Annotated in this window: 56 protein-coding genes (1 of these 56 only partly in view); 30 read left to right on the top strand and 26 right to left on the bottom strand. The window is 50.4% G+C overall.

What is annotated here, in order from left to right; translation table 11 throughout:
• From B153_RS0134110 to B153_RS0134120, 3 genes are all read left to right on the top strand, one after another.
• Window positions 1-156, top strand: the 3' portion of a protein-coding gene (locus tag B153_RS0134110; RefSeq protein ID WP_020601257.1) for a hypothetical protein. It extends 87 nt beyond the left edge of the window; the window shows 156 of its 243 coding nt (coding positions 88-243); its start codon lies beyond the left edge, outside the window; the stop codon is at window positions 154-156.
• Between the two features lie 557 nt (window positions 157-713).
• Entirely contained in the window at window positions 714-1,094 is a 381-nt protein-coding gene (locus tag B153_RS0134115) for a DUF805 domain-containing protein (protein ID WP_020601258.1), read from the top strand.
• A 55-nt stretch (window positions 1,095-1,149) separates the two neighbouring features.
• Complete coding sequence (locus tag B153_RS0134120) at window positions 1,150-1,647, top strand: hypothetical protein (RefSeq protein ID WP_020601259.1); 498 nt, start codon at window positions 1,150-1,152, stop codon at window positions 1,645-1,647.
• Between the two features lie 78 nt (window positions 1,648-1,725).
• Here B153_RS0134120 and B153_RS0134125 read toward each other — a convergent pair whose 3' ends face one another.
• The 6 genes from B153_RS0134125 to B153_RS0134150 all read right to left on the bottom strand — a co-directional run bounded on the left by B153_RS0134125 (window position 1,726) and on the right by B153_RS0134150 (window position 10,675).
• Window positions 1,726-3,096: a PhoPQ-activated pathogenicity-related family protein gene (locus B153_RS0134125; protein WP_020601260.1), complete on the bottom strand. Its 1,371-nt coding sequence runs from the start codon at window positions 3,094-3,096 to the stop codon at window positions 1,726-1,728.
• 90 nt (window positions 3,097-3,186) lie between these two features.
• Complete coding sequence (locus B153_RS0134130) at window positions 3,187-4,455, bottom strand: hypothetical protein (RefSeq protein WP_020601261.1); 1,269 nt, start codon at window positions 4,453-4,455, stop codon at window positions 3,187-3,189.
• Window positions 4,456-4,529: 74 nt separating this feature from the next.
• Window positions 4,530-6,179: a SusD/RagB family nutrient-binding outer membrane lipoprotein gene (locus B153_RS0134135; RefSeq protein WP_020601262.1), complete on the bottom strand. Its 1,650-nt coding sequence runs from the start codon at window positions 6,177-6,179 to the stop codon at window positions 4,530-4,532.
• A gap of 136 nt (window positions 6,180-6,315) precedes the next feature.
• Complete coding sequence (locus B153_RS0134140) at window positions 6,316-9,717, bottom strand: SusC/RagA family TonB-linked outer membrane protein (protein WP_026262667.1); 3,402 nt, start codon at window positions 9,715-9,717, stop codon at window positions 6,316-6,318.
• A 73-nt stretch (window positions 9,718-9,790) separates the two neighbouring features.
• Window positions 9,791-9,994, bottom strand: coding sequence for a hypothetical protein (locus B153_RS0134145; RefSeq protein WP_020601264.1), 204 nt, complete (start codon window positions 9,992-9,994; stop codon window positions 9,791-9,793).
• 135 nt (window positions 9,995-10,129) lie between these two features.
• On the bottom strand, window positions 10,130-10,675 hold the full coding sequence (locus B153_RS0134150) for an RNA polymerase sigma-70 factor (protein WP_026262668.1): 546 nt from the start codon (window positions 10,673-10,675) through the stop codon (window positions 10,130-10,132).
• 510 nt (window positions 10,676-11,185) lie between these two features.
• On the opposite strand from B153_RS0134150, the gene B153_RS0134155 reads away from it, so the two are divergent.
• From B153_RS0134155 to B153_RS0134185, 7 genes are all read left to right on the top strand, one after another.
• Entirely contained in the window at window positions 11,186-13,450 is a 2,265-nt protein-coding gene (locus B153_RS0134155; RefSeq protein ID WP_020601266.1) for a ligand-binding sensor domain-containing protein, read from the top strand.
• Between the two features lie 21 nt (window positions 13,451-13,471).
• Window positions 13,472-15,700: a hypothetical protein gene (locus tag B153_RS0134160; RefSeq protein ID WP_020601267.1), complete on the top strand. Its 2,229-nt coding sequence runs from the start codon at window positions 13,472-13,474 to the stop codon at window positions 15,698-15,700.
• 66 nt (window positions 15,701-15,766) lie between these two features.
• A complete protein-coding gene (locus B153_RS36410) occupies window positions 15,767-18,073 on the top strand; it encodes a hypothetical protein (RefSeq protein WP_245564993.1) in 2,307 nt (768 codons plus the stop codon).
• A 105-nt stretch (window positions 18,074-18,178) separates the two neighbouring features.
• A complete protein-coding gene (locus tag B153_RS0134170) occupies window positions 18,179-18,997 on the top strand; it encodes an HpcH/HpaI aldolase family protein (protein WP_020601269.1) in 819 nt (272 codons plus the stop codon).
• Window positions 18,994-19,866: a glycerophosphodiester phosphodiesterase family protein gene (locus tag B153_RS0134175; protein WP_020601270.1), complete on the top strand. Its 873-nt coding sequence runs from the start codon at window positions 18,994-18,996 to the stop codon at window positions 19,864-19,866. Before B153_RS0134170 ends, B153_RS0134175 begins: the two co-directional genes overlap by 4 nt.
• 25 nt (window positions 19,867-19,891) lie before the next feature.
• Window positions 19,892-21,274, top strand: a complete 1,383-nt coding sequence (locus B153_RS0134180; RefSeq protein WP_020601271.1) for a purple acid phosphatase family protein — start codon at window positions 19,892-19,894, stop codon at window positions 21,272-21,274.
• Between the two features lie 20 nt (window positions 21,275-21,294).
• Entirely contained in the window at window positions 21,295-22,446 is a 1,152-nt protein-coding gene (locus B153_RS0134185) for an acyltransferase family protein (RefSeq protein WP_020601272.1), read from the top strand.
• Between the two features lie 127 nt (window positions 22,447-22,573).
• Here the strand turns inward: B153_RS0134185 and B153_RS0134190 are convergent, their stop codons facing one another.
• Both B153_RS0134190 and B153_RS0134195 read right to left on the bottom strand, forming a co-directional pair.
• The gene (locus B153_RS0134190; protein WP_020601273.1) at window positions 22,574-24,997 is read right to left on the bottom strand and encodes a beta-N-acetylhexosaminidase family protein; all 2,424 of its coding nucleotides are present in this window, start codon (window positions 24,995-24,997) and stop codon (window positions 22,574-22,576) included.
• A 91-nt stretch (window positions 24,998-25,088) separates the two neighbouring features.
• On the bottom strand, window positions 25,089-26,186 hold the full coding sequence (locus tag B153_RS0134195; RefSeq protein WP_020601274.1) for an acyltransferase family protein: 1,098 nt from the start codon (window positions 26,184-26,186) through the stop codon (window positions 25,089-25,091).
• 83 nt (window positions 26,187-26,269) lie between these two features.
• Here B153_RS0134195 and B153_RS0134200 point away from each other — a divergent pair, with 83 nt between their 5' ends.
• From B153_RS0134200 to B153_RS0134225, 6 genes are all read left to right on the top strand, one after another.
• Window positions 26,270-28,855 carry a family 20 glycosylhydrolase gene (locus B153_RS0134200; RefSeq protein WP_020601275.1) on the top strand — a complete coding sequence of 862 codons (2,586 nt, stop codon included), beginning with the start codon at window positions 26,270-26,272 and terminating at the stop codon, window positions 28,853-28,855.
• Window positions 28,856-28,973: 118 nt separating this feature from the next.
• A complete protein-coding gene (locus B153_RS0134205) occupies window positions 28,974-29,810 on the top strand; it encodes an ROK family protein (protein WP_020601276.1) in 837 nt (278 codons plus the stop codon).
• Window positions 29,811-29,904: 94 nt separating this feature from the next.
• On the top strand, window positions 29,905-31,536 hold the full coding sequence (gene pafA, locus B153_RS0134210; protein ID WP_026262670.1) for an alkaline phosphatase PafA: 1,632 nt from the start codon (window positions 29,905-29,907) through the stop codon (window positions 31,534-31,536).
• A gap of 28 nt (window positions 31,537-31,564) precedes the next feature.
• Window positions 31,565-32,815, top strand: a complete 1,251-nt coding sequence (locus B153_RS0134215) for a sugar MFS transporter (RefSeq protein ID WP_020601278.1) — start codon at window positions 31,565-31,567, stop codon at window positions 32,813-32,815.
• A gap of 57 nt (window positions 32,816-32,872) precedes the next feature.
• Window positions 32,873-34,036, top strand: coding sequence for an AraC family transcriptional regulator (locus B153_RS0134220; protein WP_020601279.1), 1,164 nt, complete (start codon window positions 32,873-32,875; stop codon window positions 34,034-34,036).
• A 1-nt stretch (window position 34,037) separates the two neighbouring features.
• The gene (locus B153_RS0134225; protein ID WP_020601280.1) at window positions 34,038-34,955 is read left to right on the top strand and encodes a glycoside hydrolase family protein; all 918 of its coding nucleotides are present in this window, start codon (window positions 34,038-34,040) and stop codon (window positions 34,953-34,955) included.
• 112 nt (window positions 34,956-35,067) lie between these two features.
• On the opposite strand, the gene B153_RS0134230 is transcribed toward B153_RS0134225, so the two are convergent.
• The 4 genes from B153_RS0134230 to B153_RS0134245 form a co-directional block, all read right to left on the bottom strand.
• Window positions 35,068-37,431 (bottom strand): hypothetical protein, encoded by a 2,364-nt coding sequence (locus B153_RS0134230; RefSeq protein ID WP_020601281.1) that lies wholly within the window; start codon window positions 37,429-37,431, stop codon window positions 35,068-35,070.
• A 30-nt stretch (window positions 37,432-37,461) separates the two neighbouring features.
• Window positions 37,462-38,694, bottom strand: coding sequence for a DegT/DnrJ/EryC1/StrS family aminotransferase (locus B153_RS0134235; RefSeq protein WP_020601282.1), 1,233 nt, complete (start codon window positions 38,692-38,694; stop codon window positions 37,462-37,464).
• A 166-nt stretch (window positions 38,695-38,860) separates the two neighbouring features.
• Window positions 38,861-39,652 (bottom strand): alpha/beta hydrolase, encoded by a 792-nt coding sequence (locus B153_RS0134240; RefSeq protein WP_020601283.1) that lies wholly within the window; start codon window positions 39,650-39,652, stop codon window positions 38,861-38,863.
• Window positions 39,649-40,761: an alcohol dehydrogenase catalytic domain-containing protein gene (locus B153_RS0134245; RefSeq protein WP_020601284.1), complete on the bottom strand. Its 1,113-nt coding sequence runs from the start codon at window positions 40,759-40,761 to the stop codon at window positions 39,649-39,651. Before B153_RS0134245 ends, B153_RS0134240 begins: the two co-directional genes overlap by 4 nt.
• A 248-nt stretch (window positions 40,762-41,009) precedes the next feature.
• On the opposite strand from B153_RS0134245, the gene B153_RS0134255 reads away from it, so the two are divergent.
• Complete coding sequence (locus B153_RS0134255) at window positions 41,010-43,106, top strand: ATP-binding protein (RefSeq protein ID WP_020601285.1); 2,097 nt, start codon at window positions 41,010-41,012, stop codon at window positions 43,104-43,106.
• A 118-nt stretch (window positions 43,107-43,224) separates the two neighbouring features.
• On the opposite strand, the gene B153_RS38455 is transcribed toward B153_RS0134255, so the two are convergent.
• The 5 genes from B153_RS38455 to B153_RS0134285 form a co-directional block, all read right to left on the bottom strand.
• Window positions 43,225-43,374, bottom strand: coding sequence for a hypothetical protein (locus B153_RS38455; protein ID WP_211221730.1), 150 nt, complete (start codon window positions 43,372-43,374; stop codon window positions 43,225-43,227).
• Window positions 43,375-43,810: 436 nt separating this feature from the next.
• On the bottom strand, window positions 43,811-44,554 hold the full coding sequence (locus tag B153_RS0134265; protein ID WP_020601287.1) for an RraA family protein: 744 nt from the start codon (window positions 44,552-44,554) through the stop codon (window positions 43,811-43,813).
• 25 nt (window positions 44,555-44,579) lie between these two features.
• The gene (locus tag B153_RS38460) at window positions 44,580-46,232 is read right to left on the bottom strand and encodes an SMP-30/gluconolactonase/LRE family protein (protein WP_020601288.1); all 1,653 of its coding nucleotides are present in this window, start codon (window positions 46,230-46,232) and stop codon (window positions 44,580-44,582) included.
• On the bottom strand, window positions 46,229-47,485 hold the full coding sequence (locus B153_RS0134280) for a spinster family MFS transporter (RefSeq protein ID WP_020601289.1): 1,257 nt from the start codon (window positions 47,483-47,485) through the stop codon (window positions 46,229-46,231). The genes B153_RS38460 and B153_RS0134280 overlap by 4 nt, the downstream gene beginning before the upstream one ends.
• Before the next feature lie 2 nt (window positions 47,486-47,487).
• Window positions 47,488-50,391, bottom strand: a complete 2,904-nt coding sequence (locus B153_RS0134285; protein WP_245564994.1) for a glycoside hydrolase family 2 protein — start codon at window positions 50,389-50,391, stop codon at window positions 47,488-47,490.
• A gap of 15 nt (window positions 50,392-50,406) precedes the next feature.
• Between B153_RS0134285 and B153_RS0134290 the strand changes: the two genes are divergently transcribed.
• Entirely contained in the window at window positions 50,407-50,637 is a 231-nt protein-coding gene (locus tag B153_RS0134290) for a hypothetical protein (RefSeq protein ID WP_020601291.1), read from the top strand.
• Window positions 50,622-51,098 (top strand): PIN domain-containing protein, encoded by a 477-nt coding sequence (locus tag B153_RS36420; RefSeq protein ID WP_063672898.1) that lies wholly within the window; start codon window positions 50,622-50,624, stop codon window positions 51,096-51,098. The genes B153_RS0134290 and B153_RS36420 overlap by 16 nt, the downstream gene beginning before the upstream one ends.
• Here the strand turns inward: B153_RS36420 and B153_RS0134300 are convergent.
• The 8 genes from B153_RS0134300 to B153_RS0134335 form a co-directional block, all read right to left on the bottom strand.
• Window positions 51,080-51,871: an SDR family NAD(P)-dependent oxidoreductase gene (locus B153_RS0134300; protein WP_020601293.1), complete on the bottom strand. Its 792-nt coding sequence runs from the start codon at window positions 51,869-51,871 to the stop codon at window positions 51,080-51,082. The genes B153_RS36420 and B153_RS0134300 overlap by 19 nt on opposite strands.
• Window positions 51,872-51,961: 90 nt before the next feature.
• Window positions 51,962-53,155 carry an enolase C-terminal domain-like protein gene (locus B153_RS0134305; RefSeq protein WP_020601294.1) on the bottom strand — a complete coding sequence of 398 codons (1,194 nt, stop codon included), beginning with the start codon at window positions 53,153-53,155 and terminating at the stop codon, window positions 51,962-51,964.
• Window positions 53,156-53,253: 98 nt separating this feature from the next.
• Window positions 53,254-54,594, bottom strand: coding sequence for an endo-1,4-beta-xylanase (locus B153_RS0134310; protein ID WP_020601295.1), 1,341 nt, complete (start codon window positions 54,592-54,594; stop codon window positions 53,254-53,256).
• Window positions 54,595-54,640: 46 nt separating this feature from the next.
• Window positions 54,641-56,017, bottom strand: a complete 1,377-nt coding sequence (locus B153_RS0134315) for an endo-1,4-beta-xylanase (protein ID WP_020601296.1) — start codon at window positions 56,015-56,017, stop codon at window positions 54,641-54,643.
• Window positions 56,018-57,427: a glycoside hydrolase 5 family protein gene (locus B153_RS0134320; protein WP_020601297.1), complete on the bottom strand. Its 1,410-nt coding sequence runs from the start codon at window positions 57,425-57,427 to the stop codon at window positions 56,018-56,020.
• A gap of 120 nt (window positions 57,428-57,547) precedes the next feature.
• Complete coding sequence (locus tag B153_RS0134325; protein WP_020601298.1) at window positions 57,548-58,999, bottom strand: RagB/SusD family nutrient uptake outer membrane protein; 1,452 nt, start codon at window positions 58,997-58,999, stop codon at window positions 57,548-57,550.
• Window positions 59,000-59,129: 130 nt separating this feature from the next.
• Window positions 59,130-62,126: a SusC/RagA family TonB-linked outer membrane protein gene (locus B153_RS0134330; RefSeq protein ID WP_020601299.1), complete on the bottom strand. Its 2,997-nt coding sequence runs from the start codon at window positions 62,124-62,126 to the stop codon at window positions 59,130-59,132.
• A gap of 196 nt (window positions 62,127-62,322) precedes the next feature.
• A complete protein-coding gene (locus tag B153_RS0134335; RefSeq protein WP_020601300.1) occupies window positions 62,323-63,060 on the bottom strand; it encodes an IclR family transcriptional regulator in 738 nt (245 codons plus the stop codon).
• A gap of 642 nt (window positions 63,061-63,702) precedes the next feature.
• Here B153_RS0134335 and B153_RS0134340 point away from each other — a divergent pair.
• The 11 genes from B153_RS0134340 to B153_RS0134390 all read left to right on the top strand — a co-directional run bounded on the left by B153_RS0134340 (window position 63,703) and on the right by B153_RS0134390 (window position 82,012).
• Window positions 63,703-64,797, top strand: a complete 1,095-nt coding sequence (locus B153_RS0134340) for an endo-1,4-beta-xylanase (protein ID WP_020601301.1) — start codon at window positions 63,703-63,705, stop codon at window positions 64,795-64,797.
• Window positions 64,798-64,843: 46 nt separating this feature from the next.
• On the top strand, window positions 64,844-65,434 hold the full coding sequence (locus tag B153_RS0134345) for an RNA polymerase sigma factor (RefSeq protein WP_020601302.1): 591 nt from the start codon (window positions 64,844-64,846) through the stop codon (window positions 65,432-65,434).
• A gap of 163 nt (window positions 65,435-65,597) precedes the next feature.
• Window positions 65,598-66,671: a FecR family protein gene (locus B153_RS0134350; RefSeq protein WP_020601303.1), complete on the top strand. Its 1,074-nt coding sequence runs from the start codon at window positions 65,598-65,600 to the stop codon at window positions 66,669-66,671.
• A gap of 230 nt (window positions 66,672-66,901) precedes the next feature.
• Window positions 66,902-70,363, top strand: a complete 3,462-nt coding sequence (locus B153_RS0134355; RefSeq protein WP_020601304.1) for a TonB-dependent receptor — start codon at window positions 66,902-66,904, stop codon at window positions 70,361-70,363.
• A gap of 14 nt (window positions 70,364-70,377) precedes the next feature.
• Window positions 70,378-72,192, top strand: coding sequence for a RagB/SusD family nutrient uptake outer membrane protein (locus B153_RS0134360; RefSeq protein WP_020601305.1), 1,815 nt, complete (start codon window positions 70,378-70,380; stop codon window positions 72,190-72,192).
• 213 nt (window positions 72,193-72,405) lie between these two features.
• Window positions 72,406-74,877: a glycoside hydrolase family 95 protein gene (locus B153_RS0134365; RefSeq protein WP_020601306.1), complete on the top strand. Its 2,472-nt coding sequence runs from the start codon at window positions 72,406-72,408 to the stop codon at window positions 74,875-74,877.
• 168 nt (window positions 74,878-75,045) lie between these two features.
• Entirely contained in the window at window positions 75,046-75,348 is a 303-nt protein-coding gene (locus B153_RS0134370) for a GIY-YIG nuclease family protein (protein WP_020601307.1), read from the top strand.
• 156 nt (window positions 75,349-75,504) lie between these two features.
• Window positions 75,505-77,187, top strand: coding sequence for a glycoside hydrolase family 43 protein (locus B153_RS0134375; protein WP_020601308.1), 1,683 nt, complete (start codon window positions 75,505-75,507; stop codon window positions 77,185-77,187).
• A gap of 192 nt (window positions 77,188-77,379) precedes the next feature.
• A complete protein-coding gene (locus B153_RS0134380) occupies window positions 77,380-79,689 on the top strand; it encodes a glycoside hydrolase family 127 protein (protein WP_020601309.1) in 2,310 nt (769 codons plus the stop codon).
• A gap of 6 nt (window positions 79,690-79,695) precedes the next feature.
• Window positions 79,696-80,298: a VOC family protein gene (locus B153_RS0134385; protein ID WP_083928283.1), complete on the top strand. Its 603-nt coding sequence runs from the start codon at window positions 79,696-79,698 to the stop codon at window positions 80,296-80,298.
• A 139-nt stretch (window positions 80,299-80,437) separates the two neighbouring features.
• Window positions 80,438-82,012 carry a glycoside hydrolase family 43 protein gene (locus tag B153_RS0134390; protein WP_020601311.1) on the top strand — a complete coding sequence of 525 codons (1,575 nt, stop codon included), beginning with the start codon at window positions 80,438-80,440 and terminating at the stop codon, window positions 82,010-82,012.
• Window positions 82,013-82,187: 175 nt separating this feature from the next.
• Here B153_RS0134390 and B153_RS0134395 read toward each other — a convergent pair.
• A partial coding sequence (locus B153_RS0134395) for a transposase (protein WP_026262406.1) occupies window positions 82,188-82,456 on the bottom strand: 269 nt, incomplete at its 5' end.

An 82,456-nucleotide genomic window follows, 5' to 3' on the forward strand; every position in this document is an offset into this window, starting at 1 on the left:
CCTTATTACCGCTCACGGATCGATGCCCTTGAGCGTGCCCATCAGCGCGTGAGTCATGATATTGAGGATTGCCAGCAAATTCTTGATGAGTTTGCATCTGAACTGGCTATTACCCGTGGTGCCCTCACCGAGCTGGTTAGTGGTAAGCGTAATTGATGCGTAATGGAAACCCTATGAGTTACGTGGGTTAGGGCGAAATACTCATGTTTTAATACTTCGGTACGGTTAGTACCAGTGGGCTGCTCATCGTCGTCTGATGGAGTGGCTTCGAGGTCATTTTCTGCTTGATTCCTCAACCAATCCAACAACGTCTGGTCGATAATACGGGTGAAGACGACAGGCTCCTCGCCAGCGAGCTTTTGGTGCCGATAGGGCCATCAGCATCGAATGAATGGAGTAGGGTTAAGCGGCAATTATTTCCCCAATACCAGAAACCTGAACTCCCGATTCGGGATAGGCGGTAGGGAAATGGGCTTTGGGGGTCGACTTCCTCTCATTCAATCAATAGTACCTTGGCCCGTTGATCAAGCTAAGTATCGACCGTTTCCTTCTTACTATCCGATGTAGACTACCAGTTATCAGACGGCAGTTGATAACGCCTTGGGCGGTCTGCTACTTTTGCTTCCGCAGGCACCCGCAGCCGGGCAATTACACCGACTGTTTACGGCGCTGACCTTCATTCTTTTTAATCAAAACCAATAAAAACAACAATCATGAACACCCTTCCTAATTCGGTCAATCGTGTTTCGTTACTGGACAATTACGTAGCCGTGCTGAAAAAGTATAACGATTTTAACGGACGCGCCCGCCGTAGCGAATATTGGTACTTCTTTCTGGTAAATGTGCTCGTTACACAGGGTCTTAATTTTATCAATATCCTGATTTTCAATGGGTCGGGCTTGGTTGGGGGCCTGCTTATGCTGCTGAACCTGGCTATTTTGGTTCCTTCAGTAGCTGTAGCCATTCGTCGGATGCACGATGTAGGAAAAAGTGGCTGGTATGCGCTGATTCCGGTATACAACCTGATTCTGGCTTGCACCGAAGGGAGTAAAGGTCGTAACGAATACGGTAACGATCCCAAACAGAACGATTAGCCTGCTTCCATAAACAACGCATTCGTTTCTCTGTTAGCGTATATTCGGTACCGTTATGCACTACACGACCATCTATGATCTCTGGGCTCAGCCATTGATTAACTGGCGTTCTCTGGTATTACCGTTCGGACTGGCAGCGGCAGCTCTGGTCGCGGCCTATTTCAGTCGACCGGGTTCTGGCCGTACGGGTTTGCTGATTTTTTCGGTAGCTGCCGTTGTGGTGTCGGTTGGGATACCCTCTTTCGACCAATACCTGTTAAAGCGCCACAAACCGCTTACCGCCGAAGGGCCAATTGTAGGGTATTGGGAAAAGGAATGGGTTGAACGCAGAGATGGGAAGAATAACTCGTATAGCTACGAAGCGTTTCAGGTCGATACCGTTTCGTTTGGCTACTACCGCAATGTGGGTATGGCGGGTTTTCACAATGGCGAAACTGAGCGGGTGCCTTTACACGATGGCTTATTTGTCCGTATTCAGTATGTGCCCGAACGACAACTTGACGACGGTCGCATCATCAACCGCATCGTAAAGCTGGAGATCAGTCAGAAATAGACCACAGATGGGCAGGATAATTATGATCTGTAGGCGTCATAATCATCCTGCTCATCTGTGGTCTATAGAGTCATGGCATTACTTCAGAAACACCTCGTCATTATCGGTCATGAACATGCGGGTGCTTTCAGTATAGGTGCCGCCAGTAGGCGATTTATATTTCAGATCGACGTAAAACGCCCGGTAACCAGAAGCCGGGTAGGCCTCGCTTACCGATACAGTGCCAGTATGATTGATGCCTAAGGATTTACCTTCCCACTTCTCATCCTGAAAAATCATATCGGTAGAGTTGGCCGACCAGACCGTCACGTCTTCCAATTTGTCGGAGGTCGATTTGATGGTCAGATTGACGCCGGTTTTGGTTGGGGTTACGGTCCACTGGCAGGCAGGATAGGGCTGTTTGGTCAGGGTTGTTCCAAAAAAGGCATTCAGGGCTTCGAGGGCCTGTCGTTTATCGCCCAGGTCATGGCCTACATTGGGCACATAATGGATGTAATTTTCGCCCGGAATCTGACCGATGTAATGTTTTACGGCATCCACCGTCCAGTATTCGTCATTAGTGCCCATAAACAGCATTTTGGGCATCGTTAGCTTTTTTCGATACGAATAGGGGTCGATCATTTCCGTAACGGCGCTGCCTTCCTTGCTGTGGACGGTCTGCGGAATACCGAGCTTTACATAATCTTCGATCTGTTCGCTGTATTTATTCCAGATCTTCATCTGGTAATCCAGATTGACGGGCATGTTCAGAACATCGATGACCATAGGGGCAATGGCCGCTACCCGTTTATCGCTGGCACCGGTCAGCCAGGTAGTCCAGCCCCGTTTGGAAGCGCCCGACACCACGAAACGATTGACATCCTGGTGTACCGTTTGTTTGGCAAATTCCTGTATGGCATCCATTGCCCGGACGGCGCTTTTGACCATCGGAAACAGGAGCGGCCAACTATAATCGCCATCTTTCTTGTACTGATGCAGCGTATACGAAATCAGCGCATCTTCTTTCAGGTTATCGTATAGCGGCTGATTGGGTGTTTGCCGAAGCACGGCTACAATGGCGTTGTTTTTGGTAGCTAACTGGCTGATGGCCCGGTTGAAGGTATCCTCCCGTTTGTTCCAGTTGGGTTCACCCTCCTTGTTGACCGCACCCCCTGTAATAAACAGCAACGCCCCATCGTGTTTGACCTCCTTCGGAACTAGGATCGATAATTGGTGTTTCCAGGTATATTCCCGCCATTTCTGGGAGGTAAGAAGGACTTCGTAGGCGGTTATGTCGCCATAGCTATAGGTGTCTTTAACCTCCCATTTAAACGACTGGTCGCCATTGTGCAGGTACGCATCCAGCGCGGTCGAGGGGGTAATGCCATCGTTGGGTTTCGGCAGGACAAAGGCAAAAAGGGCACTAATCAGGCCAACAACGGCGACGATTTTAAGCAGATACGGGTTCATTAGGTTTTTGTGGTTAATTGAAGGGTTCTTTTAAACGTTGCCGCCTTGGTAGCAGGTCGTGAAAAGAGATGAAAAGTTGATCGGTTTGTGTTAGTTAGCTCCGTCGGCTTTAGGCGAATTCGCAATGAGTTTCATGGCTTCGGCCATATAAATCTCGGCTGTATTTTCGCCAAGGCTGGTACGACTGATGTACTGGTATCGTTTAAAACTATTGAAGTCGACGCGGGTCAGCATATACCCAAAAGCATCGTTAGTCAACCCGAGCAGAAAAGGCACTTTGGTGTGCATTTGGCGCTTAAGATAGTACCCAATGTTTGGCAAAGCCTCGCCGGGGATCGTCAGCACCTGGGCGGTACCGATGTTGAGCAGGTTGACCTGAGCAACTACCTTATCGCCGGGAGCTACCTCGTACTGAAGCGGGGATTTTTTGACGATGTATTTCATAACGTCCGATTCGATGGGTAACGTAACGGGTTGCATGGCGCAAAACAACGATGGGTTCGACTGAGATTCGGCCGGGGCAATAATCCGAAGGGCTTCGTCGGCCAAAAGTTCGCCAATGCGGATGCATTCGTCCCAGGTGTTGGCTTCTTTTCCCCCATCCCGACGGTTGTCGGCTGTGACCATCCCACCTTGCGCCCCGTTGACAAACACCGCTATGCCACCGGCTTTCGACTCGATACGGTCACATAGGGGACCACACAGATCGGGGCTTAAGATTCCCCGGCCCGACCCGATGATTTCGGGATGAATGGCATAGTTGACCAGGGTAACGATGGGTTTCCCTACTTGCGGGCCGGTCGTGGCTATGGCCTGAATAACGCCACAACGCGGATCGTACAGGTCAGGGGCGTAGTAATTGTAGGCGATTTGCCCTTTCGCTTCATCGACGGCAACTTTCAATGTAGCCGGAGCCAGCTTCGAAACGGCTTCATTGACCGCATCGGCTATGGCGTGTACGCATTGGTCGAGGTAAGTAAGGTCGGCAAACGATTCGCCTTTTTCGTTGGGGAAGCCGTAAGCGTCAGGCCCACTGTGCGTATGTGTACAACCGATCAGGATGTTCTGGGGTAGAATGCCCTTGATCAGTGCTCTCGACTTATTGCCCAGTACCGACGGCCATCCCAGATTATCGACGCTGACGATGGCAATGCGGGTGCCTCCTTTTTCAAAAACACAAGCTCTGACATACAGTTCGCCTTTCTTTTCGGTTGCTTTTTTGGGGGTACCAATGCCGCCCGAAACGGGTAGTAATGGATTCGGAGTGATGAGCCTGACAGCCGCTCCTGCCTTAAAGGACTGAGCCGAAACTAGCTGAGAAACGACCGATAGAAACGTGGCGAGTAGTAAGGTTCTCATGCCGATAAAGAACTTCCCGAAAGAGCTGAGCTTTCGGGAAGTTGTTAAGAGGAATAATAGGTTCCGCGATGGACTTACCAGGGTTTGCCGGTTCCCTGAATTACCCAGGGCTTCGACCAGGGGCTATTTTTGCCATCGGACTGTGAATTGGCCGTTACTTCCAGTTTGTCGAGGGCAACTCCCGAGTTGGTCTTATTCAGGTTCAACTCATCGCGCATGTAATAGAATCGTACGGGCAGCACTTTTCGTTTGGCAACCGGGCCAGCCTGGAGAGCTGGTAAGCCCGTCCGGCGATAATCAAACCAGGCTTCGGTAGCGCTCGTCCAACTGGCAATCCATTTTTGACTGATGATCTGATTCAGGGTCCCGTCGTAAGCTACCCCTTTCTGAGTAATAAAGGTGGCGTAGCTGCTGGTAAGTCCCCAGGCTGTCAGAGAGGCTTTTACGCCGTTTTCGTACCGGGTTTTGGCATCGCCGGCAGCCCAGCCTTTCTGCGCTGCTTCAGCCAGAATGAAGTTTACTTCAGCCGCCGATACCAGTCGGGATTTTAGCAGCGTGCCTTTAGCCTGCGTGTAAATTTCGTTGAGGTATGATACATGCGGGTTGACCGAGGTTTGTCCTGGAGTTGGGTTAAAATTATACGCCGATGGTAACTGTGAACTACTAGGCGGAATACCGACGTAATTTGGGTCTGTATCGATGGGCGTGTTGCCGACTTTATCAGGTGACAGATACCGGACCCCACTAACGATTTTATCGGTTCCGGCTGGTAGTGTAGCATCGACCTTCAGCGGAATTTCTACTTTTTTCGCCCAGACGGCCAGCCGTGGATCGTTGGTAGGCTGCATGGCTTTCAGCAAGGTAGAGCACATTTTAATCCGACGGTAGTTACTGCCACTAATATCAAAAACGGAGTTTGACGGCCAGGCATCGCCTGAGTTGTTGCCGACAAATGCCATCGTTGCATCAAAAGAAGCATCGTCGATGATGGGATACTGAGTAGGGTTAGCTACGATCTTTTCGATACCGGATTTTGCTACGTCGGGTTGTTTGGTCGAAATACGCATCAAATAGCGGAGCTTGAGCGAATTGGCCAGCCGCTGCCATTTGGTCGGATCGCCCGCATAGTATACATCCGCACTTTCAACGATACTGCTGTAAGAAGCTTTGGGCTTCGAAAGTAAGGTACTGGCTTTATCCAGATCGGCCAGAATACCTGAGTAAATAACATCCTGGCTGTCGTATTTAGGAGCAATGTTGTCGATTCCGCCCGCTTCCCCTTTCAGGGCATTGGTATAGGGAGCATCGCCCCACAGGTCGGTAATCAGCCCGAACAGCATGGATTTCATGACCAGCGCAACACCCTGTTGAAATTCCATGTTCAGCGCAACGGCTCGCTGATAAACCAGGTCGTTGTTCCGCAACTGATCGTAATAGGACGTCCAGCTTTGATCACCACCCCAATCGTAGTCGTTATGACCGCTAAACCAGGCGTCTTTCTGCGTGTGTTGAACAACCCCGGCAATATCCTGAAAGCCAAGGTTGGTATAGAGTTTCGCTGTTTCGGTCAGAACAGTTGGCATGACCAGATTCGGGTTTACCGTCTCGGGTTGAACACCGTTGGGGTTAATGTTCAATTGGGTGAGGTCCTTACAGGCATAGAGGAAGAACAAACCCAAAACCAGAGCCAGGCTGGCAGTGATTTTTTGGAAGATAGTTTTCATGACAGAATCGTTAAAATGTCGTCATTATACGAGTCAATGGCTTCAGGTCACTTGTGGTCATTGATAGTCATTCATTGTTAGTAATTTAATAATGACTACTAATGACAATGAATAACCTGAAGCCAATGACTATTTTTTAGAATGTAAGGCCAAGTTTAAAACCAACGGGAATTACCCAGGGAGTTACGTTGTAACGCTCGATCCCTTGTTTGAACTGTGTACCCGCCTGTGTGCCCGCCTGCGGCTGGAAAGCCATCTCAGGGTCGACGTTGATTTTGGCGGCAGTCCACAGAATAATGTTCCGGCTATAGATCGAGAAGTTCGCATTTTGCAGACCGATCGATTTCACGAAACGGGCGGGAATGTCGTAACCGAGCGAGATTTCACGCAGTTTGACAAACGACGCATCGAAGGTAGCAGCCCGGGTAAATGACCAGGGATAATTGTCGCCGTATGGAATGATCTTAGTACCTGCTCCGCCGAGGTTTTCCGTATACCCGGTAATGTTCCCATTGGCATCGTATTGGGCAATAACCCCTGGATTGAATACCCCGTAGGCGTAGGTTTTGCCGCCGAACTCAAACGGATATCCACCATATTCGGCCGTTGGCCCACCCACGATTGGGAAATAGTTGCCGTGAATTTTGATATACTGATCGGCATTATCGACCAACCAGTTGCGAAGGGCATCACCCGAACGGCCACCTGGGTTGATCAGGTTGTCGAGGAAGCGCTGCGACCGTAAATCAGACTCCATGTACCGATAGGTTTGTGACACGAAGTCACCACCTGCCCGCCAATCGAGTGACAGATTGAGGGTAAAGCCTTTGTAGGAAAGCGAGCTTTGAGCCCCCAGAATGAAGTTAGGGTTGAAGTTGCCAATTTTGTTCTTGACGGTGGAGGCACTTCTGCTCTGCCATGACCCATCATTATCCAGAATTGGGTAGCCGTAATAAGGCGATTTAGGATCGGTAACGGTGATGATTTCAGCATCGTAAATATCACCAACTTTGTCGCCCACATACGTCCAGGCACCGCCCTTAGCATCCGTCCAAAGAGTATAGTAGGGGATACCTTCTGCCAGTTCTTTAATGCGGGTAACATTCTTGGTGAAGTTCGTGGTCAGATCCCAGCGTAAGCCACCTTTGTCGATGATTGTTCCGCCCAGTGATAATTCAACGCCTTTGCTCTCTAACAGACCTGCGTTGATATTCTTGGTTGTAAAGCCGCTGGATGGGGCAATCTGCGATGGCAGAATCTGGTTCCGGTTCTCCGATACATAATACGTTCCTGAGAAACGGAGTCGGTTGCGGAACATATTGTAGTCGATCCCAACTTCATACGAGGTCGCTATCTCTGGTTTTAAATCAGGAAGCAGAATACTCCCCGATTTGCTCAACCGAGTTACGCCATTCCAGGCACCGGCATCGGCCAGGGTAGGATAGAGGCTGTAGGGGTTGGCATCGTTACCTACCTGAGCTACACCCGCCCGAAGTTTAAACAGATCGACGGTCGAAGGCATATGCACCATCTCGTTCAGCAACAGGCTCAGCGAAGCTGATGGGTAGAAGTACGAGCGGTTGTTGACTGGAAGTGTACTAGCCCAGTCGTTTCGGGCCGTTACATCCAGGTAAATCATGTCCTTGAAGCCGAAGTTGGCCGTACCATACACGCTGTAGATAGCTTTTTTGTACAGGTAGTTGCTGTAGTTGATATTGGCCGTAGCAATGTTCTGGATCGTGTACAAGCCTGGGATAATCAGTCCTGCGCCGTTTTTGCTGCTGGTGTTGATATCTGTCGATTGCGAATACCGATTGTTTCCCCCGGCCGATACAACCACACTGAGCGCATTGAAGCGTTTCGTGTAGGTGGCCAGGAAATCAACGTTGCGTTCGTAGCGTTTCAAGTTGATCAGGCCATAGGCACCGTTGGGTTCACCCGTGTAGCTTTTCGCGATTTTGGTTTCGCGCTGTTCGTTGTAGGTATCGAGCGCATAGCGGCCCATCAGTTTGATTTCGGGGGTAATTTGCCATTCGGCTTTCATGTTTCCGAATACCCGATCACGCACAAAACTGTTGTTGACTTCATTGGCCAGAAACCAGGGGTTGTTGTAGTTTCCGATACTTTGCGATTTCTGCTGGAGGCCTTCCTTGCCGGGCACCCAGTAGTCGCGCAGGTCGTTGATGTCGATATGCGAACCAACGGCATACGCCCACTGCAAAGGATTGGTACCCCGTTCGCCAGCGGGTCGGTTGTTGGAATTGCTGCGGCTAAAGTCAAGGTTAGTACTTAGCGTCAACTTATTGTTTAAGCGGACGGCTGTATTAATAGCCAGCGTATTCTTGAACAGATCCGAATTGGGTACAATACCCCGGCTGCTCATGTTCGAGTACGAAAGCCGGTAGGTAACCTTATCGTTGTTGTTCGATATCGACACCCCATTCGTACTGGTAATACCCGTCCGAACGAAATCACGGATGTTGTTCGGGTGCGACACCAGCGGAGTCGGAATAGGCTTCCCGTCCGTACCAATCGGACTATTCCACTGAATAGCGTTATAGCCTTTATCCAGCTCTGGTCCTACACCACCCGACGAACTTTCGTCGATCTGGAGGATACCGCCCGGATAGGGGTTAGAATCGGGCGTAAATGGTAGAATACCCGTAGCGAATTTGGTACCCATTTTCAGATACTTGTACGGCTGATCGAAAACGGTATTCGACGAAACATTTACCGTCATTTTCTGCGATTTCGACCCGCTTTTTGTCGTGATCAGTACCACGCCGTTGGCTGCTCGGGAACCGTACAGAGCGGCTGCGCTGGGACCTTTGAGGATGGAAATATTTTCTACGTCTTCCGGGTTAATATCCGAAATAGCGTTCCCGTAGTCGACCCGGTTGTCGTTACCGATCTGGCTGACGTTGTTTAGCGAGTTTGCAATAGGAACACCATCCACAACGAACAAAGGTTGGTTGTCGTTGTTAAGCGATTTGGCGCCCCGAATAATCATGCTGACCGATGAACCTGAAGGCCCTGTCGAACTGATTTGTACACCCGGAACGCGGCCTGCCAGCGAATTCAATACGTTTTCCTGAGCTATCCGGCTCAGGTCTTTACCCTGTACTTCGCCCACGGCATATCCCAGCGAACGGGCTTCCCGCTTGATACCCAGCGCCGTTACGACGACTTCGCCCAGCACTTCGTTGTTTTCGACCAGAGATACATCGATTACCGATTTGTTTCCGACCGATATTTCCTGAGTTTTATGCCCAATGAACGAGAACACAAGGACAGCGTTATCGTTATTGACTGTAATGGCGTATTTACCCGATTGATCGGTAACAGTTCCCAACTGAGTCCCTTTAATCAGGACGTTGGCTCCGGCAACGGGCTGGCTGGTTGTTGCCAGGGTCACCGTTCCCGTAATGGTTTTGGCCGGTTTGTTTTTGGCCAGCGCGTGCATGCAGCATGCTCCTATCAGCAACGTGATGGTCAGAGAATGCCTCAGAATCAACTGAAAAGTAGAATGTGTGTTCATGCGTGTTCAGTTATGAGGGGTTCAATAAAAAACATGGTGAAAAATTAGGACGACCGATTGAACGATTTCCAGTTCAGTCTGAACTAGTTGACGTATCGGTATCCGGGCTTGGGTTTTGTTGGGTTATGAGTTGATTAAAATAGGTTTCCAGTACGTCTGAATAGGCTTGTCGTGCCTGATCATCATGCAGACCGGCCAGAAATTCATCCAGTTCCGCTCTCGACAGTTTATTGTTGAGTAGCTGTTTGATTAGATAGCGGCTGCCCTGATTAGCCATAGCCCTTCCGTTCGACAGTTTGTCAGTAGTACTCAGAAAAACGGCGAAAAGACTATCAGGACGTTCTGTATTTTTTGGAAAAGAGAGGGAGGAACAGATTTGTTAATTGGACCGGCTGCCAGGGTAAGGGGGATTTCAAAGGAGAGCAAAGTCAATTTTTTCCCGAAGGAGCTGTTTGGCTTTCACAAGCTGATTTTTGACGGTGTTTTTTGAAATGTTTAGCAATTCAGCAATTTCCTGATACGATTTGCCGTCTTCCACATTCATGCGTAAGATCAGTTTACGCTTTTCGGAAAGTGCACCGACGGCAGACTGAACCAGATTGAATTGGGCTTCCTGGTTCTCCGGTGAGTCCTCATGGGTTTCCTGCATGCGCTCCAGATACCGTTGTTTCAGACACTGCGCTTTTTCAACCTGCTTCAGATAATCGAAGGCCTGGTTTCTCAGACAGGTAAACAAGTAGGAGTTAAAATTAAGGCTGGGGTTAATGGTCGATCGACGTTCCCAAATCTTAATAAAAACATCATGGACCATATTTTCGGCTTCTTCCTGGTCTTTCAAAATTGACAGGCAAAAACGGAGAGAAGGGGTACGATAGTGTTTGTATAGTTTGGCAAAGGCTGCCTGATCGCCAAGAACAACCTTGCTTAAAATAGAATCGATGGAATAATTGACAGCCATAGGTAGAAAAGTAAGGTGGGTAATAGGCGACAAACCAGAAAACAACCGTGATTGAATGGTCTGTAGAATTTTTATAACTAATTTAAGTTGAATTGCCGAATAAAATTTTGACAATATTCACCAAAGGATTTGTCTATAAAAGTTTACAAATCCTTTATAATCTCTTAATATACCCCATCGAAGCCAAATTATATTTGGATTCTGCGCCACTATCGAGACAAATATAGAAGAGTACATTTTAAAAGAATTTCGCACTTTGCGTAAAATAACCGTCAATTTGCGCAGTCTATTTTAATTCCGCCAACCAAGGCCATACAGGTGTCTGTCAAGGGCTTAGTAAGCTATCACTGGAAGTAATGCAACAGGGTAAAGGCAAGAGATTGGGTGGGTGGGCTGATGTATAGGTATCATTTTTTTCATACGGTTCTAGTAGCCTAATGACTCAGAAAGCCCGTATAACTGATAGATGTGCCACTTTTGCCCAATGCGGCTGGCTTCTCCTGACTGTAAATGAACGTGTATTTAGCCTATCGATATTGGTTTGCGGTATGTGCCATAAGTGTGGTCTGCTGGCTAAGCTATGCCTGTCGATCGGGGGTGGTAACTCACCAGGATACGAATAGCCGATATCAGGACCATGTCTTCGACCAGGAATACCATGAGGCTTATCCGTTGCTGGTAAATGGTCAGCCGATAGCCATACGTCGAATCGCAGTCGCCACTGATTCAACGGTCTGGGTAGCATCAGAAGCAGGTGTTTTTCAGAAGAAAGCCGGGTATACAGACTGGGCGCATGTCGATTCTTCTAGTGGTAGCGGTCCGGCCTATGCGGTTGCCGTCGACGAGCAGACAACCGTTTGGGTTGGCCTGTGGAACGGTCTGTTTCTGTACCGAAACCAGCGACTCGAACAGATTAACGGGCCTGCCGGACCGATTTCAGCGCTTTGCCCAGCTCAGGAAGGCGTATATGCGTTGGGCCCTTCGGGCGTGTGGCTGGTCAATAAACAGGGATGCCAGAAAAAGACCTATTCACTGCCCCGGTCCATTCGTCGGGCGATATCGGATAAACAAGGGGGACTTTGGATAGCTACCGATGTGGGGCTTTATCATATTCGTGGAAGCCAAACCCGGATTTTTCAGCGACCCGATGAACTGCTAAGTGCTTCGATTCGGGGTATAGCCCTGGATTCGAGTCAAGGTGTTTGGGTCGCTGGATTAGGTGGCGTAACGATTCTGGGGCAGGATAAACCCAGGCAGACTCTGGAACCCAGACAGGGTATCCCGTCGAGCTATGTCAATTGCATCAGTCGGGGACCGGATGGCCGGATGTGGGTGGGTACAGATGTGGGCGTGGTCAGATACAGCGCCGATGGTAGTCATTCATTGCGGTTTTCCCGGCGGTGGCTGCTCGATGATCAGGTAGAAGACATTGCATTCGATAGCCAAGGGACGGCCTGGGTGGCTACGGCTGGCGGAGTAAGCGCGATCAGACGGCGACCCATGACGTTGGCACAGAAGCAGGACTATTTCTACGATGTACTCATGAAAAGGCATATCCGAACGCCCTGGATTGCCGGACAATGTCGACTTAAGCAGCCGGGTGATACGAGCACTTGGGAGCCAGACGATGACGATAATGATGGCGAGTATACCGGCAATTACCTGGCGATGGAAGCGTTTCGATACGCGGCTACGCATAACCCTGACGCGAAGGCAAAAGCAAAAAAAGCATTCGATTTTCTGAAGCTCCTTCAGGAGGTAACGGGAACGGACGGCTTTTTTGCGCGTACAATCGTGCCCGCCAACTGGACGCGGGTGGACGATACCAATCGGACATATACCGCGCAGGAGCAGGCCGACGAACGGGTGAAAGAGCCTCGGTTTAAACCCGTTGAGGTACGCTGGCGGAAATCGAAGGATGGGAAATGGCTCTGGAAAGGTGATACCAGCAGCGATGAGGTATGCGGGCATATGATGGGCTATTATTTCTATTACGAGCTAGTGGCCGACGAAGCCGAGAAAGCTGTGGTTCGTGCCCATGTGGCTCGGCTGGTCGACCACCTGATTGCGCATAATTTTACCCTGGTAGATGTCGACGGCAAGCATACCCGTTGGGGCGTCTGGTCGCCCGACTTGCTAAACCGCGACCCCGACTGGGCACCCGACCGGGCGCAGAATTCGATGGAGTTGCTGGCCTTCCTGAAACTGGCCTATTACATGACCGGGAAGCCAGTTTACGAGCAGCAGTATCGGAATCTAATCGATAAAGAAGGGTATCTGGAAAATATGGCGCATATCAAAGACCAGAATCCGGCCTGGTTCATCTATTTCGATGTGATGCTGGCGGCCTATGTGTATCCCATTCTGGTACGTTGCGAAAAAGACCCCAAACTTCGGGAATTCTATGAAGCGCATATGGACCAATGGCTCCAGCAACGGAAGGGCGATAAGAATCCTCTTATCAATTTCCTGTACTGTTACGCTCGAAATAAACGGGTTGAACTGACTGCGTCGGTAGCGTTTCTGGTCGATACGCCACTCGATTTGGTAAACTGGACGGTCGATCATACCAAACGAGAAGATGTTCGGATTGTGCGTACGCCGGTGCTCGACGAATGGCAGGTAAATGAACTGCCCCCCGCCAGCATACGGACCGTAGTACGCTGGGACAAAAACCCCTGGGCGGCTGTGAATGGTACGCCCGATATCGAACGGGAGCCTGTGTTCTGGCTACTGCCGTACTGGATGGGGAGATACCTGAAAATGATTCAATAATCGGTTGAAAAACAAATTTTTATGTGCTTAGAGATAATTCGTAAATGCCTGGCTGGTGTTGTGCTGGGGGTATCGTTGGGAGTGCTGGCTAGTGCCCAGTCCGTGTATCAGGACAAACCATTTCTTCAGGATTATAGCATAAAATATTATGTCGATAAACCGGAGGCCAGTTTATCAGGGCTTGCCTGCGACCGAAATGGGGTGATTCAATTGCTCACGGCCAACGGGCTCGCGCGCCCATCCGGGGGAGAGTTTTTAGTAGCCGGTAAGGTTCTCCCCGATCAGACGTATCGGCCAATGGGTGATATGAAACTGTCTGCGCTTGGAACCTACGATCATCAGCTTGTATACCTCGATAATCGGGCGGTGCTGAGCAATGCCTGGGCCGGAAAGCTTTTTTCGGAACATCAACTCCCGCAGGCCCGGCTGTTTGCGGGTGGGGCCGATTTTGCGTTTCTGGTTTCGGATGGGAAAGCACTGCATCTGGTAAAAGGGAAAGAAATCCGCTGGAAAGGAGCTATGCCTGATGATGAAGCGATACAGATTCGCTATCAGCCTGGAGTCGACCAGTTCTGGGTATTGGGTAAAAAAGCCCTCTACACTCTTTCGGGAAAGGCGCCCAAACTGGCTAAAGTGCTGGATGGCGCCAATTTTACGGCCTTCGATCTGGCATCGAAAGGGACTAAAGTTGTGATTGGAACCACCGACGGGTACCTGGAAGTTGACGCGGTCGGAAAGAAACCGATAGGTACTGTTCATCGCAAACTGCCGGTAACGAATATTACGTCCGTTGCAGAAGTGAATGGGAAACTCTGGTTCGGTTCCGATCAGGGGGCCTTTTCGCTGCGCCCCGATGGTAAGTTCGACTATTACAACGGTGAACGCTGGTTGCCGGGTAATCAGGTTACACAGATTGCGGCTGGTCCCGCCAATTCGGTCCTGATTCTGACAACAGCCGGTCTGGCTAAGATCGAATCGAAAGGGATGACACTGGCCGAGAAAGCCCAGTTCTATGATCGGCAGGTGCGGACCCGGCATATTCGCAATGGATTCAATGCATCGCTGGTTCGGATGGAAAAAGGGGTTCTGGAAAGTGGCTATATGGAAGATTCGGATAATGATGGCCTCTGGACGTCGATGTATCTGGCCGGTGAAATTTTCCGGTATGCCGTCACGAAAGATAAAGAAGCGCTGCAAAACTGCCGGGAATCGCTCGACGCGATGGAACGGCTGTATACCGTAACGCCAGTTCCGGGATTTCCGGCTCGCTCGTTCGAACGGGCTGGTTACATCAGTAAATTGCATGATGTCGAACGCTGGCAACACTCTCCTCAACCCGGCTGGGACTGGAAATCGACCACCAGTAGCGACGAAGTGATCGGGCACATTTTTGCCTTCGGTGCCATGGCTGAGCTCGTCGATGACAAAGACCTGAAAAGCCGCTCCATAACCTTGATCGACACCCTCATGAGTCACATCATCAGCCATGATATGTACCTGATCGATTTTGATGGAAAACCAACCATGTGGGGACGCTGGAATCCGGAATATGTAAATGCTTTCCCGATCAACGTTGGCGACCGCAAGCTGAACTCGTCCAATATCGTGGCTATGCTGCAAACGGCCTATCACTTCACCCATAAAGAGAAGTATAAGAAGAAGGCGTTCGAACTGATGCAGAAGCACGGCTATTTTGAAAACCTGATGCGCCCAATGAACATCATCGGTAAAGCCCCGGAAAATGCCGATGAGCACAGCAAACACATGTCGGATGGCTGGAACCACTCCGATGATGAGATGTATTTCGTAGGGTACTGGGGGCTGTATCGGTATGCACTTAATGATACCTTACGGGCCAATTTTAAGAAAGCCATTATCGACCACTGGGAAATTGAACGGCCCGAAAAGGAAGGTGCCTGGAATATTTTTACCGCCCTGACAGGGACAAAAACCTTCGATCTGACCGAAGCGGTCTGGTATTTGAAGGAATATCCACTAGACCTCATCGACTGGGAAATCCGAAACCGCCATCGGAAAGATATTGAATTGATCCCCGATAATTTTCGTCGGCAGACGACCAAAGAAGTACTCCCACCCGATGAGCGCCCGATTCAACGACATAACGGTAATATGTTCGAACTGGAACGAACGCGGGGGAATGGGACCTCCGAACATAGCGCGGGCGACATCTGGTTATTGCCGTATTGGATGGGTCGATACCTGGGTGTGATCAGTGCACCTGTGCGATAAGAGATTGGAGAAAGAGAGAAAGCGCGAACGAGTGATTGAGCGTGGAGCCAACTTGATTTATTGACAATGAATCTATTAACCCTTCTTAAACAATCTGGAATGAGTTGGTTGTTCTATGGAACGCTCTTTCACTCGTTCACGCTTTCACTCCTCGTATCGGCTCAGCAGACAGCTTATCGGGATGTGCCTTATAGACAGGACTATAGCATCAAGTACTATGCGGCCGATACAACGCTTCAGCTAAGCCATACCTGTACGGATCGAAATGGAGTCACGCAGGTGCTTTCTGCCAATGGATTGCTGCATCCATCGGGTGGGCAGTTTCAATATCCCGGCAAACTGGTCGCCGACCAAACGTACCGCCCGGTTACCGATCGCAAGCTCTCAGCGTTGGGGCTTTACAACCAGCAGTTGATCTACCTGGACGAGACTGCCCTTTTTAGCAATGCCTGGGCCGGAAAACTGTATATTGAACATGGATTGCCTGCAGCCCGGTTGTTTTGTGTCGGGGCGTTTGAGGACAAGCAGTCGTTTTCGGGTTTAGTTTCGGATGGGGTTCGACTTCGCTGCTGGCAAAATGGTTCGCGCGTATGGGAAGGTACGTTACCACAGGATTCTGTAATCGGTCTTCAGTATGAGGCCGCTCAGCAACGGTACTGGGTATTGGGAAAACACTCTCTCAATGTACTGGACCCGAAAGCGGGCCAACTTCAGATAGTCTTTCAGCAACCGGGCCTAACCTGTTTGGCTGTTTTTCAAAATAAGCTCTACATCGGCACGCACGACGGGTATCAGGTACTGGATGCCCGTTCGTTTGCTCCGATTAATGGGATTCAGAAACGGTTGCCCTGGCCCGACCTGACCGTTATTTCGGTGATACATGGGAAGCTATGGTTCGGCTCGAGCAGGGGCGCATTCATGCTGCGGCAGGATGGTGCGTTCAACTACTATTATGGTGAACGCTGGTTACCCGGCAACACCGTTACGGCCATTGGAGAAGGTGCTGGGGAAACGGTTTGTGTATTGACGAACAAGGGTCTGGGGGAAATTCGCTTCGAGCCGATGACTCTGGAACAGAAGGCGTTGCGCTATGAACAGCAGGTTCGGCAACGGCACATCCGATACGGCTTTAATTGTGATGTGACCATGATCCAGAATGGTGATCTGTCGACGGCACAGATGGGGCAACGAGATAGCGACAACCTCTGGACATCGATGTATCTGGTTAGCCAGTTGTTTCGCTATAAAGTGACTGGCAGTAAGGAAGCGTTGCAAAACTGCATGGAATCGTTCGAGGCTATGGAGCGGCTGTTTAGCATTACCGGAATGGACGGTTTTTTCGGACGGGGCTTCGAACGACGGGGGTATCATAAATTTGAGGCCAAAGCCTGGGATGGAGGCCTAACCAACGGCTGGAACCACGCCAGCGACCCGCAGTGGGATTGGCGCGGCACCACCAGTAGTGATCAGACCGTGGGCCAACTGTTTTGCCTTACGTTGATGGCCGAACTGATGGATGGTGATGTGAAGAAACGGGCCATTACGCTGATGGATGGCCTGATGACCAACATTGTCCGTAACAATTGGTATCTGATCGATGTAGATGGCAAACCTACGCTTTGGGGGAAATGGCATCCCGATTATGTCAACTCGTTTCCGATTACGGTGGGTGATCGGAAAATCATGTCGTCCAACATCATTGCTTTTTTACAAGCCGCCTATCATTTTACCAAAAAGCCCATCTATCGGCAGGAAGCCTATGAACTGATGGAGCAATACGGCTATCTGGACAACCTGATGCGACCCATGAGTGAGATTGGGAAAGCGCCCCAGGGGGCGGGCGACTGGGCAAAGATGCTGTCGGAAGAATGGAACCACTCCGACGATGAAATGTACTTCCTGGCCTATTGGTGCCTGTATCCCTACGCCTTTACACCTGAACTGAAAGAGAAGTACCGGGAAGCCATCAGGGACCATTGGCAGGCAGAACGCCCCGAAAAAGATGGACTCTGGAATCTATGCTATGCCATGACAAGCGCAAAATCGTTTGATTTGCCCGAAACCATCTGGTATTTGCAGGAATTTCCACTCGACATGATCGAATGGCCTGTTCTCAACAGCCATCGGAAAGACATTGATTTCGTACCTGCCAACTTCCGGGGCCAGACGACGAAGGAGATACTGCCTCCCGACGAACGACCCGAACTCAAACACAACCGCAATCTCTTCAAACTGGATCGGCCCGGAAAAGTAGCATCTGAGCTGAGTGCCGGAGATTCTTTCCTGCTGCCTTACTGGATGGGTCGGTATCTGGGCGTCATCAGTGCTCCGGTTGGGATGCAAAAATCGAGTCCTCACGTATCGGATCGTTGACCGGGTTCAGGTTAAATTTTTGTGACAAGTAGCCTGAATAGCGGAATAGACCGTAGTACGATAGATGAAGTATAGTGCTTCAGCCTTTTCTTGCTATTGGATGTAATGAGCGATACCACCAGCCTACTGCAACGGCTTAAAAACGGCCAGAATGTATACGGAACCTGTATAACCTCCACGGGACCCATGTGGCCCAAAGCGGTAAAGCAGATTGGCCTTGACTTCGTTTTTATCGATACGGAACACATTCCGCTCGACAGGTCGGAACTGGCACGGCTTTGCCAGCAGTTCAGGGCGTATGGCATTACGCCCATCGTGCGTATACCCAGCCCCGATCCTTATCTGGCCTGTCAGGCTATTGATGGTGGGGCCATCGGCATTGTAGCTCCCTATCTCGAATCGGTTGAACAGGTTCGGACATTGGTTGGCGCTACTAAATACCGCCCGCTAAAAGGTGAAAAACTAGCGGCTTATCTGAATGGATCGGAAACCCTGTCGCCAGAGATGGGGGCGTACATCGCCAACTACAATACCGACCATATGTTTATAGCCAATATCGAAAGTGTCCCGGCCCTAAATCGGCTGGATGAACTGCTGTCGGTGCCGGGCCTGGATGCGGTATTCATTGGGCCACACGATTTGTCGGTAAGTCTGGAATTGCCGGAGCAGTACGATCATCCTGACTTTGAGGCTGCTGTACGAACCATTATTCAGAAAACCCGTCAGAAAGGGCTGGCCATTGGCATTCATTTCTCGCTGGAACCCGAACGCCAGATTCGGTGGATGGCCGAAGGGGTCAATATCGTTGTGCATAGCTTCGATATTGCCCTGTTTAGTCAGCGCCTGCGGCACGATATGGCCGTGATCAAAGAAGCGGTTGGGGATCAGGAAAATGCACTGTCATCCGATTCGTTACATATATGACCAATGTGATGGGCCTTAAACCAATACGTCTGCTTGGATGGCTAACCATTTCCGGAATTACCTACGGACAAGTCCCCGAGTTACCAGCGGATTCGATCGCCTATTATCGGAAATTTTTATCCGAGAAGCCTGTTATTCGGGTGTCGGCCCATCGTGGCAATACAGGTCGTGCACCTGAAAATACGCTGGCTACGTTTCGGATTGCGTTACAGCGGCAGGTCGATTACATTGAAATCGACGTCCGGACAACTAAGGATGGCCAGCTTTTTATTTTGCACGATGGTAGCCTCAACCGGACAACCAATGGTACAGGGCCAGCCGCTGAACGAACACTGGCCGAACTGAAAGAATTATCGGCTGGTAAAGGGGCAGAGGATTCCTTTCGGACCGAAAAAATTCCTACGTTAGTGGAAGTGTGTCAGTTGGTAGCCGACTGGAATGCGCATCATCGGGCCAAAACCAATCTATACGTCGATTGCAAAGCGGTCGCTGCTGAGCCGTTGGTAGCTATACTGACCCGGTACGGTTTGTTGAACGATGCGGTCTTTTACGGCTCTGATACCTTTTTGCAATCGCTTCGGAAGGTGGCTCCCAAGGCGAAAGGCATGCCCTCGCTCCGAAAAAATGATGCGTTGACGGCCAAAATCGCAGCCTTGCATCCGTATGCATTCGATGTAGACGCAACCGAATTGACCAAAGAACTGGTCGATCAACTCCACCAGCAGGGACTTCGGGTATTTGTCGACTTGCTGGATGAAGGTGACCACCCGGAATATTACCAGAAAGCAGCGCAAATGGGCGTCGATGTGATTCAAACCGACCAAATTCTGAACGTTTATCGAACACTGGCCCGGAGGGCGATGAAATAACCAAAAACAAGCTGATTTGAACGTTATGAAACAACGGATCTGTACGGTATTGCTCATGGCCATAACGGCGTCGGGATGGGCACAGGTACACAAAGAGTATACCCCAACGACTTATCCTGACCGCCTGATTCTGGGTTGGCAGACCGATGCGGCCACCTCGCAGTCCGTCAACTGGCGTACCGATTCAACCGTTACCAATGCGGTCGGTGCTATTGCCGAAGCCGATCCGTCGCCTGATTTTGTTGCTAAAGCAACGGTCATCCAGGCCACGACTGCCCGTACGGTGCTCGATGGCAAAACGGTTCTCTACCACGCTGTTCATTTTAACAACCTGAAGCCAAATACAAAATATACCTATCGGGTGGGTGATGGGGTCCACTGGAGCGAATGGTTTCAGTTTAAAACAGCTCAGAATCAGGCGGCACCGTTTTCTTTTTTGTATTTTGGCGATGCGCAGAACGACATCCGTTCACTTTGGTCGAGAGCCATTCGCGGAGCGTATTCAACCTTGCCCGCCGTGAGTCTGATGGTGCACGCGGGCGACCTGATTACGACCTCCAATGCCGACTGGCAATGGGCCGAATGGTTTGAAGCGGGGGGATGGATCAATGGCATGGTGCCTACGCTGGCTACACCGGGCAATCACGAATATTTTAAAGATGAACAGGGGACCTATCGTGTATCCCGACACTGGCGACCTTCGTTTGTGTTGCCCGAAAATGGCCCCAAAGGACTGGAAGAAACGGCTTATTTTTTCGATTATCAGGGCGTACGATTTGTTTCATTAAATTCACAGGCTGCTCTGCTTGATTCGGCCGTGATGACCACACAGGCCAACTGGCTGGTACAGGTGTTGAGCAGCAATCCGAATCGCTGGACCATCGTGACCCATCATCATCCCATCTACTCGACCAAACAGGGGCGGGACAACGACGATTGGCGGGAAAAGATGGAGCCGATCTATAAAAAGTATAAGGTCGATCTGGTACTTCAGGGGCACGATCATACGTACGGTCGCGGGTTGAACATGCCCTTGGGAAAGAGCCGGAAACATCCTGATGGCCCTATCTATGTGGTTTCGGTAAGTGGCCCCAAAATGTATGATATTGGGTTGCAGAACTGGATGGATCGGGCAGCATCGAATACGCAGTTGTACCAGATTATTTCGGTCGATGGATCTAAATTATCTTATCAGTCCTACACGGTGATCGGGGAGAAATACGATTCGTTCGACTTACTGAAAGACAGTAAAGGGAAAAATACGCTGGTGGATCAGGCACCGATGCTATCGCCCGAGCGACTTGATTTACCGGCTGAATACCAAAAGCGCTATACGCCCTCCCAGATGGACGAGTATCGGAATCGGTTTCAGGAATATAAAGCCCGCAAACAGGCCCAAAAAAAGTAAACGCAGTTAACCAACCTACTATGCATACAACTACCTCCCAATCAGCGGCCGACCCGGCTATTGCCCAGCCAGCACCCGTCAAACGATTACTGTCGCTCGATACCCTGCGTGGGTTCGATATGTTCTGGATTATGGGCGGTGAGGATGTATTTCACGTACTGGCAAAAACAACGGGCTGGGCCTGGGCGATCGTTATGGCTGAGCAGTTACATCACCCCGACTGGAACGGGTTTACAGCCTACGACCTGATCTTCCCATTGTTTTTGTTCATGGCAGGTGTATCGACCCCATTTTCGATTGGCAGTCGTCTGGAAAAGGGCGCCGACAAATCGGAAGTGGCCCGGAAAATTATCACTCGGGGGCTGGTCTTGGTTTTGTTGGGGGTTATTTATAACAACGGGCTGTTTGTTAAAGCCTTTCAGGATACACGTTTTCCAAGCGTACTGGGCCGAATTGGGTTGGCGGGTATGTTTGGTCAACTGATTTATCTATACGCCAGTACGCGTTTCCAGTACATCTGGTTTGCTGGATTGCTGCTAGGGTATTGGGCGTTGATGATGCTCGTGCCTGTACCAGGCTGTGGAGCGGGTATCCTGACCATGGAGTGTAATCTGGCCAGCTACATCGACCGACAGATCGTGCCGGGGCATCTGTATAAAACGATTCACGATCCAGAAGGCGTCTTTTCAACGATACCGGCCATCGGTAATGCCCTACTGGGCATTTTTGCGGGTACTTTCCTACGATCGCATGGGCGAACGGGTGTACAGAAAGCCCTTCGTTTGCTGAGTATAGGCGCGGGTTTTGTGGCGCTGGCGTGGGTTTGGAATTTCGTTTTTCCCATCAATAAAAATCTGTGGACCAGCTCATTCGTTTGCGTTACCGGCGGTTTCAGTCTGATGCTGCTGGCTATTTTTTACTGGGTTATCGACGTGAAAGGGCTGAAAGGGTGGACGTTTTTCTTTACCGTTATCGGCATGAATTCCATCCTGATTTATCTGGCGGGTGAGTTTATCAGTTTCGAGTATGCCGCCCGGTTCTTCTTCGAAGGCTTACTGAAACTGTCATCATCCGACGTGATTCAGAAAGTAGGCATGGCCATCGGTGTAATTGCTGTCAAATGGGCGTTCCTGTATTTCATGTACAAGAAAAAGACGTTCCTGCGGGTGTAAGAACCAGTCACGACCCTATGAGATCGAATGCTCATAAAAACAGCCGTATCGATAAGCATTCGATCTCATCAGGAGAGTAGCCAAAAATGAACCAGTTGTGAGCGCAGGAACGCGTGCGCAAAAGGATTTACTGCCGCAGTAACCAAAGCTCGGTTACCTGCGAACCTCGTTCGCCTTCTCCACAGGTCCAGATAAAGGTGATCTTACCGTCCGATAAAGCCGCTTTCGGAACATCGAATTCATAAATTGGCTGCTCACCTGTCTGGATAAAATCATGAATTAAGGAGCCGTCGTCGGTGGTGAGTTTCATCCGCGACCGGAATCGCCCTGTGTAGGCAATGCGAAGACGATAGGTAGCTTTGGGGTCTAGTTCCGTATACGCAATTTTCAGGGGTTGATCGTATAAAGTTTTCGCCTGCTTCATCCAGACCCTTGGGGTAATCTGCCCTTTGAATCCGGTGGCTTTGATTTCATCGACCCACTCAACCCCTACCAGACCGACGCCAAAACCAGTTCGGGGCGACCGCAGACTACCGGGATCGACCTCCCATTGTTCGCCAGGAACAACCCGGTGCCAGCTTTCAGGCGCCCCCAAATGATCGTAAAAGCCACCGGGGCCTGGATCGGTCCGGTGAAGCATTTCCCTGATTTTGCTTAGTCGGGCGGTCTCATCACGTACCTTTTCAATTTGTTCCAGTTGCGACAGGAGCCAGGGTGAATCGTTGAGCGGAATGTCGATATTGTCCAGGAAATTACCCCGTCCCGACATGGCGCCATGCCGTTCGATGGTCAACTGCGCACCAATACTTTTGAATAATGAATCCCCCAACGCAAAACAAATCTGGCGGTAGTGAGGCAAAATGGGTTCTTTCCAGGCTTTCGTCAGGAGGCTTCTGGCCTGTTCAATCGCCACCAGTGAACCTTCCGAACCGATCGTTGCCAGCCTGTCGCGGGCCTGTTGCTCCAGATTGGTTTCGTACAGAAGTCGATGGCGCGTATACGCATCATAATAGGCTCGAATAAGGCCCATCTGAAACCGGGCGTTTCGACGTACCGACTGAGAGGCTGAACCTTCCAGGGCCTGCCATTGCATCAACGTCCGCTCTACCGACTCATTGGTTAACAGACTCCCCCGCCAGTTTTGCTCCAGGGCAACTAATCCCTGGGCTACGGATTCGGTATAGTCTGTCCCAATGAACAGGCGGGCATAGTCGCGGAGGGTTTCAATAAAGGGAGTTTCGGGATTCCAGTCCTGATCGCTCCAGACGAATTTATTTACATCGTCGTTGGTGCCTTCCGAATAACTGATGCTGCCTGCGCCATATTCGTCGAGGGCATTGTGGATGGTCTTTTCATCGTGCGGGCGTGGGTTAATGCTTTCGCGGCCGAGCGTCATGGCCCAGGCCAGGTCCCATTGGGGTACGGGGTACTGGCAACTGTAATTGTGGGTAATATCGGGATAATGGCGAATGGGAATGGACGGATGCAGTCGCTGGCGGATTTCCTGTACGGGTAGTTTGACCCAGGGCCCGAAAACCACGCCACCAAACCAGTCGTGTCGTCGATTAACGTGGCTGAAAAACGAGTCGAACCATTGCTGCGTAGGGCGGAAGACCTGTGGTGAAACCCAGATTTTTGCGTTTGGATGGTACTTATGCAGAACCTGGGCTTCTTTTTCGAGCCAGGCAAAAAGCACATCCGGCTCCAGTTCGCCCGGATCGCCACCGGGTACAAACACCGCATCGAGTTTGGGGACGGTGGCAAAAGTCACTTCCCGCTCCGCCAATTCTTTTTGGACAGAGTCGGGATGGGTGTAATTCTGGCCCATATTCGGATACCACATCCAGACATCCAGCCCGTAGTCGGCACAAATCCGCGATTGCTCCCGAATCATCTGTATGGCCGGAAGTTTCATATGCCGACTGGTGAAATCGTCGTCTGTACGGGGTGGCATAATCTCGATGCTATTGGCCCCGAACAAGGCAAGTTCACGGATATACTGGTCAAACTGCGCGACCGAAAAAGCGTCATAGGCATTGGTTTTAGGCCGATACCCTAACTGATGACCCCGGATCGGATAGCGTGGACTCGTGGCTATGGTAACTGCTTCCGGCAAGTCAACCTTTCCCGGACGCATGTTCAGTTTACGCAGCAATCGCCCTACGCCATAGAGCAGTCCACGGGCATCATGCCCCACAATGAGTATAGCATTCGCTGATTCGACCGTAACCAGTTTAAACCCTTCCGGCTGCGTCGCTGGCATATCGCGGACTAGGGTCTGGAAGGGTTTGGAAAGTTTGGTCAGGTCGTTTTCCAGTGCGATCCCAATCAGGGGTTGCGTCGTAGCGGGGGTTGGGAAGCGGTCGCTTACAGGTAATTGAATCCCTGAACGCTTCTGGATTTCCTGCTGAAGAATCTCAACTGTTCGACGGAGGGTTTTCTTGTCTGCAACGGTATTGACAATTCGGGCTTTCGACAGATCGATTGAATTGGCCAGACCTGTGGTCAGTGCAAAACAAAAGTAAACGGAGAAAAGGATTCGTTTCGACATAGGAAGGGCAGATTATGTAGAGACGCAATACCCTGTGTCTCTTTATACGTCAGCAATACCGTCTGGTCAGGAGACGCGATCTATCGCGTCTCTACAGTTTGATGAAAATCCTGCGCTGGTACAGGACATAGGCTGGAATGAAGTTGACGCCAATGAAAAACAGAGCATACAAAAGACTAGCCAGCTCCGGTTGAAAACCAAACCCAATCAGTCCGTTAACTATATGTTCGTTCAGCGAATACGGGCCGAATTTCATTCGGTAAAAAACGAGGGCAAACAGGTCGGCTAGTACATATACTGTAATGGCATTAGCTCCGAAAATGATACCGGGCCGGGTGCCTTTCGTATGCCCTAGTACATCAACCAGAAAATAAACCGCCCCCAGAAGCAGCGCAGCAAAACCTGACGTCACCAGCACAAACGAACTCGTCCATAGATTTTCGTTGACCGGGAAGGTTAAACCCCAGAAATACCCGGCTGCTGCGGTGAACAGGCCCACTGTCATCAGATAGGCCACTTTTTCGGTAGGACTTATTGCCATAAGCATGACCCGGCCAGCCAGCATACCCGTTATAGTGGTCACAATGGATGGAAAGGTACTAAGAATACCTTCCGGGTCCCAGGTGCCCTGCCACATGCGTCCCGGAAGGTATTGGCGATCCAGCCAGGCCGCCAGATTCTGGCCCGGCTCCAACACAACATGGCCGACATCTGGCGTAGGAATAAGCGTCATAGCCAGCCAATAGGCAACCAGCGTGAGTAGGCCAATCCAGACCTGTTGTTTCCAGGTTGTGTTCAGAAATAACGTTGTGCAAATCAGAAAGACGATGGCAATCCGGTGGAGGGTGCCGGTCCAGCGTACATTCGAAAAATCGAAGTCGGGTAACAGATTAAGAAACATGCCCACAGCGAAAATTTTCAGTGAGCGAACAACAATTTTCTGGTAAAGACCTCCTTTCGGGCCCCCGTCTGTCAGGTGCCGGGTATACGCCAATGTAATGGAAACCCCCACAATAAAAAGAAACGTAGGTGCAATTAAATCGGTGAACGACAGGCCATTCCATCGGGTGTGCCGCAGGGTGAAATACACGAACTCCTCAGAGCCTGGAAAATTGGCGACAATCATGGCCGCAATGGTAAACCCACGTAAAGCATCCAGTGAAAGGAGTCGATTTGGCGGCTGTTTCATCAAAATGTTAAAAAGCCCAATTTTTACAATGGTATCTTTAATACGGATTGACGTACTATAAAGGCTACTAAACCGGAAAATTTATGCGAAAGAGTTTCTACGCTATCCTCATTTGCCTACTTTTTATAGGCGTAAATAGCTGTCAGCGAGCTAAAACCGATGGTGGGGAATACGGAAAACAACTTGCTGTTTCCTGGGAGCTTGTCAGTAATTTTACCGACATTAAAGATGGGTTTCTGGCTCGTTTTACCCTGACAAACAATAGTGATGCTGACTTGACGGATGCCAACTGGGCTTTATTTTTCAATATGTCGCCCCGGCCGATTCTGCCATCCAGAACCCCGCAGCCAGGAACCGTTCAGCATATCAACGGCGATTGGTATAAGCTGGTGCCCACCAAAGGATTTAGTCTGAAGCCCGGTGCCTCAACCGAAATTAAGTATGAAGGTACGGAAGCGGTTACCAAAGTGACGGATGTCCCCTTAGGGCTTTACGTGGTTTTCTATACTAAAGAAGGTAAAGAAGAGTCGATCGTACAGGTAGCCAATTATACCATTAAGCCGTTTGTCCGGAAAGAACAGAGGCTACGGGGGGCAAACGATCTGTATCCGCAGGCTGGTCCGGCAACAACCTATCAGAACAATCTGGAGGTTTCTTTGCTCCCGGCCGAGAAACTGCAGCCCATCATTCCATCGCCCGTCAAGTTAACCACGTCTCCAGGTACATTGGCCTTCAATTCGTCACTGGCGATTTATGCGGATAAAGGGCTGGAAAACGAAGCCCGAATGTTGAGTAAACAAGTGAAGGCATTAGTTGATAAAGAAGTTGCCGTAAGTAGTCAGACACCAGCCGCTAAAGGCATCTTCCTGAAAATTGGACCCGTTCAGGTGAATGGTATTACCAAAGAAGCGTACCAGTTGCGCATCGACGAAAAAGGAATTTCGATAACCGGGAGCGACGCGGCCGGTGTCTTTTACGGAACCCAAAGCTTACTGGCGCTTATGCCGAATGCGGCTTACCAAAACCCTTCGGCTGATATTCCCTTAACATACACCCAGATCGACGATGCGCCACGGTTTGCGTTCCGGGGTATGCATCTGGATGTTAGCCGAAATTTTCAGACCAAAGAGACTATCCTTCGAATCCTGGATTTGCTGGCCTTTTACAAAATCAATCAGTTCCTGTTCTACACGACTGAAGACGAAGGTTGGCGACTCGAAATAGAGGGTTTGCCCGAACTGACACAGGTGGGTGCCCAGCGAGAGCATACATCAGGGAAAGAAACGCCGGTGCTGCATCCGGCTTATGGATCGGGCCCTAAAGCATACGACAAGGATAAATATGGAAGTGGCTACTATACCAAAGCCGACTTTGTCGAAATTCTGAAATACGCCCACGAACGTCATATCAAGGTAATCCCCGAAGTGAATTTGCCGGGTCATGCCCGGGCAGCCATTAAAGCGATGGAGGCCCGCTACCAGCGATTCATGAAAGAAGGGAAGGAAAAAGAAGCGAATGAATACCGCTTAGTTGATCCCGACGACAAATCGGTCTATCTGTCGGCACAGGGCTATACCGATAATGTGGTGAGTGTCGGACGGGAGTCGACCTATCATTTTTACGAAAAGGTGGTAGAGGAGATAACCAAAATGTATAAAGAAGCGGGCTTGCCGATGGATGTGATGCACGCCGGGGGCGACGAAGTGCCTGAAGGCGTCTGGACGAAGTCGCCAATGGCGGCTAAACTTCTGCGTGAGAACCCGACCATTAAAGATCCGAAGAACTTACAGGCGTATTTCTTCCGCAAACTTCGCGAACGACTCGCCAAACGAAAACTGGAAGTGCACGGCTGGGAGGAAGTTGTACTAACCAAATCGGCCAGTGGTAAACTGGAGGTCAATCCTGAGTTTGTTGGGAAAGGTGTGGTACCTTATGTATGGAACAACCTGTTCGATTTGGATCTGGGCAATCGGCTGGCCAATGCCGGGTATCCGGTCGTGCTGTGCAATGTATCGAACTTCTACTTCGACATGTCGTACAACAACGACCCACAGGAGCCCGGCCTGTACTGGGCAGGTTATGTTGATACGAAAGCCAACTGGGCCTTTGCTCCCTACGATATGTTTAAGACGACCTACAAAACATCTATGGGGAAACCGCTCAATTTTGCCGGGCTTGAACGGATGAAACCGGAAGCCCGAAAAAATATACGGGGTATAGAATCGCAGCTTTGGAGCGAAACCGTGAAAGGCCGCGATATGGCCGAATACGATATACTGCCTAAATTGCTCGGATTTGCGGAAAGTGCCTGGGCGCCTGAGCGCATTTGGGAAACCATCGACAACCAGCAGGCCCGTGAACGGTCAATGGCTGCGGGCTGGACGATTTTTGCCAATACATTGGCGCAGAAAGAACTCCCGCGACTGGCGCGGTTGAATGGGGGCTACAACTACCGGGTACCGCCACCAGGAGCCTTGATCGAAAAGGGTATGTTGAAAGCCAATGTCGAATTGCCAGGTCTAACGATTCGGTACGCAACCGATGGGGCTGAACCGACTGCGCAATCGCCAGCGTATACCCGCACAGTGGCCGTAACAGGTCCGGTAAAACTGAAAAGCTTCGATGCGGCCGGGCGGTCCAGTCGATCCGTGATGGTTAGCAATAAATAGATGACCCAATAAAAATAGAATGACAACGTAGTATGATGAAGGGATTTATTCCGGTATTTGTCAGGCTACTATTTTGGCTTCCAGACTAATCTGAACTAACATAAAATTTATATCCACTATGACTATTGGGGTTGACTTAGGAGGGACGAACATACGGGCAGGGTTAGTTGATGACGGGATTATTATCCGGCAGCATAGCAAAGCCCTACAGCAAAAAGAGTCTCTTTCGGCTACACTATCCCAACTGATTGAACTCATCCGTCCACTGGTTAGTCCAGCCGTTACCAGCATTGGCATCGGGGTTCCATCTGTGGTTGATATCGAACAGGGCATCGTGTACGATGTAGCCAATATCCCATCGTGGAAAGAAGTAGCCCTGCGGGATATTCTCGAAAAAGAGTTCGATATGCCCGTATTTGTCAATAACGATGTGAACTGTTTTATTTTGGGCGAGCATCAGTTTGGACTGGCCCAGGGGTACCGATCGGCAGTGGGGATGGCTATCGGGACAGGGCTTGGTTCGGGGGTTATTATTGACAACCAGCTTTATACGGGTAGCAACTGTGGGGCGGGTGAGATTGGCTTGCTGCCTTATCTGGATAAGAATATCGAGTCGTATGCGGCTGGTGACTTTTTCGAATCCATTCACGGTACCACGGCTTTAGAGGCCAATCAGGCCGCCCTGTTAGGTGGTCAAACGGCGCTTAAACTCTGGGATGATTTTGGTACGCATTTCGGCAATGCCGTAAAAGTGATCCTCTATACCTTCGATCCTGAAGTTATTGTCCTGGGCGGCTCTATTGCCAAAGCGTACCCTTTTTTCAAAACGACAATGTTGGCCAGCATGGCCAATTTCGCCTATCCGGTCACACTTCGGCGGCTCAAGCTGTTTCAGTCGCAAAACGAAAATATTGCCCTCCTGGGAGCCGCTGCGCTGGTTCGGCAGTTGGTCTAATCCGCCCAGCGAATAAAATAGGGTAATATCGTGTCGTTCCATGGAGGAGGTACACAACAGGCAACTTATCAGGTCAATTGGTAGCAAAGCGGTTATGCGTAGATTTTTCTTTTTAAGTATACTATTCCCTTCCTGTCTGTTCGCACAGACCGTTTCCAAAGCAGTATTGCCTCAACCCCGGCTCGTAGTAGGGATCGTTGTCGATCAGATGCGGTACGATTACCTCTATCGGTTTTACAATAAGTATAGTGAAGGAGGATTTAAGCGGTTATTGAATCAGGGTTTTAACTGTCGGAACAACCATTACCAGTATGCACATACCGTAACTGCGGCTGGTCATGCGGCTGTGTATACCGGCTCGATTCCGGCTATTAATGGGATGATCGGGAATGAGTGGTACGATCCGTTTACTCAGAAAGGTGTCTACTGCGTGGAAGATAGCAGTGCCAAAACCGTCGGTAGCAGCAACAGTAGCGTTGGGCGGATGTCGCCCCGGAACCTACTGACCAGTACCGTTACCGATCAATTGCGGATAGCTACCCAGTTTCGGTCTAAAACCATCGGTATTGCTGTTAAGGATCGGGGCGCTATTTTACCGGCTGGTCATACAGCCTCGGCTGCTTACTGGTACGATTCCAAAACGGGTAATTGGGTGACCAGTACGTTTTATATGGCAGCGTTGCCAAACTGGGTAACGGCATTCAATGACCGAAAACTACCTGCCGAGTACGTCCGGCAAGGCTGGAAGACCTTACTGCCCATTCGTGAATACATCGAGAGTACGCCCGACGATGAACCCTATGAAGCTAAACTGCCCGGAGCTACTAAAGCCGTATTCCCTTATGAGCTGGCTGGCCGGGCTGGCGATGCATTTGGTACGGTTTTGTCGATGCCCGGTGGCAACACCATGACCAAAGACCTGGCCATAGCGGCTCTGAAAGGGGAGAATATGGGGAAGGGATCGGTGACGGATTTTCTGGCAGTTAGCTTTTCGACCCCCGACCGAATCGGCCATGCGTTTGGTCCCCATTCGGTAGAGGAAGAGGATATTTACTTACGGCTCGATCTGGATCTGGCTGAGTTGTTCACGTTTCTGGATAGCTGGACAGGTCCAGGAAATTATACGGTGTTTTTGACCGCCGACCATGGCGTAATGGATGTTCCGGGCTTTTGGCAGCAACATCATTTGCCCGCCGGATTGATTGATGGGGGGAAGTTGAACGGGATAATCAAAACCGCATTAACCGATGCCTTCGGAAGTGGCAATTACATTGTAGCCAGTGAGAATGCGCAACTGTATTTGAACCATTCGCTTCTCCGTGAGAAAAAAATTACCGTCGATGCGGTCTCTGCAACGGTCCGGGAGGCTTTATTGCCCCTGCCCGGTATTGCCGATGTCATTAATCTGCGCAGTTTGAGTACCGCAAATTTGAATACCCATTTGCTGGAGCTCTATAAAAATATGACCCATGCCAAGCGTAGTGGGGATATTCAATTGATTCCAGAACCAGGCTGGATCGAAAATGGAGGCACAGGAACCAATCATGGCTCGCCTTATCACTACGATACGCATGTTCCGTTTGTGTTGTATGGCTGGGGTATAGCCAAAGGCGAAACACTACGCTATACAACGATTGCCGATATCGCCCCCACAATTGCTTCCCTGCTGCATATTTTACCCCCTAGTGGTACGGTTGGTAATCCTGTGCAGGAGGCTTTGAAATAGTTTAGATATTTACTTGGTCGACCCCCACATGAAACGCAATACCCTGTTGGTGATCCTGGTGCTGGTCATCTTCTTCGTCATTTCTTTCCTTACCAATATCCTTGGGCCGATCATACCGGATCTGGTCGATAGTTTCCACCTAAGCATTGGGTTGGCCGGGTTCCTGCCCTTTGCGTTTTTCGTTGCCTATGGTGTCTCGATTCCGGCAGGTATACTGGTTGAGAAGTACCGTGAAAAAACGATGCTGATTAGCGCCTTTTTGCTGGCTTTTCTGGGGTCATTGCTGTTTGCCCTGGTCCCACAGTTTTCGGTAGCCCTGGGGTCGCTGTTTGCCATTGGCGTAGGGATGGCAGTGCTTCAGGTCGCTATCAATCCACTGCTTCGTGTGGCGGGTGGCGAAGAACACTTTGCCTTCAATTCGGTACTGGCCCAGCTATTTTCGGGGGCGGCATCGTTCTTAAGCCCCTTGTTGTACAGCTATTTTGTGCAGACGATTCATAAAGGCGATCACGCTTTCTGGATTCAGTGGCTGGATAAACTCGTACCGACGGGTGTGGAATGGGTATCGCTTTACTGGGTGTTTGCCCTGACCACACTACTCATGATTGGGGTTGTGGCGCTGATTCGATTTCCGAACGTTGAACTGAAAGCCGACGAAAAAGTGGAAGTAGGTGGCACCCTGACGATGTTGCTTCGGGAACGAACCGTACTGCTCTACTTCGCCGGAATTTTCGCGTATGTGGGTACCGAGCAGGGCATTTCCAACTGGATTTCCAAATTTCTTCAACTCTATCATGGGGTTGATCCGGCTACCGTAGGGGCAAAGGCGGTCGCTTATTTCTGGGGGTTAATGACGATTGGTTGTATCCTGGGGCTGATTTTACTCAAAGTGGCCGACAGCCGAAATGTGCTGCGGTTATTTACGCTAGGGGCTATACTCTCGCTATTGATTGGCCTGTTTGGCCCTAAGGAGTGGGCCTTGATTGCCTTGCCGGGAACAGGCTTTTTTGCGTCGGTAATGTGGTCCATTATTTTTTCGCTGGCGCTTAATTCTGTACCGGAGCATCATGGCACTTTTTCTGGTATCTTGTGTACGGGAATTGTTGGTGGAGCCCTGGTGCCGCTCATTATCGGTGGGCTGGCCGAATGGTTTGGACTGCGTCTGGCGATGCTGGTCATGCTACTCACCCTGGGCTACATTTTCAGCATCGGTGTTTGGGCCAAACCGCTGATCAATAACGCAACCATAAAGCGAAAGAGTGAAAGAGCGAAAGAGTGAAATGCTGTCGTAAGCCCTTTTCACTCTTTCGCTCTTTACCCCTTTCACTCTGTACCTATGCACAAGATCATTCTACTCATCGACTTTGCCGAGGATTATAGCCGAAGCCTGTTGAAAGGCATATCTAAATATGCGCGGGAGCATGGGCCCTGGGTGTTTTGCCAGATGCCACTTTTTCACCGCGAAACTCTGGGCGTTGATGGGATTCTGAACTGGGCGCAGGAGTGGGGCGCCGATGGAATCATTGGCCAGCTCTACAACGAAAGTAGTGTCGAAAAGATCGTTCAGGCCGGTATTCCGGTTATTGCGCAGGATTTTAAAGAGCGATTTACGGAAATTCCGAACATTACCGGAGCGCATCGGGCTACGGGGGCTATGGCCGCCGATTATTTTCTGCGCAAAGGGTTTCGGAACTTTGCTTACTATGGGTTTAAGCACATTGTCTGGTCTCGCGAGCGGGCCGAGGGGTTCGATGAGCGGGTATCTCGGGCTGGGTGCTCGGTGCAGTATTTCGAGCACGAAGAGTATAGCGCAAGCGATCTGTGGTATTACAAGCCCAGTTCGTTGAGTAAGTGGCTCAAATCGCTTCCCAAACCCATTGCCATCCTCTGCTGCGACGACCGGATGGGGCAGCACATTACGGAAACCTGTCGGCATTCGCGCATTCGTATTCCCGAAGAGGTGGCCGTGCTGGGCGTCGATAATGATGAAACACTTTGTGAACTATCCGATCCACCTCTGTCAAGTGTTATGCAGGATGCCGAGAAAGGAGGGTACGATGCCGCCCATTTACTCGATAAACTGATCCGGAAGGAAATCAGCACTTTTTATGACATCATCGTAGAACCCACGCAGATTATTACCCGTCAGTCGACAGATATATATTCAACGGCCGATGAATACATTGCCTTGTCGCTCAAATACATTCACCAGAATATCGACAAAAACTTACAGGTCGATGAGGTGGTGAAGCAAGTGCCCTTGTCCCGGCGATCGCTGGAAATGCGCTTCCTTCAGGTGGTTGGCTATCCGATTTACAAATACATCCAGAATCTGCGTATCGAGAAATTCTCGAAAAAACTGCTGGAAACCGATCAGGCTGTTTTCGAAATAGCCATGGATCTGGGACTCAACGATTCGAAGAACATTGCCCGGCAATTTAAACAGGTCAAAGGCGTTACGCCCCTTGAATATCGCCATAAATATCTGGCAGGTAAATAACATGAAAAACGGCTGTTTGCTCTTTTGTCTGGTTTTGTTTGCTGGGTATCGGCTTCCTGAACGAGTGGTGTCGCCTGTTGACGAGCCTCCGTTTCCTGCCCGGCTTGTACAATTTACGCCCTATGCAAACAACCCTGTATTCAGTGGTACGGAGCAGGATACCTGGGATAAGCACATTCGTGAACGGGGGTATATACTGCGCGAAGGTAAAACCTATCATCTGTGGTATACGGGGTATCGGGATGGTAAAAACCAGACGAAATTTCTAGGCTATGCGACTTCGGCCGATGGTTTTCACTGGACCCGATATGCTGGAAATCCAATTCATACAGACACTTGGGTAGAGGATATGTCGGTCGTTAAATCGGCGGATACGTACTATATGTTTGCCGAGGGGAAGGACGATATCGCTCATTTGCTGACATCCACCGACCGGATTCACTGGCAGGAGCGAGGCCCGCTCGCTATTCGGTACACCGATGGCAGGCCGTTGAGTAAAGGACCGTTTGGAACGCCCACGATCTGGAAAGAGGCCGATACCTGGTATCTGTTCTACGAGCGAAGCGATGAAGCGGTTTGGCTGGCGACCTCAAAAGACCTGACTGTCTGGACAAATGTGCAGGATGAGCCTGTTCTGAAGAAAGGTCCTGAAACGTACGACCAATATGCCGTAGCCATGAATCAGATTATTAAGTACAAAGGTCGGTACTATGGGTATTACCATGCCTCGGCCTACAAAGACTGGCACGAATGGTCGATGAACGTGGCCGTGTCAACCGATCTGATTCATTGGACAAAGTACCCACACAATCCGATCCTAGGTAACAACTGTTCCAGCGGCATCCTGGTGCCAGATGGGGCATCGTATCGGCTCTATACCATGCATCCCGATGTAAAGGTTTTTTTGCCGAAAAAGTGAGCTACTGCCCTGCCCATTGAACAGTAAACGTGCAGGGTGTTGGTTCAACTATTGCTTTGTGTAATGGCTTCAATCGCTCGTTCAAACATACGATTTAGAAAGTCGAAAGAAATCATTCTTTCGGGCTTTCTTTCAGGAGCCAGATGTCGGAAATGCGAGAGTTCTGGCGCCAGTTCAGATGCGATTCTTCGGGTTGGTCGAACGTGACATTGATGCGGCCATCCTGCGTAGCCCATAAAGGCACAATCCATTCTTTTACTGTATCGGCTTCCCGGTTGTAAACGGTAGGTTCCAGACGCTGGCCATCGACCCGAAGCAGGGCTTCACCAAATCCAACGACCCGAATAATGTAGCGCGAACCTGGGTCCAGATTGTTGTAGTCGAGAGCGGGGCAGCGTTGAAAGGTTTGTGAGGAGAGCCGGGCCCGGCTGGACCCATTTTGCCACCAGGCAATGTCCGTCGCGTCATCCGAAATGGTCTTAACGCGTGGCCCTTTGCTGACACTGGATATATCATCATAAAAACTCCCTTTACCGGGCGATTCCCAGGTGCCGATGAACTTCAGGCGAGCCAGTTGCTCATCAGGGGTTTTCATCGCCTTTACTTTAGTGAACTCATCGGCCATCCACCAGCGGTTATTCAGGGGGTAATCGACAAAGTCGAGCAGGCAGCCTCGTTCGTACCCTTTGGCTTTGTATTTAGGGACGCTGGTTTGAAGACCGATGGATGTAAACAGGTCAGCACATAACGTCTCTATCTTCTGGCGTAATGCTGGCGCAATCGGTTTGGTATCAGCCTGATTTACCAGCGCAAGGGCCTCATTCATGGCTGCTTCTGTTCCTGATTTATCGACCAGAACGAGTTGGGTATTGGCTTTCTGTTCGAGCGATTGTTCATAAAGCAACCGTCGACGGGTATAGGTGTCGTAATAGGCACGGAGGAGCAGAAGCTGCCAGCGCCAGTTGGTAGCCAATTGAGGATTTGCCGTTTCCAGTTGTTTCCAGAAAGTATACGTAGCTTCGACACCCCCATTTTCGGCTAAAGGGCCCTGCCAGTTATGTTCAAGCGCACCAATGCCATCCGCAACGGGAGCGGCCAGTTCAGGTTTGAAAAAGAAACGCCCGTATTCCTCCAGAACCTCGTAAACAGATCGGTCGGGCTCCCAGCCACGCATACTCCAAATAACCTTGTTGACGTCGTCGTGACACCCATCGGAATACGACACAAATCCGTTGGTAAAGGGAGCCATGGCGGCCTGTACGCTGGCAAAAAAATAGGGCCGGGGATTGGAAGCTTCACGACCCAGCGTCAATGCATACGCCTGATCCCAACGAGCAACGGGAAATTCACAGCGAACATTATGCGTAATGTCGGGGTATTGCCGAATCTGGTATTGCCGGGGAAGCCGATAGCGGGTTTCTGATAAGGAAGGGCTGCTGGGGCCATATACGACTCCTGCGAGCCAATCGGGTTTATACTGAGCCAGATAGGTATAAAAATAATCGACCTGCTCAACACTAAAACCTTGCAACGACAACCAGATTTTGGCTTTCGGATGGTATTTGATCAGCCGCGTGTGCAAGTCTTTTAAGAACGGCATAACCTCTTTAGGATGGTTGTCGCCGGGGTCGCCACCGGGTACGAAAATATGATCGAGCCGAGGGCAGGCCCGGTAGAAGGCTTCGTGCAGATCAAGCTCGGCGCTGCGTTTGGCCGCGTCGGTTAGTGGGAAGGTAGCAGGTGTCCAGACCCAATAGTCCAGATCGTATTTCTGGCAGATTTCGCTCATCCGTATCCGCATCTCCGGGGCTGGGACTTTAAAATGGGGGCTAGGGCTTTCGTCCTCGTGAAACGGAATCCCTTCAACGGCGTTGGTGCCGAAAATAGCCAGTTCCCGGATGTATTGGTCAAATTGAGCTACCGTCCAGGCATCGTAGGAATTGGCGGTTGTGCGATAGCCCAGTTGATGCCCCCGAATTGGGTAGGCGGGTGCCGTAGCGATGTTGACCGGGAGGGATAAGGCAACCTGTTTCGAGTGCATCTGCAGGTTTCGTAATAGCCAGCCAGCCCCAAAGAGAATGCCCCGGCTATCGGCCCCGATCACCCACACGGTTGTGTTGGTTGCCCCAGTTTCACTGACAATACGAAAACCTTCCGGCTGGGTCTCCGGCCGTTTTGGGTCTGTATTGGCTGGAACAGGATTTCCATAGAGTGTCTTGTCGCCAGCGAGCGCAAAGGCGATACGTACCGTATGGGCAGGCCAGTCCGAACGAGTGGCCAGGGTAATTCCGGTTCGTTTCGCAATTTCTTCCCGTAGCATTTGCGGGGCAGTTTCGCGCATCGGCATTGGCACCGAAGGCGATACCAGTACAACCGCTCGCTGTAAGGAAAGGGATTGGGCATAGAGTGAGCCCAATCCACAGAGTACTAGTAAGAGAACAGAACGTAACCAACTATGAATACCAGCCGGGTTCATACGTGAGTAAGGGTAAAAATGAGGAATAGCTTATTGATTGACGGCATACTGAACTTTCTGGATGGCCTCGGCAAAGGATTCCATATCGGTTCGGGTGCCGAGCATAGCCTGTTGAAAGATCCAGACCGCTTCATCGGCGCAGGCCCGTTCAGCAACGGGGCAGTCAGTTTGCGAATAATCGACTGAATCGGGGATGGCATAGCACATCCAGTTTCTGTTCTGAAAAACAGGCTGTTTGTATAATGGGTGGGGGTATCCTGGTGAGCAGGGAAGCCCTTCTGCCACTAGCATCTTAACGAATTCCTGTTTGGAGTTCTGGTTGAACCTGGATTTGTCGTACCGGAACATATAAAGATGGTAAGCATGCAGGATGTCGACCGAACCGCGACTCAGTGGTGTAATTCCATCGATATTGGCCAGCAGGCTGTCAAGATATAAGCCGTTTGCGTTGCGGAGACGGGTTTGCTCGTCCAGTCGTTTGAGCTGTTCACTTAGTAAAACCGCCTGTAATTGGGTAATTCGGTAATTACAGCCCGGATTAAAATGATCGTACCACTGTCCTGATGGAAGCCGTCCTACGTTACGCAGGGAGTTCATGGTTTCGTAAAGTGCATCGTCGTTTGTGACCACCATGCCTCCTTCGCCCGATGTCAGATTTTTGGACGACTGAAAACTAAAGCTGCCTGCGTCCCCAATAGACCCCAGTTTTTTACCTTTGTATTCGGCCCCGTGGCCGTGGGCTGCATCTTCAATGACCCGCAGCTTATGCCGACGAGCAATGTCCAGGATAGCGTCCATATCGCAGGGTAGGCCCGCGAAATGAACCGGAATGATGGCTTTCGTACGTTCGGTAATGGCGGCTTCGATGGCGGTAGGGTCGAGATTATACGTGTCGGGATGTATATCCACAAACACGGGTACACAATTGACCTCCAGCACCACCGATGCGGTCGCAATGAATGTGTAGGGGGGAACAATCACCTCATCGCCCGGACGAACTCCGCAGGCCATCAACGCCAATCGCAGCGATACGGACCCATTGACGCAACTAATGGCGTATTTCGTGCCGCAATAGGCTGCAAATTGCTGTTCAAATTCGGCTACAGCACCAGTGCAGTCGGGATTCCCCCATTGACCAGACCGGACTATATTGGCCACGGCCTGTACGTCCTGATCATCGTATATAGGCCAGGGAAAGGTTTGGGTGATGCGCTTTTCGCCATTGTTTATGGCTAGTTTGGCGGCTATTCCGGATTGATTCATAGCGTATTGGGCAGACTACTTCGGTCATAATACGCCATAAACGTTGTTTCTGACTATTCGTGAGGAGAATATTTGATTGAGTGATTGAATGATTGAGTGATTGAGTTATTGAATAAAAAATTAGCCTGCGTCAGCCATTCACTCAATAACTCAATCATTCAATCACTCAATTATTAGTGTGCTGATTAAAAAAGCGTAGGGTTCGGCCAATATGCGCCCGCCAATAGTCCCAGGAGTGACCGCCCGTAAACTCTTCGTAGCTATGCGGAATCTGGTGGATGAGTAGTTGTTGGTGTAATTCTCGATTAGCAGCTAACAAATTATCGTCAACACCACAGTCGAATCGAAAAGGAGGGAGGCTGGTTTTATGGTTCAGTAGCCAGTCCAGAACCCCATCCTGTTCAATCGCTTCCGACTCTAAAGCGGCAAAATCCTGTACAAACTGGCTCAGCTGTGTGAAATGCGTAATGGACGACAGACCACTGAAAGCCCTGAACAGATGCGGATATTTAGCTCCCAGCCGGAGCGCCCCGAAACCGCCCATCGACAGTCCCGTAATGAATAGTGGCGATGTGGCACTTACACAGGTAAACTGCTCCCGAACAACACCAACCACATCGTCGATAATCCAGGCTTCGTAATTTTCCTGCCGGTGCGGTACATACCCTGACCCATCACCAAAAAGCCCGTCTGAGGGCATCACCAGCAGCATAGGTTGAATGATTCCCTGATCGATTAGCGTCTGGGCGGTTTGATGGACAGCTGCTTTGGCTGCCCAGGCCCAATGACTGCCATATACGCCATGCAGCAGAATCACAACCGGGAGGTTGTTACATGCTTCAGACCCTTTCGGCTGAAATACGGTCAGGTCGGCTCGTCGTTTGAGCGCGTTGCTTTTGACCGTAATCAACTGCAATCCGTCCAGGTTGGCCAGTTCGGTAGTAAAAAAACGGCTCATTCGTTAAACACAATAACACCTTTCGCATTTTTACCCGCGTGCATATCGGCAAATGCCTGCTGCAAATCGGTCAGGGAATAGGTTCGGGTCACCATCTGGTCGAGCAGTAATTCGCCTTTGGCGTACAAATTCTGAAGAATGGGAAAGTCGATTTGAGGGCGACATTTTCCATACAAGGGGTTGATATACAGCTTGTCCCATTCAAACAGGTTCATGTCGATCTTGATTTCCTGTTCGATGCCGCTGACCTGAACGGCTACGCCCGCATTACGAACCATGGCCAATGGGGCAGCTCCTAAGGCTGGAATGGCTGTACACTCGAAGGCATAATCGGCCCCCCGGCCATGGGTCATGGATTTGACCTGTGCGGCTGCCTGCATCAAGCCTTCGTCAGCTTTGTCGGCCAGGACCGTGTCGGTGGCGCCATAACGCCGAGCCATTTCCAGCCGCAACGGGTTGATATCGACCGCAATGATCGGATTGGCACCGGCAATACGGGCTCCCTGTATCACGTTGAGGCCAACGCCCCCAGTACCCAGCACCACAACCGACCGACCCGGCTTCACCTGAGCGGCATTAATAACCGATCCATAGCCCGTCATAACCCCACAGCCTACAATAGCCGCCGATGAAAAAGGTATTTCGACCTGAATTTTTACACAGGCTGCTTCGCGAACCAGCGCATACTCGGCCATAGTGCCCAGGCCAAAGGCGCGTTCGATAGGTACGCCTTTGTACAGCGTCGAAGCCAGTGTCGCATGGCCTCCGCTCACTTTATTGCCCGCCGTAACGGCTGAATTTCGTTCGCAGATATGCTGGTTTCCTTCCTGGCACTGAAAGCATTCGTAACAAGGTATGGCCCAATTCAACATGACTGGATCGCCGGGATGTAAATGGCGGACCCGACTGCCGGTTTTGACCACTATACCGGCTCCTTCGTGACCCATAACCAGTGGTTTGGCCCACGATTGTGAATCCCAGTCAGTATGGCAGATCCCGGCTGCTTTGATCTGTATGAGGACTTCGTCGCCCTGTGGGTCGGCAATTGAAATGGTTTCGATGGCGTAGCTGCCGTTTCCGTCAGCAATGGCAGCTTTACATTCAGTCATAGGTATAAGGGGGAGTATCTGGCATAGGAGGTAAACATCGGCATTTGCCTGTTCATAAAGAAAGGATAAGCGGGTTGATACTGCTTTTCAATAGTCATTTCGATTAGAAATCCCTCTCCCTGGCGTAACCGCTTTCGTTGTGTGGTTGTCAAAACAGGATGTGGATTATTGAGAAGATTCGTAGTCGAAACTTCCGTCATTTATTGATTCAATATGAGTAACTTGTTGCCAGCCCTGCGCCCAGGCTCATGGCAAACGAAGCATCCGCCAACCTTTCCGCTAACCTGACTATTCAGACCATTGTGACGAGCCGTTTACTTCTGTTCTTTCTGGGATTTGCCCTGACCCTCAAGGCGCAACCCACCGATTCTTTGCAAAAGCAGCTACGAACTACCCGACCCGATACGGTTCGGGTTCGGGTATTGTATGAGCTAGGATACGCCTACTGGCTTAGCGGAAATGATTCGCTGGCGGTTTTGTACTGTAGTCAATCGGCAAAGCTTGCCAGACAACTTGCGTTTTTGCCTGGAGAAGGCAAAGCCCGATTGCAACTGGTTCGTATTGAAGCCGACCGCATGGTCGATTTCGATGGGGGATTTGCGCAGGTAGATACCATTTTGCAGATAGCCGCCCGGTTGAAGGACCGACATATGGAAGCGGTAGCCTATATCCGCAAAGCGCAGTTGCTGGAAACCAACCTGACCCGGCAACGGGAAATTATGCCCCTCTTCGATAAAGCGCAGGGAATCTTTAAGGGATTAGGAGAGAAATCGTGGCAAGGAACGGTGTACAGCGAAAAAGCACAGTTTTTCGCTCGAAGCGGAAACTTCAGTCAGGCCATTGCATTTTTTCTGAAAGCCCGACAACTTCAGGAAGAAGCCAATGATCTGTCGGCCCTGCGCTCAACCTTACCGAATTTGGGTGTAGCGTACGCTGCGTTGGGATTGTATCAGGAAGCGCTCCAAACATTCGATGAAGCCGAACGGGTAGCGCGAAAGCGGAATGATAAGGTACTGGAAGCCTTCCTGTTGAATCAACGGGCCGACATACTGGAAAAACAGGGGCATTACGAGGCTGCTCTGGCTGTTTTGGCAAAAGCTGTAGCCATTCATAAAGCAACGAAGGCGGCTTACTGGTTGCCCAAAACCTATCTGCGAATGGGCAGGGTGTATATCAGGCAGAAGAAATTTGATAAAGCATTAACCTATACCCAGTTGGGCGACAAACTGTTTCAGGATGCGACCGAGTCGGAGGATTTTCTGGATCATCTGGTACAGATCAATTACGCCAGGATTTACTTGGCTCAGCATCAATATCGCCGGGCTATTACGTATGCCACCGAAGGGTTGAAATGGGCTGATGAATCCGACCCGCCGTTGCTGGTCGAAACGGCGGACTATCATTCAATTCTGGCCCAGGCCTACGAAGGAATCGGGCAGTCGGATAAAGCGTTAGCTCACTATAAAAACTACAAAGCGGATTCGGATTCGCTGCTTAACCGGGAATCGGTTCAGAAAGCCACCGCTTTGGCTATGAACTATACATTTGACAAACAGCGGCAGCAGGCACAGTTTCATCTGCAAACGCTGACCAATGACAAACTTACCCAGGCTCGTAATTTTCTGATCGTAATTGCTGGGCTGGCTACACTGTTGGCCGGATTGATCTTTTGGTCGAACCAGAAACTGAAGACAAAAAATCAGGAGTTGATGGTCAAAAATCAGGAAATTGAGGATGCCTTGTTTAAAGGACAAAGTCTGGAACGAAAGCGGGTAGCCTCTGAGTTGCACGACAATCTCAATACCAAACTGGCGGCTTTGCGCTGGCGGATGGAAGCCTGGGATGTGGCGGACTATAGCGAAGAGGATCGGGTTATGCACGAGGGTATGGTGCAGATGCTCGAAGATGTTTACTCCGATGTGCGGCTGATTTCACATAATCTGTTACCCACCGAATTGCAGACGCATGGACTGGCTTCTGCCTTGCAGAAGTTGACCGATAAACTCAACTTCAACCCCAGCATGCAATTCCTGTTGACTGTCAGGGGGGAGGAGAAACGGCCAACCGCAAAAATCGAATCGGAGTTGTATTACATTGCGCTCGAACTGGTCAATAACAGCATCAAGCATTCGCAGGCCAACCGGGTCACGATTGATCTGGAGCATCAGCCGAAAAAAATCAGTTTAACCGTACGCGATAATGGGGTAGGGTTTTCGCCCGCATCCCAGACCAATGGCATTGGTATGCGAAACATCACAGCCCGCGTAGAAACCCTGAAGGGTACGTTTACGCTGGAAAGCTCGTCGGGCCATGGAGCTTGCAGCCGGATCGTTGTACCCGCCTGAGCGAACGGCCTGGCGTTTCATAGGGTACAACTAGGAATTTGCAGGAAGTTACTCGTCGTCTGATGCGGTAAGGGAAATGGTAAAAAAGTGTTTGCGGCAGCGCTGGCAGGAATAGAGTTTAGCAAACGGGATGCGTCGAAGCCATCCGACCCGATGCAGGCGAAATGATTTTGTAGATCGGCATTTCGGGCACCGTCGTCGGAGGCAGAAGGTTGGAAAAGTAGGGTTCCCCATATCGTGTGTTGAGTGTTAAGTATACAAAACACATGATATGGCTAGTTTTACTATTGCAAACCAAAGAGCATTTTACGGGTATAACCGGATCGCTTTGGGTTTTGAGCGCAAGTTATACCACTGCTACAGTGGCGCCGTTAAGTACAGCCGTCGCCAGGATTAAACCTGTTGGTACGGGTTAATTGTTGTGATGCTTATGGGGCCTATTCCTGATCGCTTACCTTTTCCAGCCACGTAACAACTTCACCATTTACATCTTCCTGAATAGCGATGTGACTCATGGCTTTGGTAGGTGAAGCAACAAGTAAAGAAATCCTTCCAGGCCAATTGACAAATGGCATTTATCCATCCTAAATACCATTTGTCTTGACTCGATTGAAAAGTATATGTACTATCGAAAACGGAGGAGGGAAGCGGACGGGGCAACGGATGAATAGCCCGATGGTAAGGCTGGACTGGGCGTCGGAGGGTCAGAAATAACCCCCTTTTTCGGTTATTTCCTGGATGGATTGCCCTTCATGAACCCAACTGAAAATCATCTTCTCATTGGCGATGATCTCTTCCGCCCGCATCAATACCTCATACGCGATGTCGCGCGGCACCACCAATACACCATCAATATCACCCAGCACGATGTCGCCCGGCTTAATCGTTACATCACCGATCTGGATCGTGACCTGGTAGTGGGTAATCAGGCAACGACCCAAACTACCATTTGAAATCCGGTATTTGTAGAAAACCGGGAAGTCAGCATCCAGAATCTGATGGGTATCGCGAATACCGCCATCGATACAGGCTGCTTTTACTTTTTTTCCTTTGGCCGTGGCGGTCATTACCCCTCCCCAGAGCGTCGCTTTACTGTCGCTGGTTGTATCCCAGACGACAAAAGCATCTTCGTGCATCTCTTCGAGCATTTGTGTGCGGAACTCCATCTCACCCCGGATCATGGCATTGGGGGCACTTTTGACGGTGAAAGCAAATCCGGCGATCGTTCGATATTCGCGCAGGGGAAGAATATGGCCTGGCAATGCCTGATTGAGGAGACAAAACTCCCGCATGACGTCGTTGACAGCCCCAGTATAAAGCTGTTCAAAACGGGTTAGCAATTCCTTTTCTGGGATAGGAAATGGGGTGTCGGAAACGCCTTCACGCTTTTCGATCAACTTCTCCAGATTCATCAAGCCGACTTCTTTCTTATACTGATCGATACTCATGATTTTTCGTTTAGCTAGTGTATAATCAATTGAATAATGTGATTCCTTTGACGTGTGTGGCCCTACTTTGCAACTGACCTTTTTCGGCTTCGGTGACTATGAGGCCAAGTTTTCCTGTTAGGTCGAAAGCGCAGTTGGTCGGGTTTTGACCGATTGTGTTCAATTTTTGAATAACCTTCCCTTCGGGCGAAACAACGTGGATGTAGCCGGTGCCATATACCGCAACATACAGATTACCATCGTCGCCAAACGCCATGCCGTCGGGGCCTCCCGGTCCCTGGGGGCCTTCGACGGAAGCCCATACAGCCGCATCGGTCCATTCGCCCGTTTCTGCATTCCAGGAGCCTTTCCAAAGTCGGTGTTTGTACGTCTCGGCTACGATAAGATTTTTGCCGTCTGCGCTGAAAGCCAGTCCGTTCGGGAAATATTTGCCCGTCGTGAATGTCTTTGCCGTACCATCGGCCATCCGAACCGCAACATAGCCTGTCGGTTCCTGCCGGGATTCGCCAGGACAGGTAAACAGCAGATTGCCAGCCGAATCGAAGGCCAGATCGTTGGGCTTGTTGAGCGGCTGACCCTCTAATGTATCGAGTAGGGTTTCAGTTTTTTCTGTAACGGGGTCAAACCGTCGGATGGCTCGTTGAATTGAATCGCAGAAACATATTTTACCCTGCTTATCAATGGCAATCCCATTCGGGCCTCCCCCTACAGGAAAGCGTTTCAGGTTTCCATGTTTGTACTGAATCAGGCTTTCCCCTTTCAACTCAACTGCCCACAGGCTACCATCGGGCGCAAAGGCGGGGCCTTCGGGGAAGTTGAGCCCAGTGGCCAATGTAGCTACCGACGATTTGGGGAGTGGATGCTGTTCGTGAATCCGGGCAATTTCTTCGGCCGACAGTGCCCGGTCGAACACCGCCAGTCCGCCAAGTTGCCCGACAAAATCGTTGCCGATTGCTCCTAATCGATGAACGGCCCCAACCGTAAAATCAGCCCCATCTTCTCCGCCATCAAAAAATCCTGCTTCGTAGGGATAGGGGTTTCGGTCGGTACGGGCATCGAACAAGCCATTTCGGTACGATTTAATGAGATGACCGTCGTAGGTCATGGCCACAAACGTCCATTCATCGTATCGAACCGGAGTCTGGCCAATGGACACGTCGACGCACCACTTTTCGCCTGGGGTCGGGCCACCAACTCCCGAAATGTGACCGCATACCTGACTCTTGCTGTCGCGCAGCCGAATGTTCAGAAACAGGCAGTATTGTCGTTTTTTCTGGGTTTCGTTCCACATACCGGCAATGGCTTCGCACTCAGCATTGTCCCGGCTTTTGACCTGTCGTTTCACCCAGGCCAGTACAGTTACCTGCGCGTTCCTGCCTCGGATGTTCAGACCGGGGCAGTCGGTACGGGGAATGGTCAGGTATTCGTGCTCCCGAATGTCGAGCGAATGATTCGACAAAACCCCTTCGTTGCGGATCGCTACCGGGCCAGTTGGTTCATGCAACAGATACTGATATTTACCTTTCGAACGCAACGGCTGCTTTCCGGCAAAATCCCAAAGACACAACAGATTAGGGATAGCGAGTAAATCCAGGTGGGTGGACGAAGCGTGTGTAGCGTTGGTTATCATCAGGCTGCTGAGTAAGGTTGACTGAGCAATAAAATGGCGTCGGTTCATAGGAGAGTTTCTTTGTCCCGGTCAAAAAACAGAAAGGCTCCGGCCCAGAGAAACAGGCTTCCCAGCACATAAACGCCCGACAGACTTGCCAGACCAATGGTTAGGCCCAGAGTCGGTTTCAATACGCCCAGCAGATAGGGGGCCATGGAACCAATCAGGAAAGCGCAGGCCAGCATGAGGCCGTAGGCCGACGACCGAATTTTGGGTGACACTACTTCGTAAAGTGAGGCAACAATGTTGGAGTCGTACCAGCCCCGGAAAATACCGAACAGAAACAACGCCACGTAGGTGAGTACCTGCGTTTGGCTCATGCTGATGCCGTAGATAAATGGTGCCCCAAGCAACAACCCCAGCGCCTGTACAACGAGTCGGCTTCGAGGGTTGGCTTTGGCATAGTAATCCGCGATTTTGGCACCCGACAATACGCCCAGAAAGGCACCAAGGTGATGGTAAAACAGCGACGAAAATCCGGCATCGGTCAGGCTCATGCCAAACTTATCGACCAGAAACGAGGGCATCCAGGTCAGGTAACCGACGTTGACGAACACCATGCAGCCAAAGCCCAGTGTGAGCATGATCACCGTTGGCTTGCGAATGATGATACCAGCCGTTTCGCTTATTTCGGCCAGCATCGGTTGACGGGCTTCGACCGTAGTTTTTACCAGGTCCTTCGGGATACGGCTGAAGAATACCAAAGCCAGTACAACCCCCAGACTGCCAAAAAGATAAAAGGCGTTCTGCCAGCCATAATGTTCGCCAATGTAGCCGGCAATGATGCCGCTCAGAATAATACCAAAGTACACCGCCGTCTGGTGGATCGACAGCGCAAATGAACGGCTTTCTTTGTACTGATCGCCTAACAGCGCATTGGCCGAAGGAGCATAAAAGGCCTCTCCGCCACCCGTTGCCACTCCCCGTAACAAAATGAACTGCAACACACTGGAGCAAAGGCCCGTCATCAGGGTTGCGCAGGACCAGAACAGCAGACAGAAACCCAGAATGTTCCGGCGCGAAAAGCGGTCACCGATAAATCCGGCTATCGGCACCAGGAGGCCATAGGTCCAGACCAGTGCCGACGCAATCAGGCCCAGTTCGGCATCCGTCAGGCCGAGGTCTTTCCGGATAAGGGGCAATACGACGCTGAAAATCTGCCGGTCGGCCTGATTCAGGAAGAAAGCCAGCCAGAGCAAAGCCAGTAACTCCCAGCGGAAGCCCGTCGGTTTTTGGGTGATCGAAGGCGGTGATTCAACCATGGTTAAGGGAGTTTAGCGGTTGTGGCTGGGGCATTCCAGGCGCTGACCGTTAGGATCGCTTTGGACCGGGTCGTGGGGTCGCGCCAGATCACATCCATATCGATTTCCTGCGTTTCGCCCGGGGCGATCCAGGTGAAATTGTCCGAAGCAACAATGGCCCGTTTGGTACCTGTAATATCAACTTTCGCCATAAAAGCCGGGGCTTTACCTGTATTGGTTACCTTCACCCGAAGCTGACTTTGGTCGGTACCAATCTGTTTTTGCCCCACTACCGAAGCCGTCAGGGAAGTAGCCGTTTTGGCAACGGTCGGTTTCAGAAACGGTCCTTTTTCCAGTGTTGGCCAGGGAATGGGATTGCTGACGTATTTCTGGTAAAACCCGTCGTCTTCCAGCATCGACAGACTACGTGGGTAATAGAACGAGCGCGACAATAACTTGCCGGACCCATCATGCAGTTCCGCAACCAGCAGTATATAGCGGTCACGGTACTCGGTCGGAATGGCGTATTCTCCCAGATTTGCCGAACTCACCGACGTACCGGCCGCCACAGCTATTTTCTTCGTCTGCTTCCAGAGTGGCCGGAAGGCATCGTCGAGTACCTGTACCGAAATCGTTGCGGCCGGAATGGCCTGTGGCAATGAGTGCGTTACTCTGGCTGTTAACTTGATTTGTTCGCCGGGTTTCCAGAGCAGCCGTGGAATGTCGATCGCTACGTGCGTGGGCTCGTAGGTACGTTTGAGGAAATAATAGGGGGCTCCCGCATGGCCAAACCAGTCCATCATCTGAATCGCCACAACCGGCCAGTGACGCTTGAACACCCACGGCATCAGGCCCGACGTAACAGGATAATTGCCCTGTACTTTTTCCGAAAATACCTGATAAAATTCCCCGGCTCCTACCTGCGATGCTTCCGTTATGGCTTCAAGGGTTGGATCGGCCATGTCGGTAATATGCGATGCCCGGCTTAGCATACGGGGAACCCGGCCGGGACCATATTCGGTAAAGTGATGAATAAACTGCGGGTGATCTTTATAAAACGATTTATCCCACATACGCCCCAGCCCTGTAAACTCTTTGTTGTCAACGGTTTCGTAGAAAAGATTTGCTTCAGGCATTGAGTGCATACCCGTTTCCGAAATCCAGGGTTCGTAACGGTAGCCTACGCCATACCAGGTAGGGTCCATGTCGGGGTAGGTATGGATACTGCCGTCGTCGGGCGTGGTGCGGACGTAGAGCCTTGATTTGTCGAAAATGTCGAGGTTGCGTTCCAGAATGCCCATCGTAGCCGCGTTGCCGTACGAGTAGGGATTGAATTCGTTGCCTCCGCACCAGACCGCCAGCGACGGGTGGTTGCGCAACCGAACAATATTCTGTACTACCTGAGCTTCCCAGATGTCCTGCGGATAGAGGGGTGTATCCTGATTGCCAATCGGGAAATCCTGCCAGACCATGATACCCAGTTCGTTGCAAATGGTGTACAGATGCTCGGATTCCAGCAGCCCACCACCCCAGATGCGGATCAGTTGAACGCCCATTTTCTTAGCCGCTTCGAGTGTCCAGCGATAGCGTTCTTTGGAGGTTTCGAGCAGGATGTCCTGTGGGGTGAAGTTCATGCCTTTTACAAAAAACTTTCGGCCATTGACCACAAACTGCCAGTTCTCCCAGCGGTCGGCATAGCGCGGACCAGCCGAAGCCACCCGCTCGATGGTTCGTATGCCAAACGGAAACTGAATCTGATCGATAACCTGCCGGTCTTTTTTGAGGGCCACCCGCACCGTATACAGGTTAGCCTCACCTAGTCCGTTCGGATGCCAGAGCTTCGGGTTCAGCAGGATTAGATCATCTTCAAACCAGGTGCGGCCTTTGAACGCTTTGAACGGTTTTTCCTGAGTAAAGGCTACGTTTCCGGTCTTATCGAGCAGTTCCACCTGTACCGACAGGTTCGCGCCGGAAGGTGTAGTCCCCGGAACCCGCCCGTCGTAGTGGTGTATCTGGGTGTTCTTCCAGGGGTGCAACTGGTAGCCCAGCGAATTTGTATCCACTAACACCTCACTCGCGAAATGGAGCATCGCTTTCCCGTTCTGAATCGATGTGGTGGTCAGATATGGGCGTTCGAGGTGGTAGGGTTGCACAATTTCGAGCCGGACATCCTGCCACATACCGACTGAAAAGAACGGTTCGCCCCCTGATCCGCCCGAAATCACCCAGGGCTTGATGATTCTGCCACTGGCCCGTGGATTATAGCCGGTTCGGTGTGAATAGTCGAATTCGCCCGAGGCCAGCCGGGGCAGGCTTTCGTAATCGGCTGCTTTGTTGCCCCAGTTACCTGCCCGTACCTCTACCAATAGTTCGTTTTGGCTACCCGGTTTAAGCAACTTGCCGATTTCCACCATTGGTCCGCCAAACATCCCTTCGTGAACCCCTACCAGTGCGCCGTTCAGCCAGACTTTCGAGAAGTAGTCAACCCCGTCGAAGCACAGAAATACGTAGTTGCCGGGTGTGGCAGTCGTGGGCGTCGGGAACGTTTTACGGTAATACCACGCTTTCTCGTCCATGAACTTATACTGGTCGGAATTCTTGTGGTAATACGGATGCGGCAACTTTCCCGCCTTGAAATACGACCAGTGTACCGAATTGGGAATGCTGGTCTGGAAGGCATCCTTACGCGGGGCCTTCGGGTCGATTATGGGGACATCGGTATGGGACAATTCCCAGCCATCGCCCGACAGGGTAACGTGTTGCGCCCCTGTTCGTGGTGTAATGCGATACGGTTGCCAGAGCTTATTTTCCTCTTCGGCGAACGGATTATCGGGCGTTGATGCCGCTGTTGTTCCTTGTGCTGAAACCCAGGTGGTGCCCGGCAACGTTATTAGGAATAGTAAGAAAATGTGTCTACTTTTCATCATTAAAAGACTAAGCTGATGGAACCGCTCCGATTTGTCCAGCGTGTTACCAACGATACGTTGGTATTGCCCATGCCCCCCTCATACCGGGAGCAGGAGGTAGAAATTATTGTTTTGAAAAAAGAACCGTCACCCAAACCCGAATTAACACTCGAAGAGAAACTGGCGATTTTACGGAAGCACAAGGGATCAATGCCCGCCAAACTGGATCCACAAATTGATCTTGATGAAGAATGGTATCTCCAATAAGATTTTTTCTCGACACATCGATTCTTGCGGAATATAAAAAGGGCACTAAGACTGACTTGCTGGACGAGTTGATTCAGCGCGAGTATCTCCTGTGTTACAACCAAATTGTTCTCAGTGAATACCTGTTTGTAACACTCGCCCATTATGGACAAAAATCGCTTCGGACGTTGAAAATGTCCTATTATATTCCTGAATTGCTGGATAAGCATGACGTTGAATCCTTATTAGAGCCTCTTCATTTTTTAAAAGACACCGACGAATCGGTGGTACGGGATGTTCCCCGGCTGATGCGTGAATACAATCTGTTGCCGAACGACGCCATTATTTTTTCGCATTGTCAATCATCTGGAATTCAGTATCTGGCTTCTTACGATTCCGATTTTAGACCACTGTGTCGTAAAGAAGGTATTAGCCTCATCGACAGCGTGGAGGCTCTGAATATTCATTTCCCTGTCTCATAAGGTTTCGGCTTCCCGTAGCCCCGCATCAGCAGTAAACCGCCATCGATGGTGATGGTCGAGCCGGTCATATACGTGCCCGATGTGATTAAATCGACCAATACATTAGCGATTTCGTCCGGTTGCCCCAGTCGCCCTGCCGGTATGCCGTCGACTACTTCCTGAAGCAAATCCGGGTTTTCCCAAACTGCCCGATTGATGTCGGTTTGAATGGCACCAACCGCCAGCGTATTGACCCGGATGTTATGCGGCCCTAGCTCCATCGCCACGCCTTTCATCAGTATTTCCAGCGCGCCTTTGGTCGCCCCGTAAAGGGAAAGACCCAAACCCGGCCGAATGCCATTTACCGAGGTAACAGTCCAGATGCTGCCCGCTACGTTATGCTTCACCATATTTCGGGCAACTGCTTGGGTCAGGAATGTAGTGCTCCGAAGATTGACGCTGCTGAATTCCTCGAAATCGGCCTCGGTTACGTCCAGAAAGTGTTTTTTGTACGAAACCCCGGCATTGTTCACCAGAATATCCAACCCGCCCGCTACGGCCCAGGCCTGTTCTGCCAGTTGAATTGCCTGCGCTGTTTCCTGTAAATCGGCCTGTAGCACATAAGCATTCCTTCCCATCTGCCGAATGGCTTCTGCAACAGCTTCGGCATCGTCACGGTGTTCGTGGTAATGCACTACTACATCGCAACCTGCTTTGGCCAACTGTATCGCAATGGCTTTCCCGATGCCTTGTGATGCCCCGGTGATTAGTGCTTGTTTAGTGTTTACGCGCATGGATGGAACCCCACCGGCAGACCGGCAGATTTTTAGGATGATTATGGTCCTTATTCAGCATAAAAAACATAGCAGTCGGTGTTCTATGGATTACATGCCGCCTACTGTCGGATACCAGTCGGGACGGTAAGGGTCCTGGTGGAAACGGGCATAGTAGTCGCCTTTTTCTTCGTAGTATTTTTCGTAATGCTTCATCTTGTCTTCGTCCAGCGACACGCCTAAACCGGGGCCGGTCGGGACTTTGATACAGCCATTTTCGTACGGCATCAGGCCCCCTTCAATGATGTCGTCGGTAAGGTAGTGGTAGTGTGCGTCGCCCGCGAAGTTCATCTGCGGAATGGTCGATGCTGTGTGAATCATAGCCGCCAGCTCAATGCCAAATTCAGCCCCCGAGTGCATCGCTACGCCCAGGTTGAACGTGTTGCAAACGGCCGCCAGATCTTTTACACCCCGAGGGCCTTCCCAATAGTGAATGTCGGTCAGGACAATATCGACCGAACCCATCCGAATGGCAGGGGCCAGATCATCGAATTTGGCCGGGTACATATTCGTGGCAATGGGAATTCGAATCTGTTTACGAACGGCCGCATTGCCCTCTAAGCCCCACGAGGGGTCTTCAAAATACTCGATGTTGAGGTCTTCCAGCCGACGGCCAATCTGCACGGCGGTTTGCACCGACCAAAGTCCGTTTGGGTCGATACGAAGGCCAAAGTCATCCCCCAGTTTTTCCCGGCAAAGCTCCAGCACGCGCGCTTCTTCTTTCGGCGATTTTACGCCCGCTTTCAGCTTCATCGATTTTACGCCCAGCGTTTCATGCAGTTCGACGCAGAAATCGGCCATGTCTTCAGCGGTTTCGTCATGTTTACCATCGCCCGGACGGTCGTAACGCCAGAACAAATAGGCAATAAACGGCACCTCATCCCGAACGCGCCCGCCTAACAGGTCGCTCAGTGGCCGATTCAGGACCTTGCCCTGAATGTCGAGGCAGGCCATTTCGATAGCGGCATACAGGCGTGCATTGGACATGTAATAAATGCTGCGAAGTACTTTCAGCTTGATTTTTTCGAGATGAAACGGGTCTTCACCAACGATACGGGGTTTTAGTTTTTGCAACGCTCCCCGCTGATCGCCCCCACCTACTTCGCCCAGTCCAATGATACCCTCATCCGTAACGATTTCGAGAATGGTTCGGAGGAAATAGCCGGGATGTACGCCTGTGTTATGGCGCAGTTGAGCGTTGAGCGGAATGGCAACGCAACGGGTACGGATGTCAATGATTTTCATAATTTAAAGAGTGAAAGAGCGAAAGAATGAAAGAGCGGTGGTCTGGCAATTCGGCTGGTGTTCCCACAAATGATTCCTTTCATTCGATCCGTTACTATTTATAGTTCAAGTTGTATTGTCGTTGACGGGCCCTTAGCCAGGGTAAATGTCTTTTCGGTGGTCTTCTTGCCGATGGTCACTTTTACGGTATAGTCGCCGTAGAAGCCTCTGAAGGTGATCGGTTTCCCGTCAGTTACAGAGGTCGTGAGCGTGGTTTTCCATTCTGTATTAATCAGGTTGTCAAGAACCGTAAAGGCCGGTTTGGGTGAAAAATCGCGGTTGAGCAGCCCGCCGTTCCATTTGTCTTCACCCGCTACAGCCGTACCGTCGACCGTGTTCCAGTAAACAATCGCTTCGACGGCCGGATGACTAAACCAGATTCGGTAGAAATTTCGGGCCATTTTGGCCTGTTGCTGCAAACCCGCTTCGTTGTTAGGCAGCGTTGGAAACGTAATTTCCGATATGTGCAGGGGTACTCCGAACGAACCGAGTAAATCCATAGCCCGAAACAGGTCTGTAGGGGTGTGGGCCAGGCCCTTCACGGTATTGTCGAACATGGGCTGTTCGAACAAATGGAACTGCATACCAATGCCGTCGATGCGGGCACCTTTCAGTTTCAGATTCTCGATCAGCAGGTAGTAGGGTGTAAATTCCCGTCGGTACCCTTGCCATGAACTGGGTGTATTTTCGTTGATAAATAAGCGCGTACTTTTGGGGAAATAGGTTTGAGCGGCCCGAAAAGCTTTGCTGGCGTAGTCGGGGGGCATGGGCACTTTATAGCGTGAAATGAGCAGTTCGTTGGTTACGTCCCAGGTTTGGATGGTTTCCCCGTAGCGTTGGGCCAGCTCCTGAATATGCCGGTCGATAATCGGTTGCATTTTCGAGCTGTCTTTCGGCATCCAGTCAGGAATGGCAAATAGGGCTTCGTCCCAAACCAGCGTATGCCCGCGTGGCGTAATGCCGTTTCGACGGCAAAAGTCGAGCGCTACATCGGTGGGTGGTCGGCGGTAAATGGGTTTGCTATCGGCGGTGTAGCGCGGTTTTCCCTGCTCAGGCTCCAGCGTTTTCCAATAGAAAGGAATCGTGGCGAGGTTGAACATCGACTTAAAAAACGATTCGTATTTTTCGTTCTCCTGCGCTGTCGGAAACCCGTTGAGCATAAAAATATTGGCCCCGAACAGAAACGCGTGTTTGGTCTGGCGGATGTCGACGGTTGCTTTCCGAATGGGTTTTCCCTGCTTATCGGTCAGGGTCAGGGTGCAATGACCTTTCCGATGGGTTTCAATTCCCTGCTGAATACGGGCGTCGATGGCTGGGTCGCTCCATAATGAATCGTAGCGGTTCGATTGAGCCAGACACTGAGCCGATGCCAACAGGAAAAATAGAAATAAACGTCGCATAGCGTAAACAGGTAATTCGTTCAGAAGTAGTACGAAATGAAGAGAGTTAGTCCAGGACTACCACCTGTGTGCGGGCACCGCTTTTCGGGAACTGAACTTCTTTCTCGTATTTTTTGCCATTCCGTTGGGTAATGAGTTTATAGGTGCCGTAAAAACCCCGGTAACTTACCGAATTATTCTGGGGTGATGCCGTCAGGTTGGTGCGCCATTCCTTATTGATAAGTCGGTCTAGTACGTCGTAAGCTGGTTTTTTGGTGAAATCGCGATTCAGAAGCCCCCCTTTCCATTTGTCTTCTCCGGGCACTACGGTCCCATCTGATTTGATTCGTGCCGGAGCCGCCGTTCCATCGACCAGATTCCACCAGATAATGCCTTCGACTTTTTGATGGCTGAACCAGAGTTTATAATAATTCTCGGTCATCACGGCCTGGTATTCCGGGCCTTTGTCAGTGAGTGCCGATACGGTAATTTCGGTAATGTGCAGGGGCAAATCGAAGTCGGAATACAGATCAAGTGTGTTGAACAGGGTGGTGGGCGTCATGGCTTTCCCCTTCAGGATCTGCTCGTATTCTGGCTCGCTGAAGTTATGAAACTGGAGGCCGATGGCGTTGATTTTGGCGTTACGCAGCCGTAGATTTTCGAGCAGCAGGTAATCGGCATTGTATTCCCGCCTGTTGCTGCGCCCCCAGATGCCGGTGGTGAAATTGAGGGTAAACACATTGCTGTTCGGAAACACCCGCTCGCTTTCTTTAAATGCCTTGAATGCAAAATCTTTGGGCATCAGCACGTCGGGATGGCGGTCGGTTACCTCGTTCACCACGTCCCAGATTTGAATGTCGTGGCCATATCGTTCCGCGATTTCGCCAATTCGCTTGCTGATTTTCTGCTCCATGATTTTTTCGTCTTTGGGTAGCCAGGTTGGGATCGACCAGCGCGGATTGTCCCACACGAGTGTATGCCCTTTAGGGGTAATATTGTTCTTCCGGGCAAACTCCAGCACCACATCGGGAGCCGGGCGACGGTAACTATACGGACTATCTTTGCCAAAGCGGAGTTTACCTGGTTCCGGCTCCAGTTCGGGCCAGTAGAACGGGATCGTCACGAAGTTGAACAGCTTCGTAAAGTGCTCTTCGTAGAGTGCGTCTTCTTTCGGGTTCTTGAACCCTTTCACCATAAAGCCGTTGGCTCCGAAATAAAAATCATGACGGGTCTGTGTGAGGGCAACCTCTCCCGGCGAAACGGGGTTGCCATCTTTGTCGGCAAATTGAATCGTAAAGGCGCCCATCCGATTTTCGCGGATACCGTCGGTAATGCGTTGCTGCACCGCCGGATCATTCCATTGATTTTTATACTCGTCGGAAAGCTGGGCCGAAACCTGCATTCCTGGTAAAGCCAAAGCGGTTAAAAGAACAAGTCGTTTCATCTAATCGGTATACAGTTTAACAATGATAGAGCGGGTGAAATTGGGCAGTTTGATCTGTTTTCCCGACACCTTAGTCGCTACATGTCGATTGTTCCAGGGATTGTAGATGTCGATGCGGTTGGCCGGAAATTGTCGGGCGGGCAAGGCTACGTTCGTTACCGTTCGAGCCTGTTTGCCCTGTACCAGTTCGGTCTGCCAGTTGCTTTGCCCATCCCGAATCCAGAGAATCGTCTGCTTCTTTCCCCGAAGTCCATAGAGCCTCAGTCCATCCGGTAGTGAGGTCGTGAACGGTACAGCCTCCTCCCGAACCGGATCGAAGTCGCGGATGGCTTCGGTGAATCGGCCAAAATGCCACCAGAGGTCATTTTTTTCGACGTACGAATCCCAGTGCCAGCAGTGGCCTGGTCCGGCAGCGCCAGTAAAAAAAGGAGCGAATAGAATATCGTGCAGTAGCGTGCCCAGGGTATCGCGGGGGTACAACGCCCAGGGACCGGCATGGTTGGCTTCGACAGCCCCCACCTCGGCTAGCAAAACAGGTTTCCCGGTCCGAAAACGCAGTAATTCCTCCGTGGCCTGACTCGCCAGGGTATCCATGGGAGCCTGACCGATTTTCCAGGATGCGCCCGTATCCAGATAGCGGTGAACCTGGGCGACGTCGTTGTTGGGTAGGGCGGTTATTTGCTGGTACATCGCCCGTTGCGACTCCCGGTCGTAACTGCCAAGGCTCTGCATGATCAAATGATTGGGAAACAGCGCCTGCAATTCGCCCAGCATGATTTTGGTCCAGTCTTCCCAGCCTTTGCCACTGACGGCATTCATTTCGTTCCAAAGCTCCCACCCAAAAATAGCGGGGTGATTTGCGTAGCGTTCGGCCAGTTTCTTCGCTCGTTTCAGATACAGTTGCCGCCCGGCTTCACTCGTCAGGTACTGGTTCATGTCGGCCAGCGGCCCGCCGTTTGCTGAGGCATAGATCGGTCGGTCAAACGGTACGGAACCGGGAAACATTGCGGGCGCATTGGTCAGCTTTCGAAAGTTTTCCAGGCAGATTTTCAGGCGGATACCATAGCGTTGGGCCAGAGAAAGCAGTTGATCGAATCGCTTACGTTTCTGTTCGTCAAACTGCCCGGCTTTTTGCGTTTCGATTTCCCAGAAAGGGGCGCTGAGCCAGATTCGGGCGTAATTGCCGCCATTTTCTGAAAGTCGACGAAAGTAAAAATCCATCTTCGCCAGTCCTTCGGCTTCATTGTCGATGAAGCGGGGCCAGCACAGGTTCAGTCCAATCGGTAGGTAGGTCTTCCCGCCCGATGTGGCGAAATAATGCGGATTCGTTTTACTGACCTGCACGAAGGTTTGTCCCAGCGCGGTTATGGCCCAGCTCAGCACGATCAACGAAAAGAGCAGTCGCTTCATGAGTTCGTTTTAGTCAAAGTTTATCAATCGCAGGAAGTAGCGAAAGTATTCCAATCAGGTAGCCAACAGGAGTCGGCTACCTGACCAACCAACCTATCTGTGAAAAGTACTTTACGATTCTTAATACCCCGGATTCTGATCGGTGGGAGCCAGTGCTGTATTGTAATTTAGCTCTGATACGGGAATGGGCCAGAAAAGGTGCTTGTCGGCTACATCCTTGCCCGTTGCGGCCTTGATGATTTCTTTCAGTTTGGGTGCGCCCAGCCGTTTGAGGTCGAGCCAGCGTTTGGCTTCGTACTGCGTTTCGTAGCCCCGTTCTTTCAGGACCAGATCGTTGAAGGTCGTGGCATTGTAATCGGTCAGTTTAAAGTCGACGTCCGATGCGGTAGTTGGGTTTTTGCCATAAGCTCGCCGATGTACCTGATTCAACGCTTCCATCGCTGCCGCCGTAGGGCCGTTGGCGGCCCGACTGGCTGCTTCGGCATACAGCAAGAGAATATCAGCGTATCGGTAAACCGGGAAATCATTGCCCGCGCCATCCTGCGTAGCCGCTAAGGGATCGGAGAATTTCTTGCAGAGAATAGTGTTTTTTCCCAGACCAATATCCCAGCTATACCAGAACGCCGTTTTTCGCAGGTCTTTGTCGTCCCAGTTTTTGATAACCGGATTGGTTTGCGTATCGCTATAGTGCGCGTAGAAGCCCCCGGCTCCATGCAGTTTTGAACCGGGATGATGCGCGAACATGGCCAGATACATACCCTGACCCGCCTGTCGGGTTTCTTTCAGATACCAGACTTCTTCAGTTGACGTAACCACGCCAGGACCAAAAATCTTTGTGTCGAATTCGGTTGGTGTTGTGACCGGAACCAGCGAAAACGCGTTTGATTTTATGATTTCATCGGCTTTGTCGCGGGCTTCGGCATATTGATTTCGGGTAAAATACACCTCGGCCAGCGCTGCTTTAGCGGCCCATTTGGTGGCCCGGCCTACCTGCGCACCTTTATCGGGCAGGTTAGTTTCGGCTTCTTTCAGGTCGTTCAGAATCAGCGTGTATACTTCGTCAACGGTATTCCGTTTTACGTTCGGTTCGGACAATTGGGTTTCGGTACGAATGGGAACGCCACCCCAGTTTCGGACGAGCCAGAAGTAGGCAAACGCCCGCAGATATTTAGCTTCGGCCACGTACTTGGTGATGTCGACCTGACTGATGCTTTTCCCCTTAGGGGCATTCTGAATCACCAGGTTGGCATTGCGAATGGTCAGGTAAAACAACCGCCAGCCTTCGTCGGTACGTGGGATGTTGGTACTGTTCAGTCCCTGAAAATCGCTCAGTACCTGATAGCTGCCCCGGCCATAACTATAGTCGGTATAGGCTTCAAGCTGAGCCCCTAACTGGCCTGTAATGCCATTGGTGGCCCGGAGTTGGGCATAAGCCGCGTTTACCGCCGACTCTACTTCGCTGGCTGTATTATAAAAGGTTTCTACAGCCACGGCTTTGGGCTTTTCGATCAGCTCCTCCTGACAGGACTGAAGCAGACAAAGCACCGGGAGGAAAAATAGTATCTTTTTCATGTGTTTAAAGAGCGAAAGAGTGAATGAGCGAAAGAGTGAGGGAGGGTGAAGCTTTTGAAAGAGCGCTAGCTGGAGTACCAGGATACCGCTCATTCACTCATTCACTCATTCACTCTTCCGCTCTTTGGCTTTAAAACCCAACCCGAATGCCAAATGTGACGGCCTTCGATGTTGGGTAGCTGTAGTGATCGATACCCTGGCCGATGGAATTGGCCCCGCCCTGCGAGTTTACTTCGGGGTCCCACCAGGAGTATTTCGTGAGGGTCAGTAGGTTTTGGCCGCTGGCGTAGATCTGAGCCGACCGCATCCAGTTTACCTTCAAAGTCTGTAAGGGTAGATTATAGGCCAACTGGATGGTGCGCAGGCGCAGGTAGGAGCCGTCTTCAACAAATCGGTTCGAATAGTTGTAGCTGTTGGCGCGGGAAATAACCGGGTACTTGGCGTTGGTATTCGTGGGAGTCCAGTGATTGAGGTACACCTCCCGGGGCATATTCAGACCGAACCCGTAGTCGAGCGTATTGTTGATCGAACTGACGTTGACCAGATTGTTGCCCTGCGTTCCCTGAATGAATAGCGTCAGGTCAAAGCCTTTAAACGACATGACCGAGTTTAAGCCGTAGATAAAGTCGGGATTTGGGTTGCCGATGATGGTCTTATCGAGCTGGTTGATGACGTTATCACCGTTCAGATCTTTGTATTTTACCCGCCCTTGATCGGTGTACCCATCCTCTACGTAGCCATAAAATACACTCAACGGCTGGCCTTCGCGGAGCAGGTTCGCGGCATCGCTAATCAGGGTAACCCCAACGCTTCCCCCCAGAATGTCCTGACCCCCATTGAGCTTCACAACCTTCGAGCGATTGAAGGAAATATTGCCATTCAAATCCCATTTGAAGGCTCTGTCGATGGCTCGGGCCGACAGGGAGATTTCAAGCCCTTTGTTCTGGATTTGACCCACGTTTCGGATGGTGCTGGTAAAGCCGAAGCCACTTGGCAATTGAACCGTGTTGAGCAGATCACGGGTATTCTTGATGTAATAGTCGAGGGTCAACTGGAAACGATTATTCAAAAATCCGGCATCGATACCAAAATCGAGCTGCTCGGTGGTTTCCCATTTCAGGTTGCCGGGCAATTGGGTTCCTGGGGCAAATGTATTGTAAAGCGCGTCGTCAAAGACTGTCTTTCCGACCGAGAGGTTGTTCTGGGTAGCATAAGCGTCAATGGCCTGACTTCCGGTCAAGCCCCAGCTTGCCCGGGCTTTCAGGTCGGTCATGAACGTTACGTTTTTCATGAAATCTTCCTCCGATACGCGCCAGGCCAGCGCACCCGATGGAAAGTAGCCCCATTTATTGCCTTCGCTGTATTTCGACGAGCCATCGGCCCGGATGCTGGCCGTAAGCAGGTACTTGTTGTTGTAACTGTAATTGATCCGGCCCAGGTAGGAGAGGAGGGTGCTATACGAATAACTCGTGCCGGGAATACCGGGCGTAGCAGCCGACCCCAGATTGGCCGTTTCGGTAATATCGCTCAGGAAGCCAACCCCCGACGCACTCAGGGACTTGTTCATGAAATTCTGATACGTAAAGCCTGCCACTGCCGAAATACTGTGTTTCTGGGCGATCGTTTTAATGTAGCTGATGGTATTTTCGCTCAACAGGCTCATCCCTCTCGTAGTGGATACGCTGGCGCTCCCCTGCGAGTTGATAAATTTGGTTGTTGTGTAGGTGTCGGTGCGATCGTCGCTGTTTTCAATCCCTCCCGAAATCTTGATCGCTAATCCGTCGAATGGCTTGAATGTCAGCGCGGCATTGGCCAACACCCGGTTCGCATCCACATTGTCGGTAAACTGTTCTAGGTAATTTAATGGGTTGATTAACACGTTGGAAATGAAGGGATAGGCCGTTGCCAGGACCCTGTACGAGCCATCCGTATTATATGGCGTCAGGGTGGGAGGAGCCGAAATGGCGGCCGAAATCAGAGTGCCTCCCCGGTTACCACCACCTGAATTCTGGCGTCCGGTAAGGATTTTAGTCAATGTGGCGCCATAAGTCAGATTGAATTTTTTGCTCACATCCGTCGAAATGTTGGCCCGGAGCGAGTAGCGCTTGTAATTGCTGCCCCGGATAATGCCATCCTGATTGAAGATGCTTCCGCCTACCGAAAACCGTGTTTTTTCGTTGCCGCCACTCACCGTCAGGTTATGCGTTTGCATAGGAGCTTTCTGAAAAACCAGATTCTGCCAATCGTACCCATCCCCAAAACTGTTGATCTGATCCTGGGTGAAATAAGGCGTCACTTTATCGTTGGTAGCCTGTTCATTATAAAAGGTAGCGTATTCCTTGGCATTCATCAGATCGAGCTTTTTACGGAGCGACTGGATGCTGTAGCTGCCTTCGTAATCGACGGTCATTTTCCCGGCTTTACCCTGCTTCGTTGTAATAATGACGACGCCATTGGCACCCCGCGACCCATATATAGCCGTTGCCGACGCATCTTTCAGTATCTCGATGCTTTCGATATCGGAGTTGTTCACAATGGTTGGATTGCTGCCTGATGTTGGGAAACCATCGACCACATACAAGGGCTCGTTGCTTCCCTGAATGGAGTTTGTACCACGTATACGAACGCTGATTGATGCTCCCGGCGCCCCTGTATTCTGGGTTACCTGAACACCTGGTGCCCGACCCGATAAGGCCTGTAAGACGTTTGTCGCCGGAAATGCATCCACTTCTTTACCTTTTACCTGGGCCAATGAACCGGTCAGGTCTGATTTACGCACCGTGCCATAGCCGACCACCACGACTTCGTCCAATTGCCGATTATCGACAGCCAATTCAACAGAAATCGTCGACTGATTGCCTATCGATACTTCTTTCGGTAAATACCCAACCGAAGAAAAGACCAGTGTTCCGTTAGGCTGATTGCCAACCGAGATTCGGTAATTCCCTTCAGCATCTGTCGTCGTTCCTGTCGTCGTTCCTTTCAGCGATACGGTAGTACCGGGCAAAACCGCATGATCGCCCGCTCCGGTTACCTTCCCTGTTATGACCGACTGGGCCCACCCAACCGAGCAACTAAGCAGAGTGGTTAAGCAGACAGGAATCCATCTGCATATAAATTGTTTCATTAGGAGTAAGGTTTAAGGTTAATTTTTATATTATAAAAATTAATTTTATTCTGTTACAATAGTACGGCTGTTTATCGATTAACTCCAAATTCTTTCTTGATTTTTCATAAAAAAATCCGGTGTGAACGGATACAGGTTTGTTGAACGGATATAAAAAAAAGGCCAAAGCCTTTCTGTTATTATTGTCTATGTCTTTCTAAATCAGTTTGTTATTAATAGTTTCAGCGCAATTTCGAAGCGAAAGGATCAGTTTTCGCTTATCCATAGCCATATAGCGGTATTCGGGTAGGTAGATACTCAAACTCGAAACAACGAGGCCGTTTTTATAGATGGGTACGGCAAGCCCGATCACATGCCGATTGGGAATCGTTTGCAGCGCTAACTTTTCCTGATGGATCAATGACAAGGCTTCATACAATTCCGTTTCGGACTGAATCTCCGGCCAGGAATCACCTGAAGGGAGGCCGTATTTACTGACAAAACGATGCGTTTTTTCTTTAGGCAGCATGGCCAGCAGCAGACGCCCAGAAGCTGAATCGTACACAGGTTTCAGATCGGCCGTACGAACCTGTAAGTCCTGTTCTGCAAAGGTTCTGTGTATAACAACTCGCTGATTATCTTTAAGTACAGCCAATAAACAGTTTTCGTTAATGGATTGAGTCAGGGCGTTCATTGGTTCACGGGCCGCTTCGAGCAAATCTTTCTGATAGGCTTCATTACCCGTCAGGGTATAGGATTTTGCTCCCAGGATGTAGCCTTTCTTTGTGCCCACCTGTTCGACATAACCACGAGCCACCAGTGTTTTTAGAATGTTGGCGCAGGTGCCATGGTTTAAGCTGAGTCCATCGGCCAGTTCGCCCAGCGATTTAGGTTGCTCGGGGTCATTGGCAATTAACTCCAGCAGATCTAACGCCCGATTAATAACTTGGATCATTTGTAATGAATTTTACAATGCAAAATTAATAGAACAACTGACAAAATAAAGGGTTTCGTACCCAGTCAACCCCTGACGGGCTAATAATACTATAAATGGCATTCGACAAGGGGCTAGCTAGTTTAGTATGAGTATGCATAAAAGACGTGCAGCTGAAGCACTGGCTAGCCAGGCTGATCATCCTCTGTTTTGTGCACAACCCATGAAAGCATTAGCCTTAACCTTGCTTGAGTAAGAAAGCGTTGCTTGCCCTTGATTGATCCAATCGACCAGGAGGAGGTTATAATAAAGTCGTTTTTAATCAAAAATTATTTGGTATTTATAACTATATTCCTGTAAAATTGTATTATTGATTAGGAGGAGCAGAATAGGCTAAGATAAAACAGAGCTTATTGGGCCATAAAGAGGGCGAAAATGAGTGGTCGTAACAGGTAGCTATGGTTTAATAGCTAATTTTTTTAACCGAAAAAGTGTCTTTTTGACACTTATGTGTGCAAAAAAGACTTTATACTAAAATTCAATACGCCATCGAATGGGAGTCGGAAAAGGCTAAGCTTACGACGGTGCTATCGGGCGATACATAAAAATCAGGTTTGACATCAATAGGTAATGCAGTTAAATCCAGAGCCAGTTAAAAACACTATGCTTTCAGTTAAAGAGTCAATTATTTATTGGGCGATACTGGTTGGCATTGGCCTGATCAGCGTTCAGTTTAAACCCATAAATCCGTATGAAGATCGGACGTTGAAGGGAGCTTATAAAAACTACTTCCCCATAGGGGTGGCTGTGGCTCCCCGCAACCTCAAAGGCCCCGAAGCCGATTTGATCACGCAGCAATTTAATAGCATCACCCCCGAAAATGCGATGAAGATGGGCCCTATTCATCCGCAGGAGAATCGCTATTTCTGGGATGATGCCGATGCCATTGTTGACTTTGCCACTCAAAAAGGTATCCGGGTGAGAGGCCACACACTCTGCTGGCATAATCAGACACCCCGGTGGTTCTTTACTGATTCCTCTGGAAAACAGGTAACAAAAGACGTGCTCCTAGCGCGTATGAAGCGGCATATTACGGATGTCGTGAGTCGGTATAAAGGCAGGATTTACGCCTGGGATGTTGTCAATGAAGCCGTCCCCGATACAGGTACAGATATCTATCGCCGATCTAACTTCTATACGATCGTAGGGGAAGAGTACATCGAAAAAGCCTTTCAATACGCGCACGAAGCCGATCCGAAAGCGGTCCTGTTTTATAATGACTACAACACCGAAAATGCTTCTAAACGGGATCGGATCTATCAACTGGTTAAGCGGCTTAAAGACAGGCATATTCCGATAAATGGGGTCGGTTTACAGGGGCACTGGTCCATTTATGAGCCATCGGCTCAGGAGTTAGAAACCTCAATAACTCGGTTTGCCAGCCTCGGACTGGCCGTTCAGATCACTGAGCTGGACCTTTCGGTATACCCGAAAGAGCATGTACGTCGTCAGCGAAAGGATACCGATGTTGCTGAATTCACCCAGGAAATGGCTGATAAGCAGACTGCCCAATATAAACTCCTGTTCGATATATTTCGAAAGCATAAAAAGAACGTAACGGGGGTTACGTTCTGGAATGTATCGGACAAATCGACCTGGCTGGACAACTTTCCCGTGGCCGGGCGAAAGGATTATCCCTTGTTGTTCGACCAGAACTACCAGCCCAAGAAGGCTTTCTGGAGCGTGGTTAATTTTTAATGACAACTCTTTCATCGACAACTAACCCATCGATTTTGGCTATTTTATGACTCTACAGGACCAGGCGTTATGGCAGTTATATCGGGAGGGCGATAAACAGGCATTGGGCCAGTTGGCCGAACGCTACTATCGTGCGCTGAAACACTATGGACTAAAATTTATGGTCGATGAGCGGGTTGTAGAAGACTGTATTCAGGATCTGTTTTTACAGCTTTGGCAAAATCGAACCCAGATCAATCCGACCGAATCCGTAAAACATTATCTTTTCAAAGCCCTAAGGCATCATGTGCTGCTGCATTTGCGGTCGCAAAAACGGGCGTTGGTGGAGGAGTTGGACTGGGACAGCTCAGTGGCGGAAGAAAGCGATTCAGAGACCCTGCTCATTCAGCGGGAGTCCTTAACCAGTCTGACCAACACGATTCAGGACCTGCTGGCTTCGTTGCCCAATCGCGAACGGGAGGCACTTTACCTGCGGTACTACGAAAATCTATCTATACCTGAAATTGCGGAGGTTATGAACGTAAACCGGCAATCGGTTTCTAATTTTTTACAGAAAGCTATCCATAAGCTTCGAAGCCGTTGGCTTTCACCCGCATTTCTGGCCATCGGTATTCTGCTGAACAAGCTCGTTTTTTAGCCTCTTGATCTGGCTGAGAATTCCTCTTTAAACGGAATGTCAAAAAAAATGCAAATCGACTGCCAGACAGCGATTTGCATTTTTTTTCAAAAAATTTCGCTTTAAGTAGGGTATCGTTGGTAGGCTTCTTCATACTATCAATAAAAATAGTCGAAAAGTACCAATGGGCCACCTACCCGAAAATCTGTCAACGGTTGAAGATTTTTTAGAGAACGACGCGTTTCGGGCGTGGGTGCTGGAAAGGCAGCCGCAGGACCGACTGTACTGGCAGGCCTGGCTGGTTCAACATCCCGAAAAAAGAGAGATGTATGAGCAGGCCGTAGTCACCTTATTGGCGCTACAGGGCAAACAGATCGAACTCTCGGATCAACACGTAAAAGACAGAGCCTCGGAGATTGTCGATCAGATGCCCGACGCACGTACGGTGCACAAGCCGCTGCTGAGTTGGTACTGGGGGCGTTGGATGAGTGCGGCTGCCGCAATTGGTCTGATGATCTGGTTTCAGGTGGGTAGCCCCGTATTTAGCCCATCGTCGAAACCCAGTGGGCAGACTAAACAGGCTGTAGCGAGCAAGGAGTGGAAGATTGTAAAAAACGTAACAGGCCAATCTTTAGTGGTGCTCTTGCCCGACAATTCATCCGTGCTTTTATCGACGGGCAGTGAGCTGCGCTTTCGTCGGCAAACCAGCCATGCCCTTCGTGAGGTGTACCTGCAGGGTGAAGGTTTTTTTGAGGTGGCCAAAAATCCGGCTAAACCGTTTATTGTCTATACAAACAACTTGACCACTAAGGTGTTAGGTACCAGTTTTCAGGTGCATTCGTTTGCAAAAGAGGCTACGTCCTATGTAAAAGTAAAAACGGGTAAAGTGACCGTTACGCCGGTCAGTTCGCCCGACAAACCGATTTTGCTTACGGTAAATCAGGAACTTAAGCTCGGAGCCGCTACAAAACAGTTGATCAAACACAACCATTTTGTAGCGGAAGATGGCCCCGACGCTATTGTCAGTCAGCAGTTTACATTCAACTATACACCTATTCCGGCCGTATTCGATCAGTTGGCAGCCAGCTATCATATGCCGATCCACTACGACCAGCAGTTACTACACAACTGCACCTTTACCGGCCAACTCAACGATGTGCCTTTTCTTGAAAAAATCCGGCTCATCTGTCTCACGACGGAGTCTTCTTATGAAGTCATTGACAATCAGGTTGTTATTCATAGCGCTGGCTGTAATTAATTATTAACCATAACCTATCGTATGCTTATGCACTAGTACTTCTCGCTTACTACATGAAAAAGCGATAGTGCTACCAACACTATCGCTCGGATCGCCCTAAATGTGTCTTACTTACACATTCTCCCTCTACCAAAGGGACAGCGAATTTTTGTCAGTTCTTCCCAGAAACCAACAACGATTACAAACCTATGCATTCTTGCTTATTGAACCGTAATGTATGGCTCAGGATTATGAAATTTTCAAGCCTGCAACTCTTATTCGTGCTTGCTTTAGCCAATGCAAGCCTTGCTCTGGACGGAAAAGCCCAGGAACTCTTAACCCGTCGTGTAAGCATCTCCGCTCAAAATGAGGATGTTGAGACAACGATCAAACGAATTGAAAAACTGGCGAATGTTCAATTTCTGTTTAGTCGGGAAATCATTCAATCGAAACGAAAGATCAACTACCGGGCTAAAAACGAACAGCTTTCGCTGGTATTAGATCATATTCTGGCTCCGCTCAATCTGAGCTACGAGGTAGTTGGGCAGCAGATCGTTATCAAGCGGGATATGGCCCCCACGGCGTTTCCGCAGGATAAAACATCCGGTGAGGTTCCCTTAGAACAGCCTCAGGACCGGCAGATTACGGGCTGGGTCACGGCTGAAAATGGGGAAGCGTTGCCTGGCGTAAATATTCAGATCAAGAATACGACGCGGGGGACAACTACCGACGGTAATGGCAATTACCGACTTTCAGTTCCTGAAGAAGCGGGTACCGTACTGGTTTTTTCGTTTATCGGTTATGCCACTCAGGAAGCAGCCGTAGGCACCCGGTCTGTGGTCAATATTACGCTGGCTGCCGACGATAAAACGCTGAATGAGGTGGTGGTAGTCGGGTATGGTACACAGCGCAAACGCGACATTACTGGTGCTGTCGCGTCGGTAAATGAGACAACCTTAAAGGAAGTACCCGCTCCAAACCTGCTCAATCAGTTAAAAGGCCGGGCCGCCGGGGTTTCGATTGTGAGTAACGGCACGACACCCGGTGCGCAGCCACAAATCCGTATTCGGGGCAACCGGACGTTGACCAGCAGCACAAATCCAGGAACGGGCGATAACCTGGATGGGCCACTGGTGGTAGTTGATGGGATACCGTATGGCGGGTTGAATGACATCAACCCCGACGACATTGTTAACCTGGAGATTCTGAAAGATGCATCGGCTACAGCCATTTATGGATCGCGCGGCTCCGGGGGGGTTATTCTGGTAACTACCAAACGGGGAAAAGTGGGTAAGCCTGTATTCTCATACGATGGCTATCATGGTGTAACCACCATCATGGGCAAATACAACGTCTTCAACGGCACCGAGTACGCTCAGTTTAAAGCCGATGCCACGAAATATAATCGGGCGTCTCCCGGTACTACAGCCTATCCGCTTACCCAGAAAGAACAGGACGCACTGGCCGCTGGTGTTTCGACCGACTGGCAGGGACTTATTTATAAACCGGGCTTCATGACCAACCATCAGCTGGGTATGACGGGGGGCGTCGAAAATACGCAGTATTCGCTGGGCCTGGGTTATTTTAATGAGACCGGCATTATCCCCAGCCAGAATTTTACCCGGGTCAATATTCGCGCTACCATCGACCAGCGCATTGGTAAGCGAATCAAGGTTGGCTTGAATACACTCAATACACTGACCTATACCAATACACCAGGAGGAGGTGGTATTCCGGGCGGTCTGGTGAGCTTAACCCCACTAGCCTCGCCTTATAATGCGGACGGCTCAGTAAACCTGTTCCCGGCTGAAGGCTCTATCGATGCCGCCCGGATCAGCCCCCTGACCATCATCACCAAGAAAGATTCGTATTTGAACACCACGCGTTCGTTACGGACGTTCAACAGCCTGTATGCCGAGGTGAACATCCTGCCCGGTTTGCGCTATCGGTTCAATGCCGGGTTGAATTTCAGCCAGTCGAATTTCAATGGGTACAACGGTCCGCTGACCTATTTTAACACCGCCACGGTGCAGTCGTCGTCCAACGCCGAAATCAGCAATACGGAATATTGGGATGTAAACCTCCAGCATTTATTGTATTTCGATAAAACGTTTGGCAAACACAAACTGAACGCTACGGCACTCTACGAATACACCAAGAACCACTCACTGGGTAGCCGGTTTACGATCACAGGGGTTCCGGCCGACTACATCAAAACGGGTAATTTCTCGCTGGCTTCCGGAACGCCTGTTGCCGCTTCAGACTTTGGTAATTCGTTTTCAGAAACCGGGTTGCTGTCATACATGGGTCGGGTGAACTATAGTTACAACGACCGCTACCTGTTGACCTTAACGCTGCGCCGGGATGGTTCGTCGACGCTCTCACCCGCCAATCGCTACTTTAACTACCCGGCCATTGGAGCGGGCTGGAATATCATCGAGGAGCCTTTTATGAAAAGTGTTCCAACGATTTCGAACCTGAAACTACGAGGTAGCTGGGGTTTGTCGGGTAACCGAAACGTAGGGGCTTATTCAACCCTGGGTGCTCTATCAGCGGGCTATTACAATTTCGGAACGGGCACGGCTGGTCAGCAATTGGCGTATACGGTGACCAGCCTTCCGGCTACCAATCTAGGCTGGCAGTCTACAGAACAGATTGACCTTGGTCTTGATTTTGGGGTGCTGAATAACCGCATTACGGGTTCGATTGATTACTACCACCAGAAAACAAAGGACATTCTGTTGTCGGTGCCGCTCCCGGCGAGTAACGGTGCTAGTTCGACGCTGAAAAACCTGGGGAGAACCGAAGGGCAGGGGTTAGAAACTTCGCTGACGGTCGACATTTTCAGAAAGCAGGGAGGCTTTAACTGGAGCGTGGATGCCGTTTACTATTTCAACCGGGAGAAAATCACCCAGCTCACTACGCCCTCCGAAATGTCTAACGTTGGCGCTGGCTGGTTTGTTGGGCAGCCCCTGTCGGTCATCTACGACTACAAAAAGATAGGCATCTGGCAAACATCTGATAAAGAGAATGGTACACTGGCTAAACAGACCTCTCCGGTACAGTTTCCGGGCCAGATTCGGGTGGAGGATGTCAATGGCGATGGTAAGATTGACCCCTCCGACCGGCAGATTCTGGGCAATTTCCAGCCTAAGTTTGAAGCAGGTCTGACCAATCGGTTCAACTACAAAAACTTTGATCTGTCGATTGTTACGTTTGCCCGTATGGGTATGAAAGTCGTTGTGCCCTACCTCACAGGTAACGCGGGCGGTGGCGGTGGATTTGCCTTCTTCAACCAGGCTCGTTCTAATCAGGTTAAGGTTGATTACTGGACTGAAACCAACCCGACCAATGCCTTCCCGGCTCCTGATGCTGGTCAGGCGGTAGCCTTTTTTGGATCAACATTAGGTTACTATGACGGTTCGTTCATTAAAGTCAGAAGTATTAATCTGGGCTACACGGTTTCGGGGCAGTTCCTTAAAAAAGTGGGCATGAACTCGGCCCGGCTGTATCTGAACGTTACCAATCCGCTGATTCTGTATTCGCCGTTGGTTCGTGATAAACTGGCCGTTGACCCAGAAGGGAATGGCTATGCCAGCTCTACGGTAAGTGCCCAGGGAGCGGAAACAGCCACGCAGCAGCGTCAGATTGCCATAAACCTCAACAACCCGCCCGTTCGCCAATTTACGTTCGGTGTCAATCTTAAATTCTAACTGTCGACATTCCCATGAAAGCAATAAAAATTGGATTTATCGTTGGCCTGACCGCTCTGATGAGCACAGGCTGCGAAAAAATATTGGAGGAGAATCCACAGTCACAAATTGTTCCGTCTTATTTCAATAGCGCAGCCGGGGTGCTTGGGGGGATCGCCGGGGTCTATAATGATATACGTTCTCAGTGGGGTACGGAAGGGTTCACCGTTGAAATGCAGGCGGGTACCGACGAGTTTTTGCAGGGAGCCAGCTCAGGCGGTGGCTCTGCCTATACCTATAACGGCCTGAACGGTAGTAACTTCGGTTCTGCCTGGGGCGTCGCTTTCCAGGACATCAATACGCTGAATGGGGTACTGCAATACGGCCAGACGGTTGATTTGCCGGATGCAACCCGGAAGCAATATCTGGCTCAGGCCAAGTTTCTACGGGGTTTCTGGTATTTTTATCTGGTACAAACCTGGGGCGATGTGCCACTCAATACCACCTTTATTACAGTAGCTTCTCAGGCGGCATCCCGCCAGCCAGCGGCTCAGGTATATGAGCAAATTATTAAGGATCTGACGGAAGCGGCTGCTGATCTGCCCAATACGCCAACGGCTCCATTTCTGGGGAAAGCGGCTACCAAACCTGTAGCCCAGTTACTGCTGGCGAAGGCGTATCTAACGCGCGGTTGGCTCAACAATACAGCCGCCGATTTTACCCAGGCCGCGTCTATTTGTGCTGATATTATCGCCAACAAATCATCGTACGGACTGGATTTATGGCAGGACTTTGGCGATGCGTTCGTACCCGCCAACGATTATGGCAAAGAAACCATGTTTGTCAGCGACCACGTACTTGATCCAAAATATGGCTATTATACCGTTGGTGGAGCGGCTAGTGGCGGAGCTGCCCAAAATCTGACCCCCTGGTTTACCAACTGGAATTATCCGAACAACAGTGGCGTCAACTCCTACAAAAGTGCTACGGGCGGATACGTAAACAGCGGTACGTCGCTGATGACTCGGGATTCACAGTATGGACGGCCTTACGTTCGGATGCGCCCGAACAGCTACAAATGGACCACAGGCGCAAACGTTGGAAAGAATTACTTTCTGGATCAGGCCTTTACGAATCGTACTGTCGATTCACGGTTTATGAACTCGTTTTATACAGTTTATATTGCCAACATCTCGGTTACAAACAGTGCTACGGCGGCTAATAACAAACGAGGTATTAGTTATACAACTGTTGCAGGTGCCGATACGGCCGTTTGGATCCCCGACTTCGAAGTAGAAGGAGCCCCACAATTCATTGGTACACGTCCGTTCAAAGGCCTTGTTGTACCGCCAAGCATGTGGGATAATGGTATTTTTCCGGCGCTGAAGAAATTCATGGACCCGAGCCGGGGCGCTAACTTCAACGACCCATCGACCCGCCCCTGTGTGTTGTACCGTTTTTCGGACGTATATCTGACAGGAGCCGAAGCGTATCTGAAAGCGGGCGATGCCGCTAAAGCAGCCTCACTGCTCAACGTAGTACGCCAGCGGGCAGCTTACCGGAAAACCAACACAGCGGCTCAGAATGCTGCGGCTGCAACGGCCATGACCATTACAGCCGCCGATGTAACCGTCGACTTTATCCTGGATGAGCGTACCCGCGAACTGTTTGGTGAATGGCAACGCTGGCATGACCTGGTTCGCACCCGGTCGCTGGTACGTCGGGTAAAAGCCTGGAACCCGGAAGCTGCTCCGTATATTCAGGATTTCCATATGCTACGGCCAATTCCGCAGTCGCAGATAGACCGGGTAGTGGATGGTCCTAAGTTCCCGCAAAATCCGGGTTATTAAGTAAAGTGCTGAAAATCAGAGAATTTTTTTGTCATCCCGAGGAACGAGGGATCTTCGGTAATTGACTCTTTGATGGGCTCACCCGAAGATCCCTCGTTCCTCGGGATGACAAAAAAAGCTATCGAGGCAAAAGTTTAAACTGACGCAGAAGCGAGAGGACTAAAGATTTTAGCCTCTTGCTTCTTTTTAGCGTATACTAATTCGCCGAATCTAATGAGACTGGTTCTTTGCCTTTTTTTTCTGACCACCACAACGCTTTGCTTTTCGCAAACTAAACCGCCGTTAAAGCTCTGGTACGATAAACCTTCGGGCCAAACCTGGGAGAATGCTTTACCCATTGGGAATGGCCGACTGGGGGCAATGGTCTATGGCAATGTAGGCAAAGAAACCATTCAGCTCAATGAGCATACGGTCTGGAGCGGTAGTCCGAATCGGAACGATAATCCCGATGCGTTGGCCGCTCTGCCCGAAATACGGCAGTTGATTTTTGATGGCAAACAGAAAGAAGCTGAGAAACTGGCCAACAAGTCGATCATTACCAAAAAATCGCATGGGCAGATGTTTCAGCCCGTTGGTAGTCTGCATTTGATCTTCGATGGACATGAGAATTACAGCAATTATTACCGGGAGCTGGACATTGAGCGGGCCGTTGCCAAAACGTCGTATACCGTCGATGGGGTAACCTACACCCGCGAGATACTGGCCTCTTTCCCCGACCGGGTTATTGTGATGCAACTGACAGCCAGTAAGCCGGGCAAGCTGTCGTTTTCCGCTTCTTATTCTACTCCCCAACTCAAGCCCGTCATTATCGCATCGGGCAACGAACTAACCCTTTCCGGAACCACATCGGACCATGAAGGGGTAAAAGGGCTGGTCCGCTACAAGGGCATTACCCGGCTCAAAACGCAGGGCGGCACACTCGCGGCCAACGACTCCACACTAACTGTACAAGGAGCCAATACGGCCACGATTTATATATCCATTGCCACCAATTTCAATAATTACAAAGATCTCAGCGGGGATGAAAATGCCCGTGCCAAAACCTACCTGGATAAAGCCTACTCCAAAAGCTACGCGGCTGTCCTGGCGCCACACGTGGCTGCTTATCAACACTATTTCAACCGGGTTAAACTCGACTTAGGCACAACCGAAGCGGCCAAACTCCCAACCGACGAACGACTAAAAAATTTCCGCTCGGTCAACGACCCGCAGTTAGTGACGATTTACTATCAATACGGACGATACCTGCTGATTTCATCCTCGCAAGCCGCCCGCGACGGCGAACTGGGGCAACCCGCCAACTTACAGGGGATCTGGAATAACAAAATGCGTCCACCCTGGGACAGTAAATATACCATCAACATCAACGCCCAGATGAACTACTGGCCAGCCGAGAAGACGAACCTGGCCGAATTGCATGAGCCGTTTTTGCGGATGGTCCGGGAGTTATCGGAAACGGGGCAGGAAACCGCCAAAGTCATGTACGGCGCTGGTGGCTGGATGGCCCATCATAACACCGACATCTGGCGAATCAATGGCCCGGTCGATGGAGCTTTCTGGGGGATGTGGACAGCCGGGGGCGGCTGGACGAGCCAGCATCTGTGGGAGCATTATCTGTACAATGGCGATCAGGCGTATCTGGCCTCGATTTACCCGGTTTTAAAAGGGGCGGCTCAGTTCTACGCCGATTTTCTGGTCGAGCATCCGAAGTACCACTGGCTGGTTGTCAATCCGGGAACATCGCCCGAAAATGCCCCTCAGGCGCATGAAGGCTCCTCGCTGGATGCGGGTACGACGATGGACAACCAGATTGTGTTCGATGTGTTTAGCACCGCAATTCGTGCGGCTGAACTGCTGAAAAAAGACGCCGATTTTGTAGCCCTGCTGAAACAAAAGCGGAGCAAACTGCCGCCCATGCACATTGGGCAGTATGGTCAGTTGCAGGAATGGCTCGATGATGTCGATGACCCGAACGACAAGCATCGGCACGTTTCGCATTTGTACGGCCTCTTTCCGTCGAATCAAATCTCGGCCTATCGGACACCGGGCTTATTTAATGCCTCACGCACGACACTAACCCACCGGGGCGATGTATCGACAGGCTGGAGCATGGGCTGGAAAGTGAACTGGTGGGCTAAACTTCAGGACGGTAACCACGCCTATGCACTGATTCAGAATCAACTGACCCCATTGGGCGTCACGAAAGAAGGCGGTGGTACATACAACAACCTGTTCGACGCTCACCCTCCGTTCCAGATCGATGGCAATTTCGGCTGTACGTCGGGCATCACCGAAATGCTGATGCAAAGCAGTGATGGAGCCATTCATCTGCTGCCTGCCCTTCCTGATGTTTGGCCGACGGGCAGCATTACCGGCCTACGGGCGCGTGGTGGTTTTGAGGTGGTAGACATGGCGTGGAAAGACGGAAAACTCACGAAGCTGACCGTTAAGTCGAATCTGGGCGGCAACCTTCGTTTGCGGACGCCGAACGCAATGAGAGTCAGTAGTGGAACGGCCTTGAAACCAGCATCTGGCCAAAACCTGAACCCGTTCTACCAGATCGAAGAGACACCCGCCCCCATTGTATCGGAGAAGGCCAACCGTACGAACCCGACCTTAAAACCAACCCAGCTTTATGACTTGCCCACCCAGCCGGGTAAGGTTTACACCCTGGTGGGGCAGTAACCTTTTTGTCATCCCGAGGAACGAGGGATCTTCGGGTGACCCCATTAAAGAGCCAATTACCGAAGATCCCTCGTTCCTCGGGATGACAAAAGCGTCGAGATGGCAAAAACGGAATGATAAAAAAGCGAAGAGAAAAAAGTGGCTTGAAATGCGTAAAAATGTAGCGCTATGAATGGGTATGCTTTCTATGTCTATATCGTTACTAATTCTGAAAAAACGGTGCTGTACACGGGTATGACAAACGACCTGGTCAGGCGGCTAGAGGAGCATTATGAGTCGCGTGGGCAACCGGATAAATTTGCGGGCAAGTATTACTGCCACCGACTGATATATTGGGAGCATCACCAGTACGTTTACAACGCAATCAGTCGTGAAAAAGAGATCAAAGGTGGGCGACGAGAAAAGAAAGTAGCATTAATCAATTCGATAAATCCTGAATGGCGCTTTCTAAATGATGACATTCAATCATAACTAAGACTAGAAATCCGCTTTTCTGTCATCCCGTTTTTTTTGTCATCCCGAGGAACGAGGGATCTTCGGAATAGACACTCTGATAGCCTATTACCGAAGATCCCTCGTTCCTCGGGATGACAAAAACGGGATGACAAAAAAACAGTCAAATACAGAATGAAAAAAATACTTATTACGACAGCTTTAATCGCGGTTCTTGCTGGCCAAAGCCAAACAACGTCCGCCCAAACTACCCTGGTCAACCCAATTCTGACTGGGTTTTACCCTGACCCTAGTATTGTGAAGGTTGGGCCGGACTATTACCTGGTTAACTCGACGTTTTCCTATTTTCCAGGGCTTCCGATCATGCACAGCAAAGACCTGAAAAACTGGAAGCAAATCGGCAATGTGATCGATCGGCCCGAACAAATGGATTTCATGGGCGAACGCCTGACGCGTGGGCTATTCGCACCGGGCATTAGCTATAATAAAGGCACATTCTACGTTACCTGCACAGACATCGACCACGACGGTAATTTTGTCGTTACGGCCAAAAATCCCGCTGGCCCCTGGAGCAATCCCGTTAAAATTCCGCAGGTACGGGGTATCGATCCATCTATTTATTTTGATGAAAGTACCGACAAAGCCTACATCATCTACAACAGCGATGCTCCCGACCGTAAGCCGCTGTATTCGGGTCATCGGACGATCCGTATGTATGAGTTCGATCCAGTGAATCTGAAAGTGGTGGGGGAAGAAAAACAATTGGTCAACGGCGGGGTGGATTTGTCGAAAAAACCGGTCTGGATTGAGGGGCCGCACATCCTGAAACGTAATGGCTGGTATTACCTCTACGCAGCCGAGGGCGGTACATCGGTCAATCACTCCGAAGTCGTCTTGCGGAGCAAAGATGTCTGGGGGCCATACGTGCCCTTTGAAGGCAATCCGATCCTGACGCAGCGCGAGTTGCCCGCCGACCGGAAAGACGCCATTACGTCGGCGGGTCATGCCCAATTTATAGAAGGCCCCGACGGGAAATGGTATTCAATTTTTCTGGCGGTACGTCCTTACGAAGGCGATTATTACAATACGGGTCGTGAAACGTTCATTGCGCCCTTGACCTGGGAAAACGACTGGCCCATGATTGAGCATGGCGAGAAAGCCATTTCGTACAGCTATCCTGTTAATTTTAAAGAAGTTAAACAGAAAGGAGCGTTGCCGCAATCAGGTAATTTCGCTTATACGATCAACTTCGACAAGGAGCTTGACCCTTCCTGGCTGTTCATGCGCACCATCGACAAAAGTTCGTACGCACTGTCGAAGAAAGAAGGGCTGACGCTCAAACTAAAGCCCGAAACGATCATGGAGTTTGGGAATCCATCATTCATCGGCAAACGGCAGCAACATTTGTACAGCACCGCCGAAACCGAACTGACATTTACCCCAAAATCGGACAAGGAAAAAGCTGGTTTTGTGATCTTACAGGACGAAGGGCATTTCTATTTCCTGTGTCAATCGAAAGCGCAGGGTAAAGATGTGCTGCAACTCTACAAAGGAGTTCCGAGGTCAAAGGAGATGGAGTTGATGACCGAAGTGCCACTGGATGCTAAAGCAGCCAAAGTGGGTCTACGCATCGCATCACAGGGGGATAGTTATAGTTTCTACTACGCCACCGACGCCAAAAACTGGCAACTGCTGAAAGATAAGGTTGATGGTAAATTTCTGAGTACCAAAGTGTCGGGTGGATTTATCGGTTGTGTATACGGCCTGTACGCTACGTCGTCGGGGGAAGCCAGTACGAATTCGGCTTCGTTCCAGTACCTCAAATACGCGGGCGATGATCCGATGTATAAAAAGTGATATTTTCGAGCCCCTGGCCTGTGTCCTCACAGGCCAGTCATAGCTAGTTTACGGTGGTCTGTGAGGACACAGACCAGGGAAGTGGAAGTAAATCATTGTTTTTTTGTCATCCCGAGGAACGAGGGATCTTCGGTAGAGCCAATACTATCCATCTACCGAAGATCCCTCGTTCCTCGGGATGACAAAAAAACAATGGCTAAAAACAAAGTTTTTTTTCTGAAAATGAATGCATTACGTACTATAGCCCTCCTCCTGTTAGTCAGTCTCCCGGCTTTGGCGCAGATGCAGCCGTTTACCTTGCAGGAGGTGAAGCTGACGGGCGGAGCGTTCCGAAATGCACAGGATGTTGACCTGAAGTACATTCTGGCACTCAACCCCGATAAACTGCTGGCTCCGTATCGGATCGATGCGGGCTTACCCCTGAAAGCCCAGCGTTACGGAAACTGGGAAAGCTCCGGGCTTGATGGGCATATCGGCGGCCACTACCTGTCGGCCCTGGCCATGATGTATGCATCGACCGGGGATGCTGAACTGAGAAAACGACTAGATTACATGATTGCGGAACTGGCTCAGTGCCAGGCTAAAAACGGTAATGGCTACGTGGGCGGCATTCCGCAGGGGAAAGTATTTTGGGCGCGGATTCACAAAGGGGATATTGACGGCAGTGGTTTCGGGCTAAACAACACATGGGTGCCACTTTACAACATCCACAAGCTGTTTGCGGGGTTACGTGATGCCTATGAATACGCGGGCAATCAACAGGCAAAACAGGTGTTGATTGGGCTAGGCGACTGGTTTATCGACCTCATCAAGCCCTTGTCTGACGAGCAGGTTCAGCAGATTCTTCGTACCGAACATGGCGGCATCAACGAAACCTTTGCGGATTTGTATATCCTGACGAAAGACAAAAAATACCTCGAAACCGCACAGCGCCTGTCGCACCGTTCGCTGTTGAACCCGTTGCTGGCGAAGCAGGATAAACTGACGGGCCTTCATGCCAATACGCAGATTCCGAAAGTGATTGGGTACGAAAAAATAGCCATGCTGACGGGTAAAACGGACTGGTCGGATGCGGCTCAATATTTTTGGCAGAATGTGTCGCAGACGCGGAGTGTCGCCTTTGGGGGCAATAGCGTCCGCGAGCATTTCAACCCCACAACCGATTTCAGCCGGATGCTGCGGTCGAATCAGGGGCCGGAAACCTGTAATTCGTTCAATATGCTGCGGCTAAGTAAAGCCCTGTTTCTGGACAAGGCCGATCCGAGCTATCTCGATTTTTACGAACGGACGCTGTATAACCATATTCTGTCGAGCCAGCACCCGCAGAAAGGTGGGTTTGTGTATTTCACGCCCATTCGGCCCAACCACTACCGGGTGTATTCGCAGCCCGAAACCAGCATGTGGTGTTGCGTGGGGTCAGGTTTGGAGAATCATACCAAATACGGTGAACTGATTTACAGTCATTCGGTCAACGATCTGTTTGTCAATCTGTTTATCCCATCGACGCTCAACTGGGAAGCTAAGAAAATACAGCTTACGCAGGCAACCGAGTTCCCCTACAAAGACCAATCGGAACTGGTGCTGAAACTAGCGAAGCCGCAGACGTTCGCGCTCAATATTCGGTATCCCAACTGGGCCGAAGCCGTTGAGATTCTGGTCAATGGCAAGCCGCAGTCGGTTGATAGCAAGCCATCGAGTTATATGGCTATTCGCAGAAGCTGGAAAACGGGCGATCGGGTAACGGTTCGGTTCAAAACCGCAACCCATCTGGAATACCTGCCCGACGGTTCCAACTGGGCCGCTTTTGTGCATGGCCCAATTGTGCTGGCGGCCAAAACATCGACCGATAATCTGGATGGTCTTTTTGCCGACGATAGCCGCATGGGGCACGAAACCAAAGGCAAGTTGTACCCGCTCGATCAGGCGTATGCGCTGGTGGGTGATTCGACGACCTACACCGCCAAGCTAAAGCCCATTGCTCCCCTGACTTTCCAACTGGACTCGCTGACACTGCAACCCTTCTACGACCTACACGAAGCGCGGTATCAGATGTATTTTCAGACGTTTAGCCCAACCGCTTTTCAGGTGCAGCAGGCCCGTCTGAAACAGCAGGAAGCCGAGGCTCTGGCACTTGAAGCCCAAACGGTCGATAAGGTAAATTGTGGCGAACAGCAGCCCGAAGTCGATCACGCTTTCGAGGGCGAAAAAACGCAATCAGGCTACGATGATGAACGTTTCTGGCGCAGTACACGGTCTTTCATGGCCTATCAGTTCCAAAATAAAAATCAGGCAGGTAAATTTCTTGAGATCAGTGCTTTAGATAGTCTAAAGACAGATGCGGTTAGCTTCCTAATTAATGGTGGACCGGCGGAGGTAATTTCCAGGGATGGTAAAATTATTCGATTGAAAGCGATTGATAACGAAGTCATTAAGCTAAAAATAGTAGCTAAAAACGGAACCCCCACTCCCCGGTTTTATCAAATCAGACTCTTAAAACCCTAAATATTGATGGATTTCAGCCCAGTTAGACCCGGAAGAATTGTCGCTAATTTTAAATGTGTCAAACTAACACTATTGATAGTAAACCCTTTTGCTCAATCAATTATCAGGTTCTGTCTGCTCACTTTCGGACTCCTGATAGGTTGGGCTTCTTATGCTCAATCTAATTTCACCAGCAAAGTCATTGGAATAGGCGTCGTCGTGGCCGATCTCGACCGTTCGCTGGACTTTTACGTCAATGGCATCGGCATGGTCAAAACGGGCAGTTTCACCATCAATGAAGATTTTGGCAAACGCTCCGGTCTAACCAATGGTGTCGCCACGAACGTTACGATTCTGAAACTCGAAAATAGTCCTGAAGCTACCGACTGGAAACTGATGAGTTTTGGCAGTAAACCTTCGCATCCGAAACCCAAACACATTCAGGACGATACGGGAATGCAATACATCACGATTCAGGTGAAATCGCTGAAGCCCATCATTGACCGATTGACCCAAATGAAAGTGCCGTTTCTGGGAAGCACTCCGACGCCATTGAATGCCAAAGCGCACTTTGTGTTCGTGCAGGACCCCGATGGTAATTTCATAGAACTGATTGGCCCGCTGGAGTAAGCGTTTTTTGTCATCGCTATTTTTTGTCATCCCGACGATAGGAGGGATCTTCGGTAGGAGAATTTTTTGTATTGCCCGAAGATCCCTCCTATCGTCGGGATGACAAAAATGCATAAGTAGTTCATAATAAAGTACTTGTATGAAAAGTAACCTTCTTCAGTCCGGTTTACTGGTCGTTTGGCTTCTGCTGGTGCAGTTCTTGGCAAAAGCACAAACGGCGCATAACCCGATCATCTTTGCCGATGTGCCGGATATGGCCATGATTCGGGTGGGCAACACCTACTACATGAGTAGCACAACCATGCACCTGAGTCCGGGATTGCCGATCATGAAATCGAAAGACCTGGTCAACTGGCAGATGGTGGGTTACGCCTACGATACGCTGGGCAGTGTCGATGCGCTGAATCTGACCAACGGCAAAAGCACCTATGGACGGGGTTCGTGGGCGAGTAGCCTGCGCTACCACAACGGCCTGTATTACGTAACCACCTTCGCTCAAACCACCGGAAAGACCTATATCTATACGAGCAAAAACATTGAAAAAGGCCCCTGGAAAGAAGTTTCCTTCAAACCATCCTACCACGACCACAGCCTGTTTTTTGATGATGATGGCCGAACGTACCTGATCTATGGTGCGGGCAAACTCAAAATTCTCGAACTCAATGCCGATGCGTCGGGCGTGAAACCCGGCACCACCGAGCAGGTGCTGATCGAAAACGCCAGCACACCGTCCGGTACGGGCGGTGGCCTGCCTGCCGAGGGGTCGCAGCTTTTTAAAGTCAACGGCAAGTATTACCTGTTCAACATTAGCTGGCCCAAAGGCGGTATGCGAACCGTAATTATTCACCGGGCCGACAAATTGACGGGGCCGTGGGAAGGACGGGTAGCTTTGCAGGATTTGGGAGTGGCGCAGGGTGGACTGATCGATACGCCCGACGGTCGTTGGTTTGCCTATCTATTTCGGGATTTTGGTGGTGTTGGTCGTATTCCGTATCTGGTTCCGGTCAAATGGGAAGATGGCTGGCCAGTGCTGGGCGTTGATGGCAAAGTACCCGAAACGCTTGACCTTCCGGCCAGCAAGGGCTTAATCCCCGGCATTGTGCATTCCGACGAATTTACCCGCAAAAAAGGTGAAGCGGCCCTGCCCCTGGTTTGGCAATGGAACCATAATCCCGATAACAGTCTTTGGTCGGTGAGGGAGCGAAACGGTTTCTTACGGCTGAAAACGGGGCGGGTCGATACCTCATTTGTACTGGCTCGAAATACGCTCACCCAGCGAACCATCGGCCCCGAATGTTCGGGTTCTACCGCGCTTGATGTGTCGAACCTGAAAGACGGCGATTTTGCGGGATTAAGCCTGTTGCAGAAAAATTACGGTCTGGTAGGTGTAAAACGAGAGATCGGGCAGAACGCTATCGTAATGGTCAGTGCGGCTACTGGCAAGCCCGTTGAGGTACAGCGGGTGGCGTTGAATCAGAAAACGATCTATCTGAAAGCCGAATGCAATTTCCGGGATCGAAAAGACACGGCTCATTTCTTTTATAGCCTGGATGGTAAGTCCTGGACACCGATTGGTGAGCCGCTGAAAATGCCCTATACCATCCCGCATTTTATGGGCTATCGGTTCGGTCTGTTCAATTACGCGACTCAACAACCGGGTGGTTTTGCCGATTTCGACTATTTCCGAATCACCGATCAAGTTGTTGAGAGATAGGCTAAATAAGGCTTGTTAGGTTATTTAAGTTGTTGACTATAAGTTAATTAATGACAACGTATACATTCTTTTTGTCATCCCGACGGCAGGACCGGGCCGCCGTTGCGGGGATCTTCGGTAGAGGCCCTAAATACCCGTTTCCTGAAGATTCCTCCTATCGTCGGAATGAACTGTGTTACGAAACAAGAGGTAAGGCTAGTTTTTGATCAAAGTTTACCCCACTTCGGGCTACGGCAAAACACTGACGAACTAACTTATGCGCCACCGCTATCAAAGCCACCAGCTTGGGCTTACCTGCCCCCACCAACCGATCATACAAAGCAGCACAGGCCGGATTGGTTTTCTTGGCCTGCATACTGGCCATGTACAACAACTGACGAATTCGGCTGTTGCCCAACTTACAGATATGCCCCTTACCTTTCACCGAACTGCCCGACTCAAACA

The organism is Spirosoma panaciterrae DSM 21099 (assembly GCF_000374025.1).
Taxonomy (GTDB): domain Bacteria; phylum Bacteroidota; class Bacteroidia; order Cytophagales; family Spirosomataceae; genus Spirosoma; species Spirosoma panaciterrae.

Coding starts and splice junctions, on each gene's coding strand:
- B153_RS0134285 (WP_245564994.1), bottom strand. CDS start 50,391: ATGATGAAAAGTAGACACATTTTCTTACTATTCCTAATAACGTTGCCG.
- B153_RS0134265 (WP_020601287.1), bottom strand. CDS start 44,554: ATGAGTATCGATCAGTATAAGAAAGAAGTCGGCTTGATGAATCTGGAG.
- B153_RS0134330 (WP_020601299.1), bottom strand. CDS start 62,126: ATGAAACAATTTATATGCAGATGGATTCCTGTCTGCTTAACCACTCTG.
- B153_RS0134230 (WP_020601281.1), bottom strand. CDS start 37,431: ATGAACCCGGCTGGTATTCATAGTTGGTTACGTTCTGTTCTCTTACTA.
- B153_RS0134190 (WP_020601273.1), bottom strand. CDS start 24,997: ATGTCGAAACGAATCCTTTTCTCCGTTTACTTTTGTTTTGCACTGACC.
- B153_RS0134185 (WP_020601272.1), top strand. CDS start 21,295: ATGCATACAACTACCTCCCAATCAGCGGCCGACCCGGCTATTGCCCAG.
- B153_RS0134385 (WP_083928283.1), top strand. CDS start 79,696: ATGGATTTCAGCCCAGTTAGACCCGGAAGAATTGTCGCTAATTTTAAA.
- B153_RS38455 (WP_211221730.1), bottom strand. CDS start 43,374: ATGTGTTTTGTATACTTAACACTCAACACACGATATGGGGAACCCTAC.
- B153_RS0134215 (WP_020601278.1), top strand. CDS start 31,565: ATGAAACGCAATACCCTGTTGGTGATCCTGGTGCTGGTCATCTTCTTC.
- B153_RS0134245 (WP_020601284.1), bottom strand. CDS start 40,761: ATGACTGAATGTAAAGCTGCCATTGCTGACGGAAACGGCAGCTACGCC.
- B153_RS0134120 (WP_020601259.1), top strand. CDS start 1,150: ATGCACTACACGACCATCTATGATCTCTGGGCTCAGCCATTGATTAAC.
- B153_RS0134125 (WP_020601260.1), bottom strand. CDS start 3,096: ATGAACCCGTATCTGCTTAAAATCGTCGCCGTTGTTGGCCTGATTAGT.
- B153_RS0134320 (WP_020601297.1), bottom strand. CDS start 57,427: ATGAAGCGACTGCTCTTTTCGTTGATCGTGCTGAGCTGGGCCATAACC.
- B153_RS0134235 (WP_020601282.1), bottom strand. CDS start 38,694: ATGAATCAATCCGGAATAGCCGCCAAACTAGCCATAAACAATGGCGAA.
- B153_RS0134360 (WP_020601305.1), top strand. CDS start 70,378: ATGAAAGCAATAAAAATTGGATTTATCGTTGGCCTGACCGCTCTGATG.
- B153_RS0134145 (WP_020601264.1), bottom strand. CDS start 9,994: ATGGCTAATCAGGGCAGCCGCTATCTAATCAAACAGCTACTCAACAAT.
- B153_RS0134290 (WP_020601291.1), top strand. CDS start 50,407: ATGGAACCGCTCCGATTTGTCCAGCGTGTTACCAACGATACGTTGGTA.
- B153_RS36420 (WP_063672898.1), top strand. CDS start 50,622: ATGGTATCTCCAATAAGATTTTTTCTCGACACATCGATTCTTGCGGAA.
- B153_RS0134240 (WP_020601283.1), bottom strand. CDS start 39,652: ATGAGCCGTTTTTTTACTACCGAACTGGCCAACCTGGACGGATTGCAG.
- B153_RS0134280 (WP_020601289.1), bottom strand. CDS start 47,485: ATGGTTGAATCACCGCCTTCGATCACCCAAAAACCGACGGGCTTCCGC.
- B153_RS0134140 (WP_026262667.1), bottom strand. CDS start 9,717: ATGAACACACATTCTACTTTTCAGTTGATTCTGAGGCATTCTCTGACC.
- B153_RS0134335 (WP_020601300.1), bottom strand. CDS start 63,060: ATGATCCAAGTTATTAATCGGGCGTTAGATCTGCTGGAGTTAATTGCC.
- B153_RS0134255 (WP_020601285.1), top strand. CDS start 41,010: ATGGCAAACGAAGCATCCGCCAACCTTTCCGCTAACCTGACTATTCAG.
- B153_RS0134375 (WP_020601308.1), top strand. CDS start 75,505: ATGAAAAAAATACTTATTACGACAGCTTTAATCGCGGTTCTTGCTGGC.
- B153_RS0134115 (WP_020601258.1), top strand. CDS start 714: ATGAACACCCTTCCTAATTCGGTCAATCGTGTTTCGTTACTGGACAAT.
- B153_RS0134150 (WP_026262668.1), bottom strand. CDS start 10,675: ATGGCTGTCAATTATTCCATCGATTCTATTTTAAGCAAGGTTGTTCTT.
- B153_RS0134345 (WP_020601302.1), top strand. CDS start 64,844: ATGACTCTACAGGACCAGGCGTTATGGCAGTTATATCGGGAGGGCGAT.
- B153_RS0134170 (WP_020601269.1), top strand. CDS start 18,179: ATGAGCGATACCACCAGCCTACTGCAACGGCTTAAAAACGGCCAGAAT.
- B153_RS36410 (WP_245564993.1), top strand. CDS start 15,767: ATGAATCTATTAACCCTTCTTAAACAATCTGGAATGAGTTGGTTGTTC.
- B153_RS0134155 (WP_020601266.1), top strand. CDS start 11,186: ATGAACGTGTATTTAGCCTATCGATATTGGTTTGCGGTATGTGCCATA.
- B153_RS0134305 (WP_020601294.1), bottom strand. CDS start 53,155: ATGAAAATCATTGACATCCGTACCCGTTGCGTTGCCATTCCGCTCAAC.
- B153_RS0134380 (WP_020601309.1), top strand. CDS start 77,380: ATGGCTAAAAACAAAGTTTTTTTTCTGAAAATGAATGCATTACGTACT.
- B153_RS0134325 (WP_020601298.1), bottom strand. CDS start 58,999: ATGAAAAAGATACTATTTTTCCTCCCGGTGCTTTGTCTGCTTCAGTCC.
- B153_RS0134135 (WP_020601262.1), bottom strand. CDS start 6,179: ATGAAAACTATCTTCCAAAAAATCACTGCCAGCCTGGCTCTGGTTTTG.
- B153_RS0134340 (WP_020601301.1), top strand. CDS start 63,703: ATGCTTTCAGTTAAAGAGTCAATTATTTATTGGGCGATACTGGTTGGC.
- B153_RS0134175 (WP_020601270.1), top strand. CDS start 18,994: ATGACCAATGTGATGGGCCTTAAACCAATACGTCTGCTTGGATGGCTA.
- B153_RS0134310 (WP_020601295.1), bottom strand. CDS start 54,594: ATGCGACGTTTATTTCTATTTTTCCTGTTGGCATCGGCTCAGTGTCTG.
- B153_RS0134205 (WP_020601276.1), top strand. CDS start 28,974: ATGACTATTGGGGTTGACTTAGGAGGGACGAACATACGGGCAGGGTTA.
- B153_RS38460 (WP_020601288.1), bottom strand. CDS start 46,232: ATGAACCGACGCCATTTTATTGCTCAGTCAACCTTACTCAGCAGCCTG.
- pafA (WP_026262670.1), top strand. CDS start 29,905: ATGCGTAGATTTTTCTTTTTAAGTATACTATTCCCTTCCTGTCTGTTC.
- B153_RS0134370 (WP_020601307.1), top strand. CDS start 75,046: ATGAATGGGTATGCTTTCTATGTCTATATCGTTACTAATTCTGAAAAA.
- B153_RS0134195 (WP_020601274.1), bottom strand. CDS start 26,186: ATGAAACAGCCGCCAAATCGACTCCTTTCACTGGATGCTTTACGTGGG.
- B153_RS0134300 (WP_020601293.1), bottom strand. CDS start 51,871: ATGCGCGTAAACACTAAACAAGCACTAATCACCGGGGCATCACAAGGC.
- B153_RS0134315 (WP_020601296.1), bottom strand. CDS start 56,017: ATGAAACGACTTGTTCTTTTAACCGCTTTGGCTTTACCAGGAATGCAG.
- B153_RS0134350 (WP_020601303.1), top strand. CDS start 65,598: ATGGGCCACCTACCCGAAAATCTGTCAACGGTTGAAGATTTTTTAGAG.
- B153_RS0134200 (WP_020601275.1), top strand. CDS start 26,270: ATGCGAAAGAGTTTCTACGCTATCCTCATTTGCCTACTTTTTATAGGC.
- B153_RS0134220 (WP_020601279.1), top strand. CDS start 32,873: ATGCACAAGATCATTCTACTCATCGACTTTGCCGAGGATTATAGCCGA.
- B153_RS0134180 (WP_020601271.1), top strand. CDS start 19,892: ATGAAACAACGGATCTGTACGGTATTGCTCATGGCCATAACGGCGTCG.
- B153_RS0134160 (WP_020601267.1), top strand. CDS start 13,472: ATGTGCTTAGAGATAATTCGTAAATGCCTGGCTGGTGTTGTGCTGGGG.
- B153_RS0134130 (WP_020601261.1), bottom strand. CDS start 4,455: ATGAGAACCTTACTACTCGCCACGTTTCTATCGGTCGTTTCTCAGCTA.
- B153_RS0134355 (WP_020601304.1), top strand. CDS start 66,902: ATGAAATTTTCAAGCCTGCAACTCTTATTCGTGCTTGCTTTAGCCAAT.
- B153_RS0134365 (WP_020601306.1), top strand. CDS start 72,406: ATGAGACTGGTTCTTTGCCTTTTTTTTCTGACCACCACAACGCTTTGC.
- B153_RS0134225 (WP_020601280.1), top strand. CDS start 34,038: ATGAAAAACGGCTGTTTGCTCTTTTGTCTGGTTTTGTTTGCTGGGTAT.
- B153_RS0134390 (WP_020601311.1), top strand. CDS start 80,438: ATGAAAAGTAACCTTCTTCAGTCCGGTTTACTGGTCGTTTGGCTTCTG.